This is a genomic window from bacterium (assembly GCA_014360495.1).
Classification (GTDB): domain Bacteria; phylum Armatimonadota; class JACIXR01; order JACIXR01; family JACIXR01; genus JACIXR01.
Genome location: JACIXR010000006.1, coordinates 57672 through 173014 on the forward strand (window position 1 = coordinate 57672; position 115343 = coordinate 173014).

General features: G+C 46.0%; 88 protein-coding genes, 1 tRNA gene, 1 rRNA gene, 1 pseudogene and 4 CRISPR repeat arrays (2 of these 95 cut by a window edge). Of the genes and pseudogenes, 54 read left to right on the forward strand and 37 right to left on the reverse strand.

The features are described 5' to 3' along the window. From H5T88_06320 to H5T88_06410, 19 genes are all read left to right on the forward strand, one after another. Positions 1-253, forward strand: partial view of a 4Fe-4S dicluster domain-containing protein gene (locus tag H5T88_06320; GenBank protein ID MBC7329960.1) — the final stretch only. The gene continues 845 nt to the left of window position 1, outside the view; 253 of the gene's 1098 nt are visible here — the last part of the coding sequence; its start codon lies off the left edge, out of view; the stop codon is at positions 251-253. After that, a complete protein-coding gene (locus H5T88_06325) occupies positions 250-1074 on the forward strand; it encodes an FAD/NAD(P)-binding protein (protein ID MBC7329961.1) in 825 nt (274 codons plus the stop codon). The genes H5T88_06320 and H5T88_06325 overlap by 4 nt, the downstream gene beginning before the upstream one ends. Then, the gene (locus tag H5T88_06330) at positions 1068-1541 is read left to right on the forward strand and encodes a hydrogenase 3 maturation endopeptidase HyCI (protein MBC7329962.1); all 474 of its coding nucleotides are present in this window, start codon (positions 1068-1070) and stop codon (positions 1539-1541) included. The genes H5T88_06325 and H5T88_06330 overlap by 7 nt, the downstream gene beginning before the upstream one ends. Further along, a complete protein-coding gene (locus H5T88_06335; protein ID MBC7329963.1) occupies positions 1538-3022 on the forward strand; it encodes a hypothetical protein in 1485 nt (494 codons plus the stop codon). The genes H5T88_06330 and H5T88_06335 overlap by 4 nt, the downstream gene beginning before the upstream one ends. Then, a complete protein-coding gene (locus tag H5T88_06340; protein ID MBC7329964.1) occupies positions 3019-4986 on the forward strand; it encodes a hydantoin racemase in 1968 nt (655 codons plus the stop codon). Before H5T88_06335 ends, H5T88_06340 begins: the two co-directional genes overlap by 4 nt. Positions 4987-5000: 14 nt before the next feature. Further along, positions 5001-6674: an NADH-quinone oxidoreductase subunit C gene (locus H5T88_06345; GenBank protein MBC7329965.1), complete on the forward strand. Its 1674-nt coding sequence runs from the start codon at positions 5001-5003 to the stop codon at positions 6672-6674. Next, the gene (locus H5T88_06350) at positions 6674-7531 is read left to right on the forward strand and encodes an NADH-quinone oxidoreductase subunit H (GenBank protein ID MBC7329966.1); all 858 of its coding nucleotides are present in this window, start codon (positions 6674-6676) and stop codon (positions 7529-7531) included. Before H5T88_06345 ends, H5T88_06350 begins: the two co-directional genes overlap by 1 nt. A gap of 4 nt (positions 7532-7535) precedes the next feature. Next, a complete protein-coding gene (locus tag H5T88_06355) occupies positions 7536-7988 on the forward strand; it encodes a 4Fe-4S binding protein (GenBank protein MBC7329967.1) in 453 nt (150 codons plus the stop codon). Next, complete coding sequence (locus H5T88_06360; GenBank protein ID MBC7329968.1) at positions 7978-8652, forward strand: NADH-quinone oxidoreductase subunit K; 675 nt, start codon at positions 7978-7980, stop codon at positions 8650-8652. Before H5T88_06355 ends, H5T88_06360 begins: the two co-directional genes overlap by 11 nt. A gap of 11 nt (positions 8653-8663) precedes the next feature. Then, positions 8664-10157, forward strand: a complete 1494-nt coding sequence (locus tag H5T88_06365; protein ID MBC7329969.1) for an oxidoreductase — start codon at positions 8664-8666, stop codon at positions 10155-10157. A 43-nt stretch (positions 10158-10200) separates the two neighbouring features. Continuing rightward, positions 10201-10716: an NADH-quinone oxidoreductase subunit B family protein gene (locus H5T88_06370; GenBank protein MBC7329970.1), complete on the forward strand. Its 516-nt coding sequence runs from the start codon at positions 10201-10203 to the stop codon at positions 10714-10716. Between the two features lies 1 nt (position 10717). Beyond that, positions 10718-11053 carry a hydrogenase maturation nickel metallochaperone HypA gene (locus H5T88_06375; GenBank protein MBC7329971.1) on the forward strand — a complete coding sequence of 112 codons (336 nt, stop codon included), beginning with the start codon at positions 10718-10720 and terminating at the stop codon, positions 11051-11053. A 106-nt stretch (positions 11054-11159) separates the two neighbouring features. Then, a complete protein-coding gene (gene hypF, locus H5T88_06380; protein MBC7329972.1) occupies positions 11160-13475 on the forward strand; it encodes a carbamoyltransferase HypF in 2316 nt (771 codons plus the stop codon). A 3-nt stretch (positions 13476-13478) separates the two neighbouring features. Then, entirely contained in the window at positions 13479-13694 is a 216-nt protein-coding gene (locus tag H5T88_06385) for a HypC/HybG/HupF family hydrogenase formation chaperone (protein MBC7329973.1), read from the forward strand. Further along, on the forward strand, positions 13691-14776 hold the full coding sequence (gene hypD / locus H5T88_06390; GenBank protein MBC7329974.1) for a hydrogenase formation protein HypD: 1086 nt from the start codon (positions 13691-13693) through the stop codon (positions 14774-14776). Before H5T88_06385 ends, hypD begins: the two co-directional genes overlap by 4 nt. Positions 14777-14919: 143 nt before the next feature. Continuing rightward, positions 14920-14994: transfer RNA gene (locus H5T88_06395), tRNA-Met, on the forward strand. Positions 14995-15016: 22 nt separating this feature from the next. Next, positions 15017-15472: an acetyl-CoA carboxylase, biotin carboxyl carrier protein gene (locus H5T88_06400; protein MBC7329975.1), complete on the forward strand. Its 456-nt coding sequence runs from the start codon at positions 15017-15019 to the stop codon at positions 15470-15472. Continuing rightward, positions 15469-16752 carry a homoserine dehydrogenase gene (locus tag H5T88_06405; protein ID MBC7329976.1) on the forward strand — a complete coding sequence of 428 codons (1284 nt, stop codon included), beginning with the start codon at positions 15469-15471 and terminating at the stop codon, positions 16750-16752. The genes H5T88_06400 and H5T88_06405 overlap by 4 nt, the downstream gene beginning before the upstream one ends. Then, positions 16749-17831, forward strand: coding sequence for a threonine synthase (locus tag H5T88_06410; protein MBC7329977.1), 1083 nt, complete (start codon positions 16749-16751; stop codon positions 17829-17831). Before H5T88_06405 ends, H5T88_06410 begins: the two co-directional genes overlap by 4 nt. A 29-nt stretch (positions 17832-17860) precedes the next feature. On the opposite strand, the gene H5T88_06415 is transcribed toward H5T88_06410, so the two are convergent. The 6 genes from H5T88_06415 to H5T88_06440 are packed head-to-tail and all read right to left on the reverse strand — an operon-like array spanning position 17861 to position 23088. Further along, entirely contained in the window at positions 17861-18901 is a 1041-nt protein-coding gene (locus H5T88_06415; GenBank protein MBC7329978.1) for a M20/M25/M40 family metallo-hydrolase, read from the reverse strand. Next, entirely contained in the window at positions 18894-20222 is a 1329-nt protein-coding gene (glmM, locus tag H5T88_06420) for a phosphoglucosamine mutase (protein ID MBC7329979.1), read from the reverse strand. The genes H5T88_06415 and glmM overlap by 8 nt, the downstream gene beginning before the upstream one ends. Next, on the reverse strand, positions 20215-21135 hold the full coding sequence (locus H5T88_06425; GenBank protein ID MBC7329980.1) for a hypothetical protein: 921 nt from the start codon (positions 21133-21135) through the stop codon (positions 20215-20217). Before H5T88_06425 ends, glmM begins: the two co-directional genes overlap by 8 nt. Next, positions 21113-21931, reverse strand: a complete 819-nt coding sequence (locus tag H5T88_06430; protein MBC7329981.1) for a TIGR00159 family protein — start codon at positions 21929-21931, stop codon at positions 21113-21115. The genes H5T88_06425 and H5T88_06430 overlap by 23 nt, the downstream gene beginning before the upstream one ends. A gap of 3 nt (positions 21932-21934) precedes the next feature. Continuing rightward, a complete protein-coding gene (locus H5T88_06435; GenBank protein ID MBC7329982.1) occupies positions 21935-22606 on the reverse strand; it encodes a uracil-DNA glycosylase in 672 nt (223 codons plus the stop codon). Beyond that, positions 22603-23088: an HIT domain-containing protein gene (locus H5T88_06440; protein ID MBC7329983.1), complete on the reverse strand. Its 486-nt coding sequence runs from the start codon at positions 23086-23088 to the stop codon at positions 22603-22605. The genes H5T88_06435 and H5T88_06440 overlap by 4 nt, the downstream gene beginning before the upstream one ends. Before the next feature lie 216 nt (positions 23089-23304). Between H5T88_06440 and H5T88_06445 the strand changes: the two genes are divergently transcribed. From H5T88_06445 to H5T88_06500, 12 genes are all read left to right on the forward strand, one after another. Further along, entirely contained in the window at positions 23305-24042 is a 738-nt protein-coding gene (locus H5T88_06445) for a prepilin-type N-terminal cleavage/methylation domain-containing protein (protein MBC7329984.1), read from the forward strand. Positions 24043-24292: 250 nt separating this feature from the next. After that, positions 24293-25840: ribosomal RNA gene (locus H5T88_06450) — 16S ribosomal RNA — on the forward strand. 182 nt (positions 25841-26022) lie between these two features. Further along, positions 26023-26754 carry a hypothetical protein gene (locus H5T88_06455; protein ID MBC7329985.1) on the forward strand — a complete coding sequence of 244 codons (732 nt, stop codon included), beginning with the start codon at positions 26023-26025 and terminating at the stop codon, positions 26752-26754. Positions 26755-27033: 279 nt separating this feature from the next. Then, positions 27034-28302, forward strand: a complete 1269-nt coding sequence (locus H5T88_06460) for a PD40 domain-containing protein (protein MBC7329986.1) — start codon at positions 27034-27036, stop codon at positions 28300-28302. A 94-nt stretch (positions 28303-28396) separates the two neighbouring features. Further along, positions 28397-30154 (forward strand): hypothetical protein, encoded by a 1758-nt coding sequence (locus tag H5T88_06465; GenBank protein MBC7329987.1) that lies wholly within the window; start codon positions 28397-28399, stop codon positions 30152-30154. Positions 30155-30177: 23 nt separating this feature from the next. Further along, positions 30178-31512: a hypothetical protein gene (locus tag H5T88_06470; protein MBC7329988.1), complete on the forward strand. Its 1335-nt coding sequence runs from the start codon at positions 30178-30180 to the stop codon at positions 31510-31512. 352 nt (positions 31513-31864) lie between these two features. After that, a complete protein-coding gene (cimA, locus tag H5T88_06475) occupies positions 31865-33427 on the forward strand; it encodes a citramalate synthase (GenBank protein ID MBC7329989.1) in 1563 nt (520 codons plus the stop codon). Then, positions 33427-34458 (forward strand): polyprenyl synthetase family protein, encoded by a 1032-nt coding sequence (locus H5T88_06480; protein ID MBC7329990.1) that lies wholly within the window; start codon positions 33427-33429, stop codon positions 34456-34458. The genes cimA and H5T88_06480 overlap by 1 nt, the downstream gene beginning before the upstream one ends. Then, positions 34428-35294 (forward strand): 4-hydroxy-3-methylbut-2-enyl diphosphate reductase, encoded by an 867-nt coding sequence (gene ispH / locus H5T88_06485; GenBank protein ID MBC7329991.1) that lies wholly within the window; start codon positions 34428-34430, stop codon positions 35292-35294. The genes H5T88_06480 and ispH overlap by 31 nt, the downstream gene beginning before the upstream one ends. Positions 35295-35400: 106 nt before the next feature. After that, a complete protein-coding gene (locus H5T88_06490; protein MBC7329992.1) occupies positions 35401-36501 on the forward strand; it encodes a hypothetical protein in 1101 nt (366 codons plus the stop codon). Positions 36502-36506: 5 nt separating this feature from the next. Beyond that, positions 36507-40709, forward strand: a complete 4203-nt coding sequence (locus H5T88_06495; protein MBC7329993.1) for a hypothetical protein — start codon at positions 36507-36509, stop codon at positions 40707-40709. Beyond that, the gene (locus tag H5T88_06500) at positions 40706-41467 is read left to right on the forward strand and encodes a hypothetical protein (GenBank protein MBC7329994.1); all 762 of its coding nucleotides are present in this window, start codon (positions 40706-40708) and stop codon (positions 41465-41467) included. The genes H5T88_06495 and H5T88_06500 overlap by 4 nt, the downstream gene beginning before the upstream one ends. Positions 41468-41474: 7 nt before the next feature. Here H5T88_06500 and H5T88_06505 read toward each other — a convergent pair whose 3' ends face one another. Genes H5T88_06505 through pstB form a run of 8 tightly spaced genes read right to left on the reverse strand, consistent with a single transcriptional unit; the run spans position 41475 to position 48173 of the window. Then, entirely contained in the window at positions 41475-43502 is a 2028-nt protein-coding gene (locus tag H5T88_06505) for a hypothetical protein (GenBank protein ID MBC7329995.1), read from the reverse strand. Between the two features lie 9 nt (positions 43503-43511). Continuing rightward, positions 43512-44711: a bifunctional phosphopantothenoylcysteine decarboxylase/phosphopantothenate--cysteine ligase CoaBC gene (coaBC, locus tag H5T88_06510; GenBank protein ID MBC7329996.1), complete on the reverse strand. Its 1200-nt coding sequence runs from the start codon at positions 44709-44711 to the stop codon at positions 43512-43514. Continuing rightward, positions 44701-45276, reverse strand: coding sequence for a guanylate kinase (gmk, locus tag H5T88_06515; GenBank protein MBC7329997.1), 576 nt, complete (start codon positions 45274-45276; stop codon positions 44701-44703). Before gmk ends, coaBC begins: the two co-directional genes overlap by 11 nt. A gap of 5 nt (positions 45277-45281) precedes the next feature. Then, complete coding sequence (locus tag H5T88_06520; GenBank protein MBC7329998.1) at positions 45282-45584, reverse strand: DUF370 domain-containing protein; 303 nt, start codon at positions 45582-45584, stop codon at positions 45282-45284. 20 nt (positions 45585-45604) lie between these two features. Continuing rightward, on the reverse strand, positions 45605-46009 hold the full coding sequence (locus H5T88_06525) for a cell division protein SepF (GenBank protein ID MBC7329999.1): 405 nt from the start codon (positions 46007-46009) through the stop codon (positions 45605-45607). 5 nt (positions 46010-46014) lie between these two features. After that, entirely contained in the window at positions 46015-46713 is a 699-nt protein-coding gene (locus H5T88_06530) for a YggS family pyridoxal phosphate-dependent enzyme (GenBank protein MBC7330000.1), read from the reverse strand. Continuing rightward, complete coding sequence (gene phoU, locus H5T88_06535; protein ID MBC7330001.1) at positions 46676-47395, reverse strand: phosphate signaling complex protein PhoU; 720 nt, start codon at positions 47393-47395, stop codon at positions 46676-46678. Before phoU ends, H5T88_06530 begins: the two co-directional genes overlap by 38 nt. A 16-nt stretch (positions 47396-47411) precedes the next feature. Continuing rightward, complete coding sequence (gene pstB / locus H5T88_06540; protein MBC7330002.1) at positions 47412-48173, reverse strand: phosphate ABC transporter ATP-binding protein; 762 nt, start codon at positions 48171-48173, stop codon at positions 47412-47414. Between the two features lie 60 nt (positions 48174-48233). On the opposite strand from pstB, the gene H5T88_06545 reads away from it, so the two are divergent. From H5T88_06545 to H5T88_06585, 9 genes are all read left to right on the forward strand, one after another. Further along, positions 48234-48458, forward strand: coding sequence for a hypothetical protein (locus H5T88_06545; GenBank protein MBC7330003.1), 225 nt, complete (start codon positions 48234-48236; stop codon positions 48456-48458). Between the two features lie 173 nt (positions 48459-48631). Further along, positions 48632-50041: a hypothetical protein gene (locus H5T88_06550; GenBank protein ID MBC7330004.1), complete on the forward strand. Its 1410-nt coding sequence runs from the start codon at positions 48632-48634 to the stop codon at positions 50039-50041. After that, the gene (locus H5T88_06555) at positions 50038-54642 is read left to right on the forward strand and encodes a carboxypeptidase regulatory-like domain-containing protein (GenBank protein ID MBC7330005.1); all 4605 of its coding nucleotides are present in this window, start codon (positions 50038-50040) and stop codon (positions 54640-54642) included. The genes H5T88_06550 and H5T88_06555 overlap by 4 nt, the downstream gene beginning before the upstream one ends. Next, complete coding sequence (locus tag H5T88_06560) at positions 54639-55373, forward strand: VanW family protein (GenBank protein ID MBC7330006.1); 735 nt, start codon at positions 54639-54641, stop codon at positions 55371-55373. Before H5T88_06555 ends, H5T88_06560 begins: the two co-directional genes overlap by 4 nt. A gap of 289 nt (positions 55374-55662) precedes the next feature. After that, positions 55663-57123 carry an RtcB family protein gene (locus H5T88_06565; protein MBC7330007.1) on the forward strand — a complete coding sequence of 487 codons (1461 nt, stop codon included), beginning with the start codon at positions 55663-55665 and terminating at the stop codon, positions 57121-57123. Between the two features lie 59 nt (positions 57124-57182). After that, positions 57183-59837, forward strand: a complete 2655-nt coding sequence (locus H5T88_06570; protein ID MBC7330008.1) for a pyruvate, phosphate dikinase — start codon at positions 57183-57185, stop codon at positions 59835-59837. A 41-nt stretch (positions 59838-59878) separates the two neighbouring features. Then, a complete protein-coding gene (greA, locus tag H5T88_06575) occupies positions 59879-60352 on the forward strand; it encodes a transcription elongation factor GreA (protein ID MBC7330009.1) in 474 nt (157 codons plus the stop codon). Continuing rightward, entirely contained in the window at positions 60352-61818 is a 1467-nt protein-coding gene (lysS, locus tag H5T88_06580) for a lysine--tRNA ligase (protein ID MBC7330010.1), read from the forward strand. The genes greA and lysS overlap by 1 nt, the downstream gene beginning before the upstream one ends. 323 nt (positions 61819-62141) lie before the next feature. Then, positions 62142-62864 (forward strand): ThuA domain-containing protein, encoded by a 723-nt coding sequence (locus H5T88_06585; GenBank protein ID MBC7330011.1) that lies wholly within the window; start codon positions 62142-62144, stop codon positions 62862-62864. A gap of 53 nt (positions 62865-62917) precedes the next feature. On the opposite strand, the gene H5T88_06590 is transcribed toward H5T88_06585, so the two are convergent. Next, complete coding sequence (locus H5T88_06590) at positions 62918-65854, reverse strand: NPCBM/NEW2 domain-containing protein (GenBank protein ID MBC7330012.1); 2937 nt, start codon at positions 65852-65854, stop codon at positions 62918-62920. A 76-nt stretch (positions 65855-65930) separates the two neighbouring features. After that, entirely contained in the window at positions 65931-66173 is a 243-nt protein-coding gene (locus tag H5T88_06595) for a hypothetical protein (protein MBC7330013.1), read from the reverse strand. 173 nt (positions 66174-66346) lie between these two features. Between H5T88_06595 and H5T88_06600 the strand changes: the two genes are divergently transcribed. The 9 genes and pseudogenes from H5T88_06600 to H5T88_06640 all read left to right on the forward strand — a co-directional run bounded on the left by H5T88_06600 (position 66347) and on the right by H5T88_06640 (position 73007). Beyond that, positions 66347-66532, forward strand: a complete 186-nt coding sequence (locus H5T88_06600; protein MBC7330014.1) for a hypothetical protein — start codon at positions 66347-66349, stop codon at positions 66530-66532. Positions 66533-66630: 98 nt separating this feature from the next. Further along, on the forward strand, positions 66631-67140 hold the full coding sequence (locus H5T88_06605) for a zinc-binding dehydrogenase (protein MBC7330015.1): 510 nt from the start codon (positions 66631-66633) through the stop codon (positions 67138-67140). A gap of 17 nt (positions 67141-67157) precedes the next feature. Further along, positions 67158-67592: a hypothetical protein gene (locus tag H5T88_06610; protein MBC7330016.1), complete on the forward strand. Its 435-nt coding sequence runs from the start codon at positions 67158-67160 to the stop codon at positions 67590-67592. A 16-nt stretch (positions 67593-67608) separates the two neighbouring features. Then, a complete protein-coding gene (locus H5T88_06615; protein MBC7330017.1) occupies positions 67609-69606 on the forward strand; it encodes a hypothetical protein in 1998 nt (665 codons plus the stop codon). Positions 69607-69958: 352 nt separating this feature from the next. Next, complete coding sequence (locus H5T88_06620) at positions 69959-70246, forward strand: hypothetical protein (GenBank protein MBC7330018.1); 288 nt, start codon at positions 69959-69961, stop codon at positions 70244-70246. Positions 70247-70263: 17 nt separating this feature from the next. After that, a complete protein-coding gene (locus tag H5T88_06625; protein ID MBC7330019.1) occupies positions 70264-70482 on the forward strand; it encodes a hypothetical protein in 219 nt (72 codons plus the stop codon). 247 nt (positions 70483-70729) lie between these two features. After that, positions 70730-70861 (forward strand): annotated as a pseudogene (locus tag H5T88_06630) (L,D-transpeptidase). Beyond that, the gene (locus tag H5T88_06635; GenBank protein MBC7330020.1) at positions 70853-71485 is read left to right on the forward strand and encodes a M23 family metallopeptidase; all 633 of its coding nucleotides are present in this window, start codon (positions 70853-70855) and stop codon (positions 71483-71485) included. Before H5T88_06630 ends, H5T88_06635 begins: the two are co-directional and overlap by 9 nt. A 244-nt stretch (positions 71486-71729) precedes the next feature. Next, on the forward strand, positions 71730-73007 hold the full coding sequence (locus H5T88_06640; GenBank protein ID MBC7330021.1) for a hypothetical protein: 1278 nt from the start codon (positions 71730-71732) through the stop codon (positions 73005-73007). 191 nt (positions 73008-73198) lie between these two features. Further along, a CRISPR array of direct repeats spans positions 73199-74290; the repeat unit is 30 nt; unit sequence GTTTCAATCCCTTATAGGTAGGCTTCAAAC. Positions 74291-74406: 116 nt separating this feature from the next. On the opposite strand, the gene cas6 (H5T88_06645) is transcribed toward H5T88_06640, so the two are convergent. From cas6 (H5T88_06645) to H5T88_06715, 15 genes are all read right to left on the reverse strand, one after another. Continuing rightward, entirely contained in the window at positions 74407-75216 is an 810-nt protein-coding gene (cas6, locus tag H5T88_06645) for a CRISPR-associated endoribonuclease Cas6 (protein MBC7330022.1), read from the reverse strand. 209 nt (positions 75217-75425) lie between these two features. Next, positions 75426-78608, reverse strand: a complete 3183-nt coding sequence (locus tag H5T88_06650) for a DUF4434 domain-containing protein (GenBank protein MBC7330023.1) — start codon at positions 78606-78608, stop codon at positions 75426-75428. 161 nt (positions 78609-78769) lie between these two features. Then, a CRISPR array of direct repeats spans positions 78770-80366; the repeat unit is 29 nt; unit sequence TTTCCATTCCACTATGGTTCGATTGAGAC. A gap of 467 nt (positions 80367-80833) precedes the next feature. Next, the gene (locus H5T88_06655; GenBank protein ID MBC7330024.1) at positions 80834-82126 is read right to left on the reverse strand and encodes a TIGR02710 family CRISPR-associated protein; all 1293 of its coding nucleotides are present in this window, start codon (positions 82124-82126) and stop codon (positions 80834-80836) included. 3 nt (positions 82127-82129) lie between these two features. Next, positions 82130-83197, reverse strand: a complete 1068-nt coding sequence (gene csm5 / locus H5T88_06660) for a type III-A CRISPR-associated RAMP protein Csm5 (protein MBC7330025.1) — start codon at positions 83195-83197, stop codon at positions 82130-82132. Between the two features lie 29 nt (positions 83198-83226). Further along, positions 83227-84135, reverse strand: coding sequence for a type III-A CRISPR-associated RAMP protein Csm4 (csm4, locus tag H5T88_06665; protein MBC7330026.1), 909 nt, complete (start codon positions 84133-84135; stop codon positions 83227-83229). Continuing rightward, positions 84116-84925, reverse strand: coding sequence for a type III-A CRISPR-associated RAMP protein Csm3 (gene csm3, locus H5T88_06670; GenBank protein MBC7330027.1), 810 nt, complete (start codon positions 84923-84925; stop codon positions 84116-84118). The genes csm4 and csm3 overlap by 20 nt, the downstream gene beginning before the upstream one ends. A gap of 2 nt (positions 84926-84927) precedes the next feature. Continuing rightward, complete coding sequence (gene csm2, locus H5T88_06675; protein MBC7330028.1) at positions 84928-85359, reverse strand: type III-A CRISPR-associated protein Csm2; 432 nt, start codon at positions 85357-85359, stop codon at positions 84928-84930. After that, a complete protein-coding gene (gene cas10 / locus H5T88_06680; GenBank protein ID MBC7330029.1) occupies positions 85360-87690 on the reverse strand; it encodes a type III-A CRISPR-associated protein Cas10/Csm1 in 2331 nt (776 codons plus the stop codon). It abuts the gene before it with no gap. A gap of 96 nt (positions 87691-87786) precedes the next feature. Continuing rightward, positions 87787-88702: direct repeats of the CRISPR family, unit length 30 nt; unit sequence ATTTCCATTCCACTATGGTTCGATTGAGAC. A 151-nt stretch (positions 88703-88853) separates the two neighbouring features. Continuing rightward, positions 88854-88973 (reverse strand): Dna2/Cas4 domain-containing protein, encoded by a 120-nt coding sequence (locus H5T88_06685; protein MBC7330030.1) that lies wholly within the window; start codon positions 88971-88973, stop codon positions 88854-88856. Between the two features lie 47 nt (positions 88974-89020). Further along, positions 89021-91267: a CRISPR-associated helicase Cas3' gene (gene cas3 / locus H5T88_06690; GenBank protein MBC7330031.1), complete on the reverse strand. Its 2247-nt coding sequence runs from the start codon at positions 91265-91267 to the stop codon at positions 89021-89023. Beyond that, positions 91268-91957 carry a CRISPR-associated protein Cas5 gene (cas5, locus tag H5T88_06695; GenBank protein ID MBC7330032.1) on the reverse strand — a complete coding sequence of 230 codons (690 nt, stop codon included), beginning with the start codon at positions 91955-91957 and terminating at the stop codon, positions 91268-91270. Position 91958: 1 nt separating this feature from the next. Continuing rightward, positions 91959-92888 (reverse strand): type I-B CRISPR-associated protein Cas7/Cst2/DevR, encoded by a 930-nt coding sequence (cas7i, locus tag H5T88_06700; GenBank protein MBC7330033.1) that lies wholly within the window; start codon positions 92886-92888, stop codon positions 91959-91961. A 1-nt stretch (position 92889) separates the two neighbouring features. Next, the gene (locus H5T88_06705; GenBank protein ID MBC7330034.1) at positions 92890-94437 is read right to left on the reverse strand and encodes a hypothetical protein; all 1548 of its coding nucleotides are present in this window, start codon (positions 94435-94437) and stop codon (positions 92890-92892) included. Further along, positions 94412-95185, reverse strand: a complete 774-nt coding sequence (gene cas6, locus H5T88_06710) for a CRISPR-associated endoribonuclease Cas6 (protein ID MBC7330035.1) — start codon at positions 95183-95185, stop codon at positions 94412-94414. Before cas6 (H5T88_06710) ends, H5T88_06705 begins: the two co-directional genes overlap by 26 nt. A gap of 369 nt (positions 95186-95554) precedes the next feature. Further along, positions 95555-97595: a CRISPR direct-repeat array (repeat unit 29 nt; unit sequence TTTCCATTCCACTATGGTTCGATTGAGAC). 412 nt (positions 97596-98007) lie between these two features. Beyond that, positions 98008-98946, reverse strand: coding sequence for a nucleoside hydrolase (locus H5T88_06715; protein MBC7330036.1), 939 nt, complete (start codon positions 98944-98946; stop codon positions 98008-98010). A gap of 164 nt (positions 98947-99110) precedes the next feature. Here H5T88_06715 and H5T88_06720 point away from each other — a divergent pair, with 164 nt between their 5' ends. From H5T88_06720 to H5T88_06730, 3 genes are read left to right on the forward strand one after another with little or no spacing between them, the layout of a single operon-like run. Next, positions 99111-99881, forward strand: a complete 771-nt coding sequence (locus tag H5T88_06720; protein MBC7330037.1) for an alpha/beta fold hydrolase — start codon at positions 99111-99113, stop codon at positions 99879-99881. A gap of 33 nt (positions 99882-99914) precedes the next feature. Further along, complete coding sequence (locus H5T88_06725) at positions 99915-101021, forward strand: DUF3866 family protein (protein ID MBC7330038.1); 1107 nt, start codon at positions 99915-99917, stop codon at positions 101019-101021. Between the two features lie 18 nt (positions 101022-101039). Next, positions 101040-102347, forward strand: a complete 1308-nt coding sequence (locus tag H5T88_06730; GenBank protein ID MBC7330039.1) for a hypothetical protein — start codon at positions 101040-101042, stop codon at positions 102345-102347. 69 nt (positions 102348-102416) lie between these two features. Here H5T88_06730 and H5T88_06735 read toward each other — a convergent pair whose 3' ends face one another. Genes H5T88_06735 through H5T88_06760 form a run of 6 tightly spaced genes read right to left on the reverse strand, consistent with a single transcriptional unit; the run spans position 102417 to position 109933 of the window. Beyond that, positions 102417-103301, reverse strand: a complete 885-nt coding sequence (locus H5T88_06735) for a Gfo/Idh/MocA family oxidoreductase (GenBank protein MBC7330040.1) — start codon at positions 103299-103301, stop codon at positions 102417-102419. A 12-nt stretch (positions 103302-103313) separates the two neighbouring features. Then, positions 103314-104357: a Gfo/Idh/MocA family oxidoreductase gene (locus H5T88_06740; protein ID MBC7330041.1), complete on the reverse strand. Its 1044-nt coding sequence runs from the start codon at positions 104355-104357 to the stop codon at positions 103314-103316. 30 nt (positions 104358-104387) lie between these two features. Further along, positions 104388-106808, reverse strand: coding sequence for a family 10 glycosylhydrolase (locus tag H5T88_06745; GenBank protein MBC7330042.1), 2421 nt, complete (start codon positions 106806-106808; stop codon positions 104388-104390). Between the two features lie 15 nt (positions 106809-106823). Continuing rightward, positions 106824-107462 (reverse strand): phosphoribosylglycinamide formyltransferase, encoded by a 639-nt coding sequence (locus H5T88_06750; protein MBC7330043.1) that lies wholly within the window; start codon positions 107460-107462, stop codon positions 106824-106826. A gap of 33 nt (positions 107463-107495) precedes the next feature. Next, complete coding sequence (locus H5T88_06755; protein MBC7330044.1) at positions 107496-108530, reverse strand: PQQ-binding-like beta-propeller repeat protein; 1035 nt, start codon at positions 108528-108530, stop codon at positions 107496-107498. A gap of 14 nt (positions 108531-108544) precedes the next feature. Beyond that, positions 108545-109933, reverse strand: a complete 1389-nt coding sequence (locus H5T88_06760; protein ID MBC7330045.1) for an amidophosphoribosyltransferase — start codon at positions 109931-109933, stop codon at positions 108545-108547. Between the two features lie 202 nt (positions 109934-110135). Here H5T88_06760 and H5T88_06765 point away from each other — a divergent pair, with 202 nt between their 5' ends. Further along, positions 110136-115193 carry a DUF11 domain-containing protein gene (locus tag H5T88_06765; protein MBC7330046.1) on the forward strand — a complete coding sequence of 1686 codons (5058 nt, stop codon included), beginning with the start codon at positions 110136-110138 and terminating at the stop codon, positions 115191-115193. Beyond that, on the forward strand, positions 115193-115343 hold the 5' portion of the coding sequence (locus H5T88_06770; protein MBC7330047.1) for a hypothetical protein. It continues 254 nt past the right edge of the window; the window shows 151 of its 405 coding nt (coding positions 1-151); the start codon lies at positions 115193-115195; the stop codon falls past the right edge of the window. Before H5T88_06765 ends, H5T88_06770 begins: the two co-directional genes overlap by 1 nt.

Consider the following 115343-nt stretch of genomic DNA (forward strand, 5'->3'; position numbering starts at 1 on the left):
CTGCCATTTTGAAGGTTATTCCCGGCTCGCTGGCGGTCCCAATCCCCGAAAGTCAAGGGATAGAAGGAGAGAGCGTTGTATATTCCATAAGTTTTCCTGGCAGTATGTTGAGAGGATGGGAAGGCATGGATGCGTTGGCTGTGGAAGGTGCGTGATAACCTGTATGGGATATGTGCATTTGCCGCAAACGGTGTGGGAGATAAGGAGTGCCTTTAGGGAGGAGAGCTATAAGAAGGAGGCTAAGGTGAAATGAAGCAAGAAGCATTGTTTCTACCGACGATAGTCTCCATAAAGGAAATAAGGCAGGAGATACCCCTCGTGGCAACCTTTCGCCTTCCGAAGCCCGATGGTTTCACACATAAGCCGGGTCAGTTTCTTGAGGTATCCCTCTTTGGGAAAGGGGAGGTGCCAATCTCCATTTCCTCCCCACCTTCCTATGAGGACATTCTCTTAACGATAAGAAACTCAGGTTATGTAACATCGTTTATTCACAAACTAAAAGAAGGAGACAAGATCGGGATAAGGGGACCCTATGGGAACTCCTTCCCTTATGAGGAATACAAGGGTTATGATGTTCTGTTTGTGGGTGGAGGGATTGGACTCGCTCCCTTGCGCTCCCTTCTTTGGGAGATGCTCTATCACAGGGATGATTTCGGGAGGATAATCCTCCTTTATGGAGCGAGAACTCCCGCTGACCTCCTTTATCCTTGGCAATATGAGGAATACGAGAGAAAAGGGGTAGAGTTGCTCTTAACGGTTGATAGGGGGGATGAGAAGTGGACGGGGAATGTTGGAGTAGTAACGACGCTTTTTGATAAGATAAAGATAGAACCGGAAAGAACTGTGGCATATGTTTGCGGACCGGGTATAATGATTAGGTTCGCCTTGAGGGACCTTGTTGAGAAGCTGGGGATTCCAGCTCACAATTGTATAGCGACTTTGGAAAGGCATATGAAATGCGGAGTGGGGAAATGCGGGCATTGCGTTATAGGTGAGAAGTATGTTTGTATAGATGGTCCAGTATTCCGCTATCCAGAGATTAAAATGATGGAAAGGTTTGATGACCCATGGTAGCTATGGATAGCCTGGTTCAACTGAAGGATATATTAGAAAAAGAGAGGGTGGCAATCTTGGGAGTTGGTAATCCCTTGATGGCGGATGATGGGGTGGGCAGTTGGATTGCTGAGGAGCTAAAAGGAAAGGTAAAGTGTCCTGTTTTCATAGGGGAAGATGTGCCTGAGAATTATCTTTACGATATATTGAGGGAAGAGCCCAAATGGCTTTTAGTTATAGATGCGGTGGATTTCGGTGGGGAGGCGGGTGAGGTGAAATTGGTCAATATGGAGGAATTGACGCCTCGCTTTCTCTCCTCTCATGGTATGTCGCTCAACATAATGGGGACGATTTTGAAAGAGAAGGGCTGTGAGATGATGTTGTTGGGCATTCAGCCAAAGAATCTTTCATTAGGAGGGGAGATGAGCGAGGAAGTTAAAAGGAGCGGAGAAGAGATAATATCCCTCATTAGGAGCTGGTCAGGATGACGAATGGAGAGCTTGTCAATATTTACCTATTGTTGGTTTCCCTCTTAGCCCTTCCCTTTATTGGTGGTTTGGTGACTCTTGGCTTGAAGAGAAAGGATGCCGATGTAGTAGCGGGCTTGTTCTCCCTCGTGGTCTTCGCGCTTGCTATAATCCTTGCTCTCAAAGCGGGGACGAGGGAGTTAACCTTCGCATTCGGTTCCCTCCCGTGGCTGGGGATACAGGAGATATTCGGCTTTAGAGTTGACCCTCTCGCTGTGATTATGCTACTCGTAACCACATTCATCGGCTTCTTCGTCGTGGTCTATTCCTCATTTTATCTAAGCGAGGGGAATAGGGAACACCCAACGACGAATGGGAAAGGGAGATATTATTTCTGGCTTCTCTTCTTCCTGGGGGCGATGGTGGGCGTTTCAATCTCCCAGAATTTCTTTCAATTCTTCATCTTCTTTGAGCTCACCACGATTTGCTCCTTTGCCTTGATAGATTTCTATGAGACTCCGAGGGCTCTGCGTGCGGGCTTCACTGCCTTAATAACAACCTCCCTTGGCAGCTTGTGTTTCCTCGCTGGGCTTGCTATTCTCGCCGTCTACGCTCACTCATTTGACTTTGAAGCTGTTCGAGACCTTTCCCCTTCCATAAAGGCTACTTTCTTCATCCTCCTTTGGATATCCGCGTTAGCCAAGGGAGCGCAGGTGCCATTCCAGATATGGCTTCCACAAGCTATGGAGGCGCCGACGCCGATTTCCGCTTATCTCCACGCTGCTTCAATGGTGAAAGTAGGCGTCTTTCTCATAGCGAGGATGGTAACAACTCCTCATGCTTTTTATCCCGAATCCTTGGGAGTTCTCGTCTCTCTCTGGGCTCTCTTCTCAATGCTCTTCGCTCTCCTTGCCTTCTTGGGAGCAGACGATATAAAGAAATTGCTTGCTTATTCCACTATTGTACATATAGGATATATCCTTTTGGGATTAAGCTTATGGTTAATGGGAGCGGACATCAAAGCCTTGCAAGGTGGTATCCTCCATATAATCAATCACTCCGTTTCCAAGGGCTTACTTTTCCTCTGTGCTGGAATAATATCGTATATAACCGGGACGAGGAAAATCAGTGAAATCGGTGGATTGGGCACTAAACTTCCTGTTAATGCCATCGCTTTTACTATAGGAGGATTTGCAGTTGGTGGGTTCCCTCCATTTGCTTGTTTCTTCAGCAAATTCTATATGATTCTCGGGGCAATTTCGCTCCACAATTGGATAGGCATACTCGCCGCGGTCTTTATGGTATTAGAAAGCACTATTTCCTTGACATGGTATATAATGATCACACATAGGATTTTTATGGGAGATGAAAAGCCAAAACTTGGAGAAGTAAAACCAATCCCCTTGTATATAAACATTATCTTGGTTTTTCTGGCTTTAGCGACGATTGTTGTTCCCCAACTTGGATTAGAATTCGTTAAAGTTTTTGAGGTGATAAGATGAACGGAATGGAACTTTTGCTTCAGGGCTTTGGCATATTAGTTTTGGGAGCAATCATAACCGCCCTTTTGGGCAAGTGGAATCGGCTAAATGGTTGGATGGCTTTCATCCTGGGTTCACTTGCCAGCGTCCTCATTTTAATTGGGGCGGTGCAAACCCTTATTAGTGGCGATTTGCCATCCAAGGGCAGTGGAATATTCTCTATTTTCTTCCTTGATAAATTGAGCTCTTTCTTCCTGCTCGTAATCTCGGGGATTTCCATTGTATCGCTTCTCTATTCCATTAGATACATTGAACATTATCGTAAAAGCACGAGCCTTTACTATCCGTTTCTACTCTTATTTATTTTGGGGATGGGCGGGGTTGTGAGTGTTAGAAATATGTTTGCTTTCCTCCTATTTTGGGAATTTATGACCTTGACCTCTTATTTTCTCGTTATTTACGAAAGCGAAAAACCCGAGAATCTATTGGCTGGTTTTCGTTATTTCTTCTGGTCATTTCTTTCTGCTGGTTGTATTGAGCTTGCCGTTGCCCTTCTCTATATTCAAACAAACTCCTTTGATATGAATATAATGAAGGGCGCTATGCCGACTATTCAGGAAAAACATCCATTTATGTTTCATTCACTACTTGCCTTGTTCCTTGTTGGCTTTGGCATAAAAGCGGGTATTTTCCCCTTCGGGAACTTCTGGCTTCCCGATGCTCACCCCGCTGCCCCTTCCCCCGTATCCGCATTGCTTTCCGGTGTGATGATAAAAACCGGTGTTTACGGGATACTGAGGACCTTTCTCTGGATGTTACCCCTTTCCCCTGCTTCAAATATATGGGGAAGTATCATAGCCGCTATGGGAGCTATATCATTAGTGATGGGCACTCTTTCCGCCTTGGAACAAACAGACAGCAAGAGACTCCTTGCCTTTCACTCTATTGGGCAGATGGGTTATATTTTCTTAGGGGTAGGGGCGGGGTTGGCTCTACTCTCTCTTAGCTCTCCCTTTGGTTATTTCGCTCTTTTCGGGGGATTGCTTCACCTTTTCAACCACTCAATCTTTAAATCTCTCCTTTTCCTCTCCGCAGGCTCAATTCTCTATAAAAAGGGAACAAGGGAACTAAGCGAATTAGGCGGGCTTGCTTCCTCTATGCCTCTTACATTCTTTGCCGCCCTAACGGCGTCTTTCGCAATAGGTGGAATCCCACCTTTAAATGGTTTTGTTAGCAAGTGGTTGTTGGTTTTTTCTACATCAATACCTGCAAGGTTGCATTATGAGTTTCCTATTTGGGCTATAGCAAGCATCTTTGCCAGTGGATTGACAATAGCTTCTATGCTGAAATATGTTGGCTCCGCTTTTATGGGGTTGAAGAAAGAAGAAGATAGCTACAACGATGTGCCATTAACGATGCAAATATCTCAGATACTGCTGGCAGCCGCTTGCCTAATCACCGGCATTGTAGCTGTATTGCCATTAGGTATTATCCACAACTCGCTGAAGGAAAGCATTATGAATCTTCCGCCTTATGAACAGCTAATCGGGACAGGGATTGAAATCGCTCCGAAACTTAAAGGGCTTTCTATAGCTTTATGGAATCCCATGTTGATATTGCTCTCATTGATTATTTTAAGTGCCATATTTTATGAATTCATCAGAGGTGCCAAAAAGGAAACAGTCATCTGGTTGGGTGGGGTATTGCCTGATAGAAGGAACTTAGTATATGACCCCCATTCTTATTTCCTCACCTTACGCAGGGGGATATGGTCAAATATCCCCAGCATTCCCTTACCCAGGATAGAGAGGTTGAGTCGCTTATCGGTGGCTCCTGGGGAGGATGTTTATGAGCCGCTGATTCGTTTAGGGCATCGCTTCATTGAGAGATTGCGAAAAGTCCATTCCGGGCTTCTGCAAACTTATATCCTCTGGCAAATGCTTGGCTTGGCGATTGCCCTTTTATTGATATATGCTTTTAAATAAAAAGAGGTGTTGATATGGCTATCAGTGTTGAGCAACAGATTTTAGAGAGATTCAAAGAAAAGGCAACGAATGTAAAAAGCTTGCCTAACCGCCTCTTCGTTGATTTACCAAGAGAATATGTAAGGGAGGCGGTTAATATAATCTTCAATGAGTTAGGGGCAAGATATGAGATTAGCGTCGGGACGGATGCCCGTCCCATACACGGAAACTTTGAAATTCTCCACTTCTTCGCTTTTGATAAGGATAATTTCCGTGTTGCCCTCCGATTCAAGGTGCCTCCCGATGACCCCAAGATAGATTCAATAACCCCCATAATTCCGGGTGCAAATTGGGCGGAAAGGGAGTTTAGGGACTTCATCGGTGTGGAGCCCGTGGGGCATCCCGACCCACGAAGACTGGTTCTGCCGGACGATTGGCCGGAAGGAGTCCATCCATTGCGGAAGGAGGTCCCCTATAATTATCAGCCTCCCGCAACAACTGGCTGTGAGTTCAAGTTCAAGGAGCCACCACCTGGTGCAACGGCTCTTCCCATCGGACCATTCTTCCCCGTTTTAGAGGAGCCTATCCAATTTAGGCTGTTCATTGAGGGAGAGAATGTTGTGGGAGCTGACCATAGGGGATTTTATGTGCATAGAGGAATAGAGAAGCTTGGAGAGAGTCAGCTTACCTATAACCAGATACCATTCCTCGCCGAACGAATCTGTGGCATCTGCGGTTTCACTCACTCCGTATGTTACTGCCAAACTGTTGAGGGAGCGGCGGGTATAGAGATACCCTTACCAGCTAAGTATGTGCGAAGCTATTGTTTGGAGATGGAGAGGGTGCATAGCCACCTTCTCTGGCTCGGGCTCGCCTGCCATATTTTGGGCTTTGATACATTGTTTATGCAGTTCTGGAGGATAAGGGAGCCAATAATGTGGATGGCGGAGAGGATAACCGGGAATAGAAAGAATTACGGTATGAATCTCGTGGGAGGCACAAGAAGGAACATACCGGAGGAAATAAGAGAAGAGCTTTTGAGGGTAATTGACAAAACTGAAGAAGAGACTTTGGAGCTCTCAAAGACCCTCCTGAACGATAGCGCCTTCATAGTACGGACGAAAGAGGTGGGAATTCTAACACCCGAGGAGGTAAGGCTAACGGGAGCGATTGGACCTACAGCTCGTGCCTCAGGGGTTGATATAGATGTGAGGAGAGATTTCCCCTACGCGGCTTATCCCTATTTGAAATTTGATGTGATAGTGCTCAATGGATGTGATGTCCTCTCAAGGGCATTGGTACGAGTTTATGAGACGATTGAGTCCTTGAAGATGATGCGGCAGATATTGAAGGAGCTTCCCGACGGTCCGACGATGGTCAAAATAGAGGAGGAACTGCCTCCTTATAGGGAATTTATGTCCGCAACGGAATCGCCACGAGGCGAGGATTTTCACTATGTTATGCTGGGAGAGAATAATCGCCCTTATAGATGGAAGGTAAGGGCTCCTTCCTATATGAATATTCCCTCGGTCTTTTGGATGTTCAAGCCCGGGACTACGATAGCGGATGCTCCCATAACGATAGGTAGTGTTGACCCCTGCGTATCCTGCACCGAGAGGTTTGAGATAATTGACCGCTCAACTGGGGAAAGCAAGTTCCTCTCCCAGAAGGAGATGTACGAGATATCCCGCCGAGGAGGGAGAAAGTGATGAATTATTTACAAGCGGGGATAGTCACCATTCTCTGCATTCTCTCTGCTCCCTTGTTTGATGGTATAATGAGGAAATGGAGGGCGAGGATTCATTCCCGGATGGGACCTCCCATCCACCAAACTTATCTTGATTTATTGAAGCTCTTCGGGAAGGAGGACATAACGAGGTCTCCCTTAGCTGTCCTTTATATCGCTTGCATAGCAACCGCGACATTTGTCCTTGCATTAAGAGGGGATATAATCACTTTCATTTATCTTCTCACTGCCTCTTCAATTTGTCTGGTTCTCTATTCCCTTCTTATGGGAAATCCTTTTGCCGTCGCAGGTGGAAGTAGAGAGGTAATGATGTTCGTTATAGTGGAACCCGTTATGGCTGCTGCCTTTTTATCCTATGCTATAAAGGCTCAGAGCTTCCTCATATCCCATATCATTGCTTGGAGCAATGTTTACGGAATAAATATCTCAAGCATTTTCGCCATCATAGCGATGTTGCTCGCTATGCAGGCGCAAATGGGGAAACTTCCTTTTGATTTGGCTGAAGCTGAGCAGGAACTTGTTGGAGGAGTTTTTATGGAGGCGTCCGGCTCAACCTTAGCTCTCTTTAAATGGGGATTAGCCCTCCGCCAATTCCTCATTGCTTACCTCATAGCCTTTGTGTTCATCCCCTGGCCTACCACCTGGGGAGTGCCTCTGTTTATCTTAACCCTGGTTAAGGCGTTGATTATCCTCTTTTGCGCCGTAACTGTGGAAGCGGTCTTCCCACGCCTCAGGATAGACCAGGCGCTGGGATTTTACGCAAGAGTTTTGATAGCCGCTTCCTTTATGGCGATAGCATTCTCCACACTGGGGGTGTAATTGTATGATAAGAAGCAAGCTAAAACAATTATCAGTTGGAATTAAAGCCGGTAGGGTTACGCTGAAGTATCCCTTTGAGCCGCATCCTACTCCTCCCGGTTATCGTGGCAAGGTAACGATAAATGCGGAGAGATGCACGGGATGCGGCGGATGTGCCACGGTTTGCCCTGCTCGCCTAATAAAGATAACCGATATATCGCCTGAGTGGCGAATAATAAGGAGACATTTGGAGAGATGCATCCATTGCGGTAGATGCGCTGAGGCTTGCTCTGAAAGGGCAGTTGAGATGTCCTTAGAGTTTGAAAACGCGACTCCCGATAAGCATGACCTTTTGATTGAACAGAAGATATATATGGGGACCTGCAAGCGCTGTGGGCGCTGCTATGTCCCCTTCAGTGTTTTGGATAGGCATATGCAAATCGGCTTCAGAAAGGATGAGGATATAAATGGGATATAGTGAGACAGTTCTGAAGCTTATATCGTCTTTTTCCTTAGCGCTGATAATCACCTCCTTCGGAGCGGTTGTCACGAGGAACCTCCGCTATGCAACCTATATTTACGCTGTTCAGGCGCTTCTCTTGACCACGATTATCTCCCTATTCGCCACGGCATCTCCCACTCTTTTCCTTTGGGCAGCGGTAGCGTTCATCACCAAGTTCCTCATCATAACTTGGCTCCTTTTAAGCTTTATCAAGGGGATGCCGGAATATGAGGTAAAGGCAATTATCGGCTTCGCTCCCTCCGTTGTAATCGTCACCCTACTGGTCATCATCTTATATGAGATTACCCATAAATATGTCCATTTCCTTGCTCCCACAACACTCGCTACGGAGGAGCCCTTCCGCACGAATGTAGCGGTATCCCTTATCGTCTTCACGCTCGGTTTATACGGGATTCTTACCCGTAGGGATGCCTTCAAAACAGCGATTGGTCTTTGCCTTTTGGAAAACGGTGCCCATCTCTCCCTCGTAAGCCTCGCCCCCGGGCTGAGGGAAACGGTGATAATCGGAATTGTGACCGATGTCGTCCTGGGAGTTTATCTGCTCCTTTTTATAATCAGAGGCTTGAGGGAAGTAGCAGGTACCACCGATACTTATCATTTAACAGAATTACACTGGTGAAGAGGTGAAATATGGTCTGCACGAACGCTAACCTCATATTGATGTTGATTTTAGCTCCTCTTCCATTTTCTCTTGCTGTATTGCTTCTCCGCCGGTCGGAGATATTGAAAGAGCCACTAACAATCATCGGCTCTTTCATCCCGCTCGCTATATCCGTCCCCATTCTCCAGAGGGTTATGGATGAGGGATATATCTCCGCCTTCGGCAACGAGCTCCTTATAGACCATCTAAGCGCCATATTCCTATTGGGGATAAGCTTCGTCGGCTTTTTCGCTTCTATCTTCGCTCATAGGTATATGAGACAGCATCCTCTCATTGCCAGAGTGGGAGTTGAAATAGCTGAGAGACGCCTTGGCATTTTCTACAGCCTCTTCCTCTTTTTCCTATCCACTATGCTTTGGAGCGTGAGCACGAACAATATCATTATCCTTTGGGTTGCCATAGAAGCAACGACTATAGCCTCAGCCCTCTTGGTTTCTTTCTATTGGGATAGGAGAGCTTTAGAGGCCGGCTATAAATATCTTCTATTGCTCACCGTTGGTGTTACATTTTCCCTGTTTGGAGCAGTGATAATTTACGCTGCTTCCGCCCCCTATATAGCTCATGGCTCTCCTCTCTTGTTCACGAATATAAAAGAAGTTATTTCTAAGATTCCTGCTAGTATCATTTTGCTATCGGCGGTGTTGTTCACCGTGGGCTTTGGAACGAAAGCCGGGCTCGCTCCATTTCATCCCTGGCTACCAGATGCTCATGCTGAGGCGCCAACCCCCATTAGCGTTCTGCTCTCTGGAATTATGGTGGAAGTGGGGCTTTACGCTCTTTTGCGCACACTTGGTCTATTCCTCCCCGCTTATCCCGCTGTTGCTTCTACCCTTCTTGTTCTCGCCGTCTTTAGTATGCTCTTGGGAGCACTCCTGGCGATGGTGCAGAGCGACTTGAAGAGGCTTCTCGCTTATTCCAGCGTCAGCCAGATAGGGTATATAGCAATGGGCTTAGGAGTAGGAACCTATCTCGGCTATTATGGTGCTTTCTATCAATTGATAAGTCATATCCTCGCGAAATCTCTCCTATTTATGTGCGTCGGGGCGATAATATATTCCCTTGCCCTCCGCAATATTGAGGAATTGGGTGGCGTTGGCAAACACATGCCCATAACTATGGCTTGTTTCTTCATTGGTGCTTTTTCATTAAGCGGTATCCCTCCCCTCGCGGGATTCCTAAGCAAACTCACGCTTATAATTGCCACAGCGCAGGTTCATCTTTGGTGGCTTCTTATACTCACCCTCTTAACCAGTCTTCTCACCCTCTTCTACGCCGTTCGCGCCGCTTATACGGTCTTCTGGGGTGAGGAGAAGAGCGAGGTTATAAAAGAGGCTAAGGAAGCTCCCATGAGCATTCTCTTCCCCATCCTTGTCTTTTCTATCCTTACCTTTGTCCTTGGTGTCTATCCCCAGATACTCTACCCGCTCCTGAATTCCGCCTCCCTCTTGGCTCCCTTCAAATAGATAGGTATAATTTGAAAAGGAAAGGAGGAAATATTAAAGGGCAATGTTCAGAGAAGGAATAGTAAGAAGATATTCCGCAAAGGCTTTTGGAAGGTCGCTGTGGGTTTTCCATACCAATACAGGTGGCTGCAATGCCTGTGACATTGAAATCTTGGATGTCCTCACTCCTTACTTTGATGTGGAAAGGTTCGGGATAAAGCTCGTTGGCTCTCCTCGCCACGCTGATGTCCTCGTCGTTGCGGGTCCCGTTACCCGCCCAATGATTGAGCCCCTAAAACGCCTCTACGAATCAACGCCCGACCCTAAGGTCGTTTTAGCTATAGGTTCTTGTGCTACGGGAGGGAGCATCTGGTTTGATACATACAATGTCGTGGGTGGATTGGACAAGGTCATTCCTGTTGACCTCTTCATCCCTGGTTGTCCACCGCGCCCCGAGGCTATAATATATGGGGTAGCACTTGCTTTGGGATTGGTGGTGAAAAAGGTTGCCTATGAGAGAGAAGAACAGATTCCTCCGGAGGAAATCCTTGCAAATTTGAGGAAAGAGAGCGGTCTTTGAAATGCACGAGACGGGAAGAGCGCAAAGCATTATCAGGGCTGTTTTAGAAAAAGCGAAAGAGAAGAGTTTGGTTGAAGTTAAAAGGGTTGAGGTTCTCGTCAACACCGCTGTGGGCGTTGATAAGGAGGAGCTCTTGGAGATAATAGAAAATATGAAGAAAGACACTATTCTAAAAGACACCGAATTCAAGCTTGAAGATGCGGGAATGCAAGCGACTTGTAAGGAATGTGGAACGGTTTTCCCTGTTGAATCCCCTTCGGCGACTTGTCCCAACTGTGGGAGCACAAACTTTGAGCTATCGCTTTTAGATGAATGGGAAATAGCGAGGATAGAATAAGGTGAGAGGAAAGGGTGTGGAGAACGGAGGAAATATTGTTTGAAAGGTAAAAGCGCTAATCAAGGAGCTTCCCAGGGGAAGCAAAGCTTGACATCCAATCGTTAAGATGTCCTTCAATCCGAATTTAGCTACAGAAAGAGCTGCAAGGGCGAGAATCCTCTTAAAGGGAGCGGTGCAGGGGATGGGATTCCGCCCCTTCGTCCATCGTTTAGCTTCCTCACTGAATCTTAGGGGCTTCGTCTATAATAGCCCCGAGGGATTGATAATTGAGATAGAGGGTAAGGAAGAAAACATAAAGGAATTCTTGGAAATTTTGAGATGCTCGCCGCCACCTTTTGCAATATTTGAATCCCTTTTAATTACATATCTCCCTCCCATCGGCTACGAGGATTTCCATATAGTGAGAAGCGAGGAGGGAAAGGTGGGTGTTCTTTTTCCCCTTCCCGATATAGCCACCTGCAAAGACTGCCTTGAGGAGACCTTTTCTCAACAGGAAAGACGCTATCTCTATCCCTTCACGAATTGCACGAATTGTGGTCCTCGCTTCACGATAATCCAATCTCTTCCTTACGATAGGGAAAGGACGAGTATGAGGAAATTTGAAATGTGTGAGGATTGCCAAAAGGAATATGAAGATATAAATGACCGCAGATATCACGCTCAACCCATTGCCTGTCCAGAATGTGGTCCCCATATCTGGCTCGAGATAAACGGTAAGAGGGTATATAAAGATGCGATTGAAGAGGCTGTGCGTCTCATAAAAGCGGGGAAAATCGTGGCGATAAAGGGCTTGGGTGGATTCCATCTCGCTTGCAATGCTCTTGATGAATCTGCAGTTAAGAGGTTGAGAGAGCGCAAAAATCGTCCTTCTAAACCCTTTGCGGTAATGGTTCAGGACATCCAAACCGCCCGCTATTTCGCCTATATATCGCCAAAGGAAGAAACCCTCCTCCTCTCACCCCAAGCTCCCATCCTTCTCCTCAAGAAAAAGCAACCCTTCAAGATGGCTTCATCCGTCGCCCCAAACAACAAGAACATCGGTATCTTCCTCCCCTATACTCCCCTTCACCATATTTTGATTAGAAAGGCTCAACTTCCCTTGATAATGACTAGTGGAAACCTGTCTGACAACCCCATTTGTGCTACGAACAGTGAAGCAAGACGAGACCTAAAGAGCATAGCGGATGCCTTCCTTTTTCATAATAGGGATATAGTGTCCAGATGCGATGATTCTGTTCTAATTGTGGTGGAGGAAGAGCCGAGAATGATAAGGCGTTCTCGGGGATATGTTCCACTTCCAATCCGTTTGCCTATAAACGGGGATGATGTCCTCGCTTGCGGTGCCGATTTGAAGAACACATTTTGCCTCTGCAAGGATAAATGGGCTTTCTTGAGCCAGCATATAGGGGATTTGGAGAGCGCTGAGGGATATAGAGTGTATCAAAACGCGATAAGCCATCTATCCCATCTCTTGAACATTAAACCGAAATTGGTTGCTTACGACCTCCATCCTTCCTACCATTCAACAATTTATGCTCATTCGCTCAACCTCCCCAAGATGGGCATTCAACACCATCACGCGCACATCGCTTCCTGTATGGTGGAGAACGGCATATCCCCAGAAGAGCAGGTGATTGGCATAGCTTGGGATGGAACAGGTTATGGAACGGATGGAAGGATTTGGGGAGGCGAGAGTATGTTGGCTACTTATAAGGGGTTCCAAAGGTTGGCTCATCTCTTATATGTTCCTCTTCCGGGAGGAGAGATGGCGGTCAAGGAGCCCTGGCGAATGGCTTTATCATATTTAATTTTGGCGGGTGAGGAAGAGTGTCTTACAAATTGGAGGAAGTTGCCGGAGGAGTTCAGCGAATTCCTTTCCCAAATAGGGGAAAATAGAGTTAGTGCTATTAGGCAAATGGTTAAGAAGGGCATCAATTCTCCCCTTGCATCTAGTATGGGAAGGCTTTTTGATGCGGTTTCCTCTCTCATGGGAATTTGCCATCACAATACTTATGAGGGTCAGTCCGCTTGCGAGCTGGAGGCTATCGCTGAGGATTGCGAGGATTTCTACGAGTTTGAGCTACAAGGAGATAACCCAATAATCATCAATCCCCTGCCTATAATTAAGGGAATTTTAAAGGATTTGAAAGAGGGGAAAAGCAAAGAATATGTAGCTTCTCGCTTTCATCAAAGCCTTGTTGAGATGCTCGTTAGGATTTCCCATATCATCCGACGGCGTTATGAGGTAGAGAAGGTGGTCTTGAGCGGAGGGGTATTCCAAAACGCCTTGCTACTGAGCAAGTCGCTTAAGAGACTGAGAGAGGAAGGGTTTACCCCAATTTCCCATAGCAAAGTGCCAACAAACGACGGTGGAATAGCTCTCGGACAAGCTGCTATAGCGAGAGCTTTAATGGAGGGATAGAATATGTGCCTTGGCGTTCCAGCAAGAATAGTGAAAATAGAAGGTAAAGAAGCGATAGCGGAAGTGGGAGGGATAAGGAGGGAAATATCAATAGAGCTTTTAAACGATATAAAAGAAGGCGATTGGGTGATTGTCCATGCGGGCTTCGCCATCTCAAAGCTGGATGAGGAGGAAGCCGATACAATGCTGAATATCCTCTCCCACATTCCTGAAGAATGAAATTTATAGAGGAATTTAGGGATAAGGAGCTCTGCCAAAGAGTTCTTGCGAAAATCAAATCCTATGGTTTCCCTGCTATATTTATGGAAGTTTGCGGGACTCATACTGTTTCCCTCTTTCGCTTCGGGATTAGGCAGATGCTTCCTCCTACCATAAAGGTCATCTCTGGTCCGGGATGCCCTGTCTGCGTAACTTCCCAGCAGGATATTGAGAACGCTCTCGCCCTCGCTTCGCTTCCCAATACAATCCTCTTAACATTCGGCGATATGATGAAGGTGCCGGCTAAAAGCGGGAGCCTTGAGAGAAAGAGGGCAGAGGGGGCGGATGTCAGGGTCGTTTATTCTCCCCTTGATGCTCTAAAAATAGCAAAAAACAACCCAGATAAGCTTTGCATCTTCTTAGCGGTGGGCTTTGAGACAACAGCTCCCGCCACTGCTTCCTCTATATTAAGAGCCCGAGATGAAAATCTGAGAAATTTCAAGGTCTTTAGCTTGCATAAACTCATCCCACCCGCTATGCGTGCGATTTTGGAGATGGGGGAAAGCAAGATACAAGGTTTCATCTGTCCCGGTCATGTATCCACGATAATAGGAGCTAAGCCCTATAGGTTCATTCCTGAGGAATATGGAATCCCCTGCGTAATAGCTGGATTTGAGCCCCTTGATATTCTTCAAGCAATCTATATGCTGATGGATATGTTGGATAAGGGGACAAGCGATGTTAAGATTCAATATAAAAGAGCGGTTAGGGAGGAGGGAAATCCTTTAGCTTTGGAGATTATGTGGAAAGTATTTGAGGAAGGGGATGCGGTTTGGAGAGGACTTGGCTACCTTCCCTCAACTGCTTTAAAGATAAGGGAAGAATTCTCCGATTACGATGCGATGTATTTGTTGAAGGATATGCCGGTAACAGAGGCTGAGGAGAATCCACTTTGCAGATGTGGTGAAGTGATTAGGGGAGTAGCGGAGCCAACTGAATGTCCACTATTTAAGCGAGTGTGTAATCCCTCCCAACCAATTGGTCCCTGTATGGTTTCCTCCGAGGGCACCTGCTCCGCCTACTACAAATATGCTCCTTCATAAAGAGGTTCCTTTCTGGTGAATGTCATTAGATTTTATAGTCAAGCAATATGGGAAGTCTTCTAAGGGGTCTCAAATGTCAGGGAATTATACAAAATCCTTGACTAATTGTTTTTCTCCATATATTATTATACATTGGTTAAATTGGCGGTGTAGCTCAGTGGTAGAGCACGCGGCTCATAACCGCGGAGTCAAGGGTTCGATCCCCTTCGCCGCCACCATTTTGTCTTTTAAATCGCCGAAGTGGATAAAGACAAACTTTTTTCTTTTATCAAAGAAATCGTTGCCCTCTTTGAGAAATCCTCTGCTTCCGAGTTAGAGGTAGAAGAGGAGGGCGTTCGCCTTATCCTCCGAAAAACAACCTCTCGCACCCCTCAAGAAGTTCCCATCCAACCTCCCCTCATCAAGGAGGAGAGAGTAAAACAGGAGCCTCTCTTTGGCGATAATGTCTACATTCTCCGTTCTCCTATGACCGGCGTTTTCTATCGCTCCCCCGCACCTAATGCACCGCCCTTCGTTGAGGAAGGAGATATGGTGGTAAAGGGGCAGAGGTTAGCGTTGCTTGAAGCGATGAAGATTTTCAATGATATAACAGCTGATGTCTCAGGAAAAATCGTCGCTATTTTAGCGGAAAACGCTTCCCTCGTTCAGGAGGGACAACCGCTCTTCGCAATTGAGAGAATGGAGGAAAATCTATGAGAAAGGTTCATGTTGGCTTCCTTGGGCTCGGCACCGTTGGGCAAGGGGCTGTGAGAACCCTCCTTGAAAATAAGGAGGATATTATGATGAAGACAGGGGCGGAGATAGAGATAAAAAAGATCGCGGTTAAACATCTTGACAAGAAAAGGGATGTGGAGATTCCTCCTGATCTCCTCACGAATGACCCCTATGAGGTCGTCAATGACTCTAAAATAGACATCGTAGTTGAATTAATCGGTGGATTGGAGCCGGCTCGTTCCCTGATAAAGAAGGCGCTTGCAAATGGGAAAAATGTGGTCACTGCGAATAAAGAGGTAATTGCCCTATATGGTGGGGAGCTTCTTCCTTATGCTGCAGAGAGAAAGCTTGACCTTTATTTTGAGGGAGCCGTCGGTGGGGGCATCCCAATAGTTCGTCCCATGAAGATTTGTCTTGCGGGTAATCGTATATACTCTGTTGTCGGCATAGTTAATGCTACAACTAATTACATTCTCACCAAGATGGCGGAGGAGAAGCTCACATATGATGAAGCCTTAAAGGAAGCACAGGAGAAGGGGTACGCCGAAGCCGACCCCACTTATGATGTTGAGGGTTTAGATGCCGCTTACAAAATCGCCATTTTAGCTTCTATAGCCTTCAATAGCAGGGTGAAAGTGGAGGAAATCTACAGGGAGGGAATATCAAAAATCTCCCCCATTGATTTGATTTACGCGGAGGAACTGGGCTATGTCATAAAGCTTTTGGCGATAGCGAAACAGGAAAACGATATGCTCAGCATAAGAGTTCATCCCGCTCTTATCCCGAAGCATCATCCGCTTGCTTCTGTAAGGGGTGTAAATAATGCGATATTGGTTCATGGTTCTTCCGTTGGTAGGGTGATGTTTTATGGAGAAGGGGCGGGTTCTCTACCCACTGGCTCGGCTGTGGTTGGCGATATAATAGACATAGCGAGGAACATGGTCTTCAATTGCACGGGAAGGATTTCCTGCACCTGCTTTAAACAAATACCCCAAAAGGATATAAGCGAGATTACATCAAAATACTATATAAGGATGAAGGTCAAGGACCAACCGGGCGTTTTGGCAGCTATTGCCGCTTGTTTTGGAGAGGAGAAGGTGAGTATAGCTTCAGTTGTGCAGAAAAGGCAAGTCAATAAATCGGCGGAGATAGTTTGGATAACCCATCCTTCAAATGAGGGGGCTATGAGGAGGTCCCTGGAAAAGATAGAAAAATTGCCCGTTCTTGAGGAGATATCGCTTGTATTAAGGGCGGAAGAATGAATTATAGATGGCGAGGAGTAATTGAGGAATATCGTAGGTATCTGCCCGTAAGCGATAAAACGCCAGTGATTACGCTTTTGGAAGGCAATACCCCTCTTCTTGAGGCTCGTAAGCTCGCAGAATATATCTCCCTTCCTCTACGGCTTTTCCTTAAATATGAGGGCGCCAATCCCACCGGTTCCTTCAAGGATAGAGGGATGACAGTCGCTATTTCAAAAGCATTAGAAGAGGGGGCTAAAGCGGTGATTTGCGCCTCAACTGGTAATACATCCGCCTCAGCAGCAGCTTATGCTGCGCGCGCTGGGCTTCCCGCAATCGTTTTAATTCCAAAAGGGGCAATCGCTCTGGGAAAGCTGGCGCAAGCCCTTGTGTATAATGCTAAAGTTATAGCTATTGAGGGAAATTTCGACGACGCTTTAAGGCTCGTAGTGGAGATTTGCCAAAGATACCCTGTAACTCTCGTCAATTCCCTCAATCCTTATAGGATAGAAGGGCAAAAGACCGCCGCATTTGAGATAAGCGATGTTCTCGGTGATGCTCCCACCTTCCACGCCATCCCGGTAGGCAATGCGGGGAATATAACCGCTTACTGGAAGGGTTACAAAGAATATCATCAGTTGGGAATCAATAAGAAGCTTCCTAAAATGCTTGGATTCCAAGCGGCGGGAGCGGCGCCGATTGTGGAAGGTCATCCCATAGAGAATCCCCAGACCGTGGCAACAGCAATAAGGATAGGCAATCCAGCTTCCTGGAAGTGGGCGGTGCAGGCGAGGGATGAATCTGGCGGGTTGATTGATAAGGTAACGGACGAGGAGATTATAGAGGCTTATAAGCTTGTCGCTTCGCTTGAGGGTATATTCTGTGAGCCTGCATCAGCAGCTTCTGTCGCGGGAGTGATTAAAAAACATAAGGAAGGTTATTTCAAAGGATACGAGGGAGAAACGATAGTCTGTACTCTTACCGGGCATGGACTGAAGGACCCCCAACTTGCCATTGATGTAGCTCCTTCCTCTTTTATTACCACGCCTCCAATCTTGGAAGAAGTTGTGAAGCAGATTTTCGGGGACATCGGTTTGTAAACCCATCTTAAAGCTTTATATAGAAAATCTTAACTTCCCGACCCAAGAAGGGAGGAAACTATTCCCTTTATTATTTTCACTTCGTTGATTATATCATCCAGCAGCACATACTCCTCGCCTGAATGGGCTACTTTAGGCTCTCCAGCGCCCAGGACTACCACTTCCGTGCCCCTCTCCTGAAAGCGCGAAGCTTCCGACCAACCGGGTTGGGAGAGTTCCCTCTCAAATCCCAGAACTTCCCTCGTCACATCCCGCGCCAACTGAGCTAAAGGGGAGAAAATCTCCGCTCTTAAGGGATTCTCCACTCTTAAAATATGGTAGGAGACATCAATCCAGCGGGGTTGCTTTAATACGCCGTCCAGGATTCGTAAAGCCCAAGTAGCATCTCTTTCCTGGGGGATGGGAATCGCAAGGATAGAATGGCATCTCTCAGGCACCCTAAGCGTGCTTTCACCACCCCTTATCCCCACTAAGACAAAAGGCAATCGTTCCTTGAGCTCTGAGAGAAAATCCATCATCTCGTCAATTGAATTTATACCCGAGAAGGGGAAGGAGATAGGAGCGGATAAGCCATAGCAGTATATATCTATTAGCAGAAGTCCGGGGTGTTGAGTTACGATTGAAAGATTTGTTGGTTCGCCGATTATCGCCCAGCGGGGTGAATAGCCTTCCTCGAAAATTTTCTTCAGCCCTTCCCCTTTCTCCTCGCTGTCGCTCGTTATCAAGAGGTCCAAACTGCCACGCTCGGTTTTCCCCTTCATCTCCAAGAAGGCTCCAAGCATCGCCGCTACGGAAGCCTTATCGCAAATGCCAAGTCCATAAGCTTTATTATTCTCTACTTTGTAAATCGGTTGTGAAAGAGCATAGGGAGGTGGAGTGTCTATATGACAGAATAAACATAGCGAGGGTTCACCTTCCCCTATGCGGGCGAGGATAAAAGGTGGTTCCTCCTCCTCTATTTTGGTTTCCACCCCTTCCCCTCTTAATATCTCCTCCAAATAATCAATGATTTCCTCCTTGTCTTCCCATCTGCTAACGAGCTCGCTTAGAACGCCAAAGATATCAATCATTTTCTCTAATTACCCCCTCTATTCCTTGAACGAGAGAACTCGTTATCTTCTCTACATCTTCTTCACTTTCACCCTCAACCATAACGCGAAGACATCGTTCCGTTCCAGACGCCCTAACGAAAATCCTCACTTTGTCCCCGAAATTCCTCCTTGTCTCCTCCACAATTTGCCTTATCCTTCCGTCTCTCTCCCATCTCTTTGGCTCTTTTGTTGGTATATTCACAAGCTTCTGAGGGAAAAGAGTGTAATCGCACAATTCAGATAAAGTTTTTCCCTTATCCAGCATAACCTCAATTAATTTTATCGCGGTTAACATTCCATCGCCAGTGGGCAGATGGTCGAAGAGGATAATATGTCCCGACTGCTCGCCTCCCAAATTAGCCCCTGTTTCCCTCATCTTCTCAGCTACATATTTATCGCCAACGGGAACCTTAACAACTTCTATGCCAAGCTCACGAAAGGCAAGCTCTATTCCGTAATTAGTCATATGGGTTGTAATCACTGGTTCCCTCAGTATCCCCTTTTCCTTCATATATTTTGCAAGTATATAAAGCACTCCATCGCCCTTCACTATCCTCCCCTTCTCATCGGAGAATATCGCCCTGTCTCCATCTCCATCAAGGGATACACCGAGAATAGCCCCGCTTTCAACGACCTTTTCCGCCATCAACTTGGGGTGAACAGCGCCGCAATCCGCGTTTATATTCCTGCCATCAGGTGATACATTTATTGCTACAACATCTGCTCCCAATTCACTGAATAGAAGGGGCGCCAGCTCGTAGCCTGCTCCATTAGCGGAATCCACCACTATTTTCAGACCTCTGAAATCCCCATTTGCCCTGCTCGCAAGAAAATCTTTGTATATTTTCTTTCCCTCCTCTAACTCAATCCTCCTTCCTATCTGGCTTGGCGATGCTATATCAAAGTTCTCCTCCCTCAATCTTCCCTCTATCTCTTCCTCTAATTCCTCTGGCAACTTGAAACCGTCAATATTGAACAGCTTTATTCCGTTCTCGTAAAAGGGGTTATGTGAAGCCGAGACAACGCCTCCCCATTTCCCCATTGAATACACGAGATAAGCTATTCCCGGTGTTGTTATAACTCCCGCGTCCAAGACATCCATTCCCGATGCAAGGAGACCAGCGGTGAAAGCCGAGGCAATCATATCGCTTGATAATCTCGTATCCCTGCCCAGGATTATCTCCTTACAGTTCTTCCCCAATATGCTCCCCACCGAAAGCCCAAGCATAGTGACGAAATCAACCGTTAGGTTTTCATTTGCCTTCCCACGCACTCCGTCCGTTCCGAAAAGTTCACCCATTGCTTCCACCTCCAATCGTCAGCTTAACAGTGACAGTTTCTCTACCAAGAATGTTTACTCTATCAATCTTCACGAGTGGCACCTCCAAGGAGCAAGAAGCCTCAATACGAGATAAATCTATTTTCTCGGTCTTGATGGTGTTGAGGCTTTCAAGGATTGTATTTGGACCAGTGACGGCAACAGCTGGCGGGCTTACCTCTACTTTCTCAAGCACCAGGTTATTGGGCAGGCTTCCAACAAGGTCAGGGACGACAGCGAGCGTTTTTATCACCCTTGAGACATTAAATCTAATGCTCACCTTGACTAATGGAGGCTCAACGCGAACATCCTGCATAGGTATATTCTTCCTATCCATCACAAGAACAGGAAGCATTGAATCCCCTTCCCCTTTCTCCAAATCAACGAGCACACTTGCTCCCGCTATCTCCTCTTTTTTTGATAAGGGATAGTAAACGAGCACATTTGAGGGATTTAGGGATATTGCCCTGAGCGAGAATCCCTCGGGAGGAGGAGATGATATGAGCGGCTGAACAGCCATCTGCTGGGAAACTATCCTATCAATAACCACCCTAATCTTGCGAGGTCTATAGGAGATATCCAATCCCTTTGGGGCGGAAATCTTCACCGGAACGCTGTATATCCCCACTCCTTTTCCCTCAAGGGATATCTCCGCCCTGATAGAATTAGAGCTTATCCTTTCCAACCTCTTCTTGGCTCCTCTTAGGGAAATGTTAACTGTCGGCAAGTGGGAGGTAATGACCAGACCGGTGGCAAGCCCGTTAACCTCTATCTCCTTTTTGAGTTCCTGCGTTATTATAGGGTTTTCTTGTGTGTGGACATATATCCACAGGAGGACGGCTGATATGAAGGCGAAGAGCTTTTGTCCCCAATTATGCTTTAGCCTTTCCCACATGCTTCTCCTCCTTTAAGAAGAGGGAACGAAGGATTTCCCTTAATTGGTCTTCGTTGAGATTCTGTCTCAGATTTCCATCATAAGCAAGGCTTACTGCACCAGTTTCCTCCGAGACGATTATGACCGCTGCGTCCGTGAGCTCGGATAATCCCAAGCCCGCCCTATGTCTTGTATGGAGATTCTCTCCCAATTCCTCCCTGCTGGAAAGGGGGAGGACACAGCTGGCGGCGACTATTCTATTCCCTCTTATTAAAATCGCCCCATCGTGGAGAGGATTGCCGGGATAAAATATTGATTCTATTAGACGAGAGGATAGCTCGGCATCTATTGGGATGCTCTGATAGATGTAATCGTCTACCCTTACCTGCCTCTCCAACACGATGAGGGCACCTATCCGCTTGGCGGAGAGGGATTTCACAGCGCGGAGTATTTCATCTATTATCGCTAATTGGGGGCGCTTTGACCCGAAGAAAAAGCGTGGACGCCCAGCCCAGAATCCAAATCTCCCAAGTTCCTCTAATAGGGTGCGAAGCTCAGGATAAAAAAGGATTACCAAGGCAACAGGAAGAAGCACAACGAAGCGGTCTAAAACCCAGCTGACGGTTTCCAAATCCAAAAGATGACAAATATATAGGGAGATGAAAAAGATTATCAACCCCTGCATGATGAACCAGCCCCTCGTTCCCCTCGCCAAAAGCATCAATTCATAAATGAAGAAAGCTATTATCCCTATGTCCAGAATGGATGTTATAATCTCGCTGAGGGTAAGACCGTTAGGGAAGAGCCAATCTATCATTCCTTAAAAGAGGTTGAGCTGCTCTCCTCCCTCATCTGGCGGAGGTATTATGACCTTTTCTTCCGTTTCCTCGCCTTGCAGGCTCTCCGCTCTCCTCCTTGCCTCCGCTATATCCTCGGATAACATCCAGCGCAGCTCGTCAAAGGCTCTCCCAGGCTGCCTCAAGACATAGGCAGGATGATATGTGGCGATGGCAAATGGCGCATATAGGCTCTTAAACCACAGCCCTCGTTCCTCCGTCATCTTGAATCCCCTATGTATGATGACCTCAGCCGACGGACCACCTAAACAAACAATCACTTTAGGCTTAACGATTGATAGCTCTTCTTCCAGCCATTTCTTGCAGGCTTGCACCTCTTGAGGGCGAGGAGGGCGATTGCGAACGCTTCCCTCCTCCCTTATAGTTGCCCTACACCTTATTACATTCGTTATCCAAACCTCTTCCCGAGTTAAGCCGTTTTCCAGGAGAACTTCCTCAAGCAACTTACCCGCTCTCCCCACAAAAGGGCGTCCCTGCAAATCCTCGTTCTCCCCAGGTCCTTCTCCGACCAAGACGATTTTCGCATCTATATTCCCATCCCCTATGACCACATTTGTGCGGGTTTCCCAAAGGGGGCAATCTCTACAAGAGAAAACCCTCTTTTTATAATCCAAAAATCTCTCCTGCTTGTTCATTTTCGCTTCTCCAGGGTAGCTTTGAGAAGTTGATAGGTTGCGGACAGGCTTTGGGGTATTACCTTCGTCTCCCCGATAACGGGCATAAAGTTGGTATCTCCCTCCCAGCGAGGAACGATATGGAGATGAATGTGGTCGGGGACACCCGCTCCCGCTACCCTCCCGATATTCATCCCGATATTGAAACCATGGCATTTAAGGGCTTCTCTTAAGACCTCAATCAAAAGGCTCAAAGCTTCCATCAATTCCAACTTTTCCTCTTCGTTCAAATCGTTTAGGGAGGCGATATGTCTATAAGGAGCAATCATAAGATGCCCATTGTTGTAAGGAAATATATTGAGCATAGCGAAGCAGCTTTTCCCTCGCCATATGACGAGGTTTTCCTCGTCGCTTCCGTTGAGTTTTTTACAGAATATGCATTCCTCGCTTTTTCCTGCTTCCGTCACATATGTTGACCTCCAAGGTGCCCAAAGTATTTTCATATCAAAAAAATAATATTCTCCAAAAACCGAGGCGTCAATATAATTTTGTGATTGCATAGCATATCGGACTCTTTAAGTTGTTCTCTATGTTTAGAAATCGGGCTATAACGATGAAAGGGAAACTACCCCCTTGAAAACATAAAAAATTTATTGACAGATATAACATTTATTCTTTAAACTTTAAGTTGAAATAAATTTAAGGTGGAGGTGTTTTCTATGCGTCGGCGTGGTTTTACATTGATAGAGCTGCTCGTTGTGATAGCGATAATCGCTATCTTGGCGGGCATCTTGTTCCCGGTCTTTTCAAGGTCAAGGGAGCAAGCTAAAAAGGCTGCTTGTATGAGCAATATGCGGCAGATTGGGCTGGCGCTTATGCAATATGTTCAAGACTGGGATGAGACCTTCCCCATGGGCGACCCCCAAGCTTGGGGCGACCTCCTCATCTTCAACTATCCTCAGGATGCCTGCTGTATGGGATGGTCAGCCAACCCCTGGTGGAGCGCTGCCGCTCGCTTAATGCCGTATATTAAAAATGCGAGTATTTGGCATTGCCCAAGTGCGCCCGATACGGGACAGCAAGCTGGTTGGCCTGAAGCGTGGCCAGGTGCGTTCGCCGTTAACTATGCCTACAGGCACTGCGTGGCTGCGGGACCTGCAACGGGCGTCAAGTGGACGATGTCCCGCATAGCTCGCCCATCCCAAACGATGATACTTCACGAAAGGGGAGATAACCACGAGACGAAGGCATGTATGTGCGGAGACCCTCGTTCGGTAGAGGCAGCTTACAATATGATTTTCGCCGATGGGCACGCCAAATTCGTCAAGGCGGGAACACTTCGCTGGGTGAGATTCGGCAACCAATATTGGGGCTATCCCGCCTACGACCCCAACTGGCTACCTTATGGTCCCGGTCAATGGGGTCCTGACCCCGCTTTAGGTTGGGATATAGATTAAAAAATACTTGCCAAATTTTCGCTGTTGCTATAAAATAATAGATGAAAAAGGATTTGCCATTTGACATTTGCTACAGCTTGGTTATAATAGTTGATTGGAGAGCGAAAAAAATTCAAAAAAGATTTGACGAGCTTGTTGACATCTGCTATATAATATATTAGAGCGAGGTTGCTTCTTGAAAACTGAATAGCGTGTATTCTCCCCCGACCCTTTGAGAAGACAACCAATTAGAAAATAAAAGTTTTGAGCCGATGGAGAGTTTGATCCTGGCTCAGGACGAACGTTGGCGGCGCGCCTGACCCATGCAAGTCGTGCGACGGACCTTCTGGGGTTACCCGGGAGGTTACGGAGCGGCGGACGGCCGAGTAACGCGTAAGCAACCTACCCCTCGGAGGGGGATAACCCTCTGAAAAGGGGGCTAATACCCCATACGCTTAGGGAGGCGCATGCCTCCTTAAGGAAAGGGAGGAAACTCCCGCCGAGGGAGGGGCTTGCGTCCTATCAGCTAGTTGGTGAGGTAACGGCTCACCAAGGCGATGACGGGTAGCTGGCCTGAGAGGGTGGTCAGCCGGACTGGGACTGAGACACGGCCCAGACTCCTACGGGAGGCAGCAGGGCGGAATCTTGCGCAATGCCCGAAAGGGTGACGCAGCGACGCCGCGTGAGGGATGAAGCCCTTCGGGGTGTAAACCTCTTTTGCAGGGGAAGAAACCTGACGGTACCCTGCGAATAAGTCCCGGCCAATTACGTGCCAGCAGCCGCGGTAAAACGTGAGGGGCGAACGTTGTCCGGAATCACTGGGCGTAAAGGGTACGCAGGCGGTGGAGAAAGTCGGGTGTGAAAGCCTCAGGCTTAACCTGAGGAGGACGCTCGATACTTCTCCACTTGAGGAAGGGAGAGGGAGGTGGAATTCCCGGTGTAGCGGTGAAATGCGCAGATATCGGGAGGAACACCAGTGGCGAAGGCGGCCTCCTATCCCTTTCCTGACGCTCAGGTACGAAAGCTAGGGGAGCGAACCGGATTAGATACCCGGGTAGTCCTAGCCGTAAACGATGGGTGCTAGGTGTTGGGGAGTTAAACTCCTCAATGCCGAAGCTAACGCATTAAGCACCCCGCCTGGGGAGTACGACCGCAAGGTTGAAACTCAAAGGAATTGACGGGGGCCCGCACAAGCGGTGGAGCATGTTGTTTAATTCGATGCTAACCGAAGAACCTTACCAGGGCTTGACATGCTGGTGGTAGCGAGCCGAAAGGTAAGCGACCCTAACCCTTTTTGGGTTAGGGAGCCAGCACAGGTGCTGCACGGCTGTCGTCAGCTCGTGCCGTGAGGTGTCGGGTTAAGTCCCTCAACGAGCGCAACCCCCACCCTTAGTTGCCATCGGGTAATGCCGGGCACTCTAAGGGGACTGCCAGGGTCAACCTGGAGGAAGGTGGGGATGACGTCAAGTCCGCGTGGTCCTTATGTCCTGGGCTACAAACATGCTACAATGGGATGTACAGAGGGAAGCAATGCCGCGAGGCGGAGCTAATCCCTAAAGCATCCCCTAGTTCAGATTGCAGGCTGCAACTCGCCTGCATGAAGACGGAATCGCTAGTAACCGCCGGTCAGCCAAACGGCGGTGAATACGTTCCCGGGCCTTGTACACACCGCCCGTCAACTCATCCGAGTCGGGGGTACCCGAAGTCACTGGCCCAACCGCCTCTGGCGGAGGGAGGTGCCGAAGGTATCCTCGGTGAGGAGGAGTAAGTCGTAACAAGGTAGCCGTAGCGGAAGCTGCGGCTGGATCACCTCCTTTCTAAGGAGTTTGATTCTTCCTAAACGGGGAGAGGCACGCTATTCAGTCTTGAGGAAGCAACGAAGTTTGAAACTTTTTCAAATCGTAGGGCGTCTATAATAGTGAAATGACGCCCTACAATTATGTGGGGGCTAAAATATACAGGAGGTGCATAGATGAAAAGAGAAAGAGTAGTTAGTGTGTTGTGGGGGAAGCTACTCTCTCTCGGAGGGAGCTTTGTAGCTTCCAAATATGGCTGTTTGGTGTCTCCCTCGGCTTTGGAGACCCTATTTCGGTTGCTTTGCACGCACGCTGGACACCTGACTTGACCGCTAACTCCCCACAATCCCAATGTGTAACATCGGGAACAGTTGCTGGTGGAGTGGGGTTTCATGTTATTGCGAATTTCAGTCCACCGGTCATAGGATTTGGCGTTGATTCCGTTGATATATTAGAGCAAACGGATGTTCACGAGCCCCAGCATTTTAGGGTTGATAATCCGCAGGGAACAACCTACACACCCGACCAAATTTCAACTGTCTGCTCAGACCCTCCAACAGGCTATCAAAACTACATTGTCTTCTCCACACCTCCCTTCTGGGGGTTTGCCTGCCACAACACAAGCTACCTTGTTAGAGCATCTTATTCCTATACAAAAGTTACAGGTCCCCCTCCCACCTACCAACGGATAGGACCAATAGAGGCGAGCATAACGGTTAATTTCAACAATTTAACAGTTGAGGCGCAGCCGGAGTATCTCATAAACAATCCCGGTGGTGATAATCACAACACGACTATCACATTCCAGCTGAAATCAGCCCAGAAAAAGCTCTGCTCCGCTACTATATCAATCTATACTTCAACTCAACAACTCGTTAAACTGGAAACCCTGAATAATCTCCTTTGTCCAGGAACTTATACCTATACCTGGGGATGAAAATCTAAAGGGTGATTGCTCAGAAGCGATTAGGTCCCAGCCACTGCAATACAGCCCTCCTTACAAAGCAAGTGAAAAACACTCTTATGCGGTGTTGAGGGTCCTTAAAGCTCCTACCAGTGGTTCCCTACTAGAGACCGTTACACTTACAAATTATAATGACGAGGACTATATATCTTTAGGCGTTGACTATATAGCAAAGTCCATAAGGGGCGCTTTTAACGGGTTTGTATTTATGCACCCAGAAGAATTACAATAATGGGAAAGGAGGTTTTTAAAATGAGAAAATCTCTATATGCTTTGTTTGTAATAGCTTTATCCTTACTATGGAGAGAAGAAGGCTTTGCTACAATAGAAGAAACAGTATTCCCGCCAGATATTTTTAGCCTAGCGGTCTCTCCCGATGGTAGAAAAGTATACTTCACCTCTAATATCCATACAGGCGATGTTATATACGAACCAGCTGAGCTTTTTGTGGTGGACCTTGCGACAAGAGAGATTAACCAGCTTACAGAACCGCTTAATTTTACTGCTGGAAGACAACTCGCTATATCACCTGATGGCTCCACAATTGCATGTGTTCTTTATAGCTATCCAAAAGGAGACAGTATATACTTTATCAATCCGGATGGATCAAATTTCCGTGAGTTTACCAGTGATAATTATGGGGGAGGGGATCCAGTTTGGTCTCCTGATGGCAATTTCTTAGCAATTTCTACTTGGAGAGAAAGCGAAACGCCAGTAGGTGGCATTTTAATAGTTGATAAAACTGGAAATGATATAGCTTGGGTTGTCGCTGGGGATAATAGTTACCCTCTCGCCTGGGCGCCCAACGGTCAATACTTGCTCATTGTAAGGGGTGTGAAAAATAGCCAAGGAGATATTGTCAGAACTTTATGGCGTGTTGACCTGGACTTAACAAAACCCTTTCCTGCCACAGCTTTCATTCAGCTTACTAATCCAGACGAGGGAGATTGGGGCAGTGTTGTTTCAATATCACCTGACAGTTCAAAGATTATTTATGCTTTAGCGAATGAGGTATGGGTTATGAATGCTGATGGCTCTAGTAGAGAAGTTTTGTTTTCATTGGCTGATAACTTCTTTATAGAAGGTGTCGCTTGGCTTCCATCAGGTGACAGAATAGTGTTAATAGCACAAAATGGAAACACTGCGGCAAATATCTACCTTATAAACCCCGATGGAACAGGATTACAGCAAATAACTAATTTCACTGATTATTTAGCAAAGGGAGAAAAACCTGCCACAATAGCAGGGAGTGTTGGGAGGGATAAGTTTTCACAAAAGATCTTCCCGACGAGAAATCCGCTCAAGGGATTGGCAGGCAATACTAAAGGAACCAAAATCACCAAAAACAAGGTAAGCCCTTCTGGGAAGATGAGCAGAAGAAATTGGGTTAGCGACAGCCAACGGGGCTATCCTATAAGGGGAGAAGAACATAAATCACCCAGAATGCCAATATTTGCTGGAGCGCTTTCTCTCTCTGCTTTAGGTTATGTACTTTGGAAGTTCTTGAAGATATTAGCTTAAAATTAGGGGCGAGGGGAGCGGTTTACCGCTCCCCCGCCCATTGAAGAAACAAAAATAAAAGTATAATCGTCTAATTTTTGAAATGTTTTCCAAAATGGAACGTTTCTGTCTTGGTTTAAATGGATTTTATAACCTAATAGTCCAATCCCAGCCCAAAATACTGAAATGGGACCCTTGCGCTTGGGATGGAACAATGAACAAAGTGGGGATGCCTCCTCCTGCAACCGCACCTCGGGGAATTTATACATTTGATATAAAAGTCCAAGGTGCTTGTCCTAAAGAGGATGACGACAAATGCATCATAACCAATCCACCTTGCTCATTTCCAAATGGGATAGCGAAAAACGCTATGGAGGTTAGAAATGGGAGCGATGGAGGTGCAGGCGGTCAATTTGGCGAGCTAAATGAAAACGGACAGTTTGTTCCCTGGTCTGATTGGAGAAGTACACGATTAATTAACGACTATACCTACATCTACTATAAGTGTCCTGAAAATTTCACAGGTATAATATCCCTAACATTTCAATTTGATGACATACCTGAGGCTAATGACCCTGATAAGCCGGAGAGACTCAATCCAATACAGACATTTGACGACAAAGAAGTTTGGTCAGACCCAGTGAAATTGACCGTTTGGGATTTCACGATAACCGATTGTAAAGAGGATTGGCTTCCAGAATATGAGAAGGACGCTGATTTCGTCGCAGAGATAACTCCTCAAGCAGACCATAAGGGAAATTCTCTTTCCTCATATATATGGTTTTACCTTGATTCATCACAGGAACCGGGTATATGCAAGAACAAAGATGTGCCTTCAGGTAAGGAATTAGAGCAAAAGTGGGACCTCCAATTTGAGCCAGGGCAGTCAGAACTTGAGGTTTATAGTAGCGACCCCCAAAACGAGCCTTATAAAAACGATAGAGCTGTTACCAAATTGCCTGTGAGAACAGCAGTAGTTAAGGTGAAATGTTATGATTATGGGGCTTATGGTGAGCTATACGCGCTCGCAAACTTACCATCAGGTCTGGATTTTGCCCACATAAAAGGTAATCCCGATAAATTCATCGTTCGTATACCAGTAGACAATGATTTGAACTATATAGGTGATGCCTGGGAATTCAATGGACCTTATGCTTCTCCTCAAGATGACACTGATGACTACCCTCCGAGTAATTTCTTGGGAGACGGGCTCTCTCGTTATGATGAATATAGAGGCTTCTTTGTAAAAGGAGGATATAAAAGGCTAAACCCTGGTAAGAAAGACATATTCGTATTCGACCAAACCAACCTGGGAGAAGCCTCATATGAAGATTTTAAAGAATTAAAATTTGAGCTCCACTTCTGGGATTTCCAAAACGCCGATTTTATAGGGAAATTAGTTACTATTCACGACCTGACAGCGCATCTCTCCAACCAATATGGAATATTTGTACATATTATAAGCGACTTGGTAGAGATACCCGGTTACCCCCCTGAAGCAGGGGCTTACTATTTAGGCAGATGTAGCAATCCTTTGCCTGGAAGCCAAGGCGTAAGTGTTGATATCTATGTTGGAGCTATTAGATACTATTCTGCGCCCAATGTAGGGTATGACCCCTTGGATGAGTCGAAACTCACGGGATATCGTAACCCCGAGCAGGTAACTCGTATATTTAACCCCAATTATGCACTGATAGAAGACGATGTGGATAAGGAGGCAATCAAAAGTATTTTAGCTCATGAGTTAGGGCACGCTATCGTAAGTTGGGAACATTGCCCTGACGAAAATTGTATTATGTATGCGCCTTTTTGTTTTGATCATATATCCCATAGCTTCTGCGATGTTTGTAAACCTAAATTAAGATTACATTAATAAGGAGGTAGGCGAGAAAAGAAATGAGGAATAGATGGTTTATTTTTGTAGTTATTTTGATATTGAAGAGTTTGTTTTCCATTGCGAGCGATAATTATGACGCAAGCATGGAAGACCCATTGGTGCGGGAAGCATTAAAGGCTGACTACGAAGTCACCCAAATGACCGAGCTGGGTAACTGGTGGCTTCATATAACGCACCTCCTGAAACTACGAGAACAAGCGAAAGCATTGGAAAGCAAGGCTATTATTTCCGCGCTTATCAGCAAATATTGTATGTCATTGAGCCAGATTCTACCGAGCGTTGATTCCCAATTAGATATACTAGTTGGCCCGATAGCTTATTGGAAGGTTCCTAAGGTGTTAAGAGATTATTTCCGTATGCAGGGAAGGGAACAGGAGTTTCTTCGCAGAACGCAAGATGGAACTTGGCAAGAGCTCGTGTTACCAAAGCTTGAGGAGTTGCGGAAAATTTATCAGGAGTGTATAAGGATAATAGAGGAATATGACCCCGACCTCTCTATTGCGGTGATCAAGGTCCGAAAGAAAGATGGCGATATGGTGTTTCATTATTCCACGGTGCATAAGACAAAAGAAGAGGTCGAAGCTTGGCAGGAGGAAATAAGAGAGAGGGAAGCCCCAAAAATATTGGACGAGTATATTACTTCCTATCCAGGCGCTATAAGGATTGTTGAATCAAAGCAGGGATATTTGAAAACGGAATTCGCTTCCCCTTCCCTTGCCAGGGAATATTGGTTTAGAGTGTTCCACGACATCCAACCCAGTCCCACATGGTATCTCTGGCCAAACCTTGCATATTATTACGAGTGGGTAGGTGATTATGCTAAGGCTCTTTACTATCAAGAGCGCTATGAGGTTCTAAAACCCATTTTAGATGTTTGGGATATGGTTCTGCTGCCAGAGGGCGAAAATTTGCCATTTTCCGAGAAGTTGAAGGACATTAGGGGAAAGTATATAAAAGATTTGGGAAGAGGAGATAAGGAATGTAATCTCCACCCTTTTCTATATATCAATGACAAACCGCAGGACCCAAAGAAGGGCTTTACGAAGGGAGGCAAGCCTTTCGTTTCCGCTGATTCTTTATTGGAGACCCTAAACATATCCTTTGAATGGACGAGGGAAGGAAAGCTTTTGACGATTAAAAAGGACGATGGGGCCACGAAGATAGCGAATATAAAGGATAAATGGTGGATATATAATGATGGAGAGAGAAGGGAGGTAGAGGCTTATATTAAAGATAAGGAGCTTTATCTTCCCTTGAAAGAGCTTTGCGAGCTTTTGAATCTTAAACTTGAATGGGATGAGGATACTTTCATAGGGAAAGTATCAACAAAGTAGTCAAAAACAGGGGCGAGAGGAGCGGTATACCGCTCCCCCGCCCAGGTCTTTTTTTTCAAAATTATTCTCCAATTATAACAACCCCCAATCAGCGTTTTTCAGTAGAAGCAATCAGTAAATGAAACCATCCATAGAAGTGGAGTAGAATCGGCAAAGGAAGCTTTCGGCGTTTCAAGAGATACAATTCTCAAGAAGACCAAAAATCCAAGGAAGGAAGATTTTCCTTTAGAGTTTATAGTCAATCAATATGGGAAATCTCCTAATTAGTCTCAAATGTTATGGAATTATACAGAAATTTGCTAAAATCAAAATCCCCTGTTAAAATTTGTCAAATAAAGGAGGTATCCTTATGATGATAACCCTTTACGATACCACTCTGCGTGATGGCGCCCAGATGGAGGGCATATCCTTTTCCCTTGAGGATAAGATTCGCATAGCTCGTAAACTTGACGAGTTCGGCATACATTACATTGAGGGCGGATGGCCTGCCTCCAATCCCAAGGACCTCGCCTTCTTTAAGAAGATGAGCGAGGAACCCCTCAAAAACGCCAAGCTTGCCGCCTTCGGCTCAACAAGGAGGGCTAACCGCAAGCCGGAGGACGATACTAACCTTGTTATGCTTGTCCAAATGGATACTCCTACAGTTACAATCTTCGGCAAAGCTTGGGACTTTCATGTCAGGGAGGTCCTCCATGTTTCCCTTGAAGAGAATCTCAAGATGATAGAGGAATCAATCCGCTTTCTCAAATCCTTCAATAGAGAGGTAATATTTGACGCAGAGCATTTCTTTGACGGCTATAAATCCGACCCCGCCTACGCTTTGGAATGCCTGAAAGCAGCCGAGGAAGCAGGCGCCGATGTCATCTGCCTTGCCGATACAAACGGTGGTTGCCTGCCAAACGAGGTAGGGGAGATAACCGCTGTTGTTAAGGAGAAGGTAAAAGTGTCCTTGGGCATCCATGCCCATAATGATTCTGAAACGGCTGTAGCTAATTCCATCGCAGCTGTGCAAGCCGGTGCCACTCACATTCAGGGGACGATAAACGGCTATGGGGAAAGATGCGGAAACGCCAATCTCTGCTCAATAATCCCCATCCTCGTCTTGAAGATGGGATATGAGGTCATTCCCAAGGAAAGATTGAAGAATCTCGTTGAGCTTTCCCATTTCGTTGCGGAGTTAGCCAATATTGTGCCCGCAAACAATATGCCGTTTGTCGGGAGGTCAGCTTTCGCGCATAAGGGAGGCGTGCACGTTGATGCTATTATGAAAAACCCTCGCTCCTACGAACACATAGAGCCAGAGGCAGTTGGGAACGAGAGGAGAATCCTCGTCTCGGAATTGGCTGGCGCCTCAACAATCGTCTATAAGACGAGAAGATTGGATATAGACCTCACGAAGGAATCTAAGGAAACGCGCCTCATCTTGGATAAATTGACTGAATTGGAGAACGAGGGCTATCATTTTGAGGGAGCAGAAGCCTCCTTCGAGCTCTTGGTAAAAAAATTAACAGGCGGATATAGAAAGCTCTTTGACCTCTTAGGTCTGCGGGTGATAGTGGAGAAGAGGAAAGAAGACGAGAAATTCGTCACTGAAGCTACTTTGAAATTGAGCGTAAACGGGGTGGTCACACATACCGTCGCAGAGGGAGACGGACCCGTCCACGCTCTGGATAACGCCCTGAGAAAGGCGCTCCTGCAATTCTATCCAGAGCTGGAGAAAATCCGCCTAACTGATTTCAAAGTGAGGGTGATAAGCGGAAGCGAAGGAACAGCTGCGAAGGTGAGGGTATTGGTTGAATCGTTTGACGGAGAAGAGGTTTGGTCTACAATAGGCGTTTCCACGAACATCATTGAGGCTTCATGGCAAGCGCTCGTTGAGTCAATAGAATATAGACTATTAAAGGGAGGAAGGTAATGAGTGAGGCTTTGAAAAGATTTTTTACTTCCTCCCTAAAACTCGTTGAAAAGGATATGGAGGAGGTTTTAGGGCAATTTGAACTCCCTCTTTACGACTTTATGCGTTATCATTTAGGATGGAAGGACGAGAAGGGGAGTTGGTTAAAAGAGAAAGAGAGAAGGAAATACGGCGGGAAGAGGATTCGTCCCTTAATGCTTCTTCTTCTAACAAAATTTTTCGGTGGGAAACCCCAGCTCGCTGTTCCCTCCGCTTCCGCGGTTGAGTTTCTTCACAATTTCTCCCTCATTCACGATGATATTGAGGATGGAGACGAGGTTAGGCGGTTCCGCCCAACGGTTTGGAAAATCTGGGGGATACCACAGGCGATAAATCTCGGCTCATCAATGCAGGCTCTTGTCAATTTATCCGCGCTTCGCTTGAGGGAAAATTTTCCAGAGGTAGTCGTCAATAGGGTTTTGGAGGAGCTAACTTGGGCGATATTGAGGATGACGGAAGGGCAATATCTTGATTTGAAGATGCAAAAAGAAGCGGAAGCGATAGTGAACGATTATCTTGATATGATACGGAGGAAGACGGGAGCGCTGTTTGAGCGTTCCTGTAGGATATCGGCTATATTAGCGGGAAAAGATGAGGAAACGATTGAAAGGGCGGGCAAATTCGGGATGTTTTTCGGCTTGGCTTTCCAAATCAAGGATGACTATCTTGGGATTTGGGGTGAACCTGAGAAGATAGGGAAGCCAGCTGAGGATATCCACAAGGGGAAGAAGAGCTTCCCCATAGTTTTCGCCCTCAACAAAAGCACAAGAAAAGAGGAATTGGAAGGGATATTGAGCAAGGAAGAGAAAAGCGAGGAGGAAATAGAAAGGGCATTGGAGATTTTAGAGGAGGTGGGAGCGGAAAGCTATACGAGGGAGATATGTGAATCCTATGTTGATGATGCTATCTTTCATTTATCACAATTGAAGGGAAGGAGTTCGTTAAAGAGGGAAATAGAGAATTGGGTGAGGGAAAGCTTGAGAATCTCCTGAAAAGAGCAAAGGGTTTGGGCTTTTGCCCTGGAGTTAGGAGGGCAATCAGGCTTGCCGAGGAGGCGCTTCAGAGGGGCGAAGTAGTCTATGTAATCGGGGATTTAATACATAATGAGGGGGAGATGGCGAGATTGAAGCAAATGGGCTTGAGGGTGGCAAAAGATGTTGAAGAGATACCCCCAAATAGCTTTATGCTTGTGCGAGCCCATGGCTCTCCTCCCCAGCTTTTGAAGAGGGCGGAAGGAAAAGGAATCAAGATAATAGATTGCACCTGCTCAAGGGTGAGGAGGGCGCAAATGACGGCTTTGAAGCTATATAGGGAGGGGAGGGAAGTGATTATCTTTGGGGATAAGGAACATCCTGAAGTGCAGGCGATGCTCGGATATATTGATGGTAGTGGGTTGGTTATAGAAAATGAGGAGGAGGCGGAGGAATTGCCATCGTTTGAGAGGGCGGGTTTCCTCTGTCAAACAACGAAAGGTGGAGAGAGATTTCTATTTATAGCGAGGATATTAGGAGGAAAGATAAAGGATTTCAGATTTGAGGATACATCCTGCCCGGAGGTGGAGAGGAGAAAGGTTGTGTCAAGGGAGATTGCTAAAGAGGTAGATGTGATGGTTATAGTGGGAGGGAGGAGGAGCGCCAATACACGGAGACTGAAGGAAGCTTGTGAGGAGGTGGGTATAGAAAGCTATATTGTGGAGAAAGGGGAGGATTTGAAGGAGGAATGGTTTAGGGGAGGGAAGAGGATAGGTATAACCGCTGGGCTTTCCACGCCACTCTGGGAGATTGAAGCAGTGGAGAAGGAGATACGGAAGATATTGAGAAGGATGTAAGACGAGGGAAAGATGACTCAGCGGGAAAAATAGAAGAGGGATTTCTATCCTATTTTATGGTTGAATAAATTGACTGCCCCAAATGGTAAACTTACAATTTAAAAGGATGATTAAAAAACTGCTATATTTATTAGTCTCAATATCTGTTGTCCTCTTCCTTTTCAATGGCTGTTCAAGGACTCCTGAAGGGGAAGCCCTGGGGAAAATAAGGGAGGCGATAGGTTTATTCATCCAATTCGGCACGCCAACGGATAGGGCTATATCCCTACTTGAAGAAGGAGCGGAAAGGATAAAGGAACCATTTGTTGAGGAAACCCTTGCGCTTTTCTACCTCGCTCAACATCCTACTCAATGGGAGAAAGCGATTCCCCATCTTGAGAAAAGCAAGACGAAATTCAGTCAAATCTTGCTTGGAGAAGCGATGATGAGGGTGGGGAAGTGGAGCGAGGCGAGCGAGCATCTGAAGAACAAGGACCCTCTCTCCCTTTTCCTTTCGGCTTATTGTAACTTCAAACAGGGAAGATTGGGGGAAGCAAGGGATAAATTGGAGGAGGCGAGCGGAAGCGAGGAGAAGATTCCCCAACCCCTTGTCTTTTCCGCCCTGGGGCAGTCTCAACCTCTTGCCTGCGCTGGTCTGCGAAACTCCTCCCTCCGTTGGATTTGGGATAACTTGGAGAAAATGGGAAAGGAAATGAGCGAAAAAATAGGGGATAAAGAGTCAATCAAAAGAATCGGCGAGAAATTAGCTGATTATTCCTTAGTGAGACCCGAATATGTTGCTTCTCTCTCCCTTCTGAAGATTGGGTTAAACGATGAAGGTAGTGAGAAATTGGAGAAAGAGAAGGAGATTTACTTGAAGGAAGCGGAGAGGTTGGAGGCGGAGACTATGGGCAGTTTATATCGTTTGACTCGCCTCCTCATATTCATCACTTTTCTCGGCTTACTCCTCGTTGGAGTTGGAATGATTATGCTTATGGTGGGCTTGGTAAAAGGCAGGGGACATCCTCTATGGAGGAAAGGATTGATATCTGCTGGAATTGGCTTTGGTCTATGGATATTTCTTATGCTTCTCTTCTATCCAATGCCCTTCGGCGGGATTGTGCAAGGATATGTGGCGAGAAAATTCTATCGGCAACAGCATCGCCTTATAAAGGATAATTTCGCCAAATTATCAAAGGAATTGCCAATACAAACACTTAAGGAGTGATTTCTATGGCGAAACCGTTCTTTTTCCTCCTTTTCCCTTTCTTTGTTTTCGCATCCGTTTTAGCAAATAACAGGGAGTTTTCCCTTTTGGAAAATTCCAAGGAGATAATCTTCTCCAACTCAAAGGTTGCTCTCCATTTTTCTAAGGAAAGCGGTTTCCTCAATTCCATTATCTATCTTCCCCTCAAGCTACAAGCCCTCGGTTATGGAAAAGGGACATCTTCGCTTGATATCCAAGTAGAAGGGGAATGGCTCGTTGAGAAACGAGCGCTTAAGGAAGCCGTGAAAGATAGATGTATTTCCCTTGAGGGCAGCTGGAAATTTGCAATAGACCCCGAGGATAAGGGGGAAAAAGAGGGATGGCATTTGCCATCATTTGATGACAGTAAATGGGATGATTTCCCCCTTCCTGGGATGTGGGAGGATTTGGGCTACACTCAAGTCTATCCCAATTCCCCTTCACCCGATTGGAAGCCTTATAACGGCTACGCCTTTTTAAGAAAGGGAATAACGATTCCTCAGGAGTGGAAGGGAAAGGATTTATTGCTCTATATAGGGGCTGTGGACGATTTCGATTGGGTTTACTTCAATGGAGAGCTCATCGGCAAGACAGGGGAGGAGACGCAAAACTGGTGGGAAAAGTCTCGCATCTACACTATACCTGAAAGGCTCGTTAAGTGGGGAGAGGAAAATATCATCTCTATAAGGATTTATGATAGAGGCGGAGAAGGAGGGGTGAGAGGACCGCTGTTCATCATAAAAAAGGAGGATTGGGAGGGATTGGGGAACCCGATAAAAATGCTGAATTATGAACTGAAGGAGGAAAAAGGCGGTAAGAAACTGGTAATAAGAAGCAAAATAGGAGATTGGATAATTGAAAGCAGTTATTTCCTTTTGCCGAAGAGCGATGTGATTTTGAGGGATGGAAAGATAATTTATGAAGGGAAAGAAAAGCCTCATATAAGCAATCTTCGTTTTTCTTTGGCTGGAATAAGGATAGGTAATAAAAGCGATTGTTGGTTCATGATTCCCTCAAATTTCCCTCCCTTGAGATATAAATTTGAGAAAGAGGGAAGAATTATAAACGACGATAATGCTTGGTCGGGGAACCGCTGTGTTATAATGAGGAACGAGAAGTTAGGTATAAGTTTTCTCGCCCTATTTTATTCAGAAACCGAAGGAGCAAGCAGTTATATCCGGGAGGGGCAAGAGGGGATAGATATAATTCACACCCTCTCCGCTGCGGATGTTATGGAGAAGAGGAGAGAATTAGCAGGTGGAACGCAAATAATAAGAATTGTTCAAGGGGATTTGGGTGAAGCATTAAGGAAGGAGCAGGAGGTTTACGAGATAATCGGTTTGAAACCTCCCCAGGATAGACCGGAATGGGCGAGGAGGGCTGTCATTTATTCAGCCTATCCGGGAGGAACGATGGATAGCGGGCTTCAGGATGTGGGAGGGTTTGATAACTTCTCAAATTATCTCCACCATTTAGCAGATTTGGGTTTCAATGTTCTTTGGCTCCTTCCCGTCTATCCCGGTCTATATGGACCGACCGACTATTATAAGATAGAGAATGCCCTCGGTGGGGTAGAGCCAGCAAGGAAGTTCATTCAAAAGGCGCATAGCTTGGGGATAAAGGTTTTGTTTGATTTAATTCCCCATGGTCCAAGGGAGGAGTCGGGATTGCTTGAAAAGCTTCCCGAAGCCGTATCAAGGGATGAGAAGGGGAATGTTCTTTACTGGTGGGGATGTCTTTCCTGCGATTACGCGAGCGAGGTCTGGCAAAGATATATGGCTGAGCATGCATCTTATTGGGTGAGGGAACTGGATATTGATGGGTATAGGGTTGATTGCGCGGGTGGAGGACCGGCAAATTGGGACCCAAATTCTCCCCATCGCCCTACCCTTTCGGGACTCTGGGGAGGGCTACAGATATTGGCGAAGGCGAGGGAGGAGATGAGAAAATACAAGAAGGAGGTTATGCTCCTTCCCGAAGCAACAGGACCTTGGTTCTTCCGCTACAGCGATGTGGTATATGATTTCCCCTTCCTATTCCTCTGCCAGACTTACTCTCAATATAAAAGAGAGGACTTCATAAGATGGCTTCAGGAGTGGCTTGAATATGAAAAGTACGCCTATCCAAAAGGGGCGACCTTAATGAGATTCGTTGAAAGCCACGATACCGTGAGATTCGCCGGGATGAATGGGAACGGAAGCTTTAACGCCTTCTTAGCCCTCTGCGCCCTGATAGAAGGGGCTCCGATGGTCTATCACGATGGAGATGTAGGACGGGGTCCATTCTTAAAGCATTTATATGCTATAAGGAGAAGCTTTGAGGAACTTTCCATAGGAGAAGCTCACTATCTCGCGGTTGAATCCGATAAGAAGGACATCTTCACCTGCCTGAGAACCTATAAGGATAAATCGGCTATCGTGGCGATAAATATGAGCGGGAAGGATGTAAATGTTAAGCTTTCGGTGCCAAAGCGTTTGATTAGCGCTTCAGGGAAGATTTATCTTTACGAGGCTTTTGAGGTGAGGGAAGTCAAGGGCGAGATGAGAGAGGATAAGTTGGTAATCAATTTGGATATAAAGGCATATTCTCCAGCGATTGTTCTGGTTAGAAATAAAGAAGAATTCCTCCCAATTGAGGGATTTTCCTTCCCCACTTCGGTAAGGGAAGAGGGAATCGGAAGGGTGCCGTCAATAGAAGAAAGAGAAGGTGGATTGAGAGTTGAGAACGGCATCTATGAGGTCGTTATTGATGAGAAGACGGGACTTTTGAAGCATCTCTCAGTTAAGGGTGGAGAGAATTGGCTTGAGAAAATGGAATGGGAGGAAGGGAAGAGAAGAATGGGGATGGGTGAGCTTTTCAAGGCAAGCGAGTTAAAAACGGGGATTAAGCAAGAGAGAAGCGGAGAGGAGCTCGTTCTGAAATTTGGAGGCGAGATTGAGTGGATGAATTATGAAATCATATATCGCTTTGGCAGAAGTGAAAGAATTGACCTGAAGTTCAGCATCTCGTTTAAGAAGGACATCGGGATGGCAAAGGGAGAGCTATGGCAGTGGTTTAAATTGAGGGGAGTTGACCGTTGGATGGCGAATTCGTTTGAGGGAATTTGCTATGACGATTTCTTTATTCGCCATCCAAAAGAGGGAGAGACGGGGCGATGGAGATATTGGCATACGCCTTTTCTCTACGATGCCTTAAGGCGCCCTCTCAATCCCTATGCTCCCTATCTTTGCGCCTTCAGGGAAGACGAATATCTCCTGCTTCTCCTTCCCTCCTTCCCAAATCTCCCAGAGAACGTCTACATAAGGGAGAAAATAGAAGATTTAGGGTTTCATTTCCTCCTAGCTATGGCTGATGGAAAGAGGGGATGGAGGATAGCTCCGGGCGTGAGACACGAGCTTGCTTATTCAATTTTCTTGGGAAAAGGAGGTCTTCCAATCCTTAGGGAAAAAGGAAATCACCTCCCCAAGATAGAATGCGATGGAGCGGATTATATAGTTGAGACGAAAAATTACACGGCTACGGTAACGAGAAGGAACGGGAACCTTAAGAGCCTCGTTTTGAAAGGTCTGAGCTTGTTGCAAGGAGGGGAGATATACTCGGATAAGGGGATATATGGGGAGTTCTATGATTCGCTGGGCAATGCTTTTCCCCTTATCGGCACTTCAAACAACGACCCAGAAGCGGAAATAAAATTCTTGAAGATGAGCGAATCCCTGACCATGGAGGTTCATAGCTTCTTGAGGGAAGCCAATAGCGGTTGGAATAATTTTGCACGCCCACCTGTGGAGTATGAAGCTTTCTACGAATTTTCCAATTCATCCCCTTATATAAAAACAAGCGTTCAGGTTCGTCCCTTTGTGGAGAAGGAAACCATCGCCTTCCTTGCCCAGAGATTGAATTTCCAGGGCATAATATCCTGTCTTGTTAATGGAGAGGAAATCTCTCTATCTCAAACGGGAAGGGTCTGGGAAAGCAGAAGCTTTAAAATTGATAAGGTTAATTTGGAGCTCGTAGGCAGAGACGAGAAAGTGGAGATAAGAAATGTTGAGATTCCCAACGGCTCAAACCTCTTCATTTATAATTCCGGAGAGGGTAATATCACTCTCTTCTTCGCTTTTCTTGATGGAGAGGCGAAGATTCAGCCGAGATGGTTGAAGTTCACTTATGAGATAGGGGTGATGGGAAAATGAAGAAATTCTTTCCCTTCATTTTGGTAGTAGCTTTTTCCTTTGCCCAGGGCTCATGGGTCAAAAAGGGAGAGAGCGAGGTTTCCATTGGAAACGATTATTTCTCCCTTCATCTATCAAAGGAGAAGGGGTGGTTAGCGGATAGACTTGAGGATAAGGAAGCAGGTGTTATATTTGCGGATTTTCACATATATACAGACTACGGCATTTACGAGAGGGGATATGTGGGAAGCAAGGAGGAAAAGGAGGGAAGGTTAGAGATTGAGGAAGGAGGAGACAGCATAAAGGCGATAGCGGAAGGGGAATTAAAGAGAGCGGGAAGGAAGATATCGGAGCCAATAGGCTATAGGGTCATATATAAGATTGGCGAGAAAAGAGAACTTGAGGTGGAAGTAGAGTTGACTACGAAAGGGAATAAGAGGGTTTCCGCTTTCTTGGCTCAGCTTTTCACCGTTCCCTCCGTTCAGCAGTGGTTTGTGAATGGATTGGACGGAATGATAAGTGAGAATGTGGGCAAGATAATAGGGAGATGCTGGGAATCTCATTTAGAGCCATTGAATTTGGATAGTCCTTTCATTATTTTTCTGAGAGAGAAAAACATTGTTAGGATAGAGGGGATAAAATCCAACCCCAAGGCTCAAAATATCTTCCTCTTTGATGGAGGCGGAGGGAATTTGGTCTTCTTTCTCGGATTTATGGATGGGAATACGGTTGAGCTTCCTTCAAAATTCAAAGCGAGTTATTTGATAAAATGGGAATGAGAAATTTCTATTGAAGCTCTTGGATATCCAGGAACCATTTCAAATTTCTATCATATTCAAGCGCCTCTTTGAGAATCTGTCTCGCTTTATGCAGTGAAGTCGTTGGAATGACCAACAGATATCTGTAAACTCCTCCCCTTTTCGGATAAAGGGAAGGGAAAGGAGGGAGACAATGGAAGTTATGGCTTATAAGGTGCTGATATAAGCCATTTGCTTTCTCAATCGCCTTACTTTCCTCCTCTTCAGAGATGATAAATGTAAGGATATGTCCAAATGGAGGGAAATTCCTCTCTCTTCTCGCTTTGCTTTCCATCTCAAGGTATTCAATCGGTTCGTAGAAGAAGAGGGGCGTCTCGGGTTGATTTGTATGGATTATCAGCTTCCTGCTCTCTTTTCGCAGAGTGAATATCAATCTATAAACCCTCTCATATTGAGAGAAGTTGGGGAATCTAAGGAGGGAATCTATGTCAAATATACAGGATAGTGCTGGTTTTATCAGGTCAACCCAAGGAACGATTGCCCTGGTCGCCACGATGATATCCGCTTCCCAGAATGGTTGGCTTGGCGTTTCGCTTGATAGGGTTGTGATTCTCGCTGTGGGAAACAGTCGCTTGGCTGCAGCGGCGAGCCTTTGAACCCCCATCCCCCTTGCTGATATTCGGTAGCTTCCGCAGTTTGGACAGACATCGGGAGCGGGAGATAGATTTCCGCAGAGATGGCAGAAGAGAAAGCGCTTTTTCTGCACTCCCACTTCGCATAGAATAAGAGGGACATTGCAGGAAGGGCAGAGGAACGAATTACCGCAGTCCCGACAAGAAAGATAAAATAAACCCTTCCTGTTCACAACTAAAACCACTTTCTCATTTCCCCTTAGTGCTTTATCAATCTCCTCTCTCGTTTGAGGAGGTATGATATGCCTTGTCCCTTTTACATCCAAAATCTCCATCTCCCCCAACTTAAAGGGCAGTTTTTTGAGGGGGATTCCCTTTTTAGCTAAATTGAACCGGGAGAGGGCGGGAAGGTCGGAACCATAAATGACCCTCATTCCTTCTTGAACCATCCTTTGATAAGCGACATTGCCCGCGTCATAGGAGGGAGGTTCTCTACGGATTAGAGAGGATTCGCCATCCCCTTCAACGATAATCAGCTTTACATTGGGAAGGGGAGCGAATAGAGCGGAGCGATTTCCCACTACGAGGCTTGAATGGAAGCTTTTAGAAAGTTGTTCCCAAAGGGCAAACCTTTGGGAAAGGGGAAGCTTTCTATGATAGATATATGTCGTCTTAACGAGTTGATTCATAGCTTTTCCTGCCCATTCCGCGGAGGCGGAATCAGGCATGACCAATATCGCGTTTCCTCCCGTGTTTAACACCTTTAATATAGCTGCTGAGTAAAGAGACAATCTTTTCGTTCTATCCCCTCCCCATAATATCGTTACTTTTGAAGAGCTGTTGAAAGGGGTAGGGGATATTTGGGGGATAGGTGGAAGGGTAAAGGTTCTTTGGCTTTCCCTTTCTTTGAATTTCACCTCGACTTTGGGAATAAGGATTTGGGAGTTTATTAACGCTATGATTTTCTGCCGAGCCTGATAGGTGGGATAAACTCTTAAGGTTGTATAGGACACTCCTCCCTCTGCTTCTCTCACCATTTCCCTTCTCACCCTTCCCCTAACTTGTTGATAATCTACATTGGGATAAAGATAAATGGAGGGAATCGCATTGAGCACCTCAGGAACTATGGTTTGAAAGGAATCCTGAAGGGAGGAAAGGTATTCATTTGAGAGCCAATGCGCTAAAGATAAAAGAAAGGGAGGAAACGGTGATATGGGTAAGAAGGCAATAACTGGCTCCTTTCCCTTTTCCTCTCCTCTCCCAACAACACAGCCTATCCTTAATCTCCCTCCTACTTCTACTACTACGAAAGCCCCCAGCTTGATATTCTTCAAATAGGAGGGAAGGGAATAAGTGATAGGTTCTTCTATTTCCCCCGCTATCTTCCCCACTATTATCTTAACGCTTTCTCCTAAATCCTTCATGAAGGGTGTTTATTTCGCTTTTATGAGGCTTTCAATCTCTTCCAAGAGACGAATTGCGAGTTCTCTTTTGCTGAAGGTTGTGGGTTCAGGTGGGTTTTTATCCTTTCTTATTATGCTTGCGAAGAGGTCCTTCTCGCCGAAACCATATTCATTTGGGGAGATGAGGTTGGCGACGATTATATCAAGATTCTTCTGCTCCATCTTCTCAAGCGCATTTTCTATCAAGTTATCTGTCTCAGCCGCGAAGCCGACGAGGATTTTGTTCCCTTTCCTTTTCCCCAATTCAAGGAGCACATCGGGAGTGGTAGTGAGCCTAAGGACGAGCTCTCCCTTTTTCTTAATCTTTTGCTCTGCTCTCGTTAAAGGCTTGAAATCCGAGACCGCCGCAGTGGCGATGATGACATCAACATCCTTAAAATGCTCCAAAGCCGAGGAAAGCATCTCATCTGTGGTCTCCACGCTTACGAAAACGCAACCCGGAGGCGGAGCAAGATTTGTCGGACCCGATATCAAGATGACCTCCGCCCCCCTCTTTATCGCTTCCTCAGCAAGGGTATATCCCATAATCCCAGAGGAGGGATTGGAGATGAAGCGAATAGGGTCTATGTATTCCCTCGTTGGTCCAGCGGTTATCAAAATCTTTACCCCTCTCAGAGGGAGATTTGGGTTGAGGACTTCCTTCACCACTTCAACGATTTTCTCCAGGGAAGCTAAACGCCCCTTGCCTCTTCCACCCGAGGCTAATTCTCCTTCTTCGGGTTCTACGATATAATAGCCCGACCATTTAAGTTTTTTGATATTCTCTTGGACGATGGGATTGGACCACATTTGGCTATGCATAGCGGGTGCGATGACTTTGGGGCAATTCACCGAAAGGGCGGTCGTAGTGAGAAGGTCATCCCCTATTCCTGAGGCTAGCTTCCCGATGATGTTAGCGGTAGCGGGGGCGATGAGGAAAAGCTCGGCGAACTCCGCAAGCGATATATGCTCTATCTCCCAGCGCTGGGGGTCGGAGAAGAGTGAGTAGTAAGCGGGATAGCGAGAGAGTGTGCTGAAAGTGAGGGGAGAGACGAATTTCGTTGCCGATTCCGTCATAACAACCCTCACTTCTGCTCCTTCTCTCTGTAGCATGCGAAGAAGTTCCACCGCCTTATAAACCGCTATGCCTCCGCTCACTCCCAATAATATCCTTCTACCCTTAAGAGCCAAGTTCCTTCTCCTCCTGTTTACGCTTGATGATTTTATAGAGTTTCTCAAGGGTTTCTTCAAGGTCGTTATTAACGAGCACGAATTGATAATTTCTTGCCATTTCCATTTCTCTTGAGGCGATTTCAAGCCTTCTGGTTATTTCCTCCTCTGGTGAGCCTCTTTTCCTCATCCTTTCCCCGAGAGCTTCCAAGGAGGGAGGGGCAATGAATATAAGGATTGCCTCGGGGAAGAGCTCTTTAACCTTCATCGCTCCTTGAACATCTATCTTTAAAATTACATCTTTCCCTTCTTCAAGTTTCTTTTCCACGAAATCTCTTGGAGTGGCGTAGAGATTGCCTCCTACTTCCGCCCATTCAAGGAAGGCGTTATTCCTTTTGAGCTCTTCAAACTTTGCGAGACTTATAAATTTATAATCCACTCCATCCACCTCTCCCGGGCGAGGCGGACGAGTTGTATAGGTGACGCATTTCGCAATCTTCAGGTCTGTTTTAAGGAGTTCCTTTAGGAGGGTGTCTTTCCCTACACCTGAAGGACCGGATAAGACGAAGAGGAGCCCCCTTCTCAATCTCTTTATTCCCCCATTTCCTCGGGTGGAACTTCCGTCGGCTTTTTCTCCAAGGGTGGCAAAGCGAGCTCCTCCAGTCTGCGTGCGAGAGCCATTGGGGAGAGGGAGGAAAGAACGATGGTGCCATCGTCCATAAAAATAGCGCTTCTCGTCCTTTTCCCCTTAGCAGCGTTCAACAAATTCCCCTTTTTTCTCGCCTCCTGGATGAGCTGCTTGACGGGAGAAGAGAAGGGGTCAACTACAGCCACTATCCTTTGGGCGATGACAAAATTGCCAAACCCTATATTGAGCGGTGTAGTCCCTTTCATCTAAATCACTCCTTTTATAATCAGTAAATTGAATAGCCTGAGGGGGCGAAGAGGAAGACTTTTGTGCCTATTTTTTCGTGGCTTCCTCTTATCCCGAAGGCTACTCCGCTCAAAAAATCCACTACCCTTCTCGCGGTTTCATCGTTTGCCTTCTCCAAATTAACGATAACAATGAAGCCTTGCCTCAGTCTAATTGCTGCTTCCCCTATTTCGTTCTCGAAATTGACGATTTCCTTCCTGTAAATGGGGACATCCTTGCGAGAGTAAAGGCGAAGCGACCATCTCCTCTTAGGCGTTGGATAATCATCAAGCGAAGGCTCTTCAAATCCGTCTTCCTCTTCTTTTTCAGAGCCGGAAAAGAACCTAGCTATCCTGGAGAAGAAGCCTTCCCTTTCCTCATATTCTTGTTCCTCATATTCTTGCATAAAATCTACCTCCTTTCCCCAAAAATGGCTGTGCCTAACCTAACGAGGTTAGAACCTTCCTCTATGGCAACATCATAATCGGAAGACATCCCCATAGAGAGAATTTGCATCTCTATATTTCCCGCGGATTTGAATCTCTCCTTCGCCCCTTCAAAAAGCTCCCTCATCTTGGCGAAGTAGGGACGCATTTTCTCCTTCTCTAAAGGCGGTCCCATAGTCATAAGCCCGAGCACCTTTATCCCTTGAAGCTCCCTTAATTGTTCAAGGAAGCTAAAAAGCTCTTGTGGCTTGATACCAAATTTGCTCGGTTCTTCCCCTATATTTACCTCTATTAGTATGGGGAACACCTTTCCCTTTGCTCTTGCCCTTTTATCTATTTCAAGGGCGAGGGGGAGGGAGTCAACAGTTTGAATCATATGAAAGAGCTCCATAGCTTTCTTCACCTTATTGGTCTGCAGATGCCCTATGAAGTGCCATTGAATATTATCTAGTAATGCACCGAGATCCTCTTTTCTTTTGACTGCCTCCTGAACATAATTATCGCCGATAAACCTCACTCCTTCCTCCATCGCTTCCTTTACCTTTTCATTATCAACGCCCTTGCAAGCGGCGAGCAGGATAATATCCTCGGCTTTCCTTCCGCTTTTTTCCGCTGACTTACTTATTCTATCCCTTATGATTTCCAACCTCTCCCTTATACTCATTTTCCTCAACAGTTGAACGGTGGCTGGGTGCGAGTTGAAGAAGTTGCCCAGTCACCATATAATGCACTCTCTCCCCTACATTAACGATATGGTCCGCACAGCGTTCAAGATAGCGGGCAACGAAAAGGAAGTATGTGGACTGGTAGATCAGATTGGGGTCCTTGCGCATATAGTCAAGTAGTTCATCAAAGAGGTTCTTATATAGGTGGTCTATTTCGTCGTCATCCTCGCAGACCTTACGAGCCAGTTCCAAATCCCTATTAACGAATGCTTTGAGAGCCTCTTCTATCATCGTGTCTACTATCTGCCCCATTTGGGAGATAATCTCCAATGGCTTGAAATATTTTTCCCCGGATAGTCTTATCGCGGTCTTAGCTATATCCACAGAATAATCTCCAACTCTCTCAATGTCGGCGATTGCCTTCAGAACCGTTCCGATTACTCGGAGGTCGCTCGCCATAGGTTGCTGTAGGGCGATAAGCCGCATACATTTTGTCTCAATGTTGATATCCATTGCATCGGCAACATCGTCATCCGCCACGACCTCCTCAGCAAGGGCGACATCCTGCTCTATCAGAGCCTTCATCGCCTTCTGCAGCATCCTGCGCACGAAATTGCCCATCTCCACCAGATTCTCTTGTAAACTGTTCAATTGAGTTTCAAACGAGCGTCTAACCTCCATTCTTATCCCTTCTTTCTTAGCCAAATCTTCCTGTTATATAATCCTCGGTTAACTTATTTTGAGGGTGCTCAAAGATGTCGGCAGTTGGTCCGAACTCTATGAGCTCGCCCTTGTAAATGAAGCCGGTGAAATCCGAAACTCTCGCCGCTTCCTGCATGTTGTGTGTTACGATAACAATTGTATATTTTTCTTTCAATTCTTGCATTAATTCCTCTATTTTCAGAGTCGAGATTGGGTCCAAAGCGGAGGCGGGCTCATCCATAAGGATTACTTCTGGCTCAACAGCGAGACAGCGGGCTATGCAAAGCCTCTGTTGCTGACCACCGGATAGCTCAAACGCTGATTTGTGCAATTTGTCCTTGACCTCATCCCAAAGAGCTGCTTGGCGAAGGGCGTTCTCCACTATCTCCTCTAACTTTTTCTTCTTGTGCAATCCGTGTATACGAGGACCATAGGCTACATTCTCAAATATTGAGAGGGGAAATGGATTGGGTTTTTGAAAAACCATTCCCACCCTTCTTCTCAAGTTGGCTACATCTATGTTGGAATTGTAGATATCTATCCCATCTATAAGGACTTTCCCCTCCACCCTTGCTCCCTCAAGGATATCGTTCATTCTATTGAAAAGGCGGAGAAAGGTGGATTTCCCGCAACCCGAGGGACCGATTATCGCGGTAATCCTGTTTGCGGGTATTTTAATAGAGATATTCTTCAGGACCTTGTTATCGCCGTAGTAAAAGTTCAGGTTTTGCGTTTCCAATTTCGTGTAATCATTCATAAGCCTCTATGTATATTATAAAATGGGAAAAAGTTTTTATCAAATCAAGGAGATTGTGAGGTGGAGCGGTCTCTATATTCCTCAAACACTATTGAGATTGCCATGCCTCCCTTCGGGAGGCTCGCAATGACAGAAGGGTGGACAAAAGACGAGATTGTCACGCCCGCCTTTGGTGCAGGAATAAGAGAAGGCTTGTCATTTAATGCGATGGAGAAGAAAATTTGTTCCCCCTTTGGTTTTGTTGCGAACTCCCATATCTTTACATACTTTCTTCATAGTTGGTGATATTCATGGAATTTTCTGCGAGAAAAGGATTTGTTAAAGTTCTCTTTAGCTTGGCAAACAAGATAATCCCTATCCCCTACTACATTACTCTTTCTCTGTAAAAAGAAACTTTTCAAAACTTTTATGCATCAAATATAATGAATGTAAAAATTTGAAAAGGGGAAATGGTATATATGGATTGGAAATTCATTCTCCTATCTTTAATAGGTCTCTTCGGAATCATTCATTCTCTTCTCTCAAGTAGGGGAAAAGAGAGAGAGCATCCTTTTTCTTCTTCCCTTTACCTCAAATCCCTCGGCTTTGCCGTTCCCTTGCTCCTTTTCACTTATTTCTTCCTCAAGCCACCCTTTGCCACCCATGGGGCAGTTCCGCTCAAGGGATATGGAATCGGCATCCTTCTCGGAGGAATCGCAAGCTTTGCCCTCCTTTCCACCCTTCGCCTTCCCTCTTCCTCTCGTCTCATCGCATCCTTCAGCATAATTCTCCTCTTCGCCACCTGCCTCTACCTTTTCCCCTACGACCTCTCCTTCCTCTCCTTTGGCTTTATACTCTCCCTCGCCCTTTTCCTCTTTCTCTTCTCCTCTTTAAAAGAAAACCTACAAGAGGATTTACTTTTCCTCTCTAATCTCTCCCTCATCCTCATCCTATCCCTAATCTTTGGAGTATATCACCGAGATATGAGTGAGAAGAAGCTTCCCGAGTTCCTTTGGTTCCTCCTCCCTCTATCCCTTTTTTCCATTTCCATCCTTTCCTATTTCCTCCCTTTTAAACGAGCCAGCCTATTTTCCATACTACAAATTTTCTTCTTTTACCTAATTTTCTCCTTCGCTCTCACCTATTTTTACCTCCAATTTATGATTCCTTTTTACATCATCGCTGGCGGAGCCGTGACCGGGGCGATTTTCCTCTCGCTTATCCTTTCCCAAGGCTTGAGAAATTCCTCACTTCATACCATTTCTGTCCTTCTCCTCCTTGGTCTTTTGGTCTTTTCCTTTCGCTTCCTCCGTGCCTATGGAGTTTGCCTTTCTGCTCTCTCCCTTCTTCCCTTTGCCTCCCTCATCTTCTCAAACGATGACCCCTCTGGTAAGAGATCCTTAAACTTATTTCTTTTTCCCATTTCCTCCCTCCTCATCTTCCGCCTCTTCTATCAATTCTTTTCCTCCTCTCGTTCTGCTACCCCTCCCACAATCTACGACTTCTTCCCTCTTATAGGGATAATTGCAGGCGCCCTACTTTTCCTCTTCCTATCCCATAAAAGGTCCTCTTCTACTTCTTGTCTCCTCATTTTCCTTCTTTCCCTCGTCATTTACTCCTTCCTGGTTTCCATTTGGGGACTCAACACTGCTATCGGCATCTTTGCCGGTTTCCTTCTTGCCTCTTTTCTCTCCTTTTCCCTCCGAGATAGCGAGCCCGCCCCGCTCTCCATCTTTTTCCTCCTCCTTGCCCTCCTTCTCACCCCAAAGCTTTCCCCTCTCTCATTCCAGCTCAAACGCCTTTATAAGTTCTACATAACCCTGGGCGCCGTTCCAATTTCCGTTTTCATTCTTTATCTTCTATCCCGCAGGGAGGAGAGAGGGAGATGAGGAGGGCGTTTCCCCTTCTCAGCATATCAATCATCTGGATTGGAATCCTTTTCGCCATCTTTTTGAAAACGGAGACGCCCGTCGGCTCAGTGGAGGGAATTGTCATAGCGGGAGAAAACGGCAAGCCCATCCCCTCTGCCGATATTACCTTCACAAGGATTGGAAGGGGGGAGATTAAGTCTTGGAGCGTGAAGACTGATGAGAACGGGCATTTCCTCTTGCGAGGACTTCCCGTAGGTTGGTATGATATCTATTGTAGCTCAAGCGCTCACTATCTAACTTTCGGACAAAGGCAGGTCAAAATCTCCGAAGGAAGAACCTCCCATCTTTCCCTCCAATTAGAGCGGATAGTTAACAACATATCACTCTGGGCAGAGAAGCCCGTGTATGCCACAAATCAGAGGGTAAGGATTTGGGCGAAGGGCTATGCCCCTGAGGATAAGCTTCATATCACTCTTTATCGTTTGGACTTGGAAAAGCTCACAACCGATGAGCTTTTTCAGCTTGGTAAATACATCTATCCCTATCGCCAGCCGGGAGTTCCTCCCAAGATGGAGATTCCCACTACAAAAACCCTCTCCTGGGATGAGAAAGTAAAGAGGGATGCGGAGGACACTTTTTATTATGAAAAGAAGCTTCCGCTCCTTGAGGATGGACTCTACAAGCTGGAAGTATCATCGGGCAATATAAAAGCGAACACCTTCTTCCACATAACCTCATTTTCCCTCCTTCTCAAGCAGGATAGGGAGAGGATGCTATTGTGGGCAACGGATTTGAGGAATGGCAAGCCGATTGGTGGTGTGCGATTGTTTATAAAGGGGAGGACGGGAGAGGCGATGGGGGAGACGAACGCTGAAGGTGTCTGGGAAGGGAAGGTTGTCGGTCCCTGCAAAATCGTCGGCAAAATGGGTTCATCTTATGCCTTTTTGAATGTTGAGGACTACGAGGTGCCTCCTCCGGAGGGAGCAAGATACAAGATTTATACCTACACAGAGAGACCGATTTATCGTCCCGGTCAAACCGTTTTCTTCAAATGCATAGTGAGAAAATACGAAAACGAGAGATATTCCATTCCCAAACCCTTGAAGCTATTGGTTGATGTGAAGGACGAGGATGATAATCTTCTCTACACAACCAGTCTGAGCACGAATCGCTTCGGGAGTTGCCATAGCTCCTTCAACCTTCCTCCCACAGCGAAGCCAGGGATTTTCCATATTTTCATCTCTGCACCAGAGGTTAAGGCATATTCTATTCACCCCTTCAGCGTTTCAATTTACAGAAAGCCGGAGTTTGAGGTGGAGGTTAAGCCTTCAAAGGGTAGGTATAGATTTGGTGAGAGGGCGAGGATAAAGGTTCAAGCGAGATATCTCTTCGGCGTTCCCGTAGCTTACGCCACTGTAGATTACGATGTCTATTGTTCTCCAATCACCCCTTATCGGGAGTTTGGGGAAGAAAGCCATGGGGAATTCGTTAAGTCGGGAACGGTGGAGACGGATAAGGAGGGAAAGGCGATAATCGTCATCCCATTGAAGGAAGAGCCGAAGCTTTTGAGAGAATACAACTATTCAGTGGATATAACCGTAACAGACCAAAGCGAGAGAACTGTTTCCGCCAGCACCTCCTTCACTGTTGCCAAGAGCTTGTTCTCCCTTCACATCTCTTCCCCGAAGAGGATTTTGGAAGTAGGGGAGTTAGCGGATATAAAGCTCTCCTTTAAAAGCCCTCTTAAGAGGAAAAGCGAGATAAATCTGACCCTTTACAAGCTCATCTGGAAAGGGAAGAAGATGAAGAAGGAGAGAGCAGGAGAGTGGAGGACGGAGATGGGAAATAGGGAGAAGAAGAGCATACAGATAAGCGTTGAAAGGGAAGGGGAATATGAGCTAATTGCAAAGATTGGAGACGAGATATTGGACAGGATTCCCCTCACAGTTCTTCCTTCCCTTGAGGAAGGCGTCTACTCTCTTCCTCAGCCGCTTAAATATCCACGCTTATTCACTGATAAAAGCTCTTACAATCCAGGGGACGAAGCTTTAGTTGTTATAGATATGCCCAGCCAACACACTGCTCTCCTGACATATGAGGGAAGGGAGCTTTTCAAATACGAGGTCAGGGAATTAAAGCGAGGAAGACATCTTTTGAGATTGCCCAATTTGGGAAGTAAGGGATATAGGCTCAGGCTTAGGCTGAGCTTCATCAGGAAGGGGAAGCTCGTTGAGGAGGGGACGGCCATCTTCGTTAATCGCCCTATACCAAAGCTGAAGGTGAGCTTAGAGACGGATAAGAAAGTTTATCAGCCGAGGGAGGAAGTTCTCTGCAAGTTGAAGTTAAAGGATGATAAGGGGATACCCTTGAGGGGAGAGATTTCCGCCGCCGTTGTAGACGAGGCGATTTTCAAGTTGATGGATGAAGATGCTGATGCGGATATAAGGTCGTTCTTTAGCTTCAAGGAATCTGTGGATGTGATAACTCGCTGGTCAAACTACGACATCTATCTCGGTCCCGTGAGCAAGGCTTTCACGGAGAAGGAAGTTCGCCGACGTTTCCTGGATACAGCCTTCTGGCTTCCATCCCTCATAACTGACGATAAAGGAGAGGCTTCTTTTAGCTTCCAATTGCCCGATAATATAACGAGCTGGCGGATAACCGTCGTGGGGAATACCGAGAAAAGCATCTTTGGAGCGGGTAAGTTGAATATAATAGCAAGAAAGCCCATTTTCCTGCGTCTGGGAATGCCCCCATTTCTCAGGTATGGTGATGAAACGACAATAGCGGGGATATTGCGGAATCAAACGAACGAAGTTCAAGAAGCTGGCATAGAGCTCAAGGCTAAAGGGTTGGAGATTCTTTCCCCGAAGGAGGGGAAGTTGAGAGTTTCTCCCCAGAAGGAGGGTAAGGAGGAATGGCGAGTGAAGGTAGGAGAGGAGATCGCAGCTACGCTGACCATTTACGCTATTGCGACAAGCGGATTAAGGGACGCTATGGAGCTCAACCTGCCTATTTTCCCTTTCGGCTTCCCCACGGAATACACGAAGAGCGGGCAGGTTGAAAGCGAGACGATGGAGGTCGTCAATATAGATAAAGAAGCCATTCCCTCATCGGTTCTTCTCAAGATTTACCTCTCACCCTCCATTACCTCCTCCCTTTATAGCGCCCTTCATTATCTTGCTCAATATCCCTATGGATGCACGGAGCAGACGGTCTCCACCTTCCTTCCCGATATAGCGATATATCGTTTCCTCAAGGGAACGGGTATAAGGGATGAGAAATTGGAGAAATCGCTTCCCGATATGATAATAAAGGGGATTTTCCGTCTTTATTCCCTTGCCGAACCGGATGGCGGTTGGGGCTGGATGCCGGGCGAAGGGATAGACCCTTGGGCGACAGCATATGCCCTTTGGGGTCTCTGGGAGGCGAAGAAGGAAGGCTATCCCGTTAATCGGTGGACAATGGATGGGGGAAAGCAAAAATTGCTCCAACTGATTAAGGAAAACCTCAAAAAGGATATCGTTCCAAAGCTCGCCTACTGGGAGAAGGAGAAGTGGCTATTCGCCCTCTACATCCTGAGCCAAATGGGAGAGAATGTAGCAGTGCAACTTGATTACTTCCTCCCCTATATACAGAAGCTTTCCCACAAATCAAAAGCCCTTCTTTCTCTTTCCTATTACTATTTGGAGGATTTGAAGAAGGCGGGTGCTGTGTTTAAGAGTCTATGGGAAAAAAGGGAGGAGAGCGAGGAGATTTGTTATTGGAAGGATAGATGGGAAACGGTAGAGCCGACAGCTTATGCCCTCCGTGCCCTCCTCAAGCTTCAGCCCAGAAATCCTGCCGCAATTAAAATCGCAAGATATATTCTGCAAGAAAAAAGAGGTGAGGGTTGGTTTTCAACCAAAGATACCGCTCAGGTAATACTCTCCCTTTTGGATTTCGCGAGAATCTGGGAGCATACCAAGCCCAACTTCAGCCTCACCGTGAAAATCAACGGCAGGAAGCGGGAGGAAATCGCCTTCTCTCCGAGAGATGTTTTCGCTCCTCCAAGGGAAATCAGCTTGAGCATTAAGGATTTGAAATTGGGAAAGAACGAGATTGGTTTTCTCAAGAGGGGGCAGGGAAAGATGTTCTATTCAATTAAGATGGTCCAGGTTCTAAGGAGGGAGGAGATAAAGCCCGTGAAGGGATTGGCGGAAGTAGGTATTAAGAGGGTCTATAGACCACTGACTGTCTCAACGAAGCAGGGATTGGAATGGAAGGCGGGAAGCCCGAGCGAGATATTCAAGAAGGGAAAGTTGATAGAGGTGGAGGTATCCCTGAATATTCCGAAGAAGGATTTCCCCTCCCATTACTTCGTCCTTGAGGAGCCATTGCCTCCTGGCTGTGAATTGATAGAGGTTGATACGGGGGAGGGAGGAGGGTGGTATTACGACGAGCTTGAGGATAGATTGGCTTTCTATATTCCCTATTTGAGTAGTGGAAAGAGCAAATTGAAGTATCGCTTGAGGGCTAATATCGTGGGCGATTACAGGGTTATGCCCACAGTTCTTTACAATATGTATTTCCCCCAATATAAGAGTCTGGGAAACAGCAACAGGGTGATGATAAGATGAGATTCATACCCTGGTTCCTTCTCGTTCTCTTCTTCCTTTTCGGCACACTTTTTTATCCCAGGGAGAGGGTGATAGCGGGATATTTCACATCTCTTAAAGGGAGGACGCCGAACCAAATTCACAATTTAAAGCTCGCCGCAGAGGCGATTAATGGCGTTATTGTCAAGCCCGGTGAAATTTTCTCCTTCAATAAAAGAGTTGGACCCTGGAGCAGGGATAAGGGATATAGAAAGGCACCAGTTAGTTATACGGGATTGATGGTGCCGGCTTGGGGTGGGGGAGTTTGTCAGGTTTCCTCAACGCTTTACAATGCTGTTCTTCTCGCGGGATTGGAGATAGTGGAGAGGGGAGCGCATTATTGGGAGCCGAATTACATTCCGGCCGGGAGGGATGCTGCTGTGGCTTATGGTCAGCTTGATTTGAGATTCAGAAACAATTTTCCAAAGCCGATAAGGATAAAAGCAGAGGTCAGGGGAGAGAAGCTTTTGGTGGAGATTTTGAGCAGATATAAACCTCCCTATAAAGTGGAGGTGATAACGAAGGAGAGGGAGATAGAGCCTCCACGCTATGTCTTGGCGGGAGGGGAGGGGGTGTTTCCGCAGGGAAGGAGCGGATGCGAGGTTGAAGTCTATAGGGTTTTCCTGAAGGGAGGGGAGGAAGTGAAGAGGGAACTCCTATCAATAGACGAATATCCCGCTTTGTCAATAGTGATAAAGACGGGCAGTAGATAAATGAGAATTTTGTCATTACGGTGGAGAAGCCAATCACACACTTCTATCATTGAGGGGAGCGAAGCGACGAAGCAATCTCTTTGAAATTGCCACGAGCTCCCTTACGGGAACCCTCGCGATGGTAAACGCTACCACGACTATGCTATAACACCTTTAAAGGGAATGTGAAACAAGTGAGTGGTGGTTAGGATATCTTATTGGAGCGACAATTGATCGTCTTTCTTTATAATTAAATTGATTTGACATTTAATATTTTCTTAATAAAATATCTAATGAGGTATTTTACCCTATGCCCTCCGGCTGGACTGGTCCCTTAGAGAAAATAGACGATTATCGCTGGCTCATACCGAGAAGATATAAGCAAGGTATGAGGACAGATGGCTTAATCTTCGCTCAGGAGAAAATGCTGGCGAAGATTAAGCAGGATATGGCTCCTGAACAGGTAGCGAATGTAGCCTGTCTCCCAGGCATAGTGGGATACTCTATGGCTATGCCCGATATCCATTGGGGCTATGGATTCCCCATCGGTGGCGTAGCGGCTTTTGATGTAAAGGAAGGTGTTATTTCGCCTGGCGGCGTGGGTTATGATATAAATTGCGGTGTCCGTATTCTCCGCACGAACCTCACAATTGAGGAAATAAAACCTTATCTCAGCCGCCTCCTTGACGAGATATTCCGCAATGTTCCCTCTGGCGTTGGTTCTGAGGGAAAGCTTCGCTTGAGCAATGAGGAACTCCGCCAAGTTATGATTCAGGGGGCGAGATGGGCGGTGAGGAAAGGATACGGCTGGGAGAGAGACCTTGACCACACCGAGGAAAATGGAGAGATGGAGGGAGCCGACCCCCAGAAGGTAAGCCAAAGGGCAATGGAGAGGGGAAGAGGTCAACTTGGGACATTGGGTTCAGGCAACCATTTCCTTGAAATCCAGGTAGTAAGCGAGATATATGATAGAAAATCGGCAAAGGCTATGGGGATAGAGAAAGAGGGGCAGATAACCGTTATGATTCACACAGGTTCAAGGGGGTTCGGGCATCAAATCTGCGATGAATATGTGAAGGACCTCCTTCGCTCAGCTCAGCACTACAACATCCATCTTCCCGATAAACAACTTGCCTGCGCTCCTTTCTCTTCGCCTGAAGGGAAAGCTTACTTCTCAGCGATGGTCTGCGCCGCAAATTACGCCTGGGCTAATCGTCAGTGCATAACCCATTGGGTGAGAGAAGCTTTTGAGAAGGTCTTCAAGAAATCCGCTGAGGAGCTCGGTATGGAGCTGATTTACGATGTAGCCCATAACATCGCCAAGGTGGAGGAGCATACAATAAATGGAAAGAAGGTAAGAGTTGTAGTGCATAGGAAGGGCGCAACGAGGGCATTCGCTCCTGGTCATCCCCTTGTTCCCAAAGATTATAGAGAGATTGGACAGCCCGTAATCGTTCCCGGAGATATGGGAAGAGCCTCCTACCTGCTCGTTGGCACGGAAAGGGCGATGCAAGAGACATTTGGTTCCACCTGTCACGGAGCAGGGAGATTGATGAGCAGGGCGCAGGCATCGCGTATGGTTCGGGGAGAGGAAGTGAAGAGGAGAATGGAGGCGCAGGGTATTTTAGTGAAAGCAGCGAGCTTCGCCACCTTGACAGAAGAGATACCAGAGGCTTATAAAGATGTAGGGGATGTGGTGGATACCTGTGATGGAGCAGGAATATCAAAGAAGGTGGCTAAACTCCGTCCCCTTGCGGTAATCAAGGGGTAAGCTGGAAACCACAGACCCCAGGATGTAAAAAATTCCAAATTAAAAGGAGGGATTTTAGAATGTCAGAGAAATGGGTTTATCTATTTGAGGAGGGCAACGCCCAGATGCGGGACCTCTTGGGCGGGAAAGGCGCCAATCTCGCCGAGATGACCAACATCGGCTTGCCCGTCCCACCAGGCTTCACTATCACCACGAGAGCCTGCATCTATTATATGAATAATGGGGAATTCCCACCCGGGATGTGGGAGCAGACGCTTGAAGCCCTGAAGAAGATAGAGGAGAAGATGGGGAAAAAGTTGGGAGACCCCAAGAATCCTCTCCTCGTATCCGTTCGTTCCGGAGCGAAATTCTCTATGCCCGGAATGATGGACACCGTTTTGAACCTCGGCTTAAACGATGAATCGGTTAAGGGGTTGATTGAGGGGACGAAGAACCCTCGCTTCGCCTGGGACGCCTACAGGCGATTCGTTATGATGTTCGGCAACATCGTTCTTGGCATAGATAGACGCAAATTTGACGTTCTGATGGATAAGATGAAGGAGGAACGAGGCGTAACTCAAGATGTTGAGCTCACCGCCGAGGACCTGGAGGAATTGACGAAGCAATACAAGGAGCTCGTTAAGGAGGAAAAGGGCATCAGCTTCCCCGAAGACCCACTTGAGCAATTGAAGCTGGCTATAGAAGCGGTTTTCAAATCATGGAATAATCCTCGTGCCATCGCCTACAGGGAGAGGGAGAAGATTTCCCACGATTTGGGGACAGCAGTGAATGTGCAGTCCATGGTATTCGGTAATATGGGTGATGATTCCGGAACGGGTGTAGCCTTCACCAGAGATGTGGCAACTGGCGAGAAGAGGATATATGGTGAATTCCTCTTCAACGCCCAGGGCGAGGATGTGGTGGCGGGAATCCGCACTCCTCTTAAGATAGAAGAGCTGGAAAAGAGGATGCCGGAAATCCACGAACAATTCCTACGAGTATGTGAAATCTTGGAGAAGCATTATAGGGATGTAATGGATATAGAGTTCACGATTGAGAAAGGGAAGCTCTATATCCTGCAATGCAGGGTTGCGAAGAGGACCGCGCAGGCAGCGATAAAGATAGCGGTGGATATGGCGAAGGAGGGATTGATAACGAAAGAGGAAGCTGTCATGAGGATAGACCCAGCTGACCTTGACCAGCTCCTCCATCGCCAGATAGACCCTAAGGCTGAGCTAAATGTTCTTGCTAAGGGAGTAGCTGCTTCCCCAGGCGCCGCTGTTGGTAAGGTTGTTTTTGAAGCCCACAAGGCAGCGGAGTGGGGAAAGAACGGGGAGAAGGTCATCCTGGTCAGACCGGAGACCAACCCCGATGACATAGTGGGAATGCTTGCCTCCCAAGGTATTCTCACAGCCAGGGGTGGCATGACCTCTCACGCAGCGGTTGTTGCGAGGGGCTTCGGCATTCCCGCCGTCGTGGGATGCGAGGCTATTAGAATAGATGAGGAGAGGAATCTCTTCACAGTCAACGAGACGGTCGTTAAAGAAGGGGATGTTATCACCATAGATGGTTCAACGGGAAGGGTCATATTGGGAGAGGCACCCCTAATTGAGCCACGTCTCACCGATGAGGTGAGGGAGCTCCTCTCCTGGGCGGATGAATTCCGCAGACTTGGCGTGAGGGCGAACGCCGACACTCCCGCCGATGCCCAAAAAGCCTTTGAGTTCGGCGCCGAAGGCGTTGGTCTCTGCCGAACAGAGCATATGTTCTTCGGAGAGGAAAGAGTCCCCCATGTCCAGAGGATGATTCTCGCCGAGACAACCGAGGAAAGAGAGGAAGCCCTTGAAAAGCTCCTCCCCTTCCAGAGAGAGGACTTCATCGGCATATTCAAGGCTATGCAGGGGAGACCTGTCGTGATAAGGCTGATAGACCCGCCACTCCACGAGTTCCTCCCTCGCTATGAGACGCTTTTGGAGGAAGTGATTACCCTTCGCCTCACCAATCCCGACTCTCCCGAGCTGGCTGAGAAAGAAAGACTCCTGCAACGCGTTACCCAGCTGAGGGAGCTCAATCCAATGCTCGGTCTTCGTGGCTGCCGACTCGGCATCCTCTATCCCGAGATAGTGAAGATGCAGGTGAGGGCGATATTTGAAGCAGCTGCTTATCTTGCCAAGCAGGGGGTCCCCGTTCACCCTGAGGTTATGATTCCTCTTGTGGGTCATGTGAACGAGCTGAAATATCTGCGTCCCATTCTTGAAGAGGTAGCGAAAGAGGTTCTTGAGAGAGAGGGAGTGGATATTGAGTATCACTTCGGCACGATGATAGAGATTCCAAGAGCTGCTCTTACATCTTCAGAGATAGCAAAGGTTGCCGACTTCTATTCCTTCGGCACCAACGACCTAACACAGACCGTCTTCGGCTTCTCCAGGGATGATGCGGAGGGCAAGTTCATCGCTCCCTACCTCGAAAAAGGAATTTTGCCCAACAATCCATTTGAGGTCTTAGATAGAGATGGCGTTGGCAAGCTGATGAAGATGTGCATAGATGATGCGAGGAAAGCCAACCCCAACATCGTCATCGGAATCTGCGGCGAACACGGTGGGGAGCCGGAGTCCGTCAAGCTTTGCCATGAGCTAGGGCTTGATTATGTCTCCTGCTCTCCCTTAAGGGTTCCAATAGCGAGGCTTGCTGCTGCTCAGGCGAACCTGAAGACGGAGGTGTTTGAGGACAAGTAAACAAGTAAAAGGGAACGAAAATTAAACAGGGAGGAGAATTGATGCGAAGAGAGATAATATTGACCGCCCGTGGTTATCAGCGTTTAAAGGAGGAGTTGGATTACCTCAAAGCGGTTCGCAGGAAAGACATCCGGGAACGCCTGAGGGAGTCCCTTGACTTCGGCGAGGTAGGAGAGAATCCCGAATATGAGGAGCTGAAGAGGGAGCAGGCTATGATTGAAGGAAGAATAGAGGAGCTGGAAGCCATCTTGAGCCTCGCTCGTGTTCTTGAAGAGGATAGCATTAACACTGAAAGCGTTGATATTGGGTCAAAGGTTACGGTTCTTGACTTAGATACCCAGCAGACATCCCAGTTCACTATCGTTGACCCCCTGGAGGCAAATCCCCGAGAGGGCTATCTCTCCGTTGAATCGCCCATAGGCTCCGCCCTCCTCAACAAGAAGAAAGGGGATGAGGCAGTAGTAAAAGTTCCTGCAGGTACCCGTAGGTTGAAGATAGTGGACATATCCAAGTAATGGCGAAAGAAAGTCTTGTCCAGAGCCGTCTCAATAAGCTGCAGCAGCTTAGGGAAAGAGGAATAAATCCTTTCGCTGAGGAAAGGTTTGACCGTTCCCACCTCGCCCAGGAGGTGAAGGATAACTTCTCCTCCCTGGAAGGAAAGAATTGCAAGGTGGCGGGGAGGGTCCTCGCGATTAGGAGCCACGGGAAGAGCACTTTCCTTGACCTCCACGACTCCTCAGGTAGGATTCAAATCCTTATCAGAAAGGACAAAGTAGGGGAGGAGCTCTATGAGCTCCTCCCCCTTATGGATATAGGGGATATCATCGGAATCAGCGGGGATGTTATCAAGACGAAGACGGGCGAAATAACCATAGAAGCCACTGATTTCGTCTTTCTCGCCAAATCGCTCCAGCCTTTTCCAGAAAAATGGCACGGTTTGCGAGAACCGGAATTAAGATACCGATTCCGCTACCTTGACCTCATAGTAAACGAAAAGACGAGGGAGATATTCTATAAAAGGGCGAAAATCGTCCAAGGGATAAGGGATTTCCTTACCCAAAAAGGCTTCCTTGAGGTTGAAACACCTATGATGCAGCCCATTCCCGGTGGAGCTTTCGCCCGTCCCTTCATCACCCATCACAATGCCCTTGATATAGACCTCTACCTCCGCATCGCCATAGAGTTATACCTCAAAAGGCTCCTCGTGGGAGGAATTGAGAGGGTATTTGAATTGGGCAAATGCTTCCGAAACGAGGGCATCTCAACTCGCCACAATCCCGAATTCACCCTCTTGGAAGCCTATATGGCTTATGGTAATTTAGACGACATCAAAAAACTCACAGAGGAAATGCTTCATTATCTGGCGCAGAGGGTTCAAAACAGTGAGGAAATCCGGTTCAAAGGGAATACAATCTCCCTTCGCCCTCCTTTCCAATCCTATTCCCTTTATGAACTGCTAAAGAGGGAAACGGAGATTGATTGGGAGAGGGTGAAGGACTTAGATGAGGCGAAAAAATTGGCTGAATCCCTTGGGGTGGATGCCACAACCGATAGGACGGTTGGCGATGTCGTTTTGAAGGTCTTTGAGAAATTGGTTGAGCCGAAGCTGATTCAACCAACGTTCGTGGAGGATTTCCCTGTTGAGGTATCACCGTTAGCCAAAAGAAGGTTAGACGCACCCCACTTAGCTCGTAGATTTGAGCTATTCGTAGGTGGTGAGGAGATAGCTAATGCTTTCTCTGAGCTCAACGACCCATTGGACCAGAGGGAGAGGTTTATGGAGCAGATGAGAAGGAGGGAAGCGGGGGATGAGGAGGCACATAGGATGGATGAGGACTTCCTTCTTGCCCTTGAATATGGTATGCCGCCAGCGGGTGGGTTGGGGGTAGGGGTTGATAGATTGGTTATGCTTTTCACCGATTCTCCCTCCATAAGGGAGGTCATCCTCTTTCCACTCCTCCGCCCGAAGGAAGAGGAATAACCCTCCAATCCATAACGAACCCGCCGAAGGCGGGCGTGGCAATCCTTCCCCTTGTCATTGCAAGCCTCCCGAAGGGAGCCCGTGGCAATCTCATATTTAATCATGGAGAAGGAATGAAATCGCCAGGTCCTCCTTTTTCAATCTGATTCATCATCTTTTATTTATTTTTCAAAAACCTTTACCCATGCCGGCAATGACATAAATGGTGCTCCCCTACTCCTTTGCACTCCCACACTTTCCCATAATAACAACAAAAAATCTCTTGCCTCTCAACATCCTCATATCTATACTTTTCCAAATCATTATGAAAGGAGGTCTTAAAAATGAAGATACGTGTTTTGGTTTGGAACGAAGGCAGACACGAGAAATTGGATAAAAGGGTAGCGGAGGTCTATCCAGAAGGTATTCACGGCGCCATTGCCAAGCACTTGAGAACCCAGCCGGATATGGAAGTCCGCACCGCTACCCTTGACGAGCCCGAACACGGCTTGACGGAAGATGTCCTCAATAACACGGATGTTCTCATCTGGTGGGGTCATATGGCGCATCACGAAGTCCGCGATGATATCGTGGAAAGGGTTTATAACAGGGTATTGAACGGTATGGGATTGATAGTTCTCCACTCGGGGCATTTCTCCAAGATTTTCAGAAAGCTTATGGGAACCACCTGCGATTTGAAGTGGAGGGAGATAGGGGAGAAGGAGAGGATTTGGGTGATAGAGCCGGGTCATCCCATAGCGCAAGGATTGGATGAATACATAGAGCTGGAGCACACGGAGATGTATGGCGAGAGGTTTGATATTCCTGCTCCCGATGAACTCGTCTTCATCAGCTGGTTTGCAGGCGGAGAGGTATTCAGAAGCGGTTGTTGCTTTTACAGAGGTAAGGGCAAGATATTCTATTTCCGACCAGGACATGAGACCTATCCAATATATCACAATCCCAAGATATTGAAGGTGATAGAGAACGCTGTTCGTTGGGCGGCGCCCACCGCTGGACCTACACCACAGTTTGGCAACAGGCCGCCTCTGGAGAAGATAGAATAAAGAACTTTTTGGTGGCGGGGAGCCATCTTGAGATGGCTCCCCGCCACAATCTTTCACTCATATAAAATAGCTTCCGCCCAATCGGCATGGTCTGCGTTGATCCCATCCCCTGCATCGCCTACCCTCAACTCCAAAATATCTACCCCCGAAATTTCCAAATCCACCATCTTCGCCCCATCGTTCACAGTCATAACCCCGCTCTCCCATAGCTTCCTGCCATCTCCCCAAACCTCAAATACAACCGTATTCCCCACAACCTCCTTATCCGCTCCCACATAAGCGGTGAATCTCTTATAGCGCCCGCCCAATTTATAAACTATCCTGCTATTGGCATGAGTTCCCAACCCCCTTGAGAAAATCCTTGAGCCGATTTGCATTGGATTCCCTTGCACGCTTGCATTCCTCCTCAATTCTCCCCAATCCTGCCTTGCTTCCACTGGCTCCAAGGAATCCAAATAGATTCCTTTCTCCAGATACTCATAGGGAAGCTCGCCCTCCACCTCTTCCACGGTCTCCAAAGGTCTCGGCTCCAATAGACAAAGCGAATGGCTTGCCAGCCAATGGGGATGGGAAGGGAAGGAAAGCAAATCGCCCGAAAGACGAACCCTATCCACCCGCTTTCCCTCGCTAATAACCCAAAGAGAGAAACTCGCTTTATCCTTCGCATAAAGCTCCAATTCAAATCGCCCAAACCCCTTCACAGGCACAACCAGAAACGACCAATATTCCGTCTTTGAATAGGGACCCGAGGCAGCCCACCCTGTTTTTGAGCTCGTTATCTCAACATCCAATTTCCTCCCGTTGAATCTCGCCTCTCCATAGGGATGTGAGAAATCATCAGAGGGATATTCAAAAAGGGCGACGACCTTTCCACCCTCAGGCAAAGCGAGGAAAAATCGGGAGGAAATCCTATAATATTCCCTCGCCTCCCCAATCAAGCTCGTGAAATTCGGACCATAAGCGGGTTTATTCCCTTTTACCCTTACCTTTTCCATCTTACAAACGAAATCATCAATCTCCAATTTGGGCAAATTTATCCTGCTCTCTTTATAATTTCCCGAAGTAATCACCAGAACAGTGGTCTCGTAGGGACCGAGCAGGAGGCTGAATTCGTCCCCATAATTCAAACCTCTTGCCAGAACCTCCTTTATGGGATACAAACGAAGGATTGAGAGATTCCTCGCTTTAGGGGAGATACCATATGATAAATCCAATTTAAACGAGAATTTCTTCTCCTCAATGAAGGGATTGCGCACGCAGACCAGTGCATTATCATCATTCCAGTGGACATATCCGTAGGGTGAGCGAGGCATTTTATCCCTAGTCCAATCAACCGCCGAGACCTTCCATCCCTCAGGATGGATAATCCTCGTCCTTCCCAATATATCTTGGTTTTTCTTTCCCCATTTGATGAGGGAAGCCAAGAATTCCCAATCTTTCTTTTTCATAAAGCGAGGATTGATGTAAAGAGATATGAAGAAATGCCCACGCATAAGCGTCATTACTGCGTCATCATAAATCGGCTCGCTCGTCTGATGGACTATCCCAAGCACTTCCTTAGCCTTCATCGGAATGGGAGTTATATCGTGGAGATTATAGAAATCCCTCGCGCTCGTATAGCTGTGCCTATAGATTGGAGAAGGCACCCTCCCATAGGGTGAATCATCTCCATAGGGTCCGACTACGGAATTAACGAACATCAGCCACCAGGGGCTTGGCTCCCAGCCGAAGCAGGTCGTTTCAAGCCAGATATTTGGCTGAGCCTCTCTGAGGGCTAAGCACAAATCTATCAACCCCTCCGCAATTGCCTCCCTTGAGAGAATGCTGGGAAGGTGATGATGGTTGCTTTCCGGACATTCGGGAACATATCCGTCAAATTTCAGCTGATGAATATCATACTTCCTAACAATCTCTACCAGCGCCCTTTTCAAAGCTGATTGATAGCGATTCCCCAACGCCAAACAGGCGTAGAGCTGATTATTCGCCTCAAAGACCTCATAGCCATTTTCTCTTGCCCATCCTAAATCCTGAGCGAAGGGATAACAGCTTGAAGGAGAGAACCAGAGACCCAATTTTGTCCTCATCCGCCTTAATTCATCAACCAAGGTAGTGAAGCCAGTAGGGAAACGCTCTTTTGATATCTGCCAGATGCTCTTTGGCTCCGACCAGCCAGCATCTATCGTGAAGGTATCAAAGGATACGCCATAAGGCTCAAAAAGATTTTCCCTGAATTCCCTGATAAGGGAGACAGCCTCCTTCTCTCCGTAGATGATGGGAAGGCTCCACCAGCTATTGTAATTGAAATGAATCCCCTTGGGGTTGGGTCTCAAGGATTCTATATACTCCTCAAACCATTCCCTGCCCTTCCCAGTTGGGGCTGCTCCGATTACCTCCTTTCTGCTTTCATATTTATCGTTTCTCCTCAGGATTCTCCCCGGCTGATGACCCAAGATAAGTCTTCCCTCCTCCCTTCTCCAAAAGGCAACAGGAAACTCTATCCCGAAGAAGCAATCCTTACCCATTATCGGTTGGCTCTGCCACCAGGAGGGGATGGTTTCAAAATCGCTTCCATCTCCCAACTCCTCAAGGATAACCTCGTTCAATTGCAAGGGCTCATCTGAATCAAGAACCGCAAGCTCTATCCATTTTCTGATGATATTTTTGTTGAGCGATAAATTCAAAACGAGGCTAAAAGCTCCCTTTTTATTTCTTATCGGCTTGAAAATCAGTTTAACGAGTTTTGGGGAAATCTTCTCAACCCTCTCAACCTCCAAGTCTTTTCCGCCTATCCATTGCTCGGAGATGTTCAACTTTATAGAGGAAAGGGAGAGGGTAAGGGAGGAACCTGCTAACTTATTGTAAAGCAGGAGGTTCTTCTTATCCGAGAATTTCAGGGAAAGGAAGTCGTTCTCAAGAAGGGGTTGAGTGAGAACGAGCGAAGCAAAAGATAAGATTAAAAGGAGCCTCAAATTATGTTGGAAGTAATCCATCAAACTCAACTCCTTTCTATTAGCGAGGTGGATAAATTATACACGAAACATCAAAGGAGCAGGGAGATTTTAAAGCTTAAAAAGAGCGGGCAAGGCGGCTCTCCATTTTCCATTCCTTGTCGTTGCTGGCATGGGTAAAGATTTTTGAAAAATAAATAAAAGATGAAGAATCAGATTGAAAAAGGAGGACCTGGCAATTGCATTCATTCACTATGATTGAATACGAGATTGCCACGCCTTCTGCTTCGCAGAAGGCTCGCAATGACAAACGGGCTCTTATCCCGCTACAGAAGGAATTGTCGCTAAAACCTATACCCATAGATGCGAGCTTCCTAAGGCGGGCGTGGCAATCTCAAAGAGAGTGCCACCTATTGTTCGTTACAAACAATAAAATCCCAGCAACTACCTCTCCAAAAGAAAAAAACCAAAAATTTCACAACCAATTTACATTTCAAATACTTTGTTTTAAAATTTCCTAAGGAGGAGAAACAAATGAGGTATTACGAGAAAGGCAAAGCAACTATTGTCGGAGATAGGGCTATGGCTAATGAGGTGAGATATTATCCCGACTATGCATCAGCTTGGGGAGGGCAATGCGAATATGCAATAAAGAATCCCAAAACAAGCCCCGCCCTGATGGATAGACCAGCGAAAATCCCCGATAAATGTCTCCTATGAGGAAGCGGTTGTCGCCTATCTCGCCTGCGTTGCGAAGAAGGGCATAGATATGGTTGGTATAAGGGAAGGAGAAAGCGTTCTTATCATCGGAATGGGAAATGTTGGCTTATCCGCTTTACAATTGGCAAAATTGTACGGGAGCGAGCAGAGTCATAGCGGGAGATGTGAGGGAAAGCAGATTGAGATTAGCTAAGAAATATACCCCCTATATTTTAAATCTCTCCCATCCCGATAGGGTAAAGAAGTTTTTAGAGCTGAACAATGGGAAATTGGCGGATGTCTTGATTGAATTCAGCGGAAATCCCGCCCTCGTTGACACGATTCCCGATTATATAAAGCCGGGCGGGAGAATCCATCTTCTCGGTCAATATAGGGAGCCAGTGATAATCACAAGATACGCGAGATGGAACAACAAGGATTTGCGTATATCCTGCTCAATCGCTCTCAATCCCAGCGGTAAAGAGGAAATTCTCTCCCTCATCTCCCAAGGGGAATTTGACGCTAAATCCCTCTATACAACCATCTATCACATTGATGATACGCCCAAAGCCTACAAGGAACTTGAGGAAAACAGGGATATCTTGAAGATTCTCCTCCGATGGGAATGAGAAAGGGGGTTTGAAAAATGGAATATAAGTTCACATCTTCCTGTTGGGGATTTAGCTTTTGGGATTTCCCCAAGTATTGCCGATTTATGAGGGAAATAGGCATCAGCGATATCTGTGCCATGTTCAAGGACGCAAACGATTTCCCCTTCGGCATCCCTAAGAACGAAAAAGCAGCGAAAGAGGCGCTGAAAATAGCGGAGGATAACGGCGTGAGGAATACAGTGGAAAATCAAGGAGAAGACCCGATTAGCGCTCTTGACGATGTCCTCCCCTTCATACGCTTCACCTACTTTAAGAGCGTGAAATATCAGGACCACAGTTATAAAAAGATTTTTGCTAAACTCCTGCCCGTTTACGATGGCTATATCGGTCTTGAATACGAGGAGCCAAGCGATGTCGCAGAGGGAACGAGTGACGATTTGAACTATATAAAGAATCTCCTGAATCTTTAAGAGGAGGTGGGATTCTATGTTAATCTTCTTCAGCCTCATCTTGGGGATTAGCTCATCCTTGCTCGCTCAGGGCAATGTTGCGACCATCCACATCAATCCCCAAAAAGAGCTCGGAAAGGTCAATCGCTTCGTTTTCGGAAACAATCAGATAGGATATCAATACGACGCCTGGGAATGGACATCTCCCGAATATTCCGATAGAGGCTCAGGGATATGGGACCCGGATAAAAACGAGCCCGTAAAGGAAATGGTCAAGTTCGCAAAGGATATCGGGATGACGATTGCTCGCTATCCGGGAGGCTGTGGCTCCCATAGATTCAATTGGAAGAAAACCATTGGTCCCTTAAGCGAGCGTCCAAACCAGAAATTCGGTCTACCCGAATTCCTGCGCTTCTGCTCCGCCATCAACGCAACCCCTATAATCACCGTTGCGGAATATTTCGGAACTCCACAGGACGCAGCCGACTTAGTTGAATACCTGAACGCTCCCGATGATGGGAAGCATCCTTGGGCGAGGAAGAGAGCGGAGGACGGTCATAAGGAACCCTGGAATGTCCTATGGTTCGAGTTCGGGAACGAGAGCGACCACGGCGACCATAAAGGGAAAAGATATACAGCGGAGGAGTATGCTCGGCTCTTTAGAGAATATCGTTCAGCTATGAAGAAAGTGGACCCAAGAATAAAGCTGGGTGCAGTCCTCTTCAACGATGTGAAGACCCCGATCAATTCCTGGACGAAAGAGGTCGTCAAGCTCACTGGAGATATAGCCGATTTTTACATCCATCATGCCTACATCCCTCACTATTACAGGAACGACGGAGTTCCCGATGCGAAGACCTTATTTCAAATCGCCCTCGCTGGTCCACGCCAGATAAAAGAATTTTATAGAGAGTTGAGGAAATTCATAAATGAGACGACGGGAAGGAATATCCCCCTTGCGATAACCGAATTCAATGGACATTTCGTTCAGGAGAAGCCCGTCCCCTATCGGCTGAGCCTCGGCTGTGCCCTCATCGTAGCGGAGCTTCTGCAGGTCTTCCTTCAACCGGAATTCAACATAGCCAATGCCCAGTATTGGCAGTTCGCAAACGAATATTGGGGGATGGTTAAGGGATACAATCCGCCCTATACCCTCCGTCCCGCCTATTGGGTCTTCTGGCTCTATAACCATCACTTTGGCGATATTTTGATAGATGCGAAAGTTGAATGCGATACCTACGATATCCCTGGTGGCTACGGGGTGATTCCCCAGGTAGGCAAGCCGACGGCTTTCCGCCTTTATCCCGGAAACATCCTCCCCAAGCAGAAATGGGAGTTGAACGATGTCAAGGGAGTCAAACATTGGGAGGAAGAGGATGGGACCCTTGTCGTGGAGATACAAACTGATGAGGATTTGAATTACTATCACGCGAGGAAGAAGATGCCAGCTGAACCATTGATGGGCTATAGGGTAACTGCGGAAATAAGGACTGAGGGATTGGAGAATTCAAAGGGAGCGCAGATACAGGTGGGGGATGGAAGGGGCTGGGTGGCGACGCAATCGGCTCTTCTATCGGAGGAAGTGAAGAGCCACGAATGGAAGAGGGTGAGCGTTGATTACATAACGCTTCCCGATACGAAGGAGATAGAAATCCTTGCGAGGAGGCTTGAGGGAGGCGGGAGCAGGGGAAAGATTTGGGTGAGGAATGTTGAAGTGGAGAAGTTTCAGCCATTCAATTTGGGAGCTGTTCCCTATTTGAGCGTTATAGCGAGCAAGAGCGAGAAGGGAAAGAGGATTTATTTGGCTATAGTGAACAAGAAGATGGAGGGAACAATGGAGGCGAGGATAGAGGGAGTGAGAGCGAGGGGAGGGAAGGCTTTTTGTCTAACTGGACCAAGCGTTGATGCTACGAACGAGGAAAATCCGGAAAATGTGCGAGTTAAGGAGATAGGGGTGGAGATAAGAGGGGATAGTGTGAAATTATCGCTTCCTCCCCACTCTTTTACAGTAGTTGAGCTGGAGGCGGCTCAATAGAGGTAGATGAAAGCTGAGCGAAAAGGGCAAGGGTGTAATTTCCTCAAGTAATTAAGAGGAGATAGCCGAACAAAAGCGGGGGCGGGATGGCGTCAGCCATCCCGCCCCCAAATAAAAAGGAGGTGGTTTTGGAGGGCCCCCACCACCCCAGTAATTCTATTTTAATCACCAAACTTCATATTGTCCAATTGGCACAATCAAAACCCCATCAATAATCCAATCCCTCATAGGTAGGCTTCAAACGTTTAAAATTAGAAGATATTAACAAAAAATTTTGATATTCCAATAAAAAAGAGAAAAAAACAAGGAAGCAAAAATAATATTTTAGACGATTTATTAAAAAGGTTAAAATATGAAAGCTAAATATTTTGAAGAAAAAGATTTTATTAAATTAAATAATAATTATTGGGAGATTTTAAAGATAGAACATTCTCATCTTGGAAGAGGAAGAGCAAATTTAACATTTATTTTGAAAAACTTAGAAAATGGTTCGGTATTGACGAAAAATTTTAAACCTGATGAGGAAATTGAAGAAATAGATATTGAAAAGAGAAAAATCAAATATTTATTTATGAAAAATAATGAAGTTTATTTTTTAGATGAAGATGGAAAAAATTTAAACTCGATACTCAAAACTTAGGAAATAAAATTAATTTTTTGAAACAGGATCTTGATATCAAAGGAATTTTTGTTGATGATGAGCTAATAGGAGTTGAATTACCAATAAAAGCTGTTTATGAAGTTGTATCAGCACCTCCAAATGTAAAAGGAAATTCAGAAAAAACAAATTCTAAAATTGTTACAATAGAAACAGGCGCACAAATATCAGTTCCATTATTTATTAATGTTGGTGATAAAATAAGGTGTGTTAGTTAATGTAAAAGAAAAATTCCAAAGGTTAGTGAAAAAGGGTTTCCGAGATAAATTTAAGCGAGAACAAGATACATTTTTATGAGTTTGGTAGGCTAAAAGATAGTTTTAAAATAGCATATCAATCAAAAGAAGGAGTTTGGTATCAAACCCCTACAGGATATTTTAGGATAGGAATAAAAACGAAGAAACATTTATCTTCAATATTTCCGGTTTATATGGATTATGCAGTTCAATTTTATGAAGATTTTTTATCCACGGAATACCATATTATGAAAATGGGCAAAAAGTAAGTTCTCAATTTTCTGGAGGATGCATCAGGTTAGAAGATAATGATGCAAGAAGATTTTATAATTTAGCGCAAAATGGCGATCTTGTGATAATTTTTCTAACATTAGATAATTTCGAAATAAATGATAAATTTCCTTCCCCAGTTAATAAAGATGAATATTGGATAAGACAAAGATTTAACAGTCCACTAAGATCAAGATATACAAGAAGCGCGGATAGGAAGATAGATTATATTCAACATGCTGGTATAGATTTAGCACCTAACCCAAATGCAAAAGATTTTAATGTTTACTCTATATATAACCGAAAGATTGTTAAAATTGTTAAAAATGGCGGTGATGACCATGGGTTAGGAAATCTTATAATCATTGGACATGATATAAATAATTCAAAAATATATTCTCTTTATGCTCGTTTAAGAAAGATAAGAGATGGCTTAAAAGAGGGAGATTATATTAAGAAGGGAGAAATAATTGGAGAAATAGGTGCTACTGGTTATGGATGTAATTATTGGAGAATAGGAGAAGATGGGTGTGATAAATTAAGTAGATTAGACACATATTTGCATTTTGAGATAAAGATTTTGTCAAAGTTAGAAAGCCCATTAGATGCTAAATGTTTTGTGAATAATAGTTTTAAAAATTGCTATGGTTATACACCAGATAATCCAGAAAAATACGGCTACATAAACCCATTAAAATTTTTGTCATCAGAATAAAACAAAAATCTTCTAAATTACATTAGCTTCTTCTTGTATTATTTTTAAATCTAATCTACTACCACATGATATAATCAAATATTTATTAGAAAATAAATCAATACCACATTTATATGGTAATTTTAATATTATTACAAAATGCATATTTATAATGTTTCAAAAAATTCTCAAATTTAAAAACTTTGCTTTTTAAAAAAATTTTTAGATAATTATAGTAGACATCTAAAAAGGAGGTGAAAAAAAAGTGCGAAAAGTTTTTTTGGTGGTGTTTAGTGTTAGTGTGCTCCTATTGATGGGATGTGCCAGAAGTGGAAGTGGTGGCATAATTCCTATTCCTAACCCTGTTCCTGATGAATACAGAGTAATAGTAGAGGTTACCCCCCAAGAAGTCTATGAGGGTGAGGAGGTTAGCTGTTTTGCAGATATTACCCCAGGAGATTATGGCGGAGTGATAACGTGGGAGCAAATCCCCTCTACTCCCAGCGGAATTTTTAACCCACCGACAGGGGAGACCACCAAATGGAAAGCACCAGATGTGGAAATGCGAACCGAATTTGAAATAAAAGCCTCAATAGTAGTAGGTCAAACAACCTATACTGGCAGGGCAACAGTTGTTGTCCTACCAAAAGAAGCCCCGCCGGTGTATCCACCTCAGATTGTAATTGATTATCCCTTTGATAAGATCGTTGTAGGCAGCGAAACGATTATGACAATTCTAGGAAAACTCAAAGAAGGCAGCAATCCTATAGATAGAATCGAGGTAGAAATAACTGATGATAATGAAGTGGCAATTCTAGAAACATTTGGAAATGAAGTCATAGAAGATATAGGTGGTGGTATTAAGTGTTTCAGGTTAGATATAAAGCATTTCGGAGCTCCTGGATACAAGCAAGTCAAGGTTAGGGTAATAGATAAACAGGGAGTATTCGGAGAGTCTACTATAGAAGTCATAAACGATGATATCCTACTCGAAGAAAAGGCGTTGGAGTTTTTGAGAAAGTACAACTGCTTGTTTGATGGAGGAACCCAACGGTTCGGAAACTTGAATACCGGACCATATCACAGGCCGGTGAGGGTATATATAAACACGGTAGAGAAGTGGAAATCGTTAATCGAGCAGGGGTGCGAGTTCTGGACCAGATATTCAGGCATTGAATTTGAGCTGTTGGTCAGCGAGGGAGAACCAGAAAAACCTGTTGTGATCATAAGCGATGAAACTACGCAGGATCTTGGCAATGTAGTTGCTATGACATATCTATACGGCCTCGATGATCACGAGACAACAACCAGCGTGATAAAACTGTATAAAGGCTTTTTAGAACTAAGCGATCCGATGAAGATAGGCATTATAGCCCATGAATTAGGACATGTCTTACTTACGTCGAAAGAAGTGACAGAATTTGGTTGTTATTTCACAATGTGGCCATATGGATGTCCTATAGACCAACAGGTAATTCCTCCTGAAGTACAGAAAGCAATTAAGTTGTTATATACCCACGAGCCTGGCTGGATCCCTCAGTAAATCCTAAATTAAGAGGTTCCTGAAGAGGGGAACCTTATTAATCTTTAAAACCGTTCTTTTATCAGCCTCATAGATTTTAGAGGGAATCTTGGGTGTATGTGGCGCCCCACCACCACAATTTTCCCAATTATACTTTGTAGGATTATCTTGAGTTTTTATACAACATTTAAAACTTCCTATATTAGAATCAAATTTCAATCCCTTATAGGTAGGCTTCAAACGAAAGCATCCTGAGGTGGGGGTGGTAGCGGGAAGGAGTTTCAATCCCTTATAGGTAGGCTTCAAACCAGACCCTACGGTTCGGGCGGGGGTGGAATTCATTCGGTTTCAATCCCTTATAGGTAGGCTTCAAACAAGTCGGCATCCTTGAAATCTTCAAGATTGAAGCCCTGTTTCAATCCCTTATAGGTAGGCTTCAAACATTTGGATATCCTCCGCAGGAAAACAAGGGAAGCGGGTTTCAATCCCTTATAGGTAGGCTTCAAACTCAAGCGCACCCAAGAGGTGCATCAGAATGTGCTCAAAGTTTCAATCCCTTATAGGTAGGCTTCAAACGTGGGTGGGGTGTTATGTTCGGGTCTACGACTGGCAGTTTCAATCCCTTATAGGTAGGCTTCAAACTAGAATGGTGAAGCAAAATTCCCCGCAGAGGAGAGGTTTCAATCCCTTATAGGTAGGCTTCAAACTACCCTCGGCAGCGCGTGAGTTATCATTGATTATGGGGTTTCAATCCCTTATAGGTAGGCTTCAAACGCTTTTGCGTAGTTGCCTGCGATGTCTTGAATTCTGTTTCAATCCCTTATAGGTAGGCTTCAAACAAAAATTAAAAGAAGGGAGGTTTTGTATATGTTTCCTGTTTCAATCCCTTATAGGTAGGCTTCAAACAAAAATTAAAAGAAGGGAGGTTTTGTATATGTTTCCTGTTTCAATCCCTTATAGGTAGGCTTCAAACGTCCACTGGGTAGGGTTATCGGGTGCGTTCCTTGAGGTTTCAATCCCTTATAGGTAGGCTTCAAACTAAGCAACTGGTTCTCCATTTCCTTTTGGATACGGCGTTTCAATCCCTTATAGGTAGGCTTCAAACTCCCTCCTTCCCAATTAGAAATTGCATTGAGGTGGGGGTTTCAATCCCTTATAGGTAGGCTTCAAACTTCATAACCATCTTTATATTCTTTGTCAGCCTGGTCGTTTCAATCCCTTATAGGTAGGCTTCAAACGGAACTTCGCCAGGTGGACAAAGCGGGTGGTTCACAGTTTCAATCCCTTATAGGTAGGCTTCAAACCCGTTGGTTTGTCTATATTTATAGTAAATATGCGATATTTTGGCAAGTATTTTTGCTATTTTGAAAGCAATTTTGGGGAATTTCCCTATTATTTTTCCATCTCAAATTTTAAATTGTCAAGGATAATCGCTGAAATTGTCGTCGGTCTCCAAGGGTTTTCTCGCTACTCGCGACCGACGAAATCCCCCTTCCTCTCTCAATATCTCAAAACATCCAAATCCCTGTGAGTTCTTCGCCCCTAAACCCGCATCCCAACCAAGCTTTATCAACTCCGGCTCTCCCCTTATCTTGTATATCCCCATCCACCCCTTTATCCATGTCCCTTTGTAGTTTATTATCTTCTCGTCTCCCCTCCCCACCTTTATCGGCTCAATAATAAATTCCTCACTCCCTCTGTATTCTCCATATATAACTTTGTATTTCTTTATCAAATTCTCCTTTATTAGACGAGAAAACTCCTCCTCCCTTGGATTGTAATAGTATGTCTTCCGCCCTCCCGTGGCGGTCATAAGAGTGGAATAAACCGTCATAGGCGATAGCATCCTTATCGTCTCTTCCTCCCTTACCTGGGGCGTGAACTTGACCCCTACCCACTCTAAATACAGCTCGTTCCTAGCTAACCTCAGTGTGTGTAAACGCACGAGCGTCTCCGCTAATCCCTCAAGCATCTCATGATAGGGTGATGAGATGACGAGATAAAGGGAGGGAGGAAAGATTAGTTTATCGCCTTCCCTCCGCGCCTTCGCTATTATGCGGGAGAAGGTGAAAAGACGAAAACAACGCTTCTCGTAGGGGAAACCCTCACTATGAAGTTTATCGGCTAATTTTGAGGGAAGATTGGCATATATGAAGGATTGAACTATGTAGTTGTAGTGAAGGGGAAGCTCCACTGACCTCTCAGATTGTAATAGTATTTCAAGACGCAAGTTGGTGGGAACACCTCCGTTTTTTAAAACCATTAGAAGTATGGGATATTAAATGTAATATGTCAATGTTATTCCGCTCCGAAGAAAGGCACTCTATTACAGGGGCGGAGATTGCCTCGCCCGCCTTTGGCGGGCTCGCAGACTGATAAGGATGTTTTCCTACGGTAAGCTCTCACATCTGCGTTTCGTTTTTACCCGAACCCTTTCCATTAAAAGGACGTCTTCTCAATTTCTAAACTGCCCAAGAATTTCCCATATTCCCCAAACAGCTCTATCGCTTTCGGGGCTATGCCCTTGGGCGAGAAGTAGTGGGGGATATCAAAGACAACGATTCTGTCTCCATAGGGAAACGCCATATCTATTTGGCGCTTAAATCTCTCCCAATCGCAGGCATTGTATCTTGAATCAAAAGCCTCAACTTCAATCCAAAGTTCTTTCCCCGCCAATCTGCAATTCTCCGCCAACCACTCCTGACAAGCCTGCGAGCTCTGAAAATCGCTCAATCCCGTCCCTATCCCATCAATCAAAAGAAAGACATCCGCCCTTGCCTCCGATATTGTGGGTAGCCAAAAAGGGGCGAGGAGCTCAGGCATCGCCCTGCGCCATTTACCGCCCTCATAGAGCAGATACAGCCCCACGGGAACAATCAGCTTCAGGGAACGAGAACGAGAGAAATCTGCGAAACGATTGATTAAATCTATCCAATCCCTCACGGCAATTCCAGATTTATAATGGACCTCGGGAGGGAGATAGATTCCTTTGAAGGAGCTATGCCTCCCATATCTTTTGACCAATTCCTCCATCAGCTTGAAGGATTCTTCCTCCCATCTCCTCAATTCCTCCTTGCTTGGCTTGTCTGTGAGTAGGGGGAAAAGCCCGAGATAGACCTCGCCTTTCGCCTCATCTCCCGCCTTAAGAATAGCCTCTATTGGGTCCCTTCCTCTCCACTCCTCCATTTGAGGATAGATTTTTGAGGGATAGAGAGTCTGAAAAGCACCCTCTACCTCCCAACCAGCATATTGGATTATTTGACACTTCATCCCCAATTTAGCCAATTCCCTAACATTTCTTCTGATATCATCATCCCTCAAGAACTGCTTTGCCTGAACTTTGCTTATCTGCCAGAATCCACCCTGAAGAGGAGGTTTAATGGCGAAATCCCTTCCTATAAAAGCCCCATTTCCGCCCGTGCCGACATAGAGGCGAGACGGGTCAAATGGGTCTATGGAGATGCAGGAGATGTTGAGATGGCTGAGCCCTTCGTTCACCTTCCGCCAGGTCTTGCCTCCATCCGAGCTTTTGAGGACGCCCTCCGCGACGCAATCGTCGTGGTAGGGATGGTCGGTTGTAGTGGCATAGATGATTTCGCTGTTGGTTGGGCTGACAATGGCTGAGGAAACGAAATGATAATCAAGTATTCTCTCCCATCGCTTCCCTCCGTCCACGCTCTTGAACAACCCTCCGGGGTACATTCTTTGTTCCGCCTGCTCGTAATGTTCCCTTACCGCAAGATAGAGCTTTGAGAAATCCTTCGGGTCGGCGATTATCGCCTGAATATTGGCGAAAATCCTTTCTTCATTCAGAAGCTTCCAGCTCTTCCCGCCGTCCTTCGTCTCATAAACTCCGGCGAATTTCGGGGAGCCGCCACATGCTACGATGATATGTTTTCCATTCCTGGGGTCAAGGAGAATTCCCCTCGGCTGTTTGACCGCCTCGGGAGGGAGGTCTCCATTTATGCTATGCCAGCTTTCCCCTCCATCCGTTGACTCATAGAAACCATAGCCGTTGACGGTCGCGAGCAATCTTCTCTTTCCCACCGGGCTTTTCAAATCAAGGATAATCTGCTTAACTTGTCCATTCGGCAGACCATTTCCCACGACCTCCCAGCTATTCCCTCCGTCGTTGCTCTTGCATAAATATCCCTCATTCCAAGCCCATTGACCTGTTCCCGCCCAAATGGTCTTCGGAGATTTAGGGTCAACGACTACTGTAAAGCAATTACCCTCTCCCTTCATCCCCTTATAGCTTCTCTTGAAGCTCAATCCTCCGTCATCGCTTATAAGGAGCCCGATATCAGCATAGCAAAGATAGAGGCGATTGCGCCTCACGGGGTCGGGGACGATTGAATTGAGGCAGGTGACTTCCAATCCATTGCCCTTGAATCTGCCATCGGGGTAGGTGATGCAGTAAGCTTGATGCCAGGATTCGCCTCCATCGTCTGAGAGGAAGAGATGACCGCTTGTTCCGAAGGCGAGGCGTTTGGGGTCGGCGGGCGAGATAGCGAGGCATTCAACGGAGGGACCCCAGAAATCTATCCATCCATAATCCATATTTTTATTTGGTGGGGACGGGCGGGAGACCCACTCCCAGCTTTCACCTCCATCCCTACTTCTATAAACGCCGGGGCACCACCAGGACCTCCCGCCCACATAGACGATATCCCCGTTCTGGGGGTCAACTACGAGCTCGTTATAATTGCTCTGTTCGTAGAGCGATTTCCCCACAATCTTCTTCAATCCCGAATCGCATTCCCGCCAAGTTCTTCCCGCATCATCGCTTCTAAAGACGCCTCCGTTCCAATTCTCTCCCTCCCTTGCGGTCGTTAAGAGGGTCAGATAGACCCTGTTAGGTTGGGAGGGGGCGAAGGCAAGCTCTTGGACTAAGAGTTGAGGAAGCCCATCATTTGATGGCTTCCAGGTTTTCCCTCCGTCATCGCTTCTAAAGACCCCCTTATTCGTCGCGACCAGAATCACCCTCCCATCATCCGGCTTTATCTCAATATCATTTATAACAGCATCTGAGGGAAGCTGTCCAGCGTCAATTCTTTTCCAACTTATGCCTCCGTCCTCGCTTTTATAGATGGCGCCCTGTCCCTGAGCATTTCCGCCCTCCCTTGCTTGGCGAGGGCGTCCTACTCCCGCGTATACGATGTTTGGATTTTGGTGGTCAAAGGCGATAGCTGATATGGGGGAGGAATAGGAATAGCGTTGGGGTGGAGGGAAGCCCTGGGTGATTTTCTTCCAGGATTTTCCTTTATCGGTTGAGCGGAAGATACCTCCCTGCGTGCCGATGAGGATGATGTTGGGATTTTGGGGATTGGGGGCGATGCATTCAACGAAGTAATCCGTTAAGCCTTTGTTTTGGATTTTGAAATGTTTGCCGAAGTCAGTGGAGATATAGAAACCGCCGACATCGCAGCCGAGGAAAATTGTATTGGGGTCTTTAGGGTGGAAGGCGAGGGATTGAATCCAGCCTCCTCCACCGGGACCGAAGTTTTTCCAGAGAATCTCCTGACTTTCCCTTGCTTCGCTTGCTTTTTGCTGAGCGAGAAGGGTAGGGAGGAGAGAGATGAAAAGATGTAAGAGGATGGCGAGCGATTTACTCATCATCATTCACGGGATAATTTTACAAAACCGGACGACTTCCCGCAATCAGTGTTTCGAGAAGAGGGAAAAAGAATAAAGAGGAAATAATCAATTTTACAAGAAAATTCCGCACTGGTTGGATTTTGAAAAACTAAAAATGCGCGAACGCCTACAATCCAAGCAACCCATCACCATTCCACAATGGTTCGATTGAGACGAATGATTAAGAAACAAGGATTTATACAGTTTGAATAGTTTCCATTCCACTATGGTTCGATTGAGACTGTATACTTTGGTCTTTCTCATCGGATTTCAGCAATCCATTTTCCATTCCACTATGGTTCGATTGAGACTATCAGGAAAAATCCTTATAAAATAGAGCCTTTTACTATTTCCATTCCACTATGGTTCGATTGAGACTGACAAGATGATGACAATAGCAGTTGACAAACTTGTAATTTCCATTCCACTATGGTTCGATTGAGACACACTCAAAGGCGTCCGAGTTTCCTTACTGTCCCCTTTGTTTCCATTCCACTATGGTTCGATTGAGACTAGCAAGAAAGAAACTTGACAAGGTTGCCAAGGCAAAATTTCCATTCCACTATGGTTCGATTGAGACACTGAAGGTTGTTGGACACACACTGGGCAGACTTGCCCGATTTCCATTCCACTATGGTTCGATTGAGACTTCTTGTTAGAAAGGCGTGCGACTATGGTCAGGAGTATATTTCCATTCCACTATGGTTCGATTGAGACAATACCATCCCGTCTGCAACGCCATCGCCCACGGGTATTTCCATTCCACTATGGTTCGATTGAGACCGATTTCCCAGGTCCTAACCTGCTCAATGTTAACCTCGTTATTTCCATTCCACTATGGTTCGATTGAGACGAGGCAGAAGAAATAAAGGGGCAAATTTATGTGAGAATTAAAGACAATTTCCATTCCACTATGGTTCGATTGAGACTAAAGGAGGTGTTTTTGATGCGTGTAGAGTATGACAGTTTCCATTCCACTATGGTTCGATTGAGACCTCCAGATGGGTGGACTATTTTGCCTCAGCGGGAGCAGGTTTCCATTCCACTATGGTTCGATTGAGACCTCTGCCACGGGGAAAATCTAAACTCATTATGCCTAATGACGTTTCCATTCCACTATGGTTCGATTGAGACAACATTGACTTACAATGCAACAGGTTCAATACCAGCATTTCCATTCCACTATGGTTCGATTGAGACTTATGAGGCTATCCAGACTTATTTGAACACTTTATCCATTTCCATTCCACTATGGTTCGATTGAGACCAAACAAGCAAAGAAGGAGGTGAACAAGAATGACCCAACCTCTATTTCCATTCCACTATGGTTCGATTGAGACGAGATGGAACTAAAAGGTCTCTCACGCAAGGCGTGGGATTTCCATTCCACTATGGTTCGATTGAGACTGTGCCAGCCTGTCGGCGTCTTCTGGCGTGTATCCGAGCATCATTTCCATTCCACTATGGTTCGATTGAGACTAGAACAGGGCACCCGTCTCCTAGGAGTGTTGGTCCTATTTCCATTCCATTATGGTTCGATTGACAGATTAATTGGGAGGAGTTTCAAGAGAAGAAGCTGGAATTTCCATTCCATTATGGTTCGATTGACCTGAAGAGGGCGAGAGGCGGTATATCCAGCTATGCGAATTTCCATTCCACTATGGTTCGATTGAGACGGTTCCTTCGGCTGGTGGAAGCCGCGAACGAAGTCTGATTTCCATTCCACTATGGTCCGATTGAGACCCAGTTTTCACACTGTTATTTTTATTTATTTTCAATCTTCTTTTATTAATTATATCATCAAATATATATTATGCAACTATTTTCTTTTAGAAATTCTTCTCTTCAATCTTTTTCCCTCTCTCCCTTTACTTTTCTCTAACTCAATTTTTCCCTATTTTCCAAAAATCTCCGATAACGCATTTTCCCTTAGGAGGTCTTTGGAAATTGATTTTTAAAAAATCCCTTTAATATTTGCATATATCAACAAGTTGAAAGACAATTACCTAATTAAAGCTATATTTTTGTCTTATATCATTAAATATCATCAAAAATCCTCTAAAATCACAAAATTGAGGTTTACATTTTTGAAATAAAACCAAATGGTGTTACGAATTTTCTCGCGATCTTTGGAAATTTTTCTGCCTGCACATCGCTTATTTGTGGTCTTTACTTCTCTGGATATCTGTTATAATCCTCCCCTTTAAACCTCACACACCTGCTGAGGATAAAAGCCTATTTATCTCCTCTAAACTGTTCGGCAACTGCTTCGGCTCTTTGTATCCTCCTTTCAATATCTCTTTCAAACAGTGCTTTATAAAGCCCTCTATCCTTGCCTTGATTATCGTATCATATTCCTCCTTTTTAATGCTCCTGAATCCGTGGGCGAGAATGCTCTGATTTCGCCACCTCAACGCATCCTTCAAATCATCCTCGCTTCCCTTGAAAAACTTTCCTACCTCATCACCTAACTCACAGAGCAACTCGTAATCCTCCACCAATCCGAGCTTTATCTTCCCGTCCTTTCTCTTTTTCTCATATGTTTCCTTCAATTTTTTTGGAATTTTCTCTATATCCACATCCCAAGCTTTTATCTCATGACACAGCAACAACCTAAGCTGAGCAAGCGCCTCCATAGCCCTGTAAAGCCTCGCAGTTGCATCATCAAATCTTCCCCTCACCGCACAGCGCTCCGCGTTCAAAAGCAAATCCTGAACAATAGCATATTGGGAATGCTTGTCCTTTGAATAGATGGTGATTTCCCTTTCCTCAACTTCCTTCTCGAAATCCTTCTCAAGCATCATCCTATCTGCAGCTACCCTATCCCAGAAGGAAACATAATCATTCCAAAACGCCTTCTTAAAGGGCTCAATACGTATAATAGCATTTATAGAATCATAAGCATCCCAGAGCCTAAACGCATTGATTATTCTCCGTTTCTTCTTTAAATCCTCTCGCAAATCAGTGGGAAAATGATAATTTACGAGGGCGGAACTAATGTTCTCCTCGGCGCTCGTATAATGGTAATATTTAAGAAGGGAATCAACTAGCGAGAGCAATTCCTCATAGTAAGGGAAGGAAAGATGGATTTTGCAAGTTGTTTCGCCTTCTTTTACCGCTACCAGGTTTCTTCTAATCCCCGTCGTCAAAAAAATTCCTAAATTCAAATGGGTGGCAACCCAGAAAAGAGAGGCGGACATCGTCTTCGTCCCTCCTGTGTAATCCACTACTATATCTGCTCCCGGTTTATCCCTTTTCAAATCTTCAATCTTGTTGAGCATCCTGCTTATACAACTCTCGGGGTCATCTGGTTTGACCATTAGTATTTCGTGCTTGATTTCCCCCGTTTTACTTAAAATAGAGGGCAGGGTAGTATCAGAGCCTTGTGTTTGTCCATCAGCCTCAGTGCAGATGAACAAAACGAAATCGGGCTTTATCCTGTTAATGGCAGTGACCAAGGGTTCTGGGCTTCCGCCAACCGTCAAAACCAAAATCTTTTCCATTGTCTATCTCACTTCCTGCAAAAGCACCCAGCCGAACGGAGTATAAGTATATCTTTCTTTTTCTTTTCTCTTCAAGAACCTTCTCGTCATAGGAAACCTTTCCCTATGGCTCCTTTTGAAGAAATGTTGCCTTATATCTTCCCTTAAATCTTCTGGGAGAGCCAACCATATCGTCGTGGAGGGCAAGCCTCCACCCCATCCTATCCTCAATAAATAACCCTTTCCCTTCGTATCCTTCAAAAGCCATTCATAGAAACCCTTTGAAACTTTCTCTCCCTCTTGCAATTCCGCCTCCGCAACCTTGCGATAGAAGGCGTCAACCTTTGAGAGGAAATCCTCAAAGCTATTGAACAAAGGATTTCCCGCCCTTTTGAATAGCTCAAAAAGCGATTCATCAAATGAGATATTAAGCTTCGTCGCCTGCATCTTTCTCACGAATTCAAGGTAAGTAGATATCTTAGGGCGAGGCTTCCCCCTCGCGAGCGTCTCCTCTTCTCCCACACATAGAGAATCCCTTTCCCAAGGTTCCGCATCGCTCACTTTTATTACCCTTAAAATATCCGTATTGGGTGACCTCTGCTTGTTCTCCAAGCGATAATCTTCAAATATATCCTTATCCAATTCGTTATCCATCTCTTTTGCTTTTTTCCTTTCCTCCTTTAATGCTGACCGCACCTTCCACAACAAATCACTGTTTCTCACCACAGCATCATACCACAACGAGGTTCTCATTGCTCCCTTTATAGCTGTTCCCGGTATAAACGGTCTCTGATAGGCATCCCTCGTGAAGGGACGCATCTGCCTCCCCGCCGGAAGATGACAGACGAGCTCACAGGAATATAGGGCAATCCTCTCTATAAGGGGAGGAGAAAGAAGCCCTTTGTGGGAAAGATAATTTGTTAGGGAAAAGCCAGGCTGTTCAAATCCTTTTAGGAAATCAGGCAAAAGCCCCTTTTCCTGCAAGAACTTACCCAACTCCCCCTCCCTAATGACGAACAATTTCCCATCGTGAATTATATAATCAAAGGGGAAGAGCGCCTGAAACCTCCCGCCGATATGGATTGGCGACAAAGGCAATAATTTAAATTTATGCACCCTGATCATCTCATTATCACCCCCACGGGGAAAGCAAATGCATAGCGGTAGACTTTGTGAGAAAATCCGTTCGGCGTCAAATCAACCAATTGCCCTCTAATTGGCTTGTAGAAAACCGAGCCCTCGCTCAACATCCAAATCCTTTTCCTCCTTCCCTGCCTTCTCTCAAATATTGAAGATGTCCATCCGCCCCGCAGGGATAGATTATATCTACAATTAGCGAGGTCTATTTCCTCGCTCGGTGCGGGAACAACGGGGCTGAGGGTGAGGATGGCGGATGAATCGGGAGGTGGGAATAGGCTTTTCTCCTCAATTTCCACTTTGAAGTAGCCATAGCCAAGGGAACGCTCCCCGCCAATTCCCATATCTCCCAAGAGCTGAAGGGCGCCCTTGAATTTCTCCAGCATCTCCTCAGCGTGGAGGCGAAGGAGGAAGAAGAGCCCGCTTCCCTCTGGGAAGAAAAGGGCGGAGCGATGGTAAATCTGCGAGCTCATGTTTAACCTATCCAGCACCACGCTCGGCAGAACCTCAACCTCTGGCTCAAATTTCTCAAATGGGTAGGAGATTTCTTCCCCTTTTATCCATTGTGTAAATGTTTGCAAGGGGATGAATTTGCGTTTCTTCAACTCTTTTCTGAACTTTTCTTGGATTCTTGGCGTGGTGAGGGGAGGTGGGAAGAAGAGGATGTCTTTGTTAAATGGGAAAGCGGAGGAGATGAGGAACGGTGGGGAGGAGAGGAAAGAATTTAAGAGGGATTCAAGCTGGTCCTTACCGAAGAGGGCGCCATATGCGTTGCAGAAGGCGGAGAACAACAGGTCGGCAGGAACATAGGATTGGGTTGCCTCCAATCCTATCCCTGGCTCGCCTATATGGAAGGGGGAAATCGGCTTGAGCTTAACGAGATATTCTTTCATTATCAGAACTGGCTATAAAATCGGCTATCTCCTGAAGCTTAGAAAGCGCTCCATCTATATCTTCCACTTGCCATTGCTTTTTGAACTCCTCATTCCCCGTGGCATACCAATCTCCCTTGCGACATTCAATCGTTGAGAGCTTAAATTTGACTTTTCCATAGCCACGGGAGCCGTGTCCACCGAGATAATCGTCCTCCAAGAGGCGCATAGCGGTGAAGAGATTTTTCAAATCCTCCTTCAAGTCTTCCTTTTTCTCAATGGTATAGATGATTTCAAGCTTGAAGAAGGAGCCGGCGGGAACCCTCTCAATTTGGCGAGGATTGGCGGCGGAAGTTATCCTATCAATGGCGTTCTCAAATTTCCATTCGGTAAAGCGAAGCCCCGTTTCTATTTCCTCCAATTTCTCCTTGCTCTCATCTGTGAGGAAAAGGTCTCGCACGGCGAGGCGTGAGGGGATATTTTCTCCTTCATCCTTCATGGGAGTGGAGCCGAAGAGACGACATATCTCGCAGTTCTTATCTGAGCAGGCGTGTATCATCACTGGTTCATCATTAGGTCCAATATTTCTATTTATTGGCTTCTTCATTTTCCTCTCCAAGAGGGAACGCATCTTTCCCTTGAGGGAGCTTCCCGGGACATAGGGGAATTCACTGATGGGGTCGCGCACAACTGGCAAATCTACCCCGCCTATTTTCATAGCCTCCCTCCTCGCCCCTATGTGAAGCCCGGTTAAACATTTCATCTTACCTTCAATGACAACCTTGCCGAGAATCGGACGCTCTCCCTGCATAGCTACTCTTCACCTCCATGAAACTTATGGTAAGCAACAAGCCCCTCAATGAATTGAGAGAGCTTTTTAAAATCATCCAAATCCTGAACCTTGTCAATCGCCCTACTTAGCACTTCATGAAGAGGCTTGAGTTTATTCTGCCTCCCTGCTGCATATGCAAGGTGAATCTTCAATAGCTGAACTTCCTGACTTATATCTATACTCCCCTTACGAGTCCTGACTGCTGACCTAATCTTTTCAAAGGCATCCAAAACCCTTCTCAGCTGGGACATCCTCACTTTTTTCGCTAAAACCTCGCCTATTTTGTTAACATGGTCCAGCAACTCCTTGTTTTGGGCTTCCTTCAAACTTGGAAGACGATGGAGGAATTCCTTACAGCTCTTATAAACTCTATGGTCTTTTTGCTGGGCTTCTTCCCTTCTCTCAGAATTCATTTAACTTGCACCTCCTTTTTCTCTTATCAATAAGTCTATCCAATAAACTAAATAAGGGAAGAAGGGCATGTTTTCCGCCTCCAACAAAGTGGAGACAGTGAATTTATGCCATTTATCTTCCAAATCGTTTTTCTTAAAGCTCTCCCTTATCCTTCCAACTATATAGACGAGATAAATATAGGGATATATGCTCTTTTCCTTTTCCCAGCTCCTGCTAATTTCCAAAAGCCTATATAGGAAGGAGCGGGGAAGCACGAGCTCATAATGACCATCTTTTAATTCAGCGAAGTCTCTGAGAAATTCCTCCTTCCATCCCTTTATCTTAAAGCAATCCTCCCAAAGGGGCTCATTCTCTCTTTTCTGGAAGAATGAGAACCTATTTCTTCCCGAATCCTTCGCCGATTCCTCCATATCCCCGCTCATCTTCGCAATTTGATAAAGTGGCTCCTTGGGGTCGCAAACGAGATAGCCTGCGGAAATTGTGAATGAGGGGTTTTGAGTGAAAGAGGAGAACTTTTCTTGAATTTCAAATGCGCTCTCTAAAACATCGTTCCAAGCTCCAACTATGAACGCATCATCCCCGCCAGAATAAACAACCGCTACTTCCTTTCCCTTTAATATATCGTCAATATATGATTTAAAGAAAATGGTGAGAAAGCGGGAAAGCGTGGCAACTCGGGAGAAGGAATAGCGATTCTCTGGAATTCCAGCGCCGAAAATCATTCCCAAATGGTCAACATCTAACCTGAGTACGCCAATCCTTGAGGCACCAATGCCTGCCTGAGCGAATCCATCAAAATCCCTAACATCGCCATTCTCGTCCTTACTGGCGTAACGCGCGAGGGTAAGGAAATAGGTATGGGGGTGGAAGGGCAAATTGTCCGGCTTGGCGTTTATCAAGAATATCCTATCGGCTCGAGAAAGATAGGAATTCAACTCTCTTCTATCAATCAACTTATAGCGGGCATCGGGTAAAGGGATATCGCCCTGAGGATGGGCGACGAAGCAGGGTTCTTTTATTTTAGGGATAGCGCCGCCAAGTTGGAAGAGGGTATAGCAGAGGGGACAGAGATGGACTCCTTCCTCTATTTCCTTGTATATCTCGGATGGAGCTTTACACACATCGCATTCGTAAAAGGTGCCCTCGCAAGCCTCACATTTACCTTTATTGACCTCAATGGGCTTAAAGAGCTCCTCTTTCAAATTGAAGAATTTACGGTTTTTATCCATTTCCAAGCGCGAGAAGAGCTCCTTTCTTTTTTGGAGCAAAGGTTGGCTATTCAAGTCCTGAGGGGAGAGGGGAACCCATTGGAGGGCTAAATAGAGCCTTCCAGCGAACATGTCCCACAGCCATTTGTTGAGGGAATTCCTAAGCTTTGAGAGGAGATTTTCCGCATCGGGTTTATTGGGGAGGAGGATTTCAAATTGAGCGCCTCCGCAGAAGATGAGGTTAGATGGGGGAAGGTTGAACTGTTCCAAGAGCAGGGCGGCGATGTGGTGGGAGAGGAGCTCAATGTAGAGGGAGCGAGCCCTGAGGCTTTTGAGAGCTCCTTTTGATGTGATTGTATAGATGAACTTTTGGACGCCGGATAAATCGCCTCTTAGGTAGAGGAAGCCATTATCTTGGGAGTCGTAGAGGGAGAGGGCGAGGGCGCAGGTGAGTTTAAGGTGGTCGTAGAGGGAGATATCGGGCTCATTTTCTGGGTTGATTTCGTCCTGGGACAATACAATTATCGTTTCTGAGGGGATGAAGGTTAGGAGTTCCTCTAAGAGGGATAGGAGAGAGGGGATGGAGGTGATGGTGGGGATTCTTGAATTGAGTTTATTGAGGATTAGCTTATATTGAGATGTTTCAGCGGAAGCTGCTTCTTTGTTTGTTTTAGGGTAGAGGAAAGAAGGTGTGAGGGGTTGGACAGACCAGTAGGAGGGGTTGGGAGATTGTTTGTCTTGGAGGTGGATTTCCGAGAGGATGGAGCGGAGTGGAGTTTTCCTTTCCCATTTTCCTTGTTCACCAGCGGAGATGTCCTCTTTTTCTAGGCGTTCTTGGGCGCTCAGTTGGTCGGCTTGGCGGAGGAGGGAGAGGGTTTTCTCCAGGGCTGGGTAGGGGGAGGAGGAGTGGTGGTTATAGATAAGTCTTTCAACATAATTTTTAAGATTAGGGGGTAAGAGACTTGGGTGGAAGTTGGTGGCGGAGAGCCAATCAGCGCCCCACTCTTCGTGTTTTTTAGCAGATGGTTCATCGTTAGCTCTTTGGACTAACTTACCGATGTCATGTAATAGGGAGGCGAGGGTGAGGGCAAGTCTTTCCTCCTCAGGCGATAAACTATTCACACATTCACCTCCATAGATATTTTTTAGATTATACCAAAAACACAAAAAGTAGTGCAACTTTTTTAAAACTTTACTCTCCAAAATTGTTCAAAAGAGCTTACCACTCCACTATGGTTCGATTGAGACGGCTGGATATCCGCTTTGATACTTCTCGCTCGTGAGATTTCCATTCCACTATGGTTCGATTGAGACGGGCAAAGGGTAAGGGTGGATGGGGTGAGAATTTACAAAGCAATCGGATTTCCATTCCACTATGGTTCGATTGAGACTCTTCATTGCTACCATCGGTTCAGGCACCACGGTGGAATTTCCATTCCACTATGGTTCGATTGAGACTGGACAAAGCGGAGAATGGGGTGGTATTTCCTATACCCCTATTTCCATTCCACTATGGTTCGATTGAGACCCTGGAGTACCAACTTGACTTGGTAGCAAGACGATAATTTCCATTCCACTATGGTTCGATTGAGACCCTCCCCAGGTTGTGGAAATAATATTTTGGGATAAATTTCCATTCCACTATGGTTCGATTGAGACACACAGAGCCGTCTGCCGTCCCCGAGTGGTATAAGACATTTCCATTCCACTATGGTTCGATTGAGACAAGCCGTTTGCGAAGCTGATTCAGTTATTCGCAGACAAAATTTCCATTCCACTATGGTTCGATTGAGACCGTTTCTTTCACATAATTTCGTCATTCTGGTGAGCTCATTTCCATTCCACTATGGTTCGATTGAGACTTAAACTTAATTGGATTTATTTTAGTATTTGGGGCAATGGTAGAATTTCCATTCCACTATGGTTCGATTGAGACCGTGGATGCGACTCCGAACAGCCATCCGGGGGGCTATTTCCATTCCACTATGGTTCGATTGAGACTTTTGTAAATTGCCAATTTTAGAATTTTTGATTATAAATTTCCATTCCACTATGGTTCGATTGAGACTATACAGTTGGGTATGACGTTGGCGATGAGGCTACGATTTCCATTCCACTATGGTTCGATTGAGACCCAGTTTTCACACTGTTATTTTTATTTATTTTCAATCTTCTTTTATTAATTATATCATCAAATATATATTATGCAACTATTTTCTTTTACAAATTCTTTTCTTCAATCTTTTTCCCTCTCTCCCTTTACTTTTCTCTAACTCAATTTCTCCCTATTTTCCAAAAATCTCCGATAACGCATTTTCCCTTAGGTGAGTTAAGGTATGTTCCATCCTTATCCCCTTGCTGTATAGCCATAGTTTACGAGGGCATATCAATAAATAATTTACCATCAACCCACCTATCCTCAGTTCCTCTAATTCCTCTTGTGTTAATCCTTTCAATCTATCAATATTCCCTCCCTTCTTTCAAACTCTTTCAGTTCTTCCTCCGCGAATCCTATTTCCTCATTATAAGGCAGCCCGCAAACGAGAAAAATCTTCCCCCTCACTTCTAATTTGTTGAACAATCCTTTCCCTTCCTTCTCGCTATAAGCTATCCACCAAATGGGAACGGGGACGAGATGCCGGAGAACAAAGCTTATGTCTAATTCCCCTTTACATTGCGCGATGACATCCCAGGGAACAACATCAATAGTGGGACAATGTATATCTCGGGTTTTGAAAGCCCTTCCTTCCTCTTCATTGAATCTGATCTCCTCAGGACTGTGCCCAAATACCACCGTCTCGCGAAACAGCTCGGGAAGTGGAGAGCGAATATTCAATTTTTCATCTTCGTATGCCATTGATGTTATTTCAATAAGCTCCCCCTGAGAGAAAGCTTTCTCCTCCAACAGCTCCCAACTCCTCTCCATAATATTTTTCCTTTCTTTATAAGGATTGAAATCTGGAGGGCGAAAAACATAGAGATAGTAATCTCCCTTGTCCCCCCTTCTATTCAATCTTCCAGCCCTTTGAACAACGCCATCTATTGGAGCTAATTCTGTGAACATCGCTTGGGATGAGATATCTAAACTCACCTCTATCACTTGAGTAGCTACCAACACGAAGGGCTCATCGCTCTTTAATCTTTTTATTATCTCTCGTTCCTTCCTTCTCCTGTGGGCATAGGTGAAGCGAGAATGGATGAGAAGGCAGGGTAAATCCTCATTTCTCAATTGACGATAGGCACTTTGAGCCCTTCTGACCGTGTTAAATATGAGAAATTGCTTTTCTCCACTTTCCGTCCTCTTTTTTATCTCCTCCAAGACACTGTCGTTGAGATTGCCTTCCTCGTCAATCAAAAAATCGTTCTTCTTTTTCAATGTGAAGCGAACGATTTCGTTTCCTTCCTCATCCTCAATTAACGGATAATCCTTCAGGTCCAATTCTTTGAGGAGGAATTCAGGAAGGGTGGCGCTCATTATGAGATGTGGTATTTGCATTTTCCTAAGAAGGCGGAAAGATTCCCTTAAATTGGCGAGCATCAAATAGTCGTAAGCATGGATTTCATCAAATACTATCGCTGATGTTTGAAGGTTTCCGAAGGCGAAATCGGATTGAGGAAATCCGTGAACAAAGGAGAAGAGTATATGGTCCACGGTGGTCACGACTACTGGCTTCCCCATAACCTCACCCCAAAGATTTTCTTCCCTCAAAAATGGAAGGAGCTCTTCATTTAGGACCTCTTGTTCTGTTCCAAGCTTGAGTTTTTGCAGTTCAGCCTGCTCCAATAGGCTTCTTCCGTGATAGAGGGCTACAGCTTCATCGCCGAAGAGCTCTCCCAACCTTTCCCGCATAGCATTTGATGTAACTTGAGTAGGCATAGCGAAGATGAGTCGCTCAACCGTTCCGTTTTCCCAAAGGTTGCGAAACCAGAGGAGGGCAGCTTCCGTTTTGCCTCTCCCGCAGGGAGCACGCAAAACGATGTATTTCTCTTTGGAGGCAGATAATTTCTCTTGGAATGGATAAGCTCTTCTTCCTCTTAAGATTTCCTCAATGGAAGGGGGCTTAAAGGATGGCGCCTTTACCTCCTCTCCAAGGGAAAAAGCCTTGCTTGCAAGCCAATCGCTCAACTTGAGGAGGGAAAGAAAATAGGTGAAAACGCTTTTTATCTTCACCTCTCCCTCTTCCTTGCATTTTTTATTTATCATCTCCTGTAGGGCAAGGACCATCTTCTTGGCTTCTCCAAGACAAAAAGAGGGAACAGATAGAGAGGGGTGGATTACTATTTTAATATCCGGCTCGGAGGAGAAGACATCGGAATGAAGGCAAGAATGATGGGCGAGAATGAGGCAAAGGATGAGTAGGGGTTCATCGCCTCCGAAAACATCTTTTAGGTTAGCCTTTTTCAACTTATCATACGCTATGGGGAGGGCGATGAGACGATGGGATACAGGTGATTGTTTGTTTTCTTTTATCGCCCGCTGAAACTGTTCACTCGCCTTACCGACATCGTGGAGACGCACTGCCCAACGCAGGTTGTCCTTGGCTAACTCAACATCAATTTTCCAGCGGTGGCAAAAGCTGGCGAATGTGGGACGATTTAGGAGCTCTTCCAAAATGCTCAAACAGGCATTTGTGTGCTCCTCAAGGGATTGAGAGGAGCCATCCTCTCTCCTTTTGCCGAGAAGTTCTTTAGGATACATTTATCGGGATTGGATGGCTACTCTATTGTATAGGGGGACGCCTTCGTTATTGAAGAAATAGAGCTCCAAAGGGAAGTTGAGGGTGAAAGGGAAGCGTTGGGGAAGGGAGAAGATGGGAGGTTTTTCTTTCTCCACATAGGTCAAAGGGTAGGCTATATATTCGCATCCCTCATATATGCCAAAAATCAAGCCCCAAACTTCTCTTCCTTCCCCCTTTTTCACTTCTCCCTCCCATACCACATCCACGATAACCATATCGTCGGATTGACCAAGGTAGAGGGGGCGGAATGGATTGCGGAGGGAGGAGAGCAAATCCCGAAGGAAGTCTTCTTTTTCGCTCGCTATGTAGAGCATATAAGAGGGGCGGACGAGGAAGTAGCGATACATAGGGGAGGAGGGGAAGGAGGTTATCCTTCCCGCTCTCCTTTCCTCTTTTTTCAATTTGAGGAGCTTAGCCAACTCTCTTTGGCATTTGTCCAATTCCAGTGGTCTTATGTTCATCAGGAGGAGCTTTTCCGCTTCCTCGGCGAATTGGGGATACTCCGTCAGGTAGATTCCCTTGGCGTTACCCAGCATTCCTATGATGGTGGTGAAAGGAGGAATTGGGTGGGTGAGGACGAGGGATGTGGATTTTGGATGGCGGAAGCAGGCGAAATAGGGAAGGGTTAGCTCTACCTTAGCGCCCAGCATCCTAGAGAATGAAATTCTTCAGGCTTTCCAAAGCTTCCCTTGGTGTATCCAGTAGCTCAACGCCTTCTTCTTTAAGGAGCTCTTTTACCTCGTCTCCGTTGGTTATTACACCGTCAAGAAGACCGGCGAAAATCTTCAGACTTTCCTTCTTGACTTCTCTGATTATCTGCTGGAGCACAGTGAGGTTTAGTTTGCAGTCATTCTCAAGGGAGAGTGCTTTCTGCAGGCGATGGGAGTAGTTGTTTTGAGCGGCGGCAAGTAGGATATCGGGAGTGAAGTCGGTGAGGAGGCGAGCCTGCTTTGAATAATCGGAGAAATCCGCGATTGCTGAAAGCAAGAGGCTTAGGCGTTGTTTCCTTTCCTCCTCTGGGACGACTTCCTTGAATTCAATTCTATTTATGTCGTCTTCTCCTCTTTTCAGTTCCTCTATTCTACCCAGCCTGAGCAAATCAACGCAGACGCCTGCCTTATAGATGTTGACGGCAAGTTCAACATTAACGATGTCCCCCTCAAGTTGACCTTCTTGCAGTCTATGCCTGCGGGTGAGGAAATCAACAACTGCGTTTTCATCATAGGGGAGGAGACCCATTGCTGGGGATACTTTGACGGGTGAAAGGCGAATGTCCGCTCCTCCTCTCTTGCCTGCTTCTCTTCTTATAACCCCCATATAGCCGAAGAGGTCGCAGAGGATGCAATTTCTTACATCTCTGCAGGTTTCCCCTATATCGTTGGGCGTGCAAACGGAGGAAGAAGGGACTTCTCGGCGAATTGCTTCCTTCAGATAGAAGCGCATCGCCTGACCGCTGACATAGGGATACTCTTTTCCTTGCCAGCGATATCTCTTGATGTCAATCAGCTGGCTCCCGCCCTCGCCGGAGTTGAGGTTGGTCAAGCCGGTCTTGGAGAGCCACACCAAACTTACCGCTTTCAAATCATTTCTCATCTTGTGTCTTCCTCCTTTCTTGTAATTTCATTTTGGCATATTCCACGCTTATGAATATGCCAAGCGTGCTTAGTAGGTCTTGAAATATCGTTTCCTTTTTGTTCACCATATTAACCAGCTCGCTAAGGGAATCGGGGGAAAGAAATTGTGCCTTAGTTTCAGCGAAGTCTATTCCAGCGAGTAGATGCCCTATTTCTTTCAAGGAGCTGAGCAAATCGGAGCTGGTTCTAACCCTATCCAAAAAGTTATAGAGGACGGAGGGCTTGTTGCGGAGGTCGCTTATAAGGGCTATCGTTCGCCCTGCTTTCCGCAGAATCTCCAATTCATGTTCAGTGAGCATTTCATTACACCTCCATATTTTTATAAAATTGAATAAATTAGTCTCAAGATTTTTGGGAACGAAGGGTATCCAGCGAGGATTGGGCTGTAGGCGGCGCGCGAAGGAAGTGTAATCATCCTGAAGAAAACTGCGGGAAAGTTCTTCCCTCAAGTTATTCGTGAGTTTCCCATTTTCCGTATTAAATTTACCTTCTCCTACATTCCTCAACACAATCAAACCTAACAAATCGCTATAGGGTTTGAGGTCAGATTGAACGCACTCAACCAAGGCATCTTTTACCTTCTTTGAGATGTAAAAACCTTGAAAGTCCACATTCTTCATTCCACTTCCTTCCGGGATACGAAGCAGCCACCATTCCTCTGGGATGATTAGCGCCACTTCTTGCAGGCTCTTTACTTCTCTTTCGGCAACCTTCTGCAGTAAGTTCTCAAGGAAAGTGAGGAGAAGGGAGAAGCGAGAGGGTGGGGAATGAAGGGTTGGGAGCTTGACATTGGAAGTCTCTTCAGAACGGGCGAGCTCGGTTGATAGGCGGTTTTTAAGGCTTTGGAGCTTGTAGGGAGAGGAAGCGGGATAAGGAAGCCAGAGGAAGGAAACAGTTTGTTTAGGGGCAATCTCAACCCTGCTTCTATAAGGGAGGGAAGGGTCAGCCCAGCCGAGGCTGGCTATCAGATAGCAGAGGGGGCAAACGGAATAATAGGTCTTTTTGCCTCGCTTAACGAGATAAACGGAAGTGGTGAGGGAGGCTGCTTTAGTAACGAAAGGATAAATCCCCTGCGTGAGTTCAACTTGGGCGGGGAATCCCCCGCAGAGAAAACAGGTATTTTTGCCCCGAGGTTGTTCGGAGGGGAAAGCCTTCTCTAAGAGTTCCCTTCTTTCCTCTTCCCTATATGTGAGGGGGAATTGGGCAGGAGGTTGTGGGCGGAAGGGAAGGTAATGCTTCCATTTTTGAACCTTTGTTCCACCTCGTTTGTCTTCCCGAGTGAATTGAAGATTTGTTTCTGTTATCTGCTTGATTGAATTTTCCAAAACTTCTATGAAACGCTCTCTGTTAAGGACAGCGATATCCAAGCCATAAGCGTTGAGTTGGGTATCAACGGCATCGGGAAATTGTTGATGAAGGTCATCTAAGAGCTTATGGAAGTAAAGGAGGGCGTTATCAAGGTAGGGGTCGTTATAAAATGGGATGGTGATTTGCAAGGGATTCACCCCCTGGTAAATCTTGTTTAAAGGAGAGCATACCGAAACCGCAGGCGTTGTGCTCTCCTAAGCCGACATCATAGGCGAGATTAATGAGGTGGTTATCTCCTCTAATGATTAGTTCCATATCCCAGCCGCGCACATCTATTCCCTTGATTTTGAAGAGACGGGAGCGGAAGGGGGGCTTAACTTCAATATCAAGCTCACCTGGAGGGAGCCAAAAGGCTTCTGCTTTGTTTAAGAGGTTATCTTTAAGGAGTTTGGGGAAGAGTTCCTCATCTGGGGAGAGGTATCTTTTGAGGAATTTCTCACCTTGTTTAAATCCTGTGGAGACGGAGATAGGGGAGAGGGTGGAGAAATGGGAGGTTTGGGGGAAGGAGGGGTTGGAGATGGAGAGGACTTGGAGGATTTCAACTTCATGTGGTCCGAGTTTAATGGAGGGGAAGTGGAGGAGTTGTTCGGCAAGGAGTTGGCATATGAGTTGGACCGGGGAGGAGATGAACCATTTGATTTCCCCTTTAACAAGGAGCCCTTTTTTGATAGCTTTTTTATTTGATGGGTAGAGGAGGGAGAAGTTGAAGGGTTTATAGCGTTTATTTTTCAGGCTAACACCTTCTTGGTGGAGCCAAGAGGCGAAGTTTTGGCTTTTAGCGCCGATGAGGCGATAGATGAGACCTCTGAGCCAATCTAAGTAATTCCAAGGGAGGAGAATCTCCCTAGGGGTAGAGAAGACAACCATCAATCTCATATTTGAAAGTTTTACCATTTTTTAAGAATTTAATCAATATCTTACGAAAACACAGTTCGCTAATAAAGAAATAAAAGCGAGGGTTGGGCAGGGATTTCGTGAGCTTTGAGAGCCTTTTCCTCTTTCACTACACGGAAAGCGATAAGGGGAAAGGGGAAAAAGGGAATGGTTCATATTCCAAAATGGTTCGATTAAGCCCCCTCTATATATTTATACCATATCCCGGCGATACTTACTTCCACACCACCGCAATCCCATTAATACCCCTCTAATAAATAATTATAACATTTTCGTGCCAACACTGACCACTCCACCATCGTTTAACTGAGTTCCCCTCTATATATATTATACCATAATGAGGTCACACTAATCTCCATTCCACAATGGTTCGATTGAGACGGGGAGTGTGAAGAGACCCCTAAGTTGGTAGAGGTTGTTTATTATTTCCATTCCACTATGGTTCGATTGAGACCTGGTTTCAGTCAGTGCTGTGGAGTTTGTCCTTGATGATTTCCATTCCACTATGGTTCGATTGAGACACGGCGTCAGGCACCCGATCATCCGTGCAGATACCAGATTTCCATTCCACAATGGTTCGATTGAGACCAACAAGATGAAATCCCCATAAGACCATTTGAGATTGATTTTCCATTCCACTATGGTTCGATTGAGACAGAGCGAGTATCTGGTGCTGGAGATTTCTAACTGCGTTTATTTCCATTCCACTATGGTTCGATTGAGACACAAGTGCCAAGAGAATGTTGAGACAGATGATTGAGCAATTTCCATTCCACTATGGTTCGATTGAGACCCGGACAATTTCTGCTGAGGAAGTCGCACCCGAGGTATTTCCATTCCACAATGATTCGATTGAGACGAAAAGTTGAGGGGGTATACTGGCAATTGTGTAGAGTTTTCCATTCCACTATGGTTCGATTGAGACGAGGAAAAGGAAAAAAAGACTTGACGCTGACTTGCTTTTTTTCCATTCCACTATGGTTCGATTGAGACCAAACCTCCCTTTTCTTTTTTTTCGTCCACTTAAAGTTTTCCATTCCACTATGGTTCGATTGAGACATGGACAAAGGCGGAGGGGAGGTTTGAGTGGCATTGATTTCCATTCCACTATGGTTCGATTGAGACTTTGCTGGGTGTCCAAATCTTCAAGCTGAAGGATTACTGTAAAGGATTTCCATTCCACTATGGTTCGATTGAGACCGACATCAAACGTGCACTCGCTCAGGCGAAGGGGATATAATTTCCATTCCACTATGGTTCGATTGAGACAATGGAAATGCATACCTTTCCAAGTCTATTTCATCTTCCTTTTCAAATTTCCATTCCACTATGGTTCGATTGAGACGCAAATATTCCCTATCCACCCCCCTCAGACTTTTCCCTATTTCCATTCCACTATGGTTCGATTGAGACTTTGAGCATATTGACCATCACATTGTGGCGGATATGTATATCGCAGATTTCCATTCCACTATGGTTCGATTGAGACCAAATCTGCGCTTGCGATAATCCACCACCCGGAGGTGGCTCAATTTCCATTCCACTATGGTTCGATTGAGACGGAGCGGGCGCACTGGGGGCGCTTGCGGGCATCCTACCTATTTCCATTCCACTATGGTTCGATTGAGACTGGGGACAAGTTTCATTGTTATGGGTGTGGCTTTGGAATTTCCATTCCACTATGGTTCGATTGAGACTTGTCAGGAGGAGTTGATTAGCCAACACAACTACTGATTTCCATTCCACTATGGTTCGATTGAGACCGTAATCCAATTGCAAAAGTTTATATGGAATTGGATGGTTGATTTCCATTCCACTATGGTTCGATTGAGACGAGGAACCACATCAGTGGTGAGCGACTTTCTACCCCATTTCCATTCCACTATGGTTCGATTGAGACCGGAGTATGAGCCATTCCAAGCCTCGACCAGCAAGGATGTCATAGATTTCCATTCCACTATGGTTCGATTGAGACGCGGGGCGAGACGCAATTTATTCCATATATAAGTGCAGATTTCCATTCCACTATGGTTCGATTGAGACGCTACGAGAAGGACCAACTTGATTATGAGATGGACCTATTTCCATTCCACTATGGTTCGATTGAGACAAGTATGGGAAGTGGTATATGAAGTGTCTTTTTGAATACGATGATTTCCATTCCACTATGGTTCGATTGAGACACTTTGACCTTAGCAAAGGAATAGAGGAAAAGAAAATCATTTCCATTCCACTATGGTTCGATTGAGACTCGTTGTAAAAGGCAATGTCCACATAGGGAAGAGCGTATCAATTTCCATTCCACTATGGTTCGATTGAGACAGTTTCCTTACTGTCCCCTTTCGGGGCAGTTTGAGGAGTGATTTCCATTCCACTATGGTTCGATTGAGACCCAGTTTTCACACTGTTATTTTTATTTATTTTCAATCTTCTTTTATTAATTATATCATCAAATATATATTATGCAACTATTTTCTTTTAGAAATTCTTTTCTTCAATCTTTTTCCCTCTCTCCCTTTACTTTTCTCTAACTCAATTTTTCCCTATTTTCCAAAAATCCCCGATAACGCATTTTCCCTTAGGAGGTCTTTGGAAATTGATTTTTAAAAAATCCCTTTAATATTTGCAAATATCAACAAGTTGAAAGACAATTACCTAATTAAAGCTATATTTTTGTCTTATATCATTAAATATCATCAAAAATCCTCTAAAATCACAAAATTGAGGTTTACATTTTTGAAATAAAACCAAATGGTGTTACGAATTTTCTCGCGATCTTTGGAAATCTTCAGCTCATTGCCCTGTTACTTGCTCAATGTCTCTACGAAGAGATTGAGAAATCTCTCTACATCCACATCTACGCAAACTTCGGCGTTGGGCTCCCCGCTCGTCCCCACTATCATCCCCTTCGTATAACCCCCCTCCAGCTCTACCGCTAAGCTCCTTTCCTCTTTCTTGACTAAGCTCTCATCCAAGATAATGGCGCAGGCAAGGGGGTCATGGAGAATGGGCGTTCCGTCAGCCCATCCCGCTTTTCGGAGAAAATCCTCCACTAACTCGCCAAGAAATGGATGCTTCGCTTTTATCTTCGCTTGCCCCTCCCTGCTTAATGGACAACGCATGGTAACATCTAAGCCAACGAATACCGGCTTTATCCCCGATTCCATTATCACTTCCCCAGCATAAGGGTCCCTTATAACATTGTATTCCACATAGGGTTTATTAAAACATCCCGCCATTGCAACATATTTTTTCAGTTTCTTGAATGTTTGGGGGTCGGAAAGATAGGCTACGGCAGCGTTTGACATGGCTCCAATCGTGAGGAGAACGAGATTGCCATCGTATTTCTTTATTGCGGAAAGGATTCCCTGGGGAGCATTATCCCTCACTTCTCCCTTGTATTTCCCATCCGGCTCACGCGGATATGTCAGGCTTGCATCGCCCCTGCGCGGTCCTCCTCCCCATAATATCGGCTTCCCCCAGCCTCTATATATCGGTATGTCCTCCCTGCCCCACTTCTGAAGAAGCCATTGGAGAGTGGCAACTCTCTTCTCATTGGGGTCGTCAACGACGCTTATCCCCACGATGTTGAACTCGGGACGACATATAGCGAAGGATATGGCTAAGGCGTCATCTATGTCGCTTCCTATGTCGGTGTCTATCCAGAGGTTTATCTTCTCTCCCTGGGAAAGGGAGGGAAGGACGAGAAGTGATGAGGCAAGGAAGAATAAGTTCTTTTTCATTTCAGTCCTCCTTTCAGGGAAATCTTTTATTTATTAAAAGATAAAGGTGGATTGAGGTCAAGGGGTTTTGGTGATTGTTTAGTCGCTTCGCTCCTTGCGATGAGAGAAAAGTTGCCTCATTACTCCTTGCGTTAATCCCTGCTAATTTTTATAATGTCATTACTATGAGGGAAGAGTTCGTTTCCTTCTATAACAAGAATGAGCGCATTGTTGGTATGTTGCACATCGCGGGAGAGAAGACTCCTGCTGTTGTGATGTGCCATGGCTTCACCGGTCAGAGGATGGAAGCCCATTTTCTCTTCGTGAAAACGGCGAGGAGATTAGCGGAAAATGGTATCTCTGTCCTGCGTTTTGACTTCCGAGGCTCGGGAGAAAGCGAAGGTAAATTTGAGGATATGACGATTGAGGAGGAAATCTCCGACGCATATACCGCCCTTCATTTCCTTCTTATGCAGGATTTCGTGGACTACAATAGAGTTGGCATCGTGGGGCTAAGTATGGGAGGTTGCGTTTCCGCCTGCCTTGCGGGTAGGGTAAAGAATCTCCTCAAATCGGTTGTTCTCTGGTCCGCGGCTTATAAGCCGAAACAGGACCTCTCGGCAATTCTCACACCGGATGTCAAGGAATCCTTGGAGAAGTTCGGCTACATAAACATGGGAGGAAATAAGGTTGGGAGGAGATTCTTTGAGATACTCCCTCAAATCGACCCCATAGAGGAAATAGTAAAATTCCCTGGCGCTGTTCTTCTCGTTCACGGAGAGGCTGATTTCATCCCCTACTCCCAAGCGGAGGAATGCTATGAGAGATTGAAAGAGCGTAAGGAAGGAAAGGCGAAGCTTCATATCGTCAAGGGCGCTGACCACACCTTCTCCTCGCCGGAATGGGAAGACGAGGTCATAAACCTCACGGTGGAATGGTTTAAGGAAACACTTTGAGTTTGAAGGAGGAATAAAGCCTCTTTGCCGACGATATTCCTTAAAAGAGGGAAGGTTCTCTCAATCATAAAAGAGAGGGAGAATCTTCAAGAGATAGAGGTTGAGATAGGGAAAAGAAAGGAGAAAGCGTATAATTTTCCCCATTTAATGGGAACTGTTAAAGTGGGGGATAGGGTTCTTTTGAACACGACGGCTGTGGAGCTTGCCCTTGGGACTGGTGGTTATCATTTCGTCGTCGCCAATCTGAGCAAGCCCTCCTTTACCCATCAGGATAAGGGACACATAATGAAGCTTCGCTATACTCCTCTTCAGTTCGCTGTTTTATCAACGGAGGAAGAAGGGAATCCAATGAGGGAGGCGTTTGATTCCTTCAAGAGCCTCCGACACATTCCTGTGGTTTGTTGCATCCTTCATAGCCAGATAGCGGGTGTTGCCGCTGGGGCGAGGTATAAACATCCACAGGCTAAAATCGCCTACATAATGACGGATTCCGCTTGCCTCCCACTTCCCTTGAGCGACCTGGTTTATGCTTTAAAGAAGGAGGGATTCATAGACGCAACTATAACCTGTGGGCAAGCCTTCGGTGGGGATTATGAGGCGGTCAATATATATTCCGCTTTAGCGATTGCCCATAAAGTGGCGGGAGCCAACATCGTGATAGTTTCTCAGGGACCGGGCAATGTGGGAACGCGGACGCGGCTCGGCTTCTCGGGAATAGACCAGGTGATAGCTCTGAACGCGGCTTATACTCTGGGCGGGATGCCAATCGCTTGTTTGAGGATAAGTTTCGCCGAGGAGAGATTGAGGCATTTCGGTCTCTCCCATCATTCGCGTGCCATCCTCGGTGATTTGTCTTTGGTTTCCGCTATCGTCCCTCTTCCCATCTTGCCCAAGGATAAGATGCTTCTCTTGAAGGATTATCTCACGGGTTCAAATATCATTGGGAGGCATAGAGTTGTTGTTGAGGATGGAGAGCCTGCCCTAACGCTTTTAAGGGAGCATGAGATAAGCGTTAAGACGATGGGTAGGGGATTGGAGGAGGATAGGGAATTCTTCCTTGCAGCTGGTGCGGCGGGGATAGTGGCTGCGAAACTTCTCAGGAAGGAGTCTCTCACTTACTGGGAAAGTTATGGATTGTGAAAGCTTGGAGGTGAAAAGATGAAAAGGATAAACTTCTTGTTTATATCTTTTATTCTCTCGTTGACAGTTATTCCCTCTTACCCCAGGGGAGCTTTATCCATTCTTCCCCAAAATCCCCATTATTTCGCTGACCCAAAGGGAAAGCCCCTTCTTTTAACCGGTCTTTATGTTTGGGATATCTTTTCTGACCCCACATTTGATTATAAATCCTTCTTCCGTCGTCTTAAAGATAATTCCCTCAATTTCGCCCGTGTTTGGGTTATGTGGGGATGGGAGGAGGAGAATTGGCTCTGCCCCTATGAACGGACGGGTCCGGGGTTGGCTAAGGATGGGAGACCGAAGTTCAACCTTGATAAATTCAATCAATTTTTCTTCAAACATCTAAAAGATGTTTTGGAGTCAGCGAGGAAGGAGGGGATTTATCTTCAGCTGGTGATATTTGATGCTTGGTGTTTAAAGAACTCAGGGGGGCACTGGGATAGGCACTGCTTCAATGGGGCGAATAATGTGAATGGGGTGAATGCAGATAAGAACGGCGATGGGAAGGGGTTGGAATTCTGTAGCTTGAAAGATGAGAAGATAGTGGCTTATCAGAGAAGGTTCATTGATAAGCTGCTGGAGGTTTGCGCGCCTTATGAGAACATCTTCTTTGAGGTAGCGAATGAGAACTATTATGACAGGGAGTGGGAGGAGGAGATGGGGAGATATATCAAGGAGAAGGAAAAGGGGCGGAGGATAAGGCATTTGGTTATGCCATTGGATATGCCTAATCACGATGGCGCGGGGATAAAGGTTTGGAATCTTAAAGCTTTGAAAGATGGTTTTAGGAAGGCTTATGAGAAGTTCAATCAGCCTCTCATTATGGATACGGATGGGATAGGGGAACCGGAGGAGGATGTGATAAGGAGGGCTTTTTGGACTGCTTTCGTAAGCGGTGGGCATTTTGATTTCCTGGATAGCGCCTTATCACCGCAAACAGGTGGAGGGGCGTTGAATCCTCTTAGGGAAAGGGTTTATAAGCAGATGGGATATATAGCTCAGATAGGGAAGGGAGTGGAGTTTTGGAAAATGAAGCCGATGGACGAGGTGGTGGTAAAGGGGATGGCTTTCGCTTTAGGTGAGGCTGGTGAAAGCTATGTCGTTTACTTGCCCTATGGAGGAAGGATTCGGTTGAAGTTGGGAAGTTCGGGTCTTTTCCGCTATCGCTGGTTTAATCCGAGGGAGGGGATTTTTAAAGGTGAGGGGATGTTCAAAGGGGATAGAGCCCATTATTTCACTTCGCCAGGCGATGGCGACTGGGTGCTTCTGATAGAGAAGGGGAAGTGATATGGGAAAATTTTCCCCGGCGGCGAGGCGAAACAGTCGCTCTTTCGCTTATTTTCTTTGTAAATTCAGTTAGAGATAGATTATCTCGCCTTTCTTCTGGGCAGATTGGCGCGCGAGGACGAGCGTCTTTATTATCTCCAGCGTCTCCTCTGGTGGGAAGGGAGGTTCCTTCGTTTCAACCATTCTGAGGAATGCCCTCAGCATATTTGAGTAGAAATAGTCGCTATCCTCAACCCTTACCTCTCGCCAACCCTTCGTTCCATATAGATTCATCTGGAATAGATAAGATATCTCCTTATAAACCGTTAGCACGAACTTCCTGCCATCTTCTTTCGTTATTATCACTATGTCTTTTCCTTCCTCACCGACATTCTGAACGCTCTTTATTCCCTGTCCAATGCACACATATAACTGCTCCATCGCGTGGATTCCGTAGAAGATTAAATCGCCGCTACAAATGCTATTTCCCGTTAAAATCTCACCTATCTCTTCCTTTTTAGCGAGGAATTCCTCCACTTCCTTGGCGTATCTCAAAGCCGAGCAGGACATAAAGGGAGCTTTATATTCTCTCGCGAGATTGATAATCTCTTCCGCTTCCTCAATTGAGGGTGAAAGGGGTTTGTCTACGAATGTAGGCAAGCCAGCTTTTAGGAAGGGAATAGCCCTTCTCTGATGCTTCATCGTTGTATCGTCAGCGATTATCACGCCATCTATTCCACCAATCATTTCCTCCATATCCTCCACGACATTCTCTATTCCGCAGATTTTCGCTATGAGTTCAGCTGATTCCCTATCTGGGTCCCAAATATGGGTTACCCTTGCTCCCTCCAATTTAGTTTTATAAAGGGGGAAATTATGCTTGCGAGCTAAATCCTCATCATAGCCATTGAACATCTCGGAGAAGCTTCTCGCGTGCCAAGCTTTCGCTCCTCCTACCATTCCGATTTTAAGCATTTCATTCGCCTCCTATTTTAAGTTTAATTTCACTGGTTTATTTAAATTGGCGCTTTCCCAAACCGCCTCGGAAATTTTCAGGTCCTTTGCACCATCCCAAAGGGTGCTTTTAGGCTTTCCCTCTCCCAAACATGCAAGGGCGAACGCCTCTATCTCACCCCTATAACCAAAGGCTCCCTCAGCTTTCGTAGCCAACAATTCCGTCCACTCGGGATTCCATTCAATAGTTTGGGTTCTTCCGCCGACGGTAAATTCTTTAAAGGGGAGATTTTTCGGACGGTAGCGAAGATGGAGCATATCCGTTACCTCAAGCAAGCAGCCGTTTCCCGAGAGAGCGAGCCTCTCGCTTATCTTCCAATCGCTCGCCTCAAGGGCGTTTAAATTCATAACGAAGGGGACCCCGCTCTCAAATTCACCGGATATAGCATAAGCGAACATATTCGGCGTCAGGAGATAAAGCTTAGCATACAGCTCTCGCATCTCGCCACAGAAGAAGCGGGCGAGGTTGAAGATGTGAACCACTTGCCCTATTAGGAAGGCTTTAGCGGGGTCCTCTATTCCCCAAATAGCGGGATAGGGACCATTTGAGAATCTTGCCTCAAGGAAATGGATACCTCCGAATTCCTCGCTCTCCGCTATAGCCTTCGCCATCTGATAGCAGACCGCATAGCGTTTCATATAAGCGACCGCACCCCATAATCCCTTCTCATCTGCATACTTGGCTAAGTCAACGGCGTCCTCATAGGAGACGGCTGAGGGTTTCTCAACGAAGATTGGTATTCCTGCATCAAGGCACTTCTTACCGATTTCGCAATGCATTTGAGGTGTTCCGACAATAATCGCGCCATCAAGTTCCTCTTTAGAGAGCATCTCGTCAACATCCGTATACCAGCGAAGGGCACCGAAATAGCGAGCATTTCGCCTCGCCAGTTCTTCCTTCAAATCGCAGACCGCTACAAGGTCTATAATCGGGATAGTATGGATTGTGGGGTAGAGGGAGGATGTCGCGTGTCCTCCGCAGCCGATGAAAGCTATCTTCGCTTTCCTCTCCGACATAAGCTTGTCCTCCTTTCAAATTGTTGGAATTTAAGGAGTTTCCGTTGCTCCCTTGCTTAAGAACGGGAGATATTCAACCAATCTTGCATCGTAATTGAATATAATGAATCCGTCGGCGCCCAAATTCCTCGCGATTTCAATCTGCTGCAAGACCTGCTCAACCGGGATGATGAAGGCACCTATCCCGGGGTAGAGGGGAATCTTGCCTTTAATTATCTCCTTTTGATTTTTTACCAGGGTTTCAAATTTAGCATTGGAATCCGTATAATCCATTGGACAGACGAAATCAAGATAACCAGATTCAACCCACAGCTTCCAATCCTGCCCTACATATTCCCTGCAGTTGGGATAATCCTGAAAGACAGCAGCCGATATCTTAATTGAGGGCTTGATTTTCCTTGCTTCCTCGCTAACCGCCTTAACAAGCTTTGTTATTTGCTCCCTCCTCCAATCAGCAAAAAGCTCCTTCAGGGGACCAGTTATCACATCCTGAGGCCAATTCTCAACTTTTACACCTTTTTCCTCCTCAAATCTCATTCTACATCCCTCGCAGTAGCAGGAGTTCGCGTTTGGATATCGGATGTAATCAAAGTGAATTCCATCAACATCGTATTTTCTAACTACTTCAAGCATAGACTCCAGCTCCAATTTGAAGTTCTCGGGGTGTGAGGGGCAGAGCCACAAAACCTCCTTTCCTTCCTTATCCACTTGTAGCCTTCCTTCTTGTCTCAGCTTCTCAACGAATTCCTTGGGGGCATTTGCCAGATTGAAGTTCACCTTCCAGATGTGGCATTCAATTCCGTATTTCCTGCAGGCGGAGAGGCATTCGGCGATTTGGTCTCCTCTTTCCTTAATTGCATCCGCTACTGGGAGAACCTCGCTGGGATAATAGGCGAGACCGCCCCAAAGCATATTTGGGAAAATCGCCTTGATATTGTTCTCCTTGAGAAACCTAATCGCTTCATCCCAGCTCCAGCCCTCCACCCCGAAAGCGGAGTGGCACCAAACCGCCCTGAATTCTCCTTTTCTGCTCTCAAAACAACGAGAGTATGCTTCCTTCATATTACTCGTCACCGCCTTCCACAGTTTGAAAATCTCGCTTAAATTAGAAGCTTTTTGAAGCCTACCGAAATCTTCCTCCGCTCTGCGGAGGAAGTTCAAGACATCGTTCGCCTTCACTTCGGGCAATGCCTCAGCTTTCTTCTCAATAAATTCCTTAGCCTCCGCAAAGTTCCCAAAGCCATAAATTTTTCCAGCATTTGCGATTACCGTCTTTCTTATTAGAGGGGAGAGGTCAGGCGATAAGTTCGCCAAAATAGCTAAAATCATTTGCTTTCCCTCTTCTTTATTCAGAAGTATATGCCCGAGATAAAATCCCCTTGGCGAGAGTATTGCTGCGGGAAGCCCTGTAGGATAGCCTTTAGCATCAATCCATTCGCCGATTATTTTCGCATCCTCGCTTAGCTTTGTGGGAATATTTGCGTTCCAGGAGCCCTGCCTCATCTCCTCTGGCAGACCATCAACCTCTTCTGTTGAGAACCTCACGCGAGAGAACTCGCCAGCAAAGCTTGCGGGACGATAAACATATTCTTCTATCCCTATTGTCTTTGCTATATTGGAGGGAAGACTGTAAAATATGATGACTTTCCCACCTTCATTAATGAATTTTACTATCTCCTCCGCTTCATTATCCGTTATGTCGGGATTATAGGGGAAGATAAGGATTTTGAATTTGTTTAAATCTATCCCCTTTTCAACTTCGCTATCGCTTGTGGTGGAATAATCCAAGTCGAGACCCTCAAAAATAGAGACCATTCTCTCAAAACATTCCCTAACACTTCCCCCTTCCCGGCTTCCGCTTTTCATCGTTGCGTCACCGTAAACTATTGCTACTTTAGAGGTGGAAGGGAGGGCTTTTATGCTTGCGAGGTAGACATTTGTTGTTTTGGGTTCCAGCTTCGCGGGTTTCCAGAAGGAGATTCTAATTCCCGTGATATTATTCCATCCCTTGGGACTTTCCTCTTGGGAAAATTGAGATTTGCGAAGGACGATTTCTTGCCATCCTTTCCTTTCTATCCTAAATCCGCAGGCATACCAACCTCCTTCGCTTTGAAGGTAAAGTGTGCATCCGCCGAGCTCTGAAGGGTCATCCGCCTTTATCTCCAATATTATCTTTTCGCAATCGCTCAAATCGAGATTGAGGTTTCTATCCCAGTAGCACCTATCCCTAACTTCCGGGAAATTCAGCTCAAATTTGATAACTTTTCTTTCGTTTTCAACGGCTAATGAAACTTGCGGACTATTTTCTTGGGGAATCCATACTGAATTAATCTCCTCATCGCTCGCGTAGCGGACGCTTTCAATGAAGATTTCTTCCCCTGCTGAGGAGTGGATAAGGGAGGAAAGACAGAGAAAAAAGGAAAGCATTAAAAGATGTTTGACGCTCTTCATAATAACCACTCTCCCTTACGAGTTTTTGAGGATGCGAACTCTTCGTCCCTCAATTTTTAGACGTCCTTCTGCGAAAAGCTTTATCGCCAAGGGATAAGCTCTATGTTCTCTTTTCAAGACCCTTTCGGAGAGGGTTTCCGGCGTATCATCTTCCCGAACCATAACCGGTATCTGGACTATTATTGGTCCCAAATCCACCTCTTCAGTGACGAAATGCACAGTGCATCCTGTGACCTTCACTCCGAAATCCAAAACAGCTTGATGAACCTTCAGTCCATACATTCCCTTTCCGCAGAAAGAGGGAATCAAGGCGGGATGGATGTTCATTATCCTATTGCGGAATTCCTCTATGAAGGGAGGGGTAAGAATTCTCATAAAACCCGCGAGGCAGACAAGGTCTACATTATGCTCTTTAAGGGTTTGGGCAAGCGCCTTATCGTAATCTTCTCTGGTGGGATAATTGGATGGGTCAAGGAAGATGGCGGGGATGCCTTCCCTTCTCGCTCTTTCCAGAGCGAATGCATCCTTTTTATCGGAGATGACGCAGACCACATCTCCGGGGATGTAGCCGCTTTTGCAGGCATCTATTATCGCTTGCAAGTTGGAGCCTCTTCCCGAGGCGAGAACACCTATTCTTATTTTAGTTCTTTCCATATAGGGCACATCCCCTTTCTTCGTGATTTTCAATCAGGAATGGCTAAATGCATAGAGGATGCCATTGTCCGAGCCAATGAAGACGCCTTCTTGAGAAGCGGCGAAGGAAGAATGAACTTCGCTTCCCGTTTTCATTTCCCATTTTATCTCGCCCGTTTGCGTATCTATACCATAAAAGATGCCGTTGAGGGTGGCGAAAAGGACGGCATTATTAAAGCAGAGCGGACTAGACCTTATCGGACTGCCAAGCTTTAATCGGAAGAGGGTGCGTCCTGATTGGGCATCAAAGGAGTAGAAGTAGCCGTCATCCGAGCCAACATATACTCTATCGTTTAATACTGCGGGGGAACTCTCTATGGCGTCATATGCGCGAGCTGACCAAATAATCTCCCCGGTCTCCGCATCAAGGCAGAAGAGACGCCCATTTCCAGAGCCGACGAATACCCTTCCCTTATCTATTGCGGGAGTGGACCTTATCAATCCACCAATTCTCGTCTGCCAGGCAAGCTTTCCATCCTCAGTTATCGCGTAAAAGATGCCGTTTTGTGCCCCGAAAAAGATTTTCCCCTCTGCTGCCGCTGGGGACGAGAATATCCACATACCGGCGGAAAAGCGCCAAAGGACCTCTCCCTTTTGCGCGGAGACGCAGTATAGATACTTGTCATCGCTACCGAAATAGACTCTTCCCCTAAGATATAAGGGGGAAGAATCAACCGCACCACCCACGCTTAGGCTCCAAAGGACCTTTCCACTTAGCTCATCAATGGCGTGAAAAGAGCGCAAGGAGGTGCCGACGAAAACCTTTCCACCACCCACACAGGGAGTGGAGAAGATGGGACCATGAAAATCAACACGCCATAGAGGTGTGCCTTTCTTGATATCCAAAGCGATTACCTCCCCATTCCACAAAGCTATGAAGACCTTATCTCCCGAAACAACAGGAGAGGAGCGAATGCGATAACCACCATTGAAACGCCAGAGCGGGGTGAGAGGGAGGAAACATTGCCCTTCATACCTGCCCTGCCTCAATAGGTTACCCTTGAAGAGAGGCCATTCTTGTTTAGTCATAAAGATTCCCCCTTTTATCTTTGCTCCAAAAGTAGTTTATGGAAATGGGCGGGGATTTCCTCGGGATACTCTCCGGTTAAGCAGGCGGTGCAGAAATTTTCCTTGGGGAGTCCGATAGCGCGAATTAAGCCTTCAAGGGAGAGATATTTCAGGGAGGTAGCGCCTATGTAATCCCTTATTTCCTTAATTGATAGACGGGAAGCGATAAGCTCGGAGCGAACCGCTGTATCTATGCCGAAGAAACAGGGATAGGCAATGGGAGGAGAGGAGATGCGCACGTGGACCTCTTTAGCTCCCGCCTCAAAGAGCATTCTTATAATCTTTCCTGTTGTGGTACCTCTAACAATTGAATCATCAACGAGAACTACCCTTTTATTTTTTATCGTTTCAACGATAGGGGTAAGCTTCAACTTTATTCCCACATCCCTTATCCTCTGGTCGGGAAGGATGAATGTTCTTCCAATATATTTATTTTTCAAAAGCCCCTCGCCATAGGGGATGCCCGATGCTTCACTGAAGCCTATCGCGGCAGCGGTCCCCGTATCAGGGACCCCGATAACCACATCAGCTTCAACAGCGCCTTCCTCAAAGAGAATCCTTCCCATTCTCCGTCGTGCCAAGTGAATATTAACTCCCTCTATATAAGAATCGGGACGAGCGAAGTAGATAAATTCAAAGATGCAGAAAGCCTTGCGAGTAGAGGGAATCGCCTTATAGCTCTTGAGTCCTTCCTCACTCGCAACGACTATCTCCCCGGGTTCCACTTCTCTAACGAAGCTCGCCTCAACCAAGGAAAGCGCACAGCTTTCCGAGGCGAAAACCCACTTCTCACCATTGAGTTTGCCGATACAAAGAGGTCTTATCCCATAGGGGTCGCGAATCGCTATCACTTTATTGGGGGTTAGTATCGTAAGGGAGTAGGCTCCCTTGATGGATTTCATCGCTTTGGATATCTTCTCAACGATATCGTCTCCATCTTGAATTGCGATGAGAAGACCGATTAGCTCGCTATCGGAGGAGGAGTTGATGGTCAATCCGAGGTCGGTTAGTTGGGCGGAAAGGAGGAGGGAATTAGTGATGTTGCCGTTGTGGGCGAGGGCTAATTTGACTCCTTTATGAGAGATGAAGATTGGTTGGGCGTTTAGAATGATGTTGGAGCCGGTTGTGGAGTAGCGGGTATGACCGATGGCGCAGTGTCCCTCCAGGGCTTGGAGCATCTCCTCTGTGAAGATATTATTGAGGAGTCCCAAACCTTTATGGAGGAAGATTCTCTCGCCGTTTGCTACCGCTATTCCTCCTGCTTCCTGTCCTCTATGTTGGAGGGCGAAGAGACCGAAATAGGTGAGGCGTGCCACATCCTCACCGGGAGCATATATCCCGAAAATTCCGCAGCTTTCTTTCATCGCCAATTTAAAAATTATAAGTCTTTTATAGGAAAAGTAAAGATTTTTGAGTCCTTAGAAAGAAAAAATCTCGCTTGCATAATTTTTGATGTTGTCTTAACTTTAAGCAATAGCAACGGATAGGGTTAAAAGTTATTGACAGGATGGGGGAATTAGATTAAAATTAAGCGATTAGCATTTTAAAGAAGGGGGTTTAGAGCACATGGTCCGGAGTGACAGGTTAGCAAGGCATTGGCGTTGGACATTGGAAAGAGCGACTGCTGTTTTCTTGCTCTTTCTATTGTCTAACACTTATGCATATTGTGCCTCTTCTCCTGCCAATTCCCGCCAAGTTCACTCTCTTAGAGCTTTAACAAGAGGGGAGGAGGTCCAGATAACAAATGACCTCCATGACCAGTGGAATCCAGCTATATATGGTGATAAGATTGTTTGGCAGGATTATAGGAACGGCAACTGGGATATCTATATGTATGACTTATCCACAAAGAAGGAGGTCCAGATAACAAATGACCCCCATGACCAGTGGTGGCCAGCTATATATGGTGATAAGATTGTTTGGCAGGATTGGAGGAACGGCAACTTAGACATCTATATGTATGACTTAAGCATTGGGCAGGAGGTGCCAATATGCACGAATGGTGCTGGCCAGTATGCCCCAGCTATATATGGTGATAAGATTGTTTGGCAGGATTATAGGAACGGCAACTGGGATATCTATATGTATGACTTATCCACAAAGAAGGAGGTCCAGATAACAAATGACCCCCATGACCAGTGGAATCCAGCTATATATGGTGATAAGATTGTTTGGGAGGTTTGGAGGTATGGCAAGCCAGACATCTATATGTATGACTTAAGCACTGGACAGGAGGTACCCATATGCACTAATAACTCTGACCAGTATGCCCCAGCTATATATGGTGATAAGATTGTTTGGGAGGATTGGAGGAACGGCGACTCAGACATCTATATGTATGACTTAAGCGCTGGACGGGAGATTCCAATCTGCACGAATAGTGCTCTCCAGTATGCCCCAGCTATATATGGTGATAAGATTGTTTGGGAGGATTGGAGGAACGGCAACTGCGACATCTATATGTATGACTTAAGCATTGGACAGGAGGTACCAATATGCACGAATGGTGCTGGCCAGGATGACCCAGCTATATATGGTGATAAGATTGTTTGGGAAGATGAGAGGAACGGCAACTGCGACATCTATATGTATGACTTATCTGTGGATACCACCCCACCAACTGCTCCAAAAAATCTCACAGCTACTGTGGTGGGCTTAGAGGAGATAGACCTCAGCTGGGAAGCCTCAACTGATAGTGGAGGTTCTGGATTGGATGGCTATGAAGTTATGAGACGAGAATCGGGCGGTACCTTTTCGCGCATTGCAAGGGTTGATGCTAATACCCTAACCTACAAGGATAAAAATGTCTTTATTAACATAACTTATGAATATAGAGTGCGTGCGTATGATAAAGCGGGAAATTATAGCGATTTCTCCAACATCGCTACAGCTACAATCACTCTCCCCTTCACATTTACTAAAACCGTTGATAAAACAACTGCAAATATTGGTGATACCCTGAAGTATACACTCACTTATAAAAACGATAGCTCATATACATTGAGTAACCTCAAGATAAAGGATTCCCTATCCTCAAACGTTGATTATGTTTCCGGAAGCGCAACTGGTGGGGGAAGTTACGATGCCAGCAATAGGACACTTGAGTGGCAAATAGGTAGCTTACAACCGGGAGGACAGGGGAGCGTTCAATTCCAGGTGCAGGTGCTTGGTGGAACAGAGATAGTCAATAAAGCGGAGATAAGTTTTGCGGGAGGGAAGATTGAGAGCAACACTGTTACAACGACTATATCCCTTCCTTCCCACAACATTACTGAGGATGTCAACTTCTCTTTTTCCGCTAGCTTATTTGCTGGTTTATACGGGGAGATAGGTGTTAGTTTAAGCTCACTTGGGTTAAAGGGAGCAGAGTTAGCTGGAGGTGCATTAAGAGGATTGGACATAGGATTTACGATTACACCTGTCAACAATGTTTATGCTCTCAAGATAGAGAACAATAGTTCAACTGGCGCGAAGATAGAGGGAAGTTTGGGCAAGGCTGAGGCGGGAATAGTCAGTGCGACAGCCGTAGAGGCGGGACTAACAGCCAACATACTCAATGGGATTGAAGATCTCATCCCTAACCCTCTTAATGATGCCCAGCAATCCGCGTACTCTCTTTCTATAATTTTCACTTCTGCCGCTTCCGTTGCTGCTAAGTCTTCCCAACTTGCGCTTTTACCAGGTGTAGGTAAGTTTGTTGAAGCCCTGGCTGATTATATTACCGAAGCCGACCCTTATAAGACGGAAAGTTCGGAGGCTATAGAATTAGTTGGGGAGTCTGGTTTGCTTGATGTGAGCTTAGGTGCAGGGGCGGAGTCAAAAGGCAAAGCGGAGATAGGCAACGATGTTGTTGGTGGCTCTATCGCTGGGAAAATGGAAAAAGTCACTAATCTCAGGCAACAAGATGACTGGAAGCATCAGTATTCGTTCACAATAAGCTCGGGAGCGAGCCTTGCTTGCCCCTTCATAGCTGGAGTAACCGGTCAACAGGAGTTCACGGCGGGATTTAAGGAGAACGAAAGCAACGACATCACTTCCCTTTTCTACGGAGGTTCTGTAGATCCGGGAGTGGGTGTGGCGTTTACTGAACTACACTATATAAAAACATATCGGGCGGAAATTTCTCCCTCCCTTTTCTCAAGAATTTATAACGAGTGCCAGAATAACCAGATAGCCTTATTTTTGAACGGAGTGAAGTGTGCCCTTATGCCCGGCTCGCTCATAGATTCCAGTTCGGAATTTGAAAGCATGATTTCCCAGTATGCCCAAAAGGGAGAGGCAACTTATGAGTTAGGTGAGGAGGAGAAGAAGCAAGTTGGGTTGGAACTATCGGTGGATATCGGAGCCGCTTTGGGAGTTGGAGGAGGGATACAGATAGGTTTTGCTGGGGAAATCGTTTATTCAAATTCCTTCCCAACCGAAAAAGGCTATCTAATGAATGGTGGCAGAGTAGCGATAGAAAAATATAACCGTGTACCATCACAGTATAGAGAAGTTCAAGGCATTGCTTCCTTCATCCAAAAAATGGTGCAAAATGTGCTGAATGTAAGTGCGTTTATAAATGAACTAGAATCAGCCTTTACAACCCTCATCCAGACAATTCAGTCGGGCGTTGACACAGTAGTTGACTGGATAGAAGGGGGAGTAAATTGGGTTTTATCCGGTGTGGAATCGTTTTCCTTGTCGGGCAGGGGTCAACCCCAGGCAGAGTTAGTTGGTTATGAGATAAAGACGCCGATATTCGCTGAGACGAGAGAGGGAATCTCCATCTCCTTTATCCCCTACAAAGCGAGGAAAGTGAGGATGTTATCACGCCAAGATGTGCAGGAAGTGACGATGATGAAATATGGCGTTAACTTGAATGTTAAGAATGCGGATGGGACCTATCTAACTTCTTTCCCAGCAAACTCCAATACCCTCAGGATAACAGTTGGGGATGACCAATTGAGGGAGAGGGGCTTTGACCCCGCCCAGGATTATCAAAACCTGAAAATCTTTTGGTTCAATCCCGATGATAACACTTGGATTGAAATGCCGACTACAATTACGAGAAACGCTGATTCCACAACATTGGAAGCCAAGCCGGAGAAACCAGGTACATATGCGGGAGGGATAGCTTCTCTACCTCCCGATAGGGAGCCGCCCCAGATAACCATCATATCACCCCAAAATGGGGCGACCACATCTCTCACACCAATCCTCTGCGCCTCCATAACCGACCCAAATCTCAAAGCTGATACGATAAAATTCAAGATAGATGGTGAGGAGGTTGAACCTGTTTATAGGTATGCTGACCCATCGGTTAGCCAATACCTCGCCCTTCCTTCCCAACCCCTAACTCAAGCTTCCCATAGGCTTGAGGTCTATGCGGAAGACAAATCGGGCAATCATAGAAGCGTAGATGTTAGTTTCACGGCTTCCTCCTCAACGCCTAAATTGAATATCAGCTTTATCTCCCTCCCCTTCGCACCCAAGGATATCCTCTCAAGGATGGTTGATTTCCAGCAAGTCGCTGTTTGGACAGGGACAAATTACTATATCTCCAACGAGCTTGCCCCGGAAATCGCGAGGGGCTTTTGGTTGAAGACTTCCCAGAATTTTGAGCCATCAACTCTCAAGCCCCTTGGCTATGCTATACCGACTGATAGGGAGTTCAGCCTTCCTTTGAATAGGGGCTGGCAAGCCTTCGGGCTCCCTTGGATTTATCCCCTGCCGATAAGTGGGCTACTAATTGAGGATATGAACGGGAATAGGAAGCCATTCTCCGAGGCGGGCAATCTCGTTGGACCGATACTTTTCCGCTGGGACGGGACAAAATATGTTAACGCTGGGCTCCAACAGGGTATGGAGAAAACTCTCTATCCCTGGTTCAGCTACTGGGTCAGGGTAAAGGAAGATTGCAAGCTTATTTTCCCCAAGGAGCCCTGGAATGTTAAGGCGCAGAGGGGTTCAAATCTTGAGGGCTTCTGCCTGCCTATAAAAGCTGTCTTCTCCGATGGAGCAAGCGAAGATGTATACATAGGTATGGGCAAGCAGGAGATAACATCTCCCTTCCCACCTCCCGCTCCCTATTTTCAGGGTCAGAAGAGGATAGCAATTATAAAAAATGGAGAGCTTCTTTACATAGACATTCGCAAGGAGGGAGGGAAGCAGGAGTGGAGATTGGCTGTGAAGGGAGATGCTACCCTGTTCTTCCCCAATCTCTCCTATCTTCCCAAGGGTTGGCAGGTTATTCTCACTGATGGGGATAAAAGATATTACCTGAAGACGACATCGGCGATTAAAGTGGAGGGTGATAAGGAGCTGAAGGTGGAGATAGGAGAGGGATTGATAACACCGCTTCTCATAAATATGTTGGATGCGAGGTCGGTGAGGGGAGGAGTCAATATAAGCTGGAGTGTCAATTTGCCCTGTCAGGTTAAGGTAGCGATTAAGGGAGCGGATGGAAGGATATTGAGGGATTTGGGGATGAGGGCGTCATCCTCCGGGCTGAATTCCCTATTCTGGGATGGAAAGGGGCAGGATGGGAAGCCTTTGCCGGCGGGAATTTACATAATAGAGCTCACCGCGAGGGATGAGCTCAATCAATTTGTTAGAGCGATAAGGATGGTGAACTTGAGATGATGAGAAAATTATTCTTGCTGTTCACGATAGTCCCAATAGTAGTGCTTCTTACGGGCTGTGGCGGAGGCGGTGGAGGAGGTGTTTCAAAGCCTCCTGCCCCTGAAAACTTCGTAGCCGATAGAGTTTGGGTTAAAAACGGAACCAACTTGA

Coding starts and splice junctions, on each gene's coding strand:
- H5T88_06445 (MBC7329984.1), top strand. CDS start 23,305: ATGCGTCGGCGTGGTTTTACATTGATAGAGCTGCTCGTTGTGATAGCG.
- H5T88_06425 (MBC7329980.1), bottom strand. CDS start 21,135: ATGTGGGAAAGGCTAAAGCATAATTGGGGACAAAAGCTCTTCGCCTTC.
- phoU (MBC7330001.1), bottom strand. CDS start 47,395: ATGGAGGTTAGACGCTCGTTTGAAACTCAATTGAACAGTTTACAAGAG.
- cimA (MBC7329989.1), top strand. CDS start 31,865: ATGATAACCCTTTACGATACCACTCTGCGTGATGGCGCCCAGATGGAG.
- H5T88_06370 (MBC7329970.1), top strand. CDS start 10,201: ATGTTCAGAGAAGGAATAGTAAGAAGATATTCCGCAAAGGCTTTTGGA.
- H5T88_06520 (MBC7329998.1), bottom strand. CDS start 45,584: ATGAAAGGGACTACACCGCTCAATATAGGGTTTGGCAATTTTGTCATC.
- H5T88_06565 (MBC7330007.1), top strand. CDS start 55,663: ATGCCCTCCGGCTGGACTGGTCCCTTAGAGAAAATAGACGATTATCGC.
- H5T88_06350 (MBC7329966.1), top strand. CDS start 6,674: ATGAATTATTTACAAGCGGGGATAGTCACCATTCTCTGCATTCTCTCT.
- csm4 (MBC7330026.1), bottom strand. CDS start 84,135: ATGAAAGAATATCTCGTTAAGCTCAAGCCGATTTCCCCCTTCCATATA.
- H5T88_06415 (MBC7329978.1), bottom strand. CDS start 18,901: ATGATTGATATCTTTGGCGTTCTAAGCGAGCTCGTTAGCAGATGGGAA.
- H5T88_06355 (MBC7329967.1), top strand. CDS start 7,536: ATGATAAGAAGCAAGCTAAAACAATTATCAGTTGGAATTAAAGCCGGT.
- pstB (MBC7330002.1), bottom strand. CDS start 48,173: ATGAATGATTACACGAAATTGGAAACGCAAAACCTGAACTTTTACTAC.
- lysS (MBC7330010.1), top strand. CDS start 60,352: ATGGCGAAAGAAAGTCTTGTCCAGAGCCGTCTCAATAAGCTGCAGCAG.
- H5T88_06590 (MBC7330012.1), bottom strand. CDS start 65,854: ATGGATTACTTCCAACATAATTTGAGGCTCCTTTTAATCTTATCTTTT.
- H5T88_06585 (MBC7330011.1), top strand. CDS start 62,142: ATGAAGATACGTGTTTTGGTTTGGAACGAAGGCAGACACGAGAAATTG.
- H5T88_06595 (MBC7330013.1), bottom strand. CDS start 66,173: ATGGGTATAGGTTTTAGCGACAATTCCTTCTGTAGCGGGATAAGAGCC.
- csm2 (MBC7330028.1), bottom strand. CDS start 85,359: ATGAATTCTGAGAGAAGGGAAGAAGCCCAGCAAAAAGACCATAGAGTT.
- H5T88_06740 (MBC7330041.1), bottom strand. CDS start 104,357: ATGTCGGAGAGGAAAGCGAAGATAGCTTTCATCGGCTGCGGAGGACAC.
- H5T88_06620 (MBC7330018.1), top strand. CDS start 69,959: ATGAAAGCTAAATATTTTGAAGAAAAAGATTTTATTAAATTAAATAAT.
- H5T88_06365 (MBC7329969.1), top strand. CDS start 8,664: ATGGTCTGCACGAACGCTAACCTCATATTGATGTTGATTTTAGCTCCT.
- H5T88_06760 (MBC7330045.1), bottom strand. CDS start 109,933: ATGAAAGAAAGCTGCGGAATTTTCGGGATATATGCTCCCGGTGAGGAT.
- H5T88_06685 (MBC7330030.1), bottom strand. CDS start 88,973: ATGGTAAATTATTTATTGATATGCCCTCGTAAACTATGGCTATACAGC.
- H5T88_06505 (MBC7329995.1), bottom strand. CDS start 43,502: ATGAAGGATTTAGGAGAAAGCGTTAAGATAATAGTGGGGAAGATAGCG.
- H5T88_06410 (MBC7329977.1), top strand. CDS start 16,749: ATGAATTATAGATGGCGAGGAGTAATTGAGGAATATCGTAGGTATCTG.
- H5T88_06745 (MBC7330042.1), bottom strand. CDS start 106,808: ATGAAGAGCGTCAAACATCTTTTAATGCTTTCCTTTTTTCTCTGTCTT.
- H5T88_06335 (MBC7329963.1), top strand. CDS start 1,538: ATGACGAATGGAGAGCTTGTCAATATTTACCTATTGTTGGTTTCCCTC.
- H5T88_06720 (MBC7330037.1), top strand. CDS start 99,111: ATGAGGGAAGAGTTCGTTTCCTTCTATAACAAGAATGAGCGCATTGTT.
- H5T88_06440 (MBC7329983.1), bottom strand. CDS start 23,088: ATGAAAATACTTTGGGCACCTTGGAGGTCAACATATGTGACGGAAGCA.
- H5T88_06550 (MBC7330004.1), top strand. CDS start 48,632: ATGGATTGGAAATTCATTCTCCTATCTTTAATAGGTCTCTTCGGAATC.
- H5T88_06555 (MBC7330005.1), top strand. CDS start 50,038: ATGAGGAGGGCGTTTCCCCTTCTCAGCATATCAATCATCTGGATTGGA.
- H5T88_06730 (MBC7330039.1), top strand. CDS start 101,040: ATGAAAAGGATAAACTTCTTGTTTATATCTTTTATTCTCTCGTTGACA.
- H5T88_06435 (MBC7329982.1), bottom strand. CDS start 22,606: ATGAACAAGCAGGAGAGATTTTTGGATTATAAAAAGAGGGTTTTCTCT.
- H5T88_06340 (MBC7329964.1), top strand. CDS start 3,019: ATGAACGGAATGGAACTTTTGCTTCAGGGCTTTGGCATATTAGTTTTG.
- H5T88_06735 (MBC7330040.1), bottom strand. CDS start 103,301: ATGCTTAAAATCGGAATGGTAGGAGGAGCGAAAGCTTGGCACGCGAGA.
- H5T88_06525 (MBC7329999.1), bottom strand. CDS start 46,009: ATGCAAGAATATGAGGAACAAGAATATGAGGAAAGGGAAGGCTTCTTC.
- H5T88_06715 (MBC7330036.1), bottom strand. CDS start 98,946: ATGAAAAAGAACTTATTCTTCCTTGCCTCATCACTTCTCGTCCTTCCC.
- H5T88_06600 (MBC7330014.1), top strand. CDS start 66,347: ATGAGGTATTACGAGAAAGGCAAAGCAACTATTGTCGGAGATAGGGCT.
- H5T88_06430 (MBC7329981.1), bottom strand. CDS start 21,931: ATGATAGATTGGCTCTTCCCTAACGGTCTTACCCTCAGCGAGATTATA.
- H5T88_06560 (MBC7330006.1), top strand. CDS start 54,639: ATGAGATTCATACCCTGGTTCCTTCTCGTTCTCTTCTTCCTTTTCGGC.
- H5T88_06465 (MBC7329987.1), top strand. CDS start 28,397: ATGGAACGTTTCTGTCTTGGTTTAAATGGATTTTATAACCTAATAGTC.
- hypF (MBC7329972.1), top strand. CDS start 11,160: ATGTCCTTCAATCCGAATTTAGCTACAGAAAGAGCTGCAAGGGCGAGA.
- H5T88_06500 (MBC7329994.1), top strand. CDS start 40,706: ATGAAGAAATTCTTTCCCTTCATTTTGGTAGTAGCTTTTTCCTTTGCC.
- H5T88_06605 (MBC7330015.1), top strand. CDS start 66,631: ATGTTGGCTTATCCGCTTTACAATTGGCAAAATTGTACGGGAGCGAGC.
- H5T88_06330 (MBC7329962.1), top strand. CDS start 1,068: ATGGTAGCTATGGATAGCCTGGTTCAACTGAAGGATATATTAGAAAAA.
- H5T88_06360 (MBC7329968.1), top strand. CDS start 7,978: ATGGGATATAGTGAGACAGTTCTGAAGCTTATATCGTCTTTTTCCTTA.
- H5T88_06610 (MBC7330016.1), top strand. CDS start 67,158: ATGGAATATAAGTTCACATCTTCCTGTTGGGGATTTAGCTTTTGGGAT.
- H5T88_06495 (MBC7329993.1), top strand. CDS start 36,507: ATGGCGAAACCGTTCTTTTTCCTCCTTTTCCCTTTCTTTGTTTTCGCA.
- H5T88_06530 (MBC7330000.1), bottom strand. CDS start 46,713: ATGAGTATAAGGGAGAGGTTGGAAATCATAAGGGATAGAATAAGTAAG.
- csm3 (MBC7330027.1), bottom strand. CDS start 84,925: ATGCAGGGAGAGCGTCCGATTCTCGGCAAGGTTGTCATTGAAGGTAAG.
- hypD (MBC7329974.1), top strand. CDS start 13,691: ATGAAATTTATAGAGGAATTTAGGGATAAGGAGCTCTGCCAAAGAGTT.
- H5T88_06480 (MBC7329990.1), top strand. CDS start 33,427: ATGAGTGAGGCTTTGAAAAGATTTTTTACTTCCTCCCTAAAACTCGTT.
- H5T88_06655 (MBC7330024.1), bottom strand. CDS start 82,126: ATGGAAAAGATTTTGGTTTTGACGGTTGGCGGAAGCCCAGAACCCTTG.
- cas5 (MBC7330032.1), bottom strand. CDS start 91,957: ATGCTGGGCGCTAAGGTAGAGCTAACCCTTCCCTATTTCGCCTGCTTC.
- H5T88_06765 (MBC7330046.1), top strand. CDS start 110,136: ATGGTCCGGAGTGACAGGTTAGCAAGGCATTGGCGTTGGACATTGGAA.
- H5T88_06570 (MBC7330008.1), top strand. CDS start 57,183: ATGTCAGAGAAATGGGTTTATCTATTTGAGGAGGGCAACGCCCAGATG.
- H5T88_06325 (MBC7329961.1), top strand. CDS start 250: ATGAAGCAAGAAGCATTGTTTCTACCGACGATAGTCTCCATAAAGGAA.
- greA (MBC7330009.1), top strand. CDS start 59,879: ATGCGAAGAGAGATAATATTGACCGCCCGTGGTTATCAGCGTTTAAAG.
- H5T88_06490 (MBC7329992.1), top strand. CDS start 35,401: ATGATTAAAAAACTGCTATATTTATTAGTCTCAATATCTGTTGTCCTC.
- H5T88_06470 (MBC7329988.1), top strand. CDS start 30,178: ATGAGGAATAGATGGTTTATTTTTGTAGTTATTTTGATATTGAAGAGT.
- H5T88_06405 (MBC7329976.1), top strand. CDS start 15,469: ATGAGAAAGGTTCATGTTGGCTTCCTTGGGCTCGGCACCGTTGGGCAA.
- cas6 (MBC7330035.1), bottom strand. CDS start 95,185: ATGAGATTGATGGTTGTCTTCTCTACCCCTAGGGAGATTCTCCTCCCT.
- H5T88_06615 (MBC7330017.1), top strand. CDS start 67,609: ATGTTAATCTTCTTCAGCCTCATCTTGGGGATTAGCTCATCCTTGCTC.
- H5T88_06375 (MBC7329971.1), top strand. CDS start 10,718: ATGCACGAGACGGGAAGAGCGCAAAGCATTATCAGGGCTGTTTTAGAA.
- H5T88_06345 (MBC7329965.1), top strand. CDS start 5,001: ATGGCTATCAGTGTTGAGCAACAGATTTTAGAGAGATTCAAAGAAAAG.
- H5T88_06755 (MBC7330044.1), bottom strand. CDS start 108,530: ATGACTAAACAAGAATGGCCTCTCTTCAAGGGTAACCTATTGAGGCAG.
- H5T88_06460 (MBC7329986.1), top strand. CDS start 27,034: ATGAGAAAATCTCTATATGCTTTGTTTGTAATAGCTTTATCCTTACTA.
- H5T88_06385 (MBC7329973.1), top strand. CDS start 13,479: ATGTGCCTTGGCGTTCCAGCAAGAATAGTGAAAATAGAAGGTAAAGAA.
- H5T88_06750 (MBC7330043.1), bottom strand. CDS start 107,462: ATGGAAAGAACTAAAATAAGAATAGGTGTTCTCGCCTCGGGAAGAGGC.
- cas3 (MBC7330031.1), bottom strand. CDS start 91,267: ATGTATCCTAAAGAACTTCTCGGCAAAAGGAGAGAGGATGGCTCCTCT.
- H5T88_06650 (MBC7330023.1), bottom strand. CDS start 78,608: ATGATGATGAGTAAATCGCTCGCCATCCTCTTACATCTTTTCATCTCT.
- glmM (MBC7329979.1), bottom strand. CDS start 20,222: ATGGGTGAACTTTTCGGAACGGACGGAGTGCGTGGGAAGGCAAATGAA.